The organism is Nonomuraea marmarensis, assembly GCF_043197025.1.
Taxonomy (GTDB): Bacteria; Actinomycetota; Actinomycetes; order Streptosporangiales; family Streptosporangiaceae; genus Nonomuraea; species Nonomuraea marmarensis.
On the sequence record NZ_JBICRM010000011.1, the window covers coordinates 167148 to 276912 of the forward strand.

Genomic DNA, 109765 nt, shown 5'->3' on the forward strand with positions numbered 1-109765 from the left:
CGGCAAGGACGTGCGGCCCACGCGCGGCCCGAAGAAGCTCTGCACCTTCAAGGAGGCCTCGCGCGTGCTCGCGGGCCTGCCCGACGACCTGGCGGGCGACGGCCCGTCGGCCGCCGGCCCCTCGCTGGAGGGCCTGAAGGTCGCCAAGGCCAACGGATGGAAGGCCCCCGAGGCATGAGCGTCACACTGACACCGGTCCTGACCGCGAACTGGGACCAGGCCAACTCCTTCACCCTCGACGGCTACGGCGAGTACAAGTCGGCGAAGAAGGCGCTGGGCATGGACCCCGACGCCGTCATCCAGGCCGTCAAGGACTCGGGCCTGCGCGGTCGCGGCGGCGCCGGCTTCCCGACCGGCATGAAGTGGGGGTTCATCCCGCAGGGCGACGGCAAGCCGCACTATCTCGTCGTCAACGCCGACGAGTCGGAGCCGGGCACCTGCAAGGACATTCCGCTGATGATGGCCAACCCGCACGCGCTGGTCGAGGGCATCATCATCACCTCGTACGCGATCCGGGCCAACCAGGCGTTCATCTACGTGCGCGGCGAGGTGCTGCACGTGGTGCGGCGGCTGCACGCGGCCGTGCGGGAGGCCTACGAGAAGGGTTATCTCGGCAACGACATCTTCGGCTCCGGCTACGACCTGGAACTGGTCGTGCACAGTGGCGCGGGCGCGTACATCTGCGGCGAGGAGACGGCGCTGCTCGACTCGCTGGAAGGCTTCAGAGGTCAACCGCGACTCAAGCCCCCGTTCCCCGCCGTGGCGGGTCTCTACGCCTCGCCCACTGTGGTGAACAACGTGGAGTCGATCGCCAGTGTTCCCTCGATCATCGGGAACGGCGCCGACTGGTTCGCCGGGATGGGCACCGAGAAGTCCAAGGGCTTCGGCATCTTCTCGCTGAGCGGCCATGTCACCAGGCCAGGCCAGTACGAAGCGCCGCTCGGCATCACGCTGAGCGAGCTGCTCGACATGGCGGGCGGCGTCCGCGCGGGCCACCGGATCAAGTTCTGGACCCCGGGCGGCTCGTCCACGCCGATCTTCACCGACGAGCACCTCGACGTGCCGCTCGACTTCGAGGCCGTCGGCGCCAAGGGCTCGATGCTCGGCACCCGCGCGCTGCAGATCTTTGACGAGACCACCTGCGTGGTCCGCACGGTGCTGCGCTGGACGGAGTTCTACGCCCACGAGTCGTGCGGCAAGTGCACGCCGTGCCGCGAGGGCACGTACTGGCTCAAGCAGGTGCTCAAGCGCCTGGAGAAGGGCCAGGGCAACGAAGAGGACCTGTCCACGATCACCGACATCGCGGACAACATCCTGGGCCGCTCGTTCTGCGCCCTGGGCGACGGCGCGACCAGCCCCATCCACTCCTCGGTGAAGTACTTCCGCGAGGAGTACCTCAAGCACTTCGAGATCGGCGGCTGCCCGTTCGACCCGAAGAAGTCCACTCTCTGGGGTGAGCAGTGACAGTCGTAGAAACCGAGACGAACCTGGTGACCCTGACCATCGACGGGTTCCAGGTCAGTGTCCCCAAGGGCACTTTGATCATCAGAGCCGCCGAGCTGCTGGGCATCCAGATCCCCAGGTTCTGCGACCACCCGCTGCTCGACCCGGCGGCCAACTGCCGCCAGTGCCTGGTCGACATCCCCGACGCGGGCAACGGCCGCGGTTTCCCCAAGCCGCAGCCGTCGTGCGCGATCGAGGTCGCGGAGAACATGGTCGTGCAGACCCAGCTCACCTCGCCGGTCGCCGAGAAGGCGCAGCGCTCGGCCATGGAGCTGCTGCTGCTGAACCACCCGCTGGACTGCCCGGTCTGTGACAAGGGCGGCGAGTGCCCGCTGCAGAACCAGGCCATGTCCAACGGCCAGGGCGAGTCCAGGTTCCAGGAGCAGAAGCGGACCTTCCCCAAGCCGCTGCCGCTGTCCACGCAGGTGCTGCTCGACCGCGAGCGCTGCGTGCAGTGCGCGCGCTGCATCCGCTTCTCCGACCAGATCGCCGGCGACCCGCTCATCGAGTTCTTCGAGCGGGGCGCCAAGGAGCAGGTGCGGGTCGCCGATGGCAAGCCGTTCAACTCCTACTTCTCCGGCAACACGGTGCAGATCTGCCCGGTCGGCGCGCTGACCGGCGCCGCCTACCGGTTCCGGGCCCGCCCGTTCGACCTGGTCTCCACGCCGAGCGCGTGCGAGCACTGCGCCTCCGGCTGCGCCCAGCGCACCGACCACCGGCGCGGCCGGGTTACCCGCCGCCTGGCGGGCAACGACCCGCAGGTCAACGAGGAGTGGAACTGCGACAAGGGCCGCTGGGCGTTCTCCTACGCCACGCAGCCCGACCGGCTCAAGACGCCGCTGGTCCGCAACGCGGAGGGCGTGCTCGTCCCCGCCTCGTGGCCGGAGGCGCTGACGGTGGCGGCCGAGGGCCTGGCCAAGGCCCGCGGCAAGGCCGGCGTGCTGGTCGGCGGCCGGGTCACGGTCGAGGACGCCTACGCCTACGCCAAGTTCGCCAGGATCGCCCTGGGCACCAACGACGTCGACTTCCGCGCCAGGCCGCACTCCGGCGAGGAGGCGCAGTTCCTGGCGCACGCGGTGGCCGGCAAGGGCATCGAGATCAGCTACGCCGACCTCGAGAACGCCCCCGCCGTGCTGCTCGTCGGGTTCGAGCCCGAGGAGGAGTCGCCGATCGTCTTCCTGCGCCTGCGCAAGGCGTGGATGAAGCAGGGCCTCAAGGTCAGCGCGATCGCCCCGTTCGCCGCTCCCGGGCTGGCCAAGATGGGCGGCACGCTCATCCGCACCGAGCCGGGCGCCGAGGCGGACGCGATCGGCGACCTGGTCGGCACCTTGGCCGAGGGCACGATCGTGCTCGCGGGCGAGCGGCTGGCCACCGTGCCCGGCGCCCTGTCCGCCCTCCTCCGCCTGGCCGCCGCCTCCGACGCCAGGATCGCCTGGGTGCCGCGCAGGGCCGGCGAGCGCGGCGCGGTCGAGGCGGGCGCGCTGCCCAACCTGCTGCCGATCGGCCGACCGGTCGACGACGAGACCGCCAGGGCCGAGGTCGCCAGGGCGTGGAACGTGGCCTCGCTGCCCGCCACGCTGGGCCGCGACACCGGGGCCATCCTCGAGGCGGCCCGCGCCGGCGAGCTGGACGCGCTGGTCGTGGCCGGTGTCGACCCCTACGACCTGGTGGACCCCGCGGCGGCGCTGGACTCGCTGGAGAACACGCCGTTCATCGTCAGCCTGGAGATCCGCGCCAGCGCCGTCACCGACCGCGCCGACGTGGTCCTGCCCGTCGCCGCCGTCCAGGAGAAGGGCGGCACGTTCGTGAACTGGGAGGGCCGGGGCCGCTCGTTCGAGGCGCCGCTCAAGGTGCCCGGGCTGCAGAGCGACCTGGTCGTGATCGGCAACCTGGCCGACCGGATGGACGTCCACCTGGGCCTGCCGGACGCCAAGGCCGCCCGGCGCGAGTTGTCCAGCCTGGGCGCCTGGCGCGGCAGCCGGGTCACCGCCCCGCACACCGCCACCCGCGCCCAGGTCGTCCCCTCGGCGGGCGAGGCGCTGCTGGCGACCTGGCACCTGCTGCTCGACGAGGGCAGGCTGCAGGACGGCGAGCCGTACCTGGCGGGCACCGCCCGCGCCGCCGAAGCGCTGATCTCCGGGGGCACGGCGGCCGAGCTCGGCGTCGCCGACGGCGACAAGCTCGTCGTGGGCGGTCCAGGCGCCGACACCGTGACCCTGCCCGTGCGCGTCGCCGACCTGCCGGACCGCGTGGTCTGGGTGCCGTCGAACTCGGGCGGCTGCTCGGTCACGCGCGACCTGCGCGCGGTGGCCGGCGACATCGTCACCATCGGGAGTGCCTCATGACCCACGTACTCGCGGCCGATCCGACCCTCGCCGACTTCGGCAAGGATCCGGTGTGGATCACCATCATCAAGGCCGTGATGTTGTTCGTCTTCCTGATGCTGGGCGTCCTGTTCGGCGTCTGGTACGAGCGCAAGCTCATCTCCAGGATGCAGAACCGCTACGGCCCCAACCGGGCCGGCAAGTTCGGCCTTCTGCAGTCCGTGGCCGACGGCCTGAAGATGGGGCTGAAGGAGGACCTCTTCCCGCGGACCGTGGACAAGCTGCTCTACCTGCTCGCGCCCCTCATCATGGTGGTCCCGGCGTTCCTGGCCTTCTCGATCGTGCCGTTCGCGCCGAAGGTCAACCTGTTCGGCGTGCAGACGCCGCTGCAGCTCGTGGACCTGCCGGTGGCCGTGCTGTTCATGCTGGCCATGGGCGCCGTGTCGGTCTACGGCGTGGTGCTGGCCGGGTGGTCGTCGCGCTCGCCGTACGCGCTGCTCGGCGGGTTGCGGTCGGCGGCGCAGGTGGTCTCGTACGAGATCGCCATGGGCCTGTCGTTCGTGGCCGTCTTCCTGTTCGCGGGGACGTTGTCCACCTCGGAGATCGTCGCGGCGCAGGCGCAGACCTGGTACGTGGTGCTGCTGATCCCGTCGTTCCTGATCTACGTGATCTGCATGTTCGGCGAGGCCGCGCGCATCCCGTTCGACCTGCCCGAGGGCGAGGGCGAGCTGGTCGGCGGCTTCCAGACCGAGTACTCCTCGTCGCTGAAGTTCGCCCTGATCATGATGGGCGAATACCTGCACACCTTCACCGCCGCCGGCATCGCGGTCACGCTGTTCCTCGGCGGCTGGCGCGCGCCGTGGCCGATCTCCCTGTGGGACGGCGCCAACACGGGCTGGTGGCCGGTGTTGTGGTTCTTCATCAAGTTCGTGCTGACCTTCAGCTTCGTGATCTGGGTGCGGGCCTCGCTGCCGCGGGTGCGCTACGACCAGCTCATGTCCCTGGGCTGGAAGGTGCTGATCCCGCTCAACCTGGCCTGGATCCTGCTCGTCGCCGCCGTGCGCAACGTGGTGGTCAACGAGGGCAACAGGATGCTCGGCGTCGTGGTCGGCGTGATCATCGTGGTCGGGGCACTGGCCATCTGGATGCGGTTCGACACCGTCAACCAGCGGCGCAAGGAAGCCAGGAAGGCACAGGTGGACGCCGAGTTCGAGGAACTGTCCAACGAGCCGGCGGCCGGCGGCTTCCCTGTGCCGCCGCTCGATCTGCCGCACTACCACGGGGTGCAGCACAAGGAGATTCCCAGTGGGACTAACTGATTGGCTGAACCCCGTCAAGGGCTTCGGGGTCACCTTCCACACGATGTTCAAGAAGCCCGTCACGGTGAACTACCCGGAGGAGAAGAGGCCGACCGCGCCTCGCTTCCACGGGCGCCACCAGCTCAACCGCTGGCCCGACGGGCTGGAGAAGTGTATTGGGTGCGAGTTGTGCGCCTGGGCGTGTCCGGCCGACGCGATCTACGTGGAGGGCGCGGACAACACCGACGAGGAACGCTTCTCGCCGGGCGAGCGCTTCGGGCGCACGTACCAGATCAACTACCTGCGGTGCATCCTGTGCGGCCTGTGCATCGAGGCGTGCCCGACTCGCGCGCTCACCATGACCAACGAGTACGAGCTCGCCGACACCAACCGTGAGAGCCTCATCTACACCAAGGAGATGCTCCTCGCACCCCTGACACAGGGCATGGAACAACCGCCGCACCCCATGCGGCTCGGTGAGACCGAAGAGGACTACTACCGGCTGGGGCGGACCAATGGGTGAGACCATCACATTCTGGGTGCTCGCCGTCGTGTCCGTCGGCGCCGCGCTCGGCATGGTCTTCAACCGGAAGGCCGTGTACTCCGCGCTGATGCTCGGCACCGTGATGCTCTGCCTGGCGGTCCTGTACGCGGTGCAGGACGCGCCCTTCCTGGCCGCGGTGCAGATCATCGTCTACACCGGCGCGATCATGATGTTGTTCCTGTTCGTGCTCATGCTGGTCGGCGTGGACTCCTCGGACTCCTTCGTGGAGACGCTGAAGGGCCAGCGCTTCTGGGCCGCCATCGCGGGCGTCGCCTTCCTGGTGCTGATCGTCCTGGCCGTGGGCAACTCGATGTTCGCCGCGCCCACCGGGCTGGCGGCGGCCACGGGGCAGGGCGGCTACATCCGCTCGATCGCGGAGCTGCTGTTCACCAGGTACGTGTTCGCGTTCGAGATCACCTCGGCGCTGCTGATCACGGCGGCGCTGGGCGCGATGGTGCTGGCGCACCGCGAGAAGCTGACCGAGAAGGCCACGCAGAAGGACCTGGCCCGCGCCAGGTTCCGCGGCGACCGCCCGTCGGCGCTGCCAGGGCCCGGCACCTACGCCAGGAACAACGCCATCGACATGCCGGCGCTGCTGCCCGACGGGTCGGTCGCGGAGTCCTCGGTCAACCGCTACATCGCGCGCTACGACGTCGAGCACGATCACCTGCCCGCGGATCCCAAACTCGCCGATGCCATCAAGCACACGGCCGAGGAGGACTCCGAAGAGAGCACCAACGAGGTGACGAAATGACTACGCATTACCTCGTACTGTCCGGCATCCTGTTCGCCATCGGCGCCATGGGCGTGCTGATCAGGCGTAACGCGATCGTGGTGTTCATGTGCGTGGAGCTCATGCTCAACGCCTGCAACCTCGCCTTCGTCGCCTTCTCCAGGCAGGTCGGCAACCTGGAAGGCCAGATCATCGCGTTCTTCGTGATGGTGGTGGCCGCGGCCGAGGTCGTGGTCGGCCTGGCCATCATCGTGACGATCTTCCGAACCCGCAGGTCCGCGTCGGTCGACGACGCCAACCTGCTGAAGTACTAAGAGGTGACTGGTGGAATCTCATATCGCTGAGATCGCCCCGATCGCCCAGCACACCGGCGGCGTGATCGGGGTCTCCTGGCTGATGATCGCCTTCCCCTTGGTGGGGGCGCTCGTCCTGCTGGTGTTCAACCGGTTCACGAACCGCTGGGGCCATCTGCTGGGCGTGGCCATGTCCCTCGCCTCGTTCGTCGTGGCGGTGCTGGCGTTCATCGAGCTGATCGGGTTCGGGGAGGAGGCGCGCCGGCGGGCCGTCCATCTCTACGAGTTCATTCCCGGCCTGGTCGACATGGGGTTGCTGATCGACCCGCTGTCGATCACCTTCGCGTTGCTGATCACGGGTGTGGGGTCGCTGATCCACATCTACTCGATCGGCTACATGTCGCACGACGAGCACCGGCGCAGGTTCTTCGCCTATCTGAACCTGTTCGTGGCCGCGATGCTCCTGCTGGTGCTGGCCGACAACTATGTGGGCCTGTTCATCGGCTGGGAGGGCGTGGGCCTGGCCTCGTACCTGCTGATCGGGTTCTGGCAGTTCAAGCCGTCGGCGGCGGTGGCGGCGAAGAAGGCGTTCGTGGTCAACCGGGTCGGCGACTTCGGCCTGCTGGTCGGCATGTTCCTCATCCTGCCCGCGTTCGGCACGCTGTCGTTCAAGGGCATCGCCGAGTACAACGGTCCCGCCCCGTCGCAGGGCATCCTGCTGGCCATCGGCCTGCTGCTGCTCCTCGGCGCCTGCGGTAAGTCGGCGCAGCTGCCGCTGCAGTCCTGGCTCCTGGACGCCATGGAGGGCCCGACCCCGGTCTCGGCCCTGATCCACGCCGCGACCATGGTGACCGCGGGTGTCTACCTGGTGGTCCGCTCCGGGGCGTTCTTCTTCCCCGAGGGCTCGGGCGCCGCGCTCGCGGTGGCCATCGTCGGCGCGGCCACGCTGCTCGCCGGTGCCATCATCGGTTGCGCGAAGGACGACATCAAGAAGGGCCTGGCCGGTTCGACGATGTCGCAGATCGGCTACATGATGCTCGGCGCGGGCCTCGGCCCGGCGGGCTACGCCTTCGCGATCGGCCACCTGGTCACGCACGGCTTCTTCAAGGCCGACCTGTTCCTCGGCGCCGGCTCGGTCATGCACGGCATGAACGACGAAGTGGACATGCGGAAGTACGGCGGCCTGCGCAAGTTCATGCCGCTGACCTTCGCCACGTTCTTCGTCGGCTACCTGGCGATCATCGGGTTCCCGCTGCTGTCCGGCTACTTCACCAAGGACGGCATCATCGAGACCGCGGTGCACCACCAGCCGGTGCTGGGCTGGCTGGCCGTGCTCGGCGCGGGCATCACCGGCTTCTACATGTCGCGGATGGTCTTCATGACCTTCTTCGGTGAGAAGCGCTGGGCCGACGACGCGCACCCGCACGAGTCCCCGGCTGTCATGACGTGGCCGCTGATCATCCTGTCGATCGGCTCGGTCTTCCTGGGCGGCTACCTCATCCTGAGCAACACGCTCATGAGGTTCCTCGGCCCGGCCGTCGGGCTGCCCGCTGAACTGCCCCAGTTCGACTTCGCCAGCGTGCCCGGCCTCGCCACGCTCGCGCTCGTCGCGGTCGGCGCGGCCTTCGCCTGGATGCGCTACGGCCGGGTCGAGGTGCCGTCCGTGCAGCCGCGCGGCTCCTTCCTCACCACGTTCGCCCGGCGCGACCTGTACGGCGACGCGCTCAACGAGTCGCTCTTCATGCGCCCCGGCCAGTGGCTGACCCGCATCGCGGTGTTCTTCGACAACCGCGGCGTCGACGGGCTGGTCAACGGCCTGGCCGCGGGCATCGGCGGCAGCTCCGGGCGCCTCAGGCGGATCCAGACGGGCTTCGCCAGAACGTACGCGTTGTCCATCCTGATCGGTGCCGCCCTGCTGACCGGCGCCCTGCTCCTCGTTGGGAACATCTGATGTCACCCTGGCTTCCGATACTCATGGCGGTGCCCGTGGTGGGCGCCATCGTGGTGGCCCTGCTTCCCAAGGGCAGTGACAAGCTGGCCAAGCAGGTCACGCTGGCGGTCTCGCTGCTGGCGCTGGTCCTGACGGGCGTCATGGCCGCCGGGTTCAAGCCCTCGGGCGAGCGCTTCCAGTTCACCGCCGTGTACAACTGGATCCCGAGCTTCGGCGTGAAGTTCGGGGTCGGCGTCGACGGCGTCGCGCTCGTGCTGATCGCGCTGTCGGTGGTGCTGGTGCCGATCGTGGTGCTGGCCTCCTGGCACGACGCCGACGGGGTCAAGACCGCCGACGGCACGCTGATCACGCCCAAGCGGTCGGTGAAGACGTACTTCTCGCTGCTGCTGGTGCTGGAGACGATGATGATCGGCGTCTTCGCGGCGACCGACATCTTCCTGTTCTACGTCTTCTTCGAAGCCATGCTGATCCCGATGTACTTCATGATCGGCTCGTACGGCGGCGCCCAGCGGTCCTACGCGGCCGTCAAGTTCCTGCTGTACTCGCTGTTCGGCGGCCTGCTCATGCTGGTCGCGGTCATCGGGCTCTACGTGGTCGCGGGCAGCAAGACGTTCATGTTCCCCGAGCTCGTCGGGGCCATCCAGGACCCGGCGATGCAGAAGTGGCTGTTCGGCGGCTTCTTCATCGCCTTCGCGATCAAGGCACCGCTCTGGCCGGTGCACACCTGGCTGCCCGACGCGGCCGCGCAGGCTCCGGCCGGAGCCGCCGTGCTGCTGGTGGGCGTGCTGGACAAGGTCGGCACGTTCGGGATGCTCCGCTTCTGCCTGGAGCTCTTCCCCGACGCGGCCAAGGCGTTCACGACGCCGATCGTGGTGCTGGCGGTCATCAGCATCATCTACGGCGCCGTCGTGGCCATCGGGCAGACCGACATGAAGCGGCTCATCGCGTACACGTCGATCTCGCACTTCGGCTTCATCGTGCTCGGCGTGTTCGCCATGTCGTCGCTCGCGCAGTCCGGTGCGGCCCTCTACATGGTCAACCACGGCTTCGCCACCGGCGCGCTGTTCCTGGCCGCCGGGTTCCTGATCGCCAGGCGCGGCTCGCCGTTCATCGGGGACTACGGGGGCGTGCAGAAGGTCACGCCGGTGCTCGCGGGCTTCTTCCTGGTCGCCGGTCTGGCCGGGTTGTCGCTGCCCGGATTGTCGTCGTTCGTCAGCGAGTTCATGGTGATGATCGGCACGTACTCGACCGAGGCGCACGGCTCAGGGGCCCTGACGGTGGCCGCGGTCATCTCCGCGCTGGCCGTGATCCTGGCGGCTGTCTACATCCTGTGGATGGTCCAGCGGGCCATGAACGGGCCGACGGCCGAGCCGGTCAAGGCCTTCAAGGACCTGAACGCCCGCGAGGTCTGGGTGCTGGCTCCGCTGGTCGCCCTGATCATCGGGTTCGGCGTCTTCCCCAAGCCGCTGCTCGACGTGATCAACCCGTCCGTGCACCAGACACTGACCAACGTGCAGGTGCCCACCTCCACCATCGCTGAGAAGGGGACAGGTCAGTGAACACCATCCCAGCGCCGACGATCGAGTACGGCACGCTGGCGCCGTTGCTGGTGGTCTTCGGCGCGGCGATCATCGGCGTGCTCGTCGAGGCGTTCGCCCCGCGCTACCTGCGCAAGTCGATCCACGTGCCGCTCACCCTGCTGAGCCTGGCCGGCGCGTTCGCGCTGGTGCTCCTGCAGGTGCTGCGCGGCCAGGTGGCCACCACGGCCTCCGCCATGGGCGCGGTCGCGGTGGACGGGCCCTCGCTGTTCATCTGGGGCGTCATCCTCGTCCTGTCGTTCGTCTGCGTGCTGCTCATCAACGACGAGGGCCACTTCGTCGCCTCGGCCGCGGCCGTGCCCGGCAGCGCCGACGAGGAGGAGGCCGAGGCTGAGGGCGGCGGCGGGCACACCGAGGTGTACCCGCTGGTGTTGTTCGCGGTCGGCGGCATGTTGCTGTTCCCGGCCTCGCACGACCTGCTGATGATGTTCGTGGCCCTCGAGGTCATGTCGCTGCCGCTCTACCTGCTGTGCGGCCTGGCCCGCCGGCGCCGCCTGCTGTCGCAGGAGGCGTCGATGAAGTACTTCCTGCTCGGCGCCTTCTCCTCGGCGTTCTTCCTGTACGGCACCGCGATGATCTACGGCTACGCGGGCACCGTCTCGCTGCCGGGCATCAACGAGGCCCTGGGCAAGGGCTCGTCGCTCGACCCGCTGCTGATGATCGGGTTCGCGATGCTCGGCGTGGGCCTGATGTTCAAGATCGGCGCGGCACCGTTCCAGGCCTGGAAGCCTGACGTCTACCAGGGGGCTCCTACCCCGATCACCGCTCTGATGGCCTCGGGCACGCTGGTGGCGGCCGTGGGGGCCGTGCTGAGGGTGTTCTGGGTGGGTCTGGGGAACCTCGACTGGAACTGGCGGCCGATCATCTGGGGCGTCGCCGCGCTCACCATGATCGTGGGCTCGATCCTGGCGATCACGCAGACCGAGATCAAGCGCATGCTCGCGTACTCGTCCATCGCGCACGCGGGCTTCCTGCTCGTCGGCGTGATGGCCACGTTCGGCTCCGCCGCGCAGAACGTCGTCTCCCTGAAGGCGATCCTGTTCTACCTGGCGGTCTACGGCATCACGACGGTCGGCGCGTTCGCGGTGGTCACGCTGATTCGTGACCCGGGCGGCGAGGCCGGGCACCTGTCGCGCTGGGCCGGGCTGGGCAGGCGCGCGCCGGTGCTGGCCGGGGTGTTCGCCTTCTTCCTGCTGGCCTTCGCCGGCATCCCGATGACGAGCGGCTTCTTCGGCAAGTACGCCGTGTTCGCGGCCGCGCTGAGCAGCGGCACGCAGCCCGGCGACTCGATGGGCGGCTGGATGGCCGGCCTGGTCGTCGTGGGTGTCGTGGCCTCGGCGATCGCGGCGTTCTTCTACGTACGCGTGATCGTGCTGATGTTCTTCAGCGAGCCCGCGGCCGACGGCCCGGCGATCGCGGTGCCCAGTATGGGGACCGTGGCGGTCATCGCCGTTTCGTTGCTGGTTACGGTAGGAGTGGGGCTCTACCCGGAGTCCGTGCTCGGTGTCGCCAACGACGCTGCGCGCAACCTGTTCATCAGATAAGGGGATCTGTATGTCCGCGCCTCCCGTGGTTGACCTTCCCATCGAGGACGAACGGTTGGCGCAGGACGTGGCCAACGGACTGGCCGCGGTCGAGAAGCTCCTGCGCACGTCGGTGGAGAGCGAGGACGCCTTCGTCACGGAGGCGTCCAAGCACCTCATGGAGGGCGGCAAGCGGTTCCGGACGTTGATGGTGCTACTGGCCGCGCAGTTCGGCGACCCGTCCGCGCCGGGTGTGGTGCCCGGCGCGGTGGTGATCGAGCTGACCCACCTGGGCTCGCTCTACCACGACGACGTCATGGACGAGGCCCCGGTACGCCGGGGCACCCCGTCCGCGAACGCCCGGTGGGACAACACCGTGGCGATCCTGACCGGCGACTACCTGTTCGCCCAGGCCTCCGACCTGCTCGCGGACCTCGGTCCCGAGTTGATCCGGGTCCAGGCGCAGACGTTCTCCCGCCTCGTACAGGGGCAGATCCGGGAGACGGTCGGGCCGCGGGCGGGTGAGGACCCGATCGGCCACTACCTCAGCGTCCTGGCGGACAAGACGGGCTCGCTGATCGCGGCCTCGGGGCGGTTCGGGGCGTTGCTGTCGGGGGCGCCCGCCGACGTGGAGGAGCGGCTCAGCCGCGCGTGCGAGGCCATCGGCGTGGGGTGGCAGCTCGGTGACGACCTGCTGGACGTGGCCTCCTCCGGGGCCCAGTCGGGCAAGACCCCCGGCACGGACCTCCGCGAGGGCGTAAAGACGCTCCCGGTCCTGTACGCCCTGGCCTCCGCTTCGGACTCCCGGCTGACCTCGCTGCTGTCGGGTCCGGTGACGGAGGAGGATGTCGAGGAGGCGTTGACCCTGCTGCGCGCCCATCCCGCCATGGGCCAGGCGCGGGCCGAGCTGGAGGCCTGGGTGGACCGGGCCCGTACCGACATTTCCGGCCTTCCAGACATCCCCGCCAAGAGTGCATTTTTGGCGCTATGTGACTACGTGGTCGAGCGTTCTGGCTGATTTCCGCATCCGGGCGGCGGCGCGGGCCGTCCGGAAACTGTCGTAAGTGAAGATCGCCAGGGCCAGCCACACGATCGAGAAGCCGATCCACCGGCTGGACGGCATGGTCTCCTCGACGATCAGCACGCCGACCGCGAACTGCAGGATCGGCGCGATGTACTGCAGGACCCCGATCGTGCTGAGCGGCACCCGGATGGCGGCCGCGCTGAAGCAGATCAGCGGCACGGCCGTGATGATCCCCGCCCCGACCAGCAGGAGCGCGTGCCCGACCCCTTCGCGCCCGAACGTGGCCTGCCCCGTGCCTCCCAGGAAGAGGAGATACCCGAGAGCGGGGAGCAGCAGGACCAGGGTCTCCACGGCCAGGCTCTCGGTGGCCGCCACATTGGCCCGCTTCTTGACCAGTCCGTACACGCCGAAGCTCACCGCCAGCGTGAGCGCGATCCACGGCAGGCGCCCGTAGTCGAGCGTCAGCACGAGCACCGCCAGTGCCCCGAACCCGACCGCCACCCACTGCAGCGGCCGCAGCCGCTCCCGCAGCAGCACCACCCCGAACAGCACGCTGACGAGCGGATTGATGAAGTACCCCAGAGCGCTCTCGACCACGTGCCCGCTGTTGACCGCGTAGATGTAGGTACCCCAGTTGATGGTGACGACGACGGCCGCGACCGTCAGTAACGCCAGCTTCCCGGGCTGCCTGGCCAACTCCCTGAACCAGGACCAGTGCCTGCGCACGGCCAGCACGGCGAGGACGGCGATCAGCGACCACGCCATCCGGTGGGCCAGGATCTCCACGGCTCCGGAAGGCTTGAGCAGCGGCCAGTAAAGGGGGAACAACCCCCACATCGTGTAGGCGGCGACCCCGAACCACACACCACGCCGAACGTCAGGCATGAAGCCCATCTTCGGGCATTACCACCTTTAAACACAAATGTCGTCCGCTATACGGAATTGTGTAGCCGTTCTAAAGCGTTGCGGTGTATGTAGGCTGAGACTTGACCTACGGAGGTGGAGCGATGGGCTGGCTGTTCGGCGGCAACAAGACATCGATGGTCCGACGCGAGGACGCCCTCCCGGGACGCGCGGAGCCCATGCCCGTGCCGGCGCGCCACGCGGTCCTGGACGCCCCGCTGACCCCGCCGTACCCGTCTTCTCACGTGGAGACCGCGGACTTCGGCCTGGGCTGCTTCTGGGGCGCCGAGCGCAAGTTCTGGCAGACGCCGGGGGTCGTGACGACGGCGGTCGGATATCAGGGCGGATACACACCTAATCCCACGTACGAGGAGGTCTGCAGCGGGCTCACGGGGCACGCCGAGGTCGTCAGGGTCGTGTTCGACCCGGCGAAGGTGTCGTACGAGGAGCTCCTGAGGGTCTTCTGGGAGGCCCACGACCCTACGCAGGGGATGCGGCAGGGGAACGACGCGGGGACGCAGTACCGGTCGGCGATCTATTACCACTCGCCGGAGCAGCAGAAGGCGGCTGAGGCGTCGCGGGATGCGTACCAGAAGGTGTTGAAGGAGGCGGGTTACGGCGAGATCACGACGGAGATCGAGACCGCCGGGCCGTTCTTCTTTGCGGAGGACTATCATCAGCAATATCTTTTTAAAGTGCCGAACGGGTATTGCGGGATCGGCGGGACAGGCGTGGCCTGTCCGGTCGGCCTGACCTCCGGCGAGGCGTAGGCCTGCGGAGATAGCTAGATCCTGGCCCTCGATCGCTCGGCCTGTCCGGTGTCGATCTTGGGCCAGAGCCGTCTTCGGGGCTCTTGATTGTGAGAAGGTGTCTTCAAACCCGCGCCAGTCGGGCGGGATTGGGCGAGGGTGTTCGGCCTACGCTGCCGGCTCGCTCTCCCGGCGAATGCCCGTCGGGCTCATCGCGCTGACGCTCGGCAGTTTCGGGATCGGCCTGACCGAGTTCGTGATCGCGGGCCTGCTTCCGCAGGTGAGCCTGAGCCTGGCCGTGTCCGAGGCCGCGGCGGGGTGGTTAATCTCCGGATACGCGCTGAGCGTCGCGGTCGGCGCGATCGTGGTGACCGCCGCCACTAGCGGACTGTCCCGAAATTCGGTCCTCATCGGGTTAGTGGCGCTGTTCGTCGTCGGCAATCTCCTATCCGCCGTCGCACCCGGCTATCCGGTGATGCTGCTCGGACGCGTCATCGCCGCCCTGTGCCACGGTTCGTTCTTCGGCATCGGCTCGCTCGTCGCACGGCGAATGGTTCCGGCGGAGCGGGCGTCGAGGGCGGTGGCGGTCATGTTCGCCGGGTTGACATTCGCGAACGTCCTGGGCATGCGAAAGACCGGAGAAGGCCGCGCCCTCGGCGGGAGCCGGAGCACGCTAGCCAGCCGTGTGAGCGAGGATCGCCGTGGCGAGCTGCTCGTGCACCGAGGGAGGCAGCATGTGCCCCATTCCCTCGATCATCAGCAGCTCGGCCCCAGGGATTCGCTCGGCGATGAGCGCACCGTGACCCGGCTTGACCGGCTCATGAGTGCCCTCAACAACCAGGGTGGGCGCCTTCACCAGGTGCAGGCTGTCCACCGGTTCGACTCTCGGCTCGGCGCCGTGCGCGAGCCGGTGGTTGACGGCTGACGCCAGGTTCGTGGCGCGCTCGTAGATCCGTTCTTGCAGGCGCCGCTCGGCGTCCTCGTCGAACGGCATCCCCTGGCCGTGCAAGACCCTGGCTTCCGCGATGAGCCGATCCATCTGCTCGTTGCGGTCCTTGGCCGGTTGCGCCGCGATGGCCTGCTGGAAGAATGCGACGAACTCCTTGGTGGGCGGCGGCAGGCTGCCCTCCGGCTGGGGCTGTCCCATGAGGGTCCGCATGAGCACTTCGCCCTCGAACGCGCCGAGCGGCGATGAGCCGATCACCGTCAGCGTCCTGACCCGCTCGGGGTGCTCGACAGCGACCCACTGTGCCAGCAGCCCGCCGGCCGAGTGGCCGACCAGGTGAGCGCTCTCCAGCTCGTAGGCGTCCATGATCCGTAGGACGTCGTCCTTGATGTCCCTCCAGGTGTACGGCGACGCCTCGAAGTCGATGCTGGTCGAGCGCCCGGTGTCGCGGTGGTCGTAGCGGATGACCCGCCTGCCTCCGGCAGCCAGCCTGCCGACGAACTCATCGGGCCACAGGATGCCCTGCGACATAGAACCCATGATCAGCAGGATCGGCTCGTCGGTCGTGTTGCCGAACTCTTCACTCCACAGCTCAATGTTTTGCATGGTCAGAGCTTGTCGCCTCCGGCTACCGGTGCCATCCGTAGAACTACTAGCCGCGCGAGCTCAGTACGTGAGGTGACACCGACCTTGGGATAGATCTTGTAGAGGTGGTACTCGACCGTCCTAGGGCTAAGGAACAGCTTGGCTGCCACCTCCTTGCTCGACGCGCCCTGCGCGACCAGCCTGGCGATACGCAGTTCCTGCGGGGTGAGCATCGCGAGGGCGTCGGGCTCGGCTCTGGTCGCGCTTTCGCCGGCCGCCCGTAGTTCTTCGTGCGCGCGCCTGGCCCACGGCTCGGCTCCCGCGCGTTCGAAGGTCTCCATCGCCGCCCGCAGGTGCGGCCTGGCCTCACCTGGCTTGTGCGTACGGCGCAGCCGTTCGCCGTGCAGCAACGCCGTCCTGGCCCGCTCGAACGCCTCGGTGTGCAGCTCCAGTGCCTCGTCGAAGCCGCCGTCGTCGACCAGCGCCCGGCAACGGGCCAGCAGCGCCTGCGAGTCGGGCGAGTGCGCGTTGGCCGACCACCGCTCCAGCCCGTCCAGCGTCTGCCTGGCGGCCTCCAGGTCACCCGCGCCCACCGCCGCCTCGATGCGGTCGGGGGCCGAGCGCCAGGTCACGGTCGGATGCCCTTCGCCCGGTCCCTTCTGCGCGACCGAAGACAATCTGGCGTGCGCCGCGTCGAAGCGGCCAAGCCCCAGGTCAAGCATGGCCAGCGCGTACTGCGCCCCGCCGACGCGCAGCCCGAGCCGGTGCGGAATCGCGATCGCGAGGGCCTGGTTGGCGTACGTCCTGCAGGCCGCCTCGTCGCCCCGCCAGGCGGCCACGGCCGCCAGGTTGGCCAGGTGGGCGGCGACGGAGTTGGTGTATCCGGCCTCCGTGGCCAGGCCGAGCCCCTCTTCCGCGATGGCCTCGCTGACGGCGAGGTTGCCGGCGAGCCGCTCCGCCGTGGAGACGAACTCCAGCACGATAGGCAGCTGGCCCACCATGCCTGACATCCTGGCCAGCCTGCCCGCCCTGATGGCGTAGGCGGAGGCAGCGTCGGTCTCGCCCAGGTACATCGCGGCGGCCGACGCCCACAGGTAGCCGGCGGCGTCGGTCAGCATGTCCGTGCGCTGCAGCGCCCAGCGCAGCGCCATGGCTCCGCCCCGCCTGTTGCCGTCGAGCGTCGCGCCGATGCCGACCAGCACCTCGCGCAGGAACGACTCGGGAAACTCCTGGGCCCGGCGCCCGACCTCGACGATCGCCTCGGTGTCGCCGACGTTGGCCGCCGCCTCGGCCGCGTCGGCGAGCACCTCCAGGCTGCTGCCGGCCATGAAGATCCGCAGCGCCTCGCTGGCATCGCCGGTGTGCAGCTCGAACCGGCCTCTGAGCTGGTCGAGCTCGGGATCGGACCGCAGTTCTCGCGCCTGAGCCAGGCAGCTTTCCGCCAGCCCGGGACGGCCGCCGAGCCAGGCGGAGGTGGCGGCTTCCTTGAGCCGCTCGGCCCGCCTGTCCGTGTCTGGCGTGAGCTCCGCCGCCCTGACCAAGGCCGTCGCCGCGTCGGCGTAACCACCGCGCTCGCGTGACCTGCGCGCGGTGGTGGCCAGCTCGTGTGCCACGCGCTCGTCCGCGCCCACGGTCGCCGCGGCCAGGTGCCAGGCCCGGCGATCGCCCTCGAGCGTCTCGGCCAGCGCGGCGTGCACACCGCGCAGCCGTACCGAACCCGCGTTGTCGTGGATGGCCGAGCGCACCAGCGGATGCCTGAACGTGATCGTCGAGCCCTCGCCGACCACCAGCCCGGCGGCCTCCGCCTCCACGAGCGCGGCAGGATCGACGTCCAGGATCCGCGCAGCACGCATGATCACATCGAGATCGCCGCTGCCCTCGACGGCGGCGATCAACGCGACGAGCCTGGCGTTGTCGCTGAGCGCGGCCACCTGCTCGCCGAAGAGCAGCGCCCCGCCGGGCAGCGGATCGGGTAGCGGAGATCGACCAGCGAGCTGCTTCGGGGTGAGCAGCCTGGCGATCTCGCCGAGCGCCAGCGGGTTACCGCCCGTCTGCTCGATGAGCGCGGACTGGACCTGCGGCGCCGCACCCTGCAGCAGGCGGCGGGCGCTGTCGGCGTCGAGGCCGTTGACGGGCAGCTCCTGCAGGCCGCGCACGCTCATCTCGCCGCGTACGGCCAGCAGCAGGCCGACCCCGTCGTTGCGCAACCGCCTAGCCGCGAACAGGAGCGCGTCAGCCGACGCCTGGTCGATCCACTGGAAGTCGTCGACCAGCACCAGCAACCCCTCGCCGGCCGCAGCCTCCGCCAGGAGCGACAACACACCGGCCGACACCAGGAAGCGGTCCGCGCTGCCCTGCGCCAGGCCGAGTGCGCCGCGCAGAGCGTCGCGCTGCGGGCCCGGCAGGGTGTCGAGCAGGCCGGTCACCGGAAGCAGGAGCTCGTGCAGCGCGGCGTAGGCGAGCCCGGTCTCTGCCTCGATGCCGCTCGCCCGCAGCACGGGAGACGTGGATTTCGCCGCGGCCAGGTCGAGAAGGGCAGACTTGCCCACCCCTGCCTCGCCGCGCAACACCAGTGCGCGGCCCTCTCCCGCTCCGACGGCTTCGATGAGGTCGTCGATGGCGGCGCTTTCGCTGGCTCTGCCGTACAACACTGCCCGACTGTATGGGCTTGAGCTGGGGAATGCACATTTGGGGAATACGCTGGCCATAGCGCTCTGGAGATCTGCGAGGTGTGGGCCGTCAGTGAGAGAGCCGACGCGGAGGTATACGCGGAGGCAACGGCGAGGGTTCGCGAGGCGGATGTAGGGGGATCAACGAGGGCGGTCTTCAAGGAACGGCCCGAACGGCGCAGCCGTCACCGGACACTCGGCTCAGGTGGTGATAAAAGGCGGGCTATTGTACTTTGGTGATCTCCTACCGCGCCACCGTCCCCGCCGACCTCGACCGCGTGACCGCGTGGATCGTGACCGAGCCCGTCGGCTGGATCCCCGCCGACCGTTACCTCGCGGAACTGGCCGAGGACATGTACCGGCCGGAATGGACGTGGATCGCCGAGGTCGGCGACCGGGTCGTGGGACGGGCGCTGTGGTGGGGACCGAGGGGCAGCGCGCACCCGGTCGCGCTCGACTGCCTCGACGTGGATCCCGCCATGGGTGATCGCACCGCCATCGCCGCCGAGCTGATCACGGCCGCGCTGGCCGGATTCCCGCAGCCGGTGCAGTACGCGATCAAGGCGGCCGGCGGCTGGCGCGACGATCCGGCCACCTCGGTGGCCGTGGGATGGCGGCGGGCGGCAGCACAAGCGGCGGGTCTCACCCGGGAAGTGGAGCGGCTGCAGTTCGAGTGGGCACCGGCCGACGGGGTGCCCCCGGCGACCGGTGTGCTGCGGTTCGCCGAGGCGTCGGATGAGGAGTTCCTGGCGGTGTTCACGAGAATCGCCGAGGGCAGCCTGGACGCCCAGACCCGTGCGAACCTGGCGGCCAAGGGCGTGGACGCGACCGCGCGCGAAGAGATGGACTTCTATCTCAGGGCGCCGGGCAAGCGGGAGTGGTGGCGGATCGCCTATACGCACGAGGGCGAGGTGGCGGGCATGGCGATCCCCTCGGCGACGCCGTACAACGTGAACGTCGGATATCTCGGGGTGGTCCCGGAGTTCCGGGGGCGCGGCTACGTGGACGAGGTGCTCGCCGAGATCACCCGCGCCCACGCGGCTAACGGAGAGCTACGAGTCACCGCCACCACCGATGTGGGTAACGCGCCGATGGTTGCCGCGTTCGGGCGCGCCGGATACCGCAACACGGAGATCCGGATCAACCTCTCCAACGACCTCCAGCCCTAGAGGCTGCTCCTCTTTGTACCGAGCCAGGAAACGTGCGCACCGGACATGGTTGTCGTCGCATTTGTTGAAAGCGGCGACGAGCGGTCCAATGTCGTACAAGATCACGCCGTTGCAGCCTAACCCGAGTGCCCATGACGGGGATAGGTGAGGTAAGCGTCGTGGTGCACGGCGAGATCGGATGGCCCCCGGAGTGCGCCGACGAGAGCCGCCAGATGGCGAGGCAGCTGGAGTTCGTTGTAGAGGAAGGTTTCGTGGACGGCGTCTCCCGTTTTTCCGCACTCCATACCGTCACTGTAAGTGCTTCCCCTACCACAGGCATGTGCTCCCTGCTCCCGGCTGGCAGCGAATTGCTGCGCCGAACGAACCGCTACCACCAGCAGTACAAAGTTCCGAACGGCTACTGCGGCATCGGCGGCACTGGAGTTGTCTGTCCCGTTGGGTTGACGTCCGGCGAGGCCTGATCTCCAATCGAGCGCCGCCACATTCGCGTCTGCTCACCGCGTCAGCTGGGGTCGCCATTGTCCAGGCACACACCCGTCCCACACGCTGGGCCTTGGCGGTCAGCGCCATGTATGGTGCTGTCTTTGTTTGCTTCGCCCGAGGTGAGGGGCGGATCGGCGGGCTCATATCCGGCCAAAGCCTAACGGGGTAACGATTGCCTAGGCTTGGCCGTACTGACTCGCGTTGACTGACGAGGTGTGCGATTATCGCACTATGAGCGACCGCGGGGAGTGGGCAGATGTCGGCGAGCGCGTACGCGAGTGTCGCATCGCGGCCGATATGTCACAGGAGCAGCTCGCAGCGGTCCTGAACCTCGATCGGACGATGATTGCGAAGATCGAGCGAGGCATTCGCCGGATAGATGCCCTGGAACTCTCAAGACTCTCGGCAGCGCTGGATGTTCCGCTGACCTACTTTCTCAGTCCGCCGCCGCTTGTCGTGTCGAGGCGTACCGAAATGGTGGACGATGGGGTTACCGAAGCCGCCCGGCAGTCCTACTCGTTGGAAGTGGCTCTGGCCACGTGGCTGAGCGACATCAGGCAGCTCATTGAGATCGGAACACTCTGCGCGCCTGCCATCGAGCGATACCCGGATCCGATTCAGGACGTGTCGGATGCCCGCCGTGCGGCTTGGTGGGTGAGAGCGCGAGTCGGTTTGAACGATGAGCCGATCGACTCGCTCATGAGGGTGTGCGAACGTCTGGGACAACTGATCGCGGTTGTGGATGTGCCAGGCGAAGGCGCATCGCTGATCGAAGACGACCTTGCCGTCGCCGTCGTCAGCAAGCGGGGCGATCCCGGCCGCCGCCGGGCGACTGCTGCTCATGAGCTGGGACATCTGATCATCGGCGACGCGTACTCCACCGACATGGGAGTCCATGCTTCTCGTGACGAGAGAGAAGCGATCGTCGACGCCTTCGCGGTGGAACTTCTCCTTCCGATACGAGCAATTCAAGCAATCGATGGCGTTGACGCTGCGCTGCGAAGAGAGGACTTGGTCGTTCTCGCTGCCCGGTATCGGACTTCATGGTCCTTGACGATCCGGCAAGCAGTCGAGGCGGGTGTCGTTGACAAGGACACCGCCAGAGAGATGCGGCAGCGCAATCCCACGAGAGCGGAGTTGATGGAAGCGGTCGGCTGGGCACCGCAGCCCGACCTCGAACACGTTCGGGTGCCGCCAAGCTATGCGCATGCGGTGGTGGAGGCCTTCAAGAAAGCGCTCGTAACGACGTCTCGCGCTGTCGAACTCATGCGTGGGCAACTCGTGGCAGCCGATCTGCCCGTACGTGACGAAGCGGAGCTGGAGCCTTGAGCGACTCGGGACCCGGCCGTGTCCTCGTCTTCGATGCGATGTGCCTCAATCACTTTGCTCGAGCAGAACGTTTGGATGTGCTGCGAGACCTCCTCGTGGATGCCACGTGCCTTACCACCCACGTGGTGAGGGAGGAAGTGCGTACCGGAGCTGAGATGCATTCGGCTCTCCACGCGGTCTTGGACGCGGATTGGCTTGGCGTGGCGAGGCTGGACTCGATGGATGAGATCAAGTGTTTCGTGAAGTGGGCGCGGCGCATCGGCTCTTCTGAGCGGAATCTAGGCGAGGCCAGTGTATTCTCCGCAGCCGAACTGACACCTGGAGTCGCCATCACGGATGATCGAGAAGCCGTGGCGGTGGGACGGGCGCATGGCCTGGAAGTTCACGGCACCATCTGGCTGCTCGCCCGAGCCTGTGATCAGGGGAAGCTCAACGCAGTGGCCGCTGGAAACATTGTGGATTCCCTCGTCGCGACTGGAATGCGCCTGCCGTGTTCTGGTTCTACCTTCGATTCCTATATCCGCCGCCATTTCGGTGCATTCCCTTGACCAGTAGCCGGCTGATGGACGATTCCATTGCCTGAGCTGGATCGCGTGCCGGGGACACGTGCAGCCCAGCAATCTCCCAGGCGAGGGGATGAGGCGGTCAACGGTTCGAGCTGATTGCCCCATCGGATGGCAGACGGCGGTCCATCCGGCACCTGGACCGCCACCTTTCCAGCGGACTGGCGCATGGCCCGGTGGGTGCGCTGACGCGGAGAAGCCGATCACGTCACCGGTCGGGTCTTAGGGCTTCAGGCCACCCCTCGGAGACGCTTTGGCAAGTTGGTCTGGAACTGGCTCTCGGCCTTCAGATGCCTGATCAGCTCGTTCAGAGTTTCTCCACAACGCACGTTGGAGAGTCCGCTGTCCTTGGGCACCAGATTGACGCGGATGGCGGCCCAGCCGCCGGCCATTTCGTAGATCTGCCACTCCGGGAATGCGTTGATCACCTGTCGCTGAGTCACGGGCACGGCTGCGCTCCGGCGATGAGTGTCGAGAGCGGGTGCGAGGTACGCAGTTCGGCGTAGCGGAGAGCGACCCGGTGGGCGGCGCGAGCAGGCTCGGCGGAGGGGTGCCAGGCGTAGATGACCCGTTTCCTGTCGGGATTCCAACCTGCGCGCCACCAGTACAGTCCCTGATCGCACCACACGATCAGGCCCACCCAGACCGACACCATGGGCATTCCGTAGTCGTGATGAACATCGGTGACGATTCCCTCAGCCGCGAGAGCGGCGGCCGTTCCGCGTCGTTCAGGGCCGGGTGTTGGAGTGCGCTCATGGAGGAAGCGTTGCCCGGGGCGAATCCGCAGGTGAACGCCCTAGCAGTGCTGGTGCTAAGGGTATTCTCGTCGCGAATATCGGTTCGGGCCTGGTCGGCGACCTAACCTAGCGTTGTGACCCAGATACCGCCGCAGTTCTGGTCTACGCCCGCCGTGGCCGCCGCACTCGCCGCATGCGATCTTCCAACCATTCTCGGAGAGGTACGGCGGGCGAACGGCTGGACGCAGGCTCAGCTCGCTGAGGCGGTCGGCTACTCCCAGAGTTGGGTGTCCAAGGTGCTCCGTGGCCGCCAGCCGCTCACCGTGGATCAGGTTCGGGAGCTATCCATCCGGGTCGGAGTGCCGCTTCACCTACTCCGGTTCGGTGCCCGAGGGGATGACGATCCGACGAAGCGCAGAGATTTCAGTAAGGCCGTGGCGTTGACCGCGCTCGCGGGCGTGGCCCTGCCCAGGCGGCCGGACGTGGACGAGACCACGGCTGCCACCTTGATCAGGATCACCGGTGCCCAGCGCCGCTTGGAGGCCACCACGCCCGCGCGTGAGCTCGCTCGGGGAGCCGTGGCCCATGTGGATCTCGCGAACCGCATCCTCGGCCGCGCGTCCCGATCAGCGTACGCTGATGATGTTCGTGCTGGTCTGAGCGAGGCAGCAGGCTTCGCCGCGTGGGTGCACGCCGACATGCATGACACCGGTTCGGCTCGCTTCTACTATCGCCGGGCAATCGACAGTGCACGTCAAGCGGACAATGCACTGCTCGCGGCCTACATGATCGGCAGCCTGGGCGGGTTCGAGATCGACGCCGACGATCCGTTCATGGGGCTGAGTCTGATCGCCAGGGCGCGGAGAGAGATCGGGGACCGACCGCTGGCTACCGCTCGTGCGTGGCTGTCGAGCATCGAAGCGCTCGGGCACGCGACCGCACGAGACGAGGCCGCAGCCCTCCAGGCGTTGCAGACGGCCGAGTCGGCGGTACGAGCCAACGAGCGAGCCGTCGCGCCGCCCTGGCCATGGGTGTTTCCCTTCGATCACGCGAAGCTGGCGGGCTATCGCGCGCTGGTGATGGTACGGCTTGAGCGCCCGGAGGAGGCTGTTGCCGCGTTCAACGAGTCGCTGTCGTCGGCCCAGCCTGGCGCGAAGCAGCGCGGCGTGCTGATGACCGAGATCGCGACCGCAAAGGCCATGTCCAGGCACTATGACGAGGCGCTGCATCTGGCGTCCAACGCCCTCACGGTGGGGGCGACGTATGGCTCGGAACGTGTGCTGCACCGGGTCAAGACGTTCCGCCGGAGCTATGGCGGGCCGATGACCGACACATTGCGATCATTCGACGAACGTCTCCAGGCCACTCTGCTCTAGGGGGATCATGCTCCGCATCGCCGTCTCCGGCCATCGCGGCTTGCCACGTCAGACCGCCCTCTTGATCGACCAAGCGATACGAGAGGCGCTCGCCGAGTATTCTCCGGAGATTTCCGGGCTGTCCTGTCTGGCGGATGGAGCCGATCAGATCTTCGCCCAAGCCGTGCTCGATCTCGGGGGAGAACTGGAGGCGGTGATCCCTGCCAAGGAGTATCGAGACGGCCTGCCGAGTGAGTTCCATGCGGGCTACGACGAGCTGTTGAGCCGTGCGGTCCGGATACATCGGCTGGACTTCGTCGAGTCCACCTCGGAGTCACACATGGCTGCCAGTAGGCGCATGCTTGACGACGCCGATGTGTTGTTCGCCATCTGGGACGGTCAGCCTGCCCGTGGGTATGGCGGCACTGCTGACGTGGTGGCTGAGGCTCGGCAGCGGGAGGTACCTGTCCGGGTGATCTGGCCCGAAGGAGCCCAGCGAGATTAGGGACCTCTAGGCTCTAGGCACCTGGCCAGGGGCTCAATGAGCCGTCCGCCTGTGGACGGCCGCCTCTCAGAGTGCGTTCATCGGGAGGAAGTCGAGGGCTCCAGCTGGTCGTCGTGGCAGTTGCGCGGCGCGGTCACCGGGTTGCAGCGCGCCACGCGCCCGCCGGGAAGCTCGGCTACGAAGTCGCTGTCGTACCGGGCGGCCATGCCGACGCTCGGGAAGTCCGTCGTCACCATCTGCGCGCCGCTGGCCAGGGCGGTCTTGACCCGGCTGAACTCCTCGTCGACAACCGTCTGCAGCGGCTCGTCCGAGCGCGTGCGTACGATGTAGCCGCGCTTGACCAGGTCCCGGATGGTCGCCTCGTTGGCGCCGCGAGGGTCGTTCACCATCGTGATCGCCGCGTCCGCGTCGCCAGGGTTGCCCCGGGTGAAGACCGCGCGGCCTTCGAGGCTGGGGTGCCCGTCGAGGTACATGTCGCGGATCGCGCCGGGGCCGCCGTTGTCGAAGAAGAACATCACCTTGCCGCGCGCCCAGTCGAGCGTAGGCCAGCCGTTCTTCAGGATCGACTGCTCCAGCGTCAGGCCGGGCCGGCGCAGGTCGTCGGCGGAGATCAGCTGCGACTCGGAGAAGACGGAGCGGACCTCGCGGTCGAGGTCGTCCAGCAGCGCCTTGGTCCACGGCGGGCTGACCGCGCCGCCCCCCTGCTCCAAACGGTCGTCGGTCTGCTTGAGCTCCAGCTGCATGATGATCGGCACGTGCTGGGGGTGGTCCTGTGACCAGGTCTTCACTTGCTGGAGGCAGGTCACCAAGGTCCGGCAGGTGGAGTTGTAGTCCAGGTCGGCGACGTGCACGACCTTCATGCCGGGTGCGGCCATGGCCGGGTCGTCGATCGGGCCCAGGCCGGCCAGTTTGCGGACGAGCGGATACCGGTAGAGGCCCCCGTCGGGGTCGGGCAGCAGGTCCAGTTCGAGGGCGCGTACGTCCTGCCGGCCGAGAAGGTCGGCGATGGACGCGTGCGAGTAGAAGCCCCACGACGGGTAGGTCGGGTCCATCTTGATCGCCTGGGCCAGTTCGGCGCCCTGCATCTCACGGTGGTAGGCGTTGTGGGCGCCCATGAACTGGATCTGGTTCATCCGGATCTTGCCGGCGGGCGCGGTGGCACTCGCCGGTGTTGCGGCCTGGTACGTCGGCTGCGCCGAAACGGCAGCCGGCACGACGGCGGTCGTGACAACCGTGGCGACGGCTGCGGCGACCAAGGCGCAGAGTCGGGCAAGGGGGGTCATGGGTCCTCCAGAGGTGACAACCACCGCAGGCTAGAAGACCACTATGTACCTCCAGTGACATCCGATCACTGAGGGATCACCAGGAATGTGAATCTTGTCCGAATTGGGCACATCGCCCTTCTGCGTCCGGGATTTGGCGCCCCTCGGCCGATCGTCGGCGCGAGAGACGCGAACGGATACTGTGGCATCGGTGGGACCGGCGTGACCTGCCCCCGTCGGCCTCAGGGGGTATCACTTCAGGTGACAAGCTCCGGACATCGAGCTGATCGTCCCCATCGGATGGCAGACGGCGGCCCGTCCGGCACGATGAGGACGATCTGAACAAGCTATGTGGAAAGACGGTCAAGGTCGTGGGGGTCTGAAACGCGGCACCGGGGTCGTGTGCCCGTCGTGCTGACCTCGGGTGAGGTGTAGACCCTGGGTTAAGGGGGGCTTCGGCGGCGCGCTGTGGCGGTAGAAGCCGATGGTCTGCAGCAGGATCAGGGCCGTCGAGTTGACGATCAGGGCGCCCCAGAGCCCTGACAGTCCCCACGCCTGCGCGATCGGTACGGCCACCAGCGCGAGTACGCCGTACGCCAGGGCGACGGACCCGAGGCTCCACGTTGACCGCTTGAGTCCCGCGAGCCCGAAACCCATGATCAGCTGCGTACCGTCGACCACTGCCATGACGATCAGCAACGGAACCAGGCCGAGGACCGCGTCGCCGACGCCCGCATCCTGGGTGTACAGGCTGACGACCCAGTCGCGGGAGACGAATATGGTCAGAGCGCCGATCGCCACTCCCGCGACGGCCACTGTGAGCGCCGCCCGGGAGACCTGCCTCGCGGCTCGCCCGCCGTCCGCTCTGGCCACCTCAGGCACGGAGGCCTGGGCCACGGCGAGTGAGACGAACATCAAGGGGCCCAGCATCGAGAAGAGGATGGCGTGCGCGGCGGCTGCCCGCGTGCCTGTTCTGACGGCCGCGTACGTCACCACTCCGAGCACGGCGAACTTGATCAGAATCGTGCCGGACAACGGAATGCCGACGCGAGCCAGCTTCATGATCTCCTTGATTCGTGGCCGTCCCCGTCCCACGCGTCCGCCGACCAGCTGTCGCACCCGAAGGTTGGAGATCGTGAGGGCGGTCGCTCCGGCGGCCACCATCGCGATCCCCATTCCCGCCAGTCCGAGCCGTGGGACGAGTGCGATGACCAAGGTGATCGAGATGATGGTGCTGGACACGCTGCCCCAGAGCACCTGACGGCTGTGGCCCAGCGCGATCAGGACTGCGTTCGCGCCGCCGCCGAGGGCGTAGAGCAGCACGTACGCCACCAATAGGATGGGGAAGAGGCCGAGCTCGTCGAGGACGTCGCGCGGCGCGCCCCCGAGGGAGGCGATCAAGGGGATGCACATGACGACTCCCGCGGCGAGCGACCCGATGGCGAGGGTCAGCCACCGCGCGTCCCGCAGGATCGGGATGGCCTCGGCCGGATGCTCTCGATGAGGGGCGATGAACGGCGCCATTCCGCGAAGCGCGCCGGACACCGCGGCGAACGCCGGATTCAGCACGGCCACCGACACCGCATAGGCGGCCAGTGCGGTGGTGGCCTGGTGCCCGAGGAGCGCGGTGCCGACGAGGCCCGATAACTGGTAGGCGACCGAGGACAGGAAGATCGGGATCGCGGCGGTGAGGAGAGTTCGATGGTGGGTGAGTGACATAAACCAAGAATCCCGACGCTCAGGGAGTCGCCGGGTGATATATCATATTTTATCATGCCAGCCGTGGTGCGGCATCTGGGGTGAACTGGGATTGTTTACTTCGCTGTCATCCGGCCCGTCCATTATCTGGTGGTAGAGGTGAATCGGGGTCCGGTCGGGCAGGTGGACAGGGAGATTCGGGCAGCAGATATTGGACAGGAGCGGAGGTTTCATGGACGTACGTCTTGATCATCTCGTCTGCTGGGTTTCCGACCAGCTCAGCTCCTTGCATTTCTACGAGCAGGTGATCGGTCTGCCCGGGGTGCGGGCCGAGGAGTTCCGGCACGGGCAGGCGGCCTTTCCGAGCGTGCGGATCTCGTCCGAGACGATCCTCGACCTGATGGCGTACGACGCTTCGCGGGGCGTGGACGAGGGCACCGGAGTGAGTGGCACCGCCGGGCACCCGATTAATCATTTGTGCCTGGCCGTGAGCAGGGAGGATTTCGACGCGCTCCAGGTCAGGCTGAAGCAGCACGGGGTGGAGATCACGGGGACCGGCACGAATTCCTTCGGGGCCCAGGGCATCGCGCCCGAGACGATTTTCTTCCCCGATCCGGATGGCAACGTCCTGGAGGTCCGTTACTACGAGTGAGCCCTCCGGCGCAGCCTCGCCCGCACGGCACGGCGTACCAGCGGGCCCATGTCCTCCAGGGCAGCCACCAGTTCGGCCAGTTCCTCCAGCGCGTCCATGGCCTGGCCAGCCCCGCCGGCGTCCACACCTTCGTACAGCTCCAATCCCACGAACGCCGCCGCGACTGCTCAATCGAGGAAGTGTCGGTCGGGTCTGGTAAACAGGCGGGCATGGGTGTGAGCGTCGATGAGTTCCTCGAGTTGCTGGACGAGCTGCCCGAGGTCCGGATGAGTCATGGTGGGGAGTGGATCGGGCTCAAGGTGCGCGACAAGGGGTTCGGTTATCTGTGGGAGGCGACCGAGACCGTCGGGCTCAAGGCCACGATCGAGGAGCAGATCGCGCTGGTGACCGAGCGGCCCGAGGTGTTCGAGGTGCAGTTCACGGCCGGGCGGTTCGGGTGGGTGGTGGTGCATCTCGACAGGATCGACCCTGATGAGTTGTTCGAGTTGGTGGCCGAGGCGTGGTGTCTGACCGCGCCCAAGCAGTTGGTGGCCGACTTCGAGGCGGCTCATCAAATCGGACAACAGGCGCTATAGGCGCATTTCACTTCGGCCAGGTCATGAGCTGAGACGTGGACGTCACGCACAGCTCGGCAGGTGCCGGTTGCACCTGGCCACCTACCGGCCCGCTGATCTACCCTTTTCGGGTGGACAGCGAGAGTCTGGCCGCGGCCGGCCTGCTGGCGACCCTCAGTCGGGCGTCGGAGATCCTCGCGGAGTTACATCATCCCTTCGTGAGAAGCGAGCGTTTCTCGTATTTCCTGCCGCCCGCCGGAGCCCGCGTCGGCGCCACGTTCACACTGCCCGACGGGCGTGAGGTCCGGTTCGAGGTGTCCATCATCGTCTCCGGCGACGCCTTCCACGTGGAAGGGGCGATCACGGCCGAGGACGAGACGCTGCTCGAACTGCCGCGCAAGAGCGTGCCGAGCATCCATGACGGCCTGGTTGTGCTGGACGACTACGCGGGGGAGGTGGCGGCCCCGGCTGCGCGGCTGATCGACCAGCTACTGGCGGATATTGTCTGATTGTAAGACAATGGCGCTCATGAGAAATGGACCCCTCGCCGTGGTCGGCGCTTCCGTGCTCTGGGGTACGGCCGGCACGGCGGGGTTGCTCGTCTCCGCCGACTCCGTGGCGCTGGCCGCCGCCCGGCTGGTCGTCGGGGGCACGGTGCTCGCGATCTTCGCCGGGGTGGGCGTCAAGAAGGCGATCAGGCCGGGGTTGTTGCTGGCCGCCGTCGCGGTGGCCGCCTACCAGCTGTGCTTCTTCGCCGCCGTCGGCCGCACCGGTGTCGCCATCGGCACCGTGGTGGCCATCGGCAGCGGGCCGGTCTTCACGGGGTTGCTCTCCTGGGTGCTGCACGGCCGCCGGCCGAGCGGGCGGTGGACCGTGGCGACCACGGCGGCGATCTGCGGGTGCGCGGCGCTGATCGTGGGTGGTGGCGCCCAGGCGGGTGGGGAGGTGGTGTCCGGGGTGTTGCTGGCGCTGCTCGGCGGGCTGCTGTACGCCTTCTACGCGGTCACGGCGGCCAGGGCGATCGGTCAGGGGGCCGAGTCCAATGCGGTGATGGGGGTGTTGTTCGGCGGGGCGGCGGTGATTATGGCGCCGGTTCTGGTGGTGAGCGGGGTCGGGTGGATCGGCGAGCCGCGCGGGCTGGTCGCCGTGCTCTATCTCGGGCTCGGCACCACCGCCCTGTCCTATTTCCTGTACGGCCGGGGCCTGCGCACCACCCCGGTGGCCACCGCCGCCACCCTGGCGCTGGCGGAACCGGCGGTCGCGGCGCTGCTCGGCCTGGTGGTGCTCGGCGAACGGCTGGCCCCGGTCTCGATCGCGGGGCTCGTCCTGCTGGCGCTCAGTCTGCTGGCGGTGGCCGTACCGGAAAGGGAGCTAGAGTCGCTGCCGTGACGTTGCCGCTCAGACCCGTCTCCACCGTCGGCGCGCTCGCCGACGCCCTGCGCGGCAGGGTGCTCTCCGGCGAGATCGAGCCCGGCACCTCGCTGCCCGAGCAGGAGATCGCCGCGTCGTACGGCGTCGCCCGGCCGACCGTGCGGGAGGCGCTGGCGATGCTGGTCCACGAGGGATTGCTCAGACGCGAGCGCAACCGCAGCGCCTATGTCCCCGAGGTGACGATCTCGGACCTGAACGATCTCATGTACGTGCGCCGTCCCCTGGAAGACCTCATGGCGCAGGCCGTGGCCGGGCGGAGGGTGCCCGGGGCGGAGGCCGCCCTGCACCGGATGGCCGCGTTGCCCGCCGGGGTGCCGTGGTCCGCGGCCGTGGCCGAGCACATGGCGCTGCACCAGGCACTGATCGAGGCCGTCGGCAGCCCGCGTCTTGAGCGGCTCTACGCCGTGCTGGCCGCCGAGACCAGGCTCGGGCTCGTCCGGCTGCGGGACGTCTACAAGGACCGGGACGTGCTGGTACGCGAGCACCGCGAGCTGCTCGACGCGATCGCCGACGGGCCGGAAGACGCGGCTCGGGCGGCGGTGGTTGCGCATCTCAGCCACTCGTGGGGCACTTCCTGAGTCACCCCCGCGCACCATTGCGCGCGAACCCTTGCGGGACTGCCCTGGAACTCGCAAGAATCGCGCCCATGCACGGCAACGCGATGCCGGACTCCTACGTGTATGTCACGGAAGAGGGCGTCACCCGTCACTACGCGGACGGTAGCGTCGAGGCCCTCGCATGGGAGGACGTGGTGGAGGTCCGTGTCGTGACCGAATCCGGGGAAGACGTTCTCTACATCCTGCTCGACCGTGACGGTGAAGGTTGCGTCGTGCCGCGTTCGGCCACGGATGCCACGTTTCTCGCCCGTCTGCGCTATCTGCCCGACTTCGACCTTGATCGGCTTACCCTGGCCGCCGACTCCACGCATGACGGGGTTGTGGTCGTCTGGCGCAGCCCGGATCCGCCGTCCGCATTGCCGGATCTGGAGTATGACTAGCGGGTTCATAAAGCGGCAACCTGGCGAAATATCGCCGTAAACCTCACATTTTCCCAACGAGACGCGGCACTTATGGACCGTTCCGTCAAGCCCCAGGACCGCCCTACATTCGTCCGATTGTGGACATTTGACGTTATTCCCCGTACCGGAATCGATCTTTAGTCTTTAGTGGGGGCCGCCGCCCTTGATTGTGCGTGGGACTTGTCAACCCATGTGGTTCAAGGAACGTCAAGTTATCGCGGTGCACAGAGTTTCAGGGTGGTGCTATGAGGGTGGGGACTGGGGAGTCCGCTGTCGTACTCCTCGAGGCCGTGCCACGCCGTGCGTCCAGCATCTGGACGCGGGCGTACCTACGGCTCCTGTTATGCGGTGACACGGTGTGCGCGTTGCTGGCACTCGTGTGCGTGCTGGGCATCCGGCTCATCGCCGGCGCGTTCATTCCACTGGTCGAGTTCATGCTCGGATTCGGCCTCGTCATCGCCTGGCCCGTCGCGCTCATGATGGGCGGCGCATACCGCCAGCGCGCCAACGGCGAGGGAACGGAGGAGTTCAGGGCCGTCTTCAACGGCGGCATCGGCCTGATGGCGACCGTCGCCATCATGGCCTACGCCACGCAGACCGCCATCGCACGGAGTTTCGTGATGGCGATGTTGCCGCTGGCGCTGCTGGCCACGCTCTACTACCGCTACCGGATGCGCAAACGGCTCCACCGAAGGAGAGCGGCGGGCGACTACATGCGCCAGGTGATCGCGGTCGGGCACCGGGAGTCGATTCTCGACCTGGTGATGCAGTTCAGACGGCAGCCGTATCACGGAATGCGGGTGGTGGGAGCCTGCCTTCCGGAGAACGTGATGGACGTCGATCTGGACGGCATTCCGGTGCTGGGCTCGTTCGGTGACGTGGCGCGGGCGGTCGAGCGCGAGCGGGCCGACGCCGTCGCGGTGCTGGCCTGCCCCGAGCTCGACGGGGCCGCGCTGCGCCGGCTGGCGTGGAGCCTGGAGACCGCGCGTACCGATCTGTTCGTGGCCCCCGCTCTGCTCGATGTGGCCGGGCCGCGGATCAGCATCAGGCCCGTCGCCGGCATGCCGCTCCTGCACGTGGAGCATCCCGAGTTCGACGGGGCCAGGCAGGTCGTGAAGGCCGTCTTCGACCGGCTGGTGGCGGCGACCGTGCTGTTGCTGCTGGCGCTGCCGTTGCTGGTGATCGCGCTGGTGATCCGCCTCAGCAGCCGGGGTCCGGCGCTCTTCTACCAGAGCAGAATCGGCAAAGGCGGCAAAACCTTCCGTGTCGTGAAATTTCGGACAATGGTGGTTGATGCGGAGCGGCTCAAGGGCAGCCTGCTCGACTCGAACGAGTTCGACGGGGTGCTCTTCAAGATTAGGAACGATCCAAGGATCACTCGGGTAGGCGCTTTCCTGCGGAAATATTCGCTCGACGAGCTGCCCCAGCTGCTCAATGTCCTCCGCGGCGAGATGTCCCTCGTCGGCCCGCGCCCGCCGCTGCCGGAAGAGGTGGACAAGTACGGCGCCGACGTCCGCCGCCGCCTGGTGGTCAAGCCGGGCATGACCGGGCTCTGGCAGGTCAGCGGCCGCTCCGACCTGACGTGGGAGGAGTCCGTACGCCTCGACCTGCGGTACGTGGAGAACTGGTCGCTCATCCTCGACCTGCAGATCCTCTGGAAGACCTGGGCAGTAGTCACCCGTGGAGAAGGGGCTTATTAGCGGTGAAAGCACTCGTGCTCGCCGGGGGGTCGGGCACACGGCTACGACCCATCACGCACACCTCGGCCAAGCAACTGGTCCCGGTCGCGAACAAGCCGGTCCTGTTCTACGGCCTGGAGGCGATCGCCGCGGCGGGGATCAGGGAGCTCGGCCTGGTGGTCGGAGACACGCAGGCGGAGATCGAGTCGGCCGTGGGGGACGGCTCGGCGTTCGGGCTGCAGGTCACCTACCTGCGGCAGGAGGCGCCCCTCGGGCTGGCGCACGGCGTGCTGATCGCCCGGGAGTTCCTGGGCGAGGAGGACTTCGTCATGTATCTCGGCGACAACTTCATCGTGGGCGGCATCAACGGCCTGGTGGACAGGTTCGCCCGCGAGCGGCCGGCCGCCCAGATCATGCTCACCAGGGTCGGCGACCCGCGCCAGTTCGGGGTGGCCGAGCTCAACGGCAAGGGCCGCGTCGTCGGCCTGGAGGAGAAGCCCGCGCTGCCCAAGAGCGACCTGGCGCTGGTCGGCGTCTACCTGTTCAGCCCGGCCATCCACACGGCGGTGGCGGAGCTCAAGCCGTCGTGGCGGGGCGAGCTGGAGATCACCGACGCCATCCAGTGGCTGATCGAGGCGGGGCTGCGCGTCGAGTCCTCGGTGATCTCCGGCTACTGGAAGGACACCGGCAACGTCACCGACATGCTGGAGGTCAACCGGCTGGTCCTGGAGTCGGTGGAGGCCAAGGTGCGCGGAAACGTGGACGAGGCCAGCGAGCTGGTGGGCCGCGTCGTCGTGGAGAAGGGGGCGGTGGTCGAGCGGTCCCGGATCGTCGGCCCGGTGATCATCGGCCACGGCGCGCGGATCAGCGACAGCTACGTCGGCCCCTTCACCTCCATCGGCGCCGCCTGCGCCGTCACCGACAGCGAGATCGAGTATTCGATCGTGTTGCCCAGGGCCTCCATCGCCGGGGTCGGCCGCATCGAGTCGTCGCTGATCGGCCACGACGTCGAGGTCACCCCGGCGCCCAACACGCCCAAAGCCCATCGTCTCGTGCTGGGCGATCACAGCAAGGTACAGATTTCTTCATGACAATGGGTGATGCTATGGTTACGTACGGGTGGTGGGCTGGGTCGAAGGCACCGGGCGACCGGGAAACGGCTCCTGGCCCGCTATGGGCCATCACTCCATCGCGGGCGGCATGTTGCCCGGGGCGCTATCAACCGTCCGAATGCTACGGTCGCCCGGCATCCAGCCGGAAGTTTCGAGAGCAAGCCCCCTCCTTCCAGGTGGGGTGCAGTTGATGACAAGGATTCTGGTGACGGGCGGTGCGGGTTTCATCGGCTCGCACTTCGCCCGGACTTGGCATGACGTGTACATCACGGTGCTGGACAAGCTCACCTACGCCGGCAACCGGGCCAACCTCGACGGGGTGCGGCACGAGTTCGTGCACGGGGACATCTGCGACGCCGAGTTGCTCGCCCGGGTCGTGCCCGGACATGACCTGGTGGTGAACTTCGCGGCCGAGTCGCACGTCGACCGGTCGATCGAGGGCGCCGCCGAGTTCATGCGCTCGAACGTGCTCGGCACCCAGACGCTGCTGCAGGCGTGCCTGGAGGCGGAGGTCCCGAAGGTGGTCCAGGTGTCGACCGACGAGGTGTACGGCTCGATCGACATCGGCTCGTGGGAGGAGGCCGCGCCGGTGCGGCCGCGCTCGCCGTACGCGGCGTCGAAGGCCGGCGGCGACCTGATCGCCCGCGCGTACGCGATCACCTACGGCCTGAACGTCTCGATCACCAGGTGCGGCAACAACTACGGGCCCCGGCAGTATCCCGAGAAGATCATCCCGTTCTTCATCACGAACCTGCTGCGCGGCCGGAAGGTCCCCCTGTACGGCGACGGCGGCAACGTACGGGACTGGATCCACGTCGAGGATCACTGCTCGGGCATCCGCCTGGTCGCGGAGAAGGGCGAGCCCGGCGAGGTCTACCACATAGCGGGCACGGCCGAGCTGACCAACAAGGAGCTCACCGCGCGCCTGCTCGACGCCTGCGGCCGCGACTGGGACCTGGTCGAGCAGGTCGAGGACCGCAAGGGCCACGACCGCCGGTACTCGCTGGACGACTCCAAGCTGCGGGCGCTCGGCTACCGGCCCGAGATCCCGTTCGAGCAGGGCCTGAAGGACACCGTCCGCTGGTACGCCGAGCATCGGGACTGGTGGGCATGAGGTGGCTCATCACGGGTGGCGGCGGCATGCTGGCCGCCGACGCCCTGGACAGGACGGCGCTGACCGGGGATCCGGTGCTCGCGCTCGGCCGGGCCGACCTGGACCTGTGCGACAAGCGCGCGGTACGCGACGTCGTGTCCGCCTACCGGCCGGGAATCGTGATCAACTGTGCCGCCTGGACCGCGGTGGACGACGCCGAGACGCACGAGGCCGAGGCTCTGGACATCAACGGGCACGCCGTGCACTGGCTGGCCGAGGCGTGCGACCTGGCCGGGGCGCGATTGGTGCACGTGTCCACCGACTACGTCTTCGACGGTGACAGCCGCACGCCGTACCGGGAGGATTCGCCCACCGGGCCGGTCAACGCGTACGGACGGACCAAGCTCGCGGGCGAGCGGGCGGCGCTGGAGCACGGACACCACGTGGTCCGAAGCGCCTGGCTCTACGGCGCGCGTGGCACGAACTTCGTCCGCACGATGATCAGGCTGGCCGGGCAGCGGCCCACCGTCGACGTGGTCGACGACCAGCGCGGGCAGCCCACCTGGACGGTCGATCTGGCCGACTTCATGGTCCGGCTGGCGCAGTCGGACCTGCCGCCCGGTGTCTACCACGGCACCAGCGCGGGCGAGACCACGTGGTGCGGGTTCGCCAAGGAGATCTTCACGCTGCTCGGCGCGGACGCCGCACGCGTGCGGCCCGTGCCCAGCACCGCCTTCCCCCGCCCGGCCCGGCGCCCGGCCAACAGCGTGCTGGCGCACACCAGGTGGGAGCCGATCCGGCACTGGCGGGCGGCGCTGCACGCCGCCTGGCCGGTGCTGACGAGGGACACGCCCGCGTCGGCGAAGGCGGGGCCTCAATGCAGCGTGGCGTAGAACTCCCTGCACGTCTGGTAGTCCGGCAGCAGCCCGGCCGCGAGCGCCTCCTCCAGGGAGGGGGCCTTGGCGTCCTTGTCCGACAGCAGGGGCTCCGCGCCGGACGGCCAGTCGATCGAGATCGCCGGGTCGAGCGGGTGAACCCCGTGCTCACGGCCCGGACTGTACGGTTGCGAGCACAGGTACACGACTGTGGCCTGCTCGCTCAGCGCCATGAACGCGTGGCCGAGGCCTTCGGCGATGAAGACGGCGCCCCTCGTCTCGTCGTCCAGCGTCACCGCCTCCCATTGACCGAAGGTGGGGGACCCCGCCCGCACGTCCACGACGACGTCCATGACGCTGCCGGACACGCACATCACGTATTTCGCCTGACCGGGCGGGACCGCGGCGAAATGCACGCCCCGGAGCACGCCCGCCTGGGAAACGGAGCAGTTGACCTGGGCCACGTCCAGCCTCTGCGGCAGATCGGCCGCGCGGAAGGCCTCGAGGAAGCTGCCACGAGGGTCGGCATGAACGCTGGGCTTGAAATGCCACGAGCCTTCGATCGAGAGGCGATCCATGATCGCAGCATGCCAGACCTTTTACCGACAAAAGCCAACTGAGGGGGATTTTTCATGATGACCGCCGTCTTCTCGAACAGCGGCGTGAACGACGAGACGCGCCGCAGGCTGCTCTATCAGGGCGAGGTGTTCGTGTACTCGGCCTCGCCCGCCACGACCGAGCTGATCAGCTTCGCCAGAGAGCTGATCTCCGACGCCTTCGGCGGATTCGACCCGGAGACCGCCCAGCACGAGATGCCGGTCGAGGACTTCGCCAAGTTACTCGCCGACCTCAAACCGCGCTTCATCCACCACCCGCAGTGCAAGAAGCTGCTGCCGGCCGTGATCGAGGAGCGCGGCTGCGACCTCGGCCAGACCTATTTCGACGTGCCCAGGCTTCGCACCTCCACCTCCAACGACTACCTGGTCTCCGGCATCTCCTACGCCTTCCACCCGCATCGCGACTGCTGGTACTCGGCGCCGTTCAACCAGGTCAACTGGTGGCTGCCGATCTACGCGGTGGTCCCGGAGAACGTCATGGCCTTCCACCCGCGCTACTTCGACCAGCCGGTGCGCAACGGCAGCGCGGGCTACGACTACGCCGAGTGGAATCGTACGAGCCGCCACAACGCGGCCGCCCACGTACGCAACGACACCCGCGTGCAGCCGCGGCCCGAGGAGGCGATCGAGCTGGAGCCGCAGGTCAGGGTGGTGCCGGAGGCCGGGGGGACGATGATGTTCTCCGGCGCCCAGCTCCACTCCACCGTGCCGAACACCTCGGGCAGGACCAGGTTCAGCATCGACTTCCGCACCGTGCACCTCGGCGACGTGCGCGCGCACCTCGGGGCGCCGAACGTGGACGCCGACTGCACGGGCACGACGCTGCGGGATTTCGTGCGCTGTAACGATCTCGCCCCGATGCCCGAAGATCTCGCGCTGGAGTACGAGGCCAAAGCCCTGGCTGGAGTGAGCTGAATGACCACCTGCCGACTGTGCGGCGCGAGCGGGCTCGCCGGGGTCGTGGACCTCGGCGCGACCCCGCCGTGCGAGTTGTTCCTGACCGCGGAGCGACTCGACGCGCCCGAGCCCACGTACCCGCTGCACCTGCGGGTCTGCACGAGCTGCTGGCTGGCCCAGCTCCCGCCGCTGATCACGCCGGAGGAGACGTTCACCGAGTACGCCTACTTCTCCTCCTACTCGACCTCCTGGGTCGAGCACGCCCGGCGGTTCGTGGACGGGGCTGGGTTGCGGCCGGACTCGTTCGTGGTGGAGGTGGCCAGCAACGACGGCTACCTGCTCCAGCACGTGGTCGAGCGGGGCGTGCGCTGCCTGGGCATCGAGCCGTCCGCCAACGTCGGCAGGGCCGCCATCGACAAGGGGGTGCCGACGCTCACGGAGTTCCTCTCTCCGGAGGTAGGCCAGCGGGTACGGGCCGAGCACGGGCCCGCCGACCTGGTGGTGGCGAACAACGTGTACGCGCACATCCCGGACGTCGTCGGCTTCACGAAGGGCCTGCGGGCGCTGGTGGCCGACGACGGCCGGGTCTCCATCGAGGTGCAGCACCTGCTGACGCTGATGGAGCTGAACCAGTACGACACGATCTACCACGAGCACTTCCAGTACTACACGGTGGCCTCGGCGCTGCGGGCGCTGGCCAGTGGCGGGCTGCATCTCGTCGATGTCGAGCTGCTGCCGACGCACGGCGGGTCGATCCGGTTGTGGGCGCAGCCGGGCGAGGCGCCCCTGTCGCAGCGGGCCCTCGACGTGCTGGCTCGGGAGAAGGCGGCCGGGCTGCACGAGCTGTCCGGGTATGAGGACTTCGCGGCGCGGGTGGCCAAGGTGCGCCGGGACCTGCTCAGGTTCCTGATCGACGCCGCCGACGCCGGGAAGACGGTGGTCGGGTATGGGGCCCCGGGCAAGGGGAACACGTTGCTCAACCACTGCGGGATCCGGCCTGACCTGCTGACGTACACGGTGGATCGCAATCCGTACAAGCATGGCAGGTTCACGCCGGGGTCGCGGATCCCGATCCTCGCGCCGGAGCGGATCGCCGAGGACCGGCCCGACTACGTGCTCGTGCTCCCGTGGAACCTGCGGGACGAGCTGGTCGAGCAGCTCGCGTACGTCCGTGAGTGGGGCGGCGCGCTGGTCTTCCCGATACCGAGTCTGGAGGTCGTCGGATGAAAGTCGTCCTCTTCTGCGGTGGGCGCGGCACCCGGATGCGCAGCGACGCGCCGGGCGGGGACATGCCCAAGCCCATGCAGCTCGTCGGCCCGCGCCCGCTGGTTTGGCACGTCATGCGCTACTACGCGCATTTCGGGCACAACGAGTTCATCCTCTGCCTGGGGTATGGCGCTCAGTACATCAAGGACTTTTTCCTGACATATAAGGAAACGGGGTCGAACGACTTCATCCTGCGTAACGGGAAGATCGAGCTGTTATCCACGGATATTTCGGACTGGAAGGTGTCGTTGATCGACACCGGGCTGGACTCCCCGATCGGGGAGCGCTTACGCAGAGTGCGCCCGTACCTCGACGGCGACGAGATGTTCCTGGCCAACTACGCGGACGTGCTCACCGACGCCCCGCTGCCCGACATCATCGATCGTTTCGCCGCCTCCGACGCGGGCGCGTCGATGATGGTGGTCCCGCCGACGAACACGTTCCACGTCATCGACATCAGCGAGGGCGGGCTGGTCGGCGGCATCACGCCGGTCAGCCAGATGCCGCTCTGGGTGAACGGCGGCTTCTTCGTGCTGCGCCAGGACGTCTTCGAGCACATCCCGGAGCACGGCGACCTGGTGGCGGACGGTTGCGCGGAGCTGGCCAAGCGGGGGCGGCTGCTGGCGTACCCGCACCGCGGCTACTGGCGGCCGAGCGACACCGTCAACCAGCGGCTGGAGCTGGATCGTTCCTGGGCGAGAGGCGAGCGGCCCTGGGCGCTGTGGGAAGCATGATCGGGCTGAGGCCCGCGGGGCGTGACGGGATCGTCGCGCTCGGCGCGCATTGCGACGACATCGCGATCGGGGCGGGCGCGAGCCTGTACACGATCTGCGCGGCCCGTCCCGGGCTGCGGGTGGACGCGCTGGTGTTGTCGGGTGGCGGGACCGAGCGCGAGGACGAGGAACGTGCGGCGCTCGCGGCGTTCTGCCCGGGCGCGGAGCTGCGACTCACCGTGCTCAAGCTGCCCGACGGGCGGCTGCCCGCGCACTGGGACGAGGCCAAGAACGCCCTGGAGGACCTGCGGGCCGCCCAGACACGGCCCGACCTGATCTTCGCCCCCTGGGCGGGCGACGCGCACCAGGACCACCGCGGCCTGGCCAAGCTGGTGCCGACGGTCTGGCGCGACCACCTGACGCTGGGCTACGAGATCGTCAAGTGGGACGGCGACCTCGGGCGGCCCGCCGTCTACCAGCCGCTCGACGACGAGGTGGCCGAGACCAAGGTGCGGCTGCTGCAGGAGCACTACCCCTCGCAGCGGCACCGCCCCTGGTACGACAGAGAGGCCTTCCTCGGGCTCGCCCGCATCCGCGGCATCGAGTGCAACGCGAGGTACGCCGAGGCGTTCCACGTGAACAAGTTGACCATTGATCTGGCTGGAGGCTGACCTTGCGGATTCTGTTGACCGGGCACCAGGGCTATCTGGGCACCGTGATGGCCACCGTGCTGTCCGCCGGGGGGCACGAGGTGGTCGGCCTCGACTCCGGCCTGTTCGCCGACTGCGTGCTCGGCCCCTCCGTTGACGACGCGCCCGGCTACGCGGTCGATCTGCGGGATGTGTCCGCCGAGATGCTCGAAGGCATCGACGCCGTGGCGCATCTGGCCGCGCTGTCGAACGATCCCCTCGGCTCGCTGGCGCCCGAGCTGACCTATGACATCAACCACCACGCCTCGGTCCGGTTGGCCAGGCTCGCCAAGGACGCCGGGGTGCGCAGGTTCGTCTACGCCTCCACCTGCTCGGTCTATGGCGCCTCCGGGGGCGACGAGCTGGTGAACGAGGACGCCCCGTTACGCCCTGTGACGCCGTACGCGGAGTCGAAGGTCAGGGTCGAGGACGACCTGGTGAAGCTGGCCGACGGCGACTTCTCGCCGGTGTTCATGCGCAACGCGACGGCCTTCGGGTTCTCGCCGCGGCTGCGGGCCGACATCGTGCTGAACAACCTGGTGGGCCACGCCGTGCTGTCCGGCGAGGTACGCGTGTTGTCCGACGGCACCCCCTGGCGTCCCCTGGTGCACGCCGAGGACATCGCCGAGGCGTTCCTGCGGGCGATCGAGGCGCCGCGCGGAGCCGTGCACGCCAAGGCGTTCAACGTGGGCACCGAGCGCAACAACGTGACCGTGGCGGAGATCGCGGGTGAGGTCGCCGCGGCCGTGCCGGGGGCCGAGCTGCTGATCACGGGGGAGACCGGCAGCGATCCGCGCTCCTACCGGGTGGACTTCTCCCGGGTACGCGCGGCGCTGCCCGGATACGACGCCAGGTGGACGGTCAAGGCGGGCGCCGACGAGCTGGTGGAGGCGTACCGGACCTATGGGCTGACCAAGCACGACTTCGAGCGGCGGTTCACCCGGCTGGCGCGGCTGTCCGACCGCCGGGAGGCGGGGACCATCGACGCGGAGTTGCGCCCATGACTCCTGGAGAGATGCACGCGCTGGTCGAGCGGCTGTATCCGATCTGCAGGAGCATCACGGGCGACGGCGTGCGGCGGACACTGGAGATCGTCGGCGAGCACCTGCCGCTGACGGTCACCGAGGTGCCGACGGGGACCGAGGTGCTCGACTGGAACGTGCCGAAGGAGTGGAACATCCGCGACGCCTACGTCAAGGATCCCTCCGGGCGGCGGGTGATCGACTTCCGGGAATCGAACCTGCACGTGGTGGGGTACAGCGTGCCGGTGTCGGGGACGTACTCGCTGGAGGAGTTGCGGCCGCGGCTGCACACGCTGCCCGACCAGCCCGAGCTGGTGCCCTACCGGACCAGCTACTACGCCGAGACGTGGGGGTTCTGCCTCAGCCAGCACACCCTCGACGGGCTGGACGAAGGCCCTTACGAGGTGCTGATCGACTCCACGCTGGCGGACGGGTCGCTGACCATCGCCGAGCACGTCGTGCCCGGCGAGCTGCCCGAGGAGATCGTCGTCTCCTGCCACGTGTGCCACCCGTCGCTGGCCAACGACAACCTGGCGGGGGTCGCGGTGGCGGTGGCGCTGGCTCTCAGGCTGAAGGAGCCCAGGTACACCTACCGGTTCCTGTTCATGCCCGGCACGATCGGCGCGATCACCTGGCTGGCGCTCAACCGGGAACGCCTCCACCTGATCGCCGGCGGCCTGACGCTGGCCTGCGCCGGCGATCCCGGGCCGCTCACCTACAAGCGCAGCAGGCGCGGCGACGCCGAGATCGACAAGGTCGTCACCCACGTGCTGCGGGACCGGCCGCACGAGGTGCTTCCCTTCTCGCCCTACGGCTACGACGAGCGGCAGTTCTGCTCGCCCGGGTTCAACCTGCCGTTCGGCAGCCTGACCAGGACGCCGTACGCCGGATACCCGGAATATCACACGTCAGGCGACAACCCAGGATTTGTCACGCCAGCGGCCATGGCCGACACCCTGGACGTCCTCTGGCAGGTTGTCGAGGCGCTTGAGGGCAACCGTACTTATCTCAACCTCAGCCCGTACGGCGAGCCGCAGCTCGGCCGGCGCGGGCTCTACGGATCTCTCGGCGGGCGGAGTGACACGAAACAGGCCCAGATGGCGATGTTATGGGTGTTGAACCTGTCCGACGGGGAGCACAGCCTGCTCGACATCGCCCGGCGATCCGAGCTGCCCTTCGCCGCCGTGAAAGGGGCCGCCCAGGCTCTGCAGGAAGCCGGACTGGTGAAGGAGAAGACGTGATGGACCTCAGGGTCGGAGACGTCGTGGAAGTGCTCGGAGAAGCCGAGATCCTGGCCACCCTGGACGAGCGCGGCGAGCTCGACGGGCTGCCGTTCATGCCGGAGATGTTGCGGTTCTGCGGGCAGCGGATGACCGTGCACAAAGTGGCGCACAAGGCCTGCGACACGATCAGCCACGGCCGGATGCGGCGCATGGACCACGCCGTGCACCTGACCGGGGCCCGCTGCGACGGCTCGGCGCACGGCGGTTGCCAGACGGCCTGCTCGCTCTACTGGAAGGACGCCTGGCTCAGGAAGGTCACCGACGAGCCCGCGGCTCCCGAAAAGGACCGCAGGCTGCTGCCGCTGCTGCAGGTCAACGCGCGGAAGCCGCCGGGGCCGGAGGGCGAGGAGCGGTTCGCCTGCCAGGCCACCGAGCTGCACCGGGCGGCCCCGGCGTGCCTGCCGCTGAAGGACGTCAGGCAGTACGTCACCGACGTCAAGACCGGCAACGCGAGCATGCTGGAGACGCTGCGCGGGCTGTTCTTCGCCGTCTTCAACCGCTACCAGTCGATCACCCGCAGGGTGTTGCCCAGGTGGTTGCTGATCAGGGGCGGACTGGGCTGGGGCTGGGTGCCGAAGGGGAAGCCGGGCGCGACCCCGACGGGCACGCTCGACCTGCAGCCCGGCGAGCTGGTGCGGATCAAGTCCAGGCAGGAGATCGTCGGCACGCTCAACCACGAGCGGCTCAACCGGGGGCTCGGCTTCGAGGAGGAGATGGCCAGGCACTGCGGCAGGACCGCCAGGGTCGTGGCCCGCGTGGAGCGCTGCCTGGACGAGCGCACCGGCGAGTTGCTGCAGATGAAGAACCCCTGCATAGCCCTGGAGTCGGTCTATTGCGAGGGAATGTACAGCGTCAACTGCCCCCGAGAGTTCGTCCCGTTCTGGCGGGAGATCTGGCTGGAGCGCGTCGAGGAGCCTGTCTCCTAGGAAAGGTACGGGATGGACCGAGTTCAGGACGCCGAGCAGCAGATCGGCTCCCTCGGCAAGTTAGCCGAGCGTGGGCTGCGCTGGGGCCTGCTGGGCAACCTCGCCACGAAGGCGGGCTCCTTCGTGATGGGGCTGATCCTGGCCCGGCTGCTCGCGATCGGCGACTTCGGCGTCTACGCCGTGGCGCTGGCCGCGACGGCGTTCGTCATGTCGGTCAAGGACCTGGGCATCATGGTCGCGACCATCCAGTGGCGCGGCAAGCTGGCGGAGATGGCGCCGACGGCCACGGTGTTGTCATTCTGCTCCGCCATGGCGCTGTACGCGGTGTTCTGGGTCGGCGCGCCGGCCATCGCCGAGCTGGCGGGCACCCCCCAGGCCACGCCCGTGGTCAGGCTGCTGACCTCGGTCATCATCGTCGAGGGCTTCACCGCCGTGCGGGCCGCGACGCTGATCCGCAGGTTCGAGCAGGACAAGCTGACGCTCGCCATCGGGATCGGGTTCGCGGTCAACGCGGTCGTCGCGATCCTGCTGGCCGTGAACGGCGCCGGCGCGTTCAGCTTCGCCTTCGGCCAGCTCGCGCAGTCCGTGGTGACCGGGGTGATCGTCTTCTTCGCCGCCAGGCTGCCGGTGCGGCTCGGCCTGGACCGGGCCATCGCCGTGAAGCTGCTGAAGTTCGGGCTGCCGTCGGCCGCCGGGATCGGGCTGGAGAGCGTGCTGCTCAACGCCGGCTACATCGTGGTGGGCGACATATTGGGACATGTCTGGCTGGGCTTCTACCTGCTGGCGTTCAACGTGTCGAGCTGGGTGCCGGGGCTGATCGGCCAGGCCGTGCGCAACGTCACCATCCCCGGCTTCTCGCGGCTGGCCGAGCACACCTCCGAGGCGCTGTCCGAGGGCGTGCGAAGATCGGCGCCGCTGCTGCTGACCGCCATCCTGCCCTTCGCGGTCGTGATGTCCGTGCTCGCGCACCCCCTCGTGTCGTTCCTCTACGGCGCGAAGTGGGACCAGGCGGCGGGCGTGCTGCGCTGGCTGGCGCTCGTTATGGTGATCAGGATGTTGCTCTCGCTCGCGCTCGACATCCTGTCCGCCCAGGGGGACACCAGGGCCACCGTGTGGATGAACCTCGGCTACGGGGCCGCCCTCGTGCCGGCCCTGATCGTCGGCACCCACCTGCAGGGCATCCGCGGGGCCGCGCTCGGCCAGGTGGCGGCCAGCCTGTTCGTGGCGCTGCCGGTGGCGGCGTACTTCCTGCACCGGGCGGGGGTGCGGCTGGCCCCGGTGCTGCCCACGCTCGTGCGCCCGCTGCTGGCCGGGCTCGCGGCGGCGGGGGTGACCGCGTTGGTCGACCGGGTGGTGGACGGCAACGCGCTGCTCCAGCTGGCGCTCGCGGGCGGCGCCGGCCTGATCGTCTACGTCCTGCTGGCCGTGCCGCTCGCGCAACTCAGGCTCGCGCAGCTCCGGAGAAAGGAAGTCGGTTGAACCCCGATGCGCTCGTCTCGATCGGCCTGCCCACCTTCAACGGCGGCCGGCAGCTGGAGAAGGCCGTTCTGTCGGTGCTGGCCCAGGATCATCAGAACCTCGAGCTGATCATCTCCGACAACGCCTCCACGGACGACACCGAGGAGGTCTGCCGCGACCTGGCGGCCGCCGACAACCGGATCGTCTACCACCGGCAGCCGGAGAACGTCGGTCCCGTCGCCAACTTCTCCACGGCGCTCCGCCTGGCCAAGGGGGAGTTCTTCCGCTGGGTGGGCGACGACGACACGCTCGCGCCGCACTGCGTCTCGCGCTCCCTGGAGGAGTTCGCCAAGGACGACAGGCTCGTGCTGGTCACCGCGCAGACCTCGTACACCGCCGACGGCGTCACCCGGACCGGCCGGTACGAGGGCACCGCGCTGAACTCCGACGACCCCGCCGACCGCTTCGCCGAGATGTTGCGCCTGCTCACCGAGAGCTTCGTCCTCATGGACCCCCTGTACGGGATGCACCGCACCGCGGTGGCCGGCGCCATTCCCCGCCCGGTCCTGGTGCGCGAGGACGAGATCGCCGCCGCCCGGCACGCACTGGCCGGACCGTGGGCCCACGTGCCCGAGGTGCTCTCGCACCGCAACTGGGCCAACGCCAACCCGGTGCGGATGAGCGGCAAGCTGGCCCTGCCCGCGTGGCGTGGCTATTTCGCCACGCTCATCCAAGTTCGCGTCCTGCTCGGCATACTCGACGAGACCGACCTCACCCCCGACCAGCGCCGCAGGGCACGCGCGGCGGTCTTCAAGCTGTACGTGTCCCGCCAGCGCCGCCTGGCCGCCAGAGGCGGGCGAAAGCTGGCCCGCCTCGCCCGCCTGGGTCGCTGACCCTATCTGGAGCGTTCCCGGCGCCCGGCCAGCTCGGCCAGCGCCGGAGGCGTCCAGCGCTTGAGCACCTGGCGCAGATTGCTCTTGTACCGCTCGCCGGGTCGCTGCTTGAACAGCGTCGTGTGGTCGTCGTTGGTCTCCTCGTCGGGGCGGCCGTTGGAGTAGTAGTAGAGCGCCATCGACCGGCGGGCCCGCTCCGGCGGGCAGGTCAGCGGGTCGGGGTGGCCGTGGTTGGCGTCGTCGGTGGTGGCGAACAGCACGAAGCGGTTGAACACCGGCAGCACCGCGTGCTCGCAGGTGCTCATGTCCTGGTTCCACAGCTGCAGGTGGCCGCCGTAGCTCTCGTCCCAGTCCCTGTTGAGGTAGAGCAGCCCGTTGAGCCTGCGGTCGAGGTCGAGCCTGCGGTGCCGGTTGAAGTCGGCGTGCACCTTCAGGAAGCCGCCCGACCTGATCTGGTGCAGCCCGCCGCCCTCCAGGTAAGGGTCGGGCACGAGCCGCTCGATGCCGGTCAGCCGCTCCAGGAACTCCATGAACACCTGCCCGTTGAACTCCGCCAGCAGGTGCCGCGTCGCCGGGCCCATCTGCTCGGTGTCCTGCAGGGCCAGCTTCACTTCCTTGGCGCTGTCGAACTGCTGCCAGTCGGCGTCTTTCGGCTCGGGAAACTCCCCGAGCACCGGATCGAGGACGTTCTCCGGCAGGAAGTCGTCGATTACCACGTGCCGGAACGGAGACGCCGTCAGAAACTTCGGGCGCAGGCTGTCGGCGAGCGGGAACAGTTCGTCACGGTGGAACGTGAACTGCTGCACTTCCTGCATTTTCGACTCCATCTGTTGTGTGGCCCATATCGGTAATCGGAAAACCGGGGCCGATTTGTTACACGAAATAAGCGTGTAACGAAGTGCGCGGAGCCGCCGAGACAGGGAGTAGAAAGCGCAAGACAGGTGAGGTGTACATGACCACCATCTTTTCCAACAGCGGGGTGGATGATGAAACCCGGCGCGGTCTGATCTACCGGGGGGACGTGTTCGTCCACTCCCCGACCGGCGCGTCACTCGAGCTCGTCGCGTTCGCGAAAGAGCTGATCGCGGACGCGTTCGGACGCAGGGACCCGGAAACCGCCCAGTTCGACATGGCCGTGGAGGACTTCGCCGCCCTCCTGGCCGAGCTCAAGCCCCGCTTCATCCATCACCCCCGCAGCAAGGCCCTGCTCGTCCAGGTCATGGAGGAGCTCGGCTTCCCGCCGGAGCAGACGTACTTCGACGTGCCGAGGCTGCGTACCTCGACCTCGAACCACTATCTGAACTCCGGGATCTCCTACGCCTACCACGCCCATCGCGACTGCTGGTACGCCGCCCCGTTCAACCAGATCAACTGGTGGCTGCCGATTTTCGAGGTCGTTCCCGAAAACGTCTTCGCCCTGCATCCGCGCTATTTCGATCAACCGCTGCGCAACGGCAGCGGCGCATACGAGTACGGGGAATGGCAGCGCGTTTCCCGCCCTGCCGCCGCGCAGCACATCTACTCCGACACCAGGCAGCAGCCCAGGCCGGAAGAGGACTTCGACCCCGATCCCGAGCTCAGAATCGTGACCGAGCCCGGCGGAATGATGATCTTCTCCGGCGCGCACCTGCATTCCACCGTCAACAACACCTCCGGCAGGACCCGGTTCAGCATCGACTTCCGCTGCGTCAACATCGAGGACGTGCGGGCCCGCAGGGGCGCGCCCAACGTCGACGCCGCCTGCCTCGGCACCACGCTGCGCGACTTCATGCGCTGCACGGACCAGGAGCCGATGCCCGAGGAACTGGCCAGGGAATACGAGGCCGAGGCCGAGGCGCTGGCCAAGGCCGGTTGACGCCGTTGTTCCTGCGTTATTCCGTGCGGGCCCGCTCGGCTCTCGAGAAGCGGGCCCGCACGGCCGCCCGCAGCGCGGCCGGCGTCCTGTTGCGCGTGAACGGCAGCTCGAACACCGCCGCGAACAACCGCGCCGCCACCACCGTCACCGGCACGGCCACCGCCAGCCCCACGAGGAACGCCGGGATCCCCGGCTCCATCCGGGGCGCGATGAGCAGCGCGTAGATGTTCACCACGATCGGCGCGTGGATCAGATACAGGCTGTACGAGAACGACCCCAGGCTCTTGACCGGCCGCGTGTCCAGCAGCCACACGACGGGCGCCGGCCGCCCGGTCGCCACCGCCGCGAGCAACAGGACGATCGCCGGCCCGATCGCCAGGTCGATCCAGTAGAGGTTGCCGATCGTCCACACCGAGCCGTTGACCACGATCAGCACGATCACCGGTGACACCGCGGCCAGCGCCAGCCACTGCAGGGGGACCCGCCGCCGCAGCCGTACCACTCCCGCACCCGCCATGCCCAGCGCGAACAGCGCGGCGAACTGGGGAGTGAGCCGCATCAGCTCGCCCACGGCGGGCACGACCGGCGCGAGCAGCCCGACGCCCACCACGACGGCGGCCACCGCGCCCACCATGACGATCGCGCCCATCCTGCGCAGCACCAGCAGCAGGAGCGGGAAGACGAAGTAGAGCTGGGCCTCCACGGCGATCGACCACAGGGCGCCGTTGGGGCTAGGGCTGCCGAACACGTCCTGGAGGAGCAGCCCGTAGATGAGCACCGACTTGCCGGTGGGCACGCCCTGCTCGGGCTGGGGCACCAGGGTCCAGGCGATCACCAGGCTGACGGCCACCGCCGCCCAGTACGGAGGCAGGATCCGCCAGGCGCGGCGGTGCGCGAACCTGCCCAGCGAGTCGAGCCGCCACCCGGCGCGGGCCGGCGAGAGGGCGAGCGAGAACCCGGACAACACGATGAACACGACCACCGCGAAGTGCCCGTAGGCCATCCAGCTCGCCCAGCCGGGGCCGGTGTCCCGGGGAAAGCCGGGAAACGACAACAGCCAGACGTGGTGGAAGACCACGAAAAGCGCAGCTAGACCGCGTATTCCGTCGAGCCCGGCCAGCCTGCGGCGTTCGGCGGTGGCCGTCTGGAGCATTTCTGCCGACTTCATGCCCTGCGACCCCCCCGGTGTACGGCCCATAGATCTATCGTCAGATTCCGTTCGGGCGTAACAGGTAAGTCATTTTTTCAGATGAACAGTTGTGCCATAGGCGACATGAGCCCCTGTACACCATGCCGGGGGAATGTTAATTTTCGCACATTCGAACAGGTCGAAAATATGCGCAGGGGGCGGGGAAGTCTTGGAGTTCTGGAAAGCCGTCTTCGGCCTGGCGAGACACAAGTTCATCGGCCCGCCGATCCTCGCGCTCGCCGTGGTGGCGGGAGTCGCGGGATTCCTCGTCATGCCTGCTCATTACACCGCCAACGTGGTGCTGCTGCTGACCGGGCCGGGCAACACGCAGCCGGCGCCGGGCGAGCCGTTGTCCGCGGGCGGGCGTACGAACCCGTTGTTGCAGGACAGCGCCGGGTTGCGGACGACCGCGGCGGCGCTGATCCTCTCGACGGGCACGCCCGAGGTGCTGGCGGAGCTGGGGGCGCCCAAGGAGGGGCCGAACAAGCTCACCATCGACGACGGGAGCACCAACCAGGCGTTGTTCGGCAGTGGTGGACCGTTCCTTTCGATCACGGCGGACAGCCCCGGCGAGCAGACCGCGCACGACCTGGTGGTGCGGGCGCAGCAGCGGGTCGAGGCCGAGCTGGCCGCCAAGCAGCGGGAGCTGGGGGCGCCGTCGATCCTGTACATCTCGCTGGTCAACGTCACGCCGCCGTCCACGCCTGAGGAGCAGCTCGGCGACAAGGTGCAGACCGCCGGGATCGCGGTCGTGCTCACGGTGTTCCTCGGGTTCAGCCTGGCGTACGCGTGGACGCGCAGGCAGGCCAGGCTGCGGGCGGCGGCCGGCCCCGAGGAGGATGCCTGGTCCGAGGCCGTGGACACGGTGGACGCGGCCGAGCCCGCTCCGATCTCCGAGGCCGAAGTCGAGCCTGTCCTCGACGCCGAGCCCGCCGCGCCCCCGCCCGCATCCGCCTTCGATCGCGGGCCGACGGCAGAGGTCCAGGCCGAGCCGGAAGACGACGAAGCGGCCGCCGCGGCGGGAACGCAGGCGTTCCACCAGGTCGAGAAGCGGGAGGACCCGGACGAGGACGCCGCGGACACCCAGACGTTCCCCAAGGTCGAGATCCCGTAGCCCCTCAGCGTCCGGCGACCTCGGCGCACCGGGCCACCGCCGCCTGCCGCACGGCCAGCGGCGTGCCGGACTTGGCGGAGATCATCATGCCGATGGCCTCCGGGTTGAGCCGGTCGGCGAACGCCAGGGCCGCGTCCTGGTCGAGCGGCGTCCTGTCCCAGTAGTTGTGGCAGAGCGCCGTGTTGGCCGCGGGCGGGTCGCCGACGGCGTGGACCTCGTCGACGTACACGCCGTACAGGATGAACTCCGAGATGTGCAGGCGCGAGGTGAACGCGTCGAGCCAGTGCCGTCCCGTGGCCTGGCCGATCCTGGTCCGCATGGACCGCACCACGTCCGGGTCCCAGAACGTCAGCGAGCTGACGTAGTCGTGCAGCGGCGGCGGCTGCGCGGCGGGCAGGCCGAGCAGGTCGCGGGCCACCTGATGCCAGCGCACGTGCCTGGTCATGCCCGGGTGCACCGCGTGCTCGGCCCGGTGCAGGCACAACTGCCCGCCGGTACGGAAGGCGGCCGCGTCCACCGGCCTGACCAGGACGATGTCGGAGTCGGCGATCAGCACCGCGTCCGCGTCGATCCTGGCCGTGGCCGACAGCTTGAGCGCTTGCTGGATCACCCAGCCGCGGATCGGCGGCCACGGGCGCAGCCTGTTGACCCACAGGTTGGACCGGGGAACGCGGGCGTACCTGCGGGGCAGCAACTCGGGCTCGGTCCAGACCCGGCAACGCGGCCCCGCGTACCGGGCGAACAGCTTCTTGTCGCGCGGCGGCACGATCACGTGGTGCACGGTGTCGTCCGAGGTGTACTCGAGCACGGACGCGTGCAGATCGGCGAAGAGCTCCGCATCGGGGCCGAAGCTTGGCGTCACCACTGCCAACTTGGTCATGGAAGGCATATCGCCATTCGGCGGGCGAGTCGTTACGTAACATCTGCCGCCCATTGGAACGATACCTGTGTGTCACGCCGGTGCCCGTGGTTCGCGGCCCGAGGGGGAGGGCGCATGGACTTCTGGCTCACGGTCCAGGTTCTGTTCAGACGCTGGTACATCTCGGTCCCGGCGTTACTGCTGGCCCTGGGCGTGGCCGCGGGGGTCTACTCGACGGTGCCCACCCTGTGGACATCCAACGCGGCCATGGTGCTCACCACGCCCCGGACGGGCGCGAGCCTGCCGGTGCACCCGGGCACGTCCAACGCGCCGGTGAACCCGCTGCTCAACTTCGACCGCGGGCTGACGATGGCGGCCTCGATCCTGACGGCCAAGCTCACCACCGGGGACACGGCGGCCGAGCTGGGCATCGTGCCGAACGGGCCCGTCACGTACAAGGTGCACAACGGCAGCGCGAACGCCGAGGCGCTGGCCTCGGGGCCGTTCGTGTTCATCGAGAGCGAGGCGAGCTCGCCCGAGGCCGCGCGGGAGATCGTCCGCAAGATCGCCGCCAGGGCCAAGGTGGAGCTGCTCAGGAGCCAGCAGACCGTCAACGCGCCGCCGGCCACGTTCATCACGCTGACCCAGATCGTCGCGCCGACCCCGCCCGAGCCCGAGCCGGGGCGCAAGTTGCGGGCGGCCGTCGTGGCGGTGGCGCTGGGCGGCATGGCGAGCCTGCTCGCCACGTACGCGTTCGACAGCTTCGTGGACACGCGCAGGCGCCGCAGGCAGGACGCGGCCGTCGCGCCGAAGCCGGTCGAGGTGGACCGGCGCGTGCTCGTCGCCGCGGACACCCACATGAACGGCAAGCACACGTGACCACCCCACTCGCGACGCCGGTGCTGCCCCACCTGCCGCGCCGCGCCGACGCCGCCACGATCGTCTGCCTGTTCGTGGTGACGCTCATGCTGATCCCGGCCCGCATGATCATCCGCGGGCTGCCGCTGGCACTGTCGGTCGCCAACGTGCTCGCGCTCATCGCCGCGCTGATGTGGTTGTGCGCGCAGCTCACCAGGACGCTCGGCGCGGCCAAGGGCCGCAACCCCGTCAGAACCGCACTCTTCCTGTACGTGGCCTCCGCCGCCGCCTCCTACGGCTACGGCACCTACGGCTACCTGCCGGCCGACGAGGTCAACCTGGCCGACCACGCGATCGTGCTGGTGCTGGCCAACGCCGGGCTCGCGCTGGCCGTGTGCGACGGCATCCGGGTGCGCGAGCGGCTGGACTTCGCGCTCAAGGCCATCGTGGTGGCCGGCGCGCTCATGTCGGTGGTGGGCGCGGGCCAGTTCCTGCTCAACTTCGACCTGACCCAGTACCTGCAGGTGCCGGGGCTGCGGTTCGTGATCGAGGACAAGTTCATCTTCGACCGGAACGCCATGCGCCGGGTCGCCGCCACGGCCGCGCACCCGATCGAGTTCGGCGTGATCTGCGCCATGATCCTGCCGCTGGCCGCGCACTACAGCTTCCGCGCCCGCGAGCTGGCCAGACCGGCCCTGCGCTGGTGGTTGTGCACGGCGGCGATCGGCATGGGGCTGATGTTCTCGGTGTCGAGGTCGGCCATCCTGGGCCTGCTCGGGGTCGGGATCGTGCTGCTGCTCGGCTGGCCGGCCCGGCGCCGGATCCAGGCGGTCGTGGTCCTGGCGGGCTTCCTCGGCGTGATGAAGGTGATCTCACCGGGGCTGCTCGGCACGATCTTCGGCTTGTTCGACAACTTCTTCAACGACAGCAGCATCGACTACCGCACGCACGACTACGGGTTCGCCGGCCAGGAGATCTCCAAGCATCTGTGGCTGGGCCGCGGCATGGGCACCTGGTACGCCCCCAAGTACCAGGTCTTCGACAACCAGTACATACAGGGAACGATCGACACGGGCGTCATCGGCGTGTCGATCTTCCTCGGCATGTTCGTCTGCGCGTTCGTGTGCGCGTTGCGGGCCCGCTACCTCAGCGCGGACCCGGGCGTCAGAGAGCTGGGGCTCACGCTCGCCGCCTGCCTGGTGGCCCCGGTGCTCGGCGCGGCCACGTTCGACCTGCTGTCGTTCGCGATCGTCAGCGGCCTGTCGTTCCTGCTGATCGGGGCCACCGGCGCGCTGCTGCGGATGGCGCGCGACGAGCGGCGCCCCGATCATTTGCCGTTGCAGGTGAGCGGCCGCACGATGGAGGTGACCCGGTAGCTCTCGTCGATGGTGACGATGTGGTTGTTCTCGAACTGGATGCTGTCGAGGCAGTCGCCCGACATCGGGGCGAACTCCCACGTCCGGTCGACCACCAGGTTGTTCTTGACGATCAGATAGCCGTGGATGTTGTGCAGCTGGACCGTGTAGTTGCCGCCCATCACCAGGTTGTTGGTGATGGTGACGTCCATCGTGCCGTCCGGCCGGTCGTTGAAGAAGATCGGCGAGTTGTAGTTGACGACGCCGCGCATGTCGAGCGTGGTGTGGTCGAGCACGAGGCTCTTGCCGGCGTTGAAGGTCTGGATGCCGTCGGCGTAGTTGTTGGTGCCGTCGGAGCAGAGCCTGGCGTACGAGTCCTTGATCTTGATGTTGTCACCGGAGTCGCGGAACCCGTCGGCGTGGCCCCGGATGAGCACCCGCTCGACCGTGTAGTTGGCCTCGCCGATGGCGGGCGCGGTCAGGCATTTGCCGGTGGGCCCTACCGTGCTGTCGGCGATGCTGTAGGCGTAGTCGCGGCCGTCGAACTCGGCCTGGATGCCACCGTCGATCCGGCTGTTGACGATCTTCACGTTGTCGGCGGCGATGAACAGGTCGCCGGTGACGTGCACGCCGTCGAGCACGGTGCCCGGCTTGACCACCCGGGTCGCCGGGCCGTCGTTGGTGTCCATCGTGCGTAACGTGATGCCGGGTGGCAGACCCGTGCAGGCGGGCGTGGGGTGGTCGGGGCAGCGGCGGCCGTCGGGCGCGACGACGGGCCTGGGCGTCAACTGCGGCGGCGGGGCGGGGGGCGACGCGGACGTGGTGGCCGCCGGCGGGCTCGAGGTGGCCGTCGGTGCGCCCGAGGCGGTCACGGTGACCGTGACAGTGGGCTGGGGGGTGCCCCCCGGGCTGCAGGCCGCCAGCGCCAGCAGAGCGATCGCACCCACGATGAGCCTTCGCATGGACCGCCCTCCCCTAGGCGAGACGCTCGACGAGCCGCGCCCACGAGCCGGCCTCGAGGTCGCGCGGGCTGATGGCTGCCACGGGCAGCGGCCAGTCGATCTTGAGGTCCGGATCGTCGTAGCGCACCGACAGATCCTCCGCCGGATCGTGCTCCCTGTCGATCCGGTAACAGGTGTCGGCCTCGTCCGTCAGCGCCTGGAAGCCGTGCAGGAACCCGGCGGGCACGTAGAGGGTGACGAAGGCCTGGTCGTCCAGGCGTACCGAGAACTGCCGCCCGAATGTGGGCGAGCCCGGGCGGATGTCCACGAGCACGTCGTGCACGGCGCCTCTCGCGCACCGCACCAGCTTGGCCTCGCCGCGCCCCGACCGGCCGTGCAGGCCGCGCACGGTGCCTCCGCGCGAGCGCGACTGGCTGTCCTGCAGGAACGCGGCCGGGTCGAGCCCGTGCCCGGCCGCGACGCTCGCGTCGAACGTCCTGGTGAACAGGCCGCGCTCGTCGCGATGCGGCGACGGCACGAACAGCAGCACCCCGTCGAGCGGGGTCCGCTCTACTCTCATCGATGCATCCTTTCCGAAAGGGCCGGCCGATGGATCCCATCGCGAGCGTCGTCATCCCCGCGCACAACGAGGAAGCGGTCATCGGGGCCGGGCTGGCGGCTCTGCTCGGGGCGTCGGAGCCGGGCGAGTTCGACGTCGTGGTGGTGGCCAACGCCTGCGTGGACGGGACCGCGGGCGTGGCCGGGGCGGCGGGCGTGCGGGTGATCGAGACGCCGGTCGGGGGCAAGGCCCACGCGCTCAGGCTGGGGGACGCGGCCTGCCGGACGTTCCCGCGCTTCTACCTGGACGCCGACGTTGAGCTGAGCACGAAGTCCGCGCGGGCGCTCGTGGCCGCCTCGAAGCGGCCCGGCGTGCTGGGCTGCGCGCCGGTGCCCGTGCTGGATCTGGAGCGGGCCGGATGGGTGGCCAGGCGGGTGCACCGGGTGCACGACCTGATGGTCAGGCCGACCCGGGTGCTGGCCGGGGCCGGCGTCTACGTGCTCGACGAGGAGGGGCACGCTAGGGCCTTCCCGGTGCCCGACGTGCTGTCTGACGACGGCTGGGTGCACGGGAGCTTCCTGGACGGCGAGCGGGTCTCGGTGCCGGAGGCCACGTCGATCGTACGTCCGGCCCCGACCGTCGCCGCCTACCTGCGCCGCAGGATCCGCGTGCGGCTCGGCAACAGGCAACTGGCCAGCCTCGGCCGCCCGGTGTCCCTGAGCGGCCTCCGGCTCGCCGCCGTGGGCGCGCTGGTGCGCAGCCGCCAGGTGAGCTCGCTGGACGCGGCCTGCTACCTGACGGTGCTGGTGCTCGACCGCGCGCTGACCGCGTTCCGCCGCCCCGGCCGCGCCCGGTGGGGGACGACCCGTAAATGATCACTTCGGCAGCAGGTCGTAGGTCCTGATCGTCCCGAACGGCGGGCCGAGCGGGTCCGGCTTCAGGTCGATCGTCCGCAGGTGACGGAACCGTCCCGTGCTCATCAGGTACGGCTCCTCCAGCGGGTTTCCGTAGATCATCCGCACCGGTCGCGGCGCCCGGTCCACCGAGGCGACCAGTCGATCGACCACCTCGCTGAAGATCTTGCCCCGGAACGGGTTGTTGAAGAACGCCACCGTCACGTCGTCGGGAATGTCGTAGTCGAGCACGTCGGAGGCGATCAGCTCGATCTCGCCGCAGCGCCTGCGCACCCGCATGTTCCGCACGTTGTCCCTGGCGATGTCGGTGAGCTCGGCGGACAGCTCGACGCCGATCACCTTCCTGAACGGGTACTGGGAGGCCTGCACGATCACCCGGCCCATGCCGGAGCCGAAGTCCACGAACACGTCCCGCTCGCTCACCTCGCTCTTCGGCAGCACCCTGCGCAGGGCTCGCCAGTTGAGCGCGGCGTAGTAGACGCGGTCCTCGCCGTCCAGCCCGATGTCGGCCAGGTCGACGCGCTCGGCCGTCCGTACGCCGTACCTGCGCTCGTACAGGAGCTGGCCGACGTTGCGCCGCAGCCACTTGTATGCACTCATGCGTTCTCTTTCGGATAGGCGGCTTCGTACGCGGCGATGAGGGCTTTGCGTGAGTGCTCCCAGGACAGCGGCCCGCTGACCCGCGCCTGGCCGATCTCGCCCATCCTGCGCCGCTCATCCGGGTTGTCCAGCAGGTACGCGATCAGCTTCGCGAACTCGGCCTCGTCGTTGGCCGGCGCGTACACGGCCGCCTCGCCCGCCGACACCCGCGCCTCGCGCAGCTCGAAGGAGACGATCGGCTTGGCCATGGCCATGTACTCCATGACCTTGTTCATGGTGGAGACGTCGTTGAGCGGGTTGAGCGGGTCGGGTGACAGGCACACGTCGGCCGTGGACAGGTAGCGCATCAGGTCCTCGTCCGGGATGCGCCCGGTGAACTCGACCCGGTCGGCCAGCCCCAGCTCCCCGGAGAGCGCCACCATCGCGTCGAAGGTGTCACCGCCCCCGACGAACACCGCGTGCCAGTCGTCCCGTTCCAACCGGGCCAGCGAGCGCAGCGCGTAGTCCACCCCGTCCTGCGGTCCCATGACGCCCAGATAGCACAGCAGGTACGGCTTGCCGCGCTTGACCGACTCGTCTGGCGGCACCTGGTGGAACCGCTCGACCGCGGGCGCGCTGCGCACCACGAACACCTCGTCGGGCCGCTTCCCGCCCCTGCTCAGCGCGACCTCGCGGTAGCTCTCGTTGGTCGCGATCACGACATGCGCGGCCCGGTAGGTGAGCCGCTCGAGACGGCACACCGCGCGGTAGAGCAGGTCCTCCCCCCGATCGAAGCGCGACAGGTACAACTCCGGCACCAGATCGTGCTGGTCGAACACGAACCGCGTCCCCCTCTCGGCCAGCCGCCGCGCCACCAGGAAGAACAGGTCGGGCGGGTTGCACCCGTGCACCACGTGGACCGGTCCCACCTTCCTGGCCAGCCGGAACGTGTGCCAGAGCGCGGAGCCGTACTCCTTGAGGTAGCCGAGCGGCCCTCCGGTCGCGGCCGTGAGCGGGTAGCGGTGGATCGCGATGCCGTCGATCAGCGCCTCGGGCTCGGTGTCCTGCTTGGCGCCCCGCGGGCAGATGACGTGCACCTCCCAGCCCGCGTCGCGCAGCGTGACGCTCTCCTGCCACACCCGCCGGTCCATCGGCACGGAGAGGTTCTCGACCAGGATGAGTGCTCTTCTACCAGGCAAGGCCCACATATCCAGGAGTCGCCCGGCGCTCTGCTGCGTCGGGGAGGCGGACGAGGTCGATGATCGTACGGGTGCCCGCGCGTTCGACGGCGTCGAGCACGGCCGGCTCCCGTGAGCCGATCACGCACACGTCGGCGTGCGCGAGCACGTCGTCGACCGAGGTGGTCAGCAGATCGCCCAGGTGGGGGAGCCGCTGCTCGATGTACTGCCGGTTGGCGCCCATCAGCCGCGACAACGTCACGTTCTCGTCGTAGATGCGCAGGTCGTAGCCCTTGCCCAGGAGCCGTTCCGCCAGCTCGACCAGCGGGCTCTCGCGCAGGTCATCGGTGCCCGGCTTGAACGACAGCCCGAACAACCCCACCTTGCGGCTGTCCGCGGCCACGACCAGCTCGAACGCCCGCTGCAGGTGCGCCTCGTTGGAGGGCAGGACATGCGACAGCAGCGGTACGGAGACGTCCGCCCTCCTCGCGGCGTAGACCAGGCCGCGCAGGTCCTTCGGCAGGCACGAGCCGCCGAACGCGAACCCGGGCCGCAGGTACGCCGGGCTGATGTTGAGCTTACGATCGGCCAGGAACACGTCCATGACCTGGTGCGAGTCCAACCCCAGCGCCTGGCAGACCGCGCCCAGCTCGTTCGCGAAGCTGATCTTGAGCCCATGAAAGGCGTTGTCCGCATATTTCGTCATTTCGGCTACGGCGATCGGCACCCGGAACACCTCGCCCGGCAAGCCGTCGTACAGCGCGGCCACCGATTCGCCCGTGGCCGGGTCGCTCTCGCCGATCACGGTCTTGGGCGGCTCGAAGAAGTCCCGCACACTGGTGCCCTCGCGCAGGAACTCCGGGTTCACCGCCACCCCGAAGTCCCGCCCCGCCCGCAGCCCCGACGCCGCCTCCAGGATCGGGACCAGCAGACTTTCGCACGTGCCCGGCAGCATGGTGCTCCGGAACACCACGGTGTGCCCGCCCTTCATGGCGCCGCCGATCTCCTCGGCCACCCGCTCCAGGTAGAGCGTCGACAAGCTCCCGTTCGGCGCCGAGGGCGTGCCGACGCAGACCAGCGACATGTCCGTCGCGTGCAGAGCCTCCGAGGCGTCGGTGGTGGCCCGCAACGTCCCGGCCCGCACCACCTGCTCGGTGAGCTCGCCGATGCGATCCTCGACGACGGGCGCGCGGCCCGAGGTTATGAGATCCACCTTGGTCTGGCTGACGTCCACGCCCACGACCTCGTGCCCCATCGAGGCCAGGCAGGCGGCCGACACGCAACCGACGTAACCGAGTCCGAAGACACTGATTCTCACGGTCCGGGCCCCTCCCCCGTCGCGTAAAGAGCAGGGCCCAAGGCATTTGTCATGCCTCTCCCGGCTCACCCTAATTTGTTCGGATCAGCTTGTTGGAGCGTTACAGGTTTCTGATCTTGTGCGCGAGCCGCCGCAGGAGCTCCGACCGCCTGGCCGTGGCGACCAGCGAGTCGCGGGCCCTGCGCACGGCCAGCCGCGCCGGACTGCGCGTGACCAGGCCCTGGCAGACGACGCTCTCGCCGGTCTTGGCCCGGCGCTTGTACTCGTCGTCGCCCCGGCCCAGGTCGATGCGGGTGAGGCCGAGCGCGGGCGCGGCGGCCACGAGTTCGCGCAGCAGGATCCAGCCGGGGGCGAGCCCGGAGTGCTCCGGGTCGTAGACGGGGAACCACCAGTGCAGCACGCCGCCCGAGCGCATCCCGAAGTGCGCGGCCAGCAGGTGCGGGCCCGCGTGCAGCGTCGACAACACGCCGCCGAACGAGGGGTCCCGGGTGTGCAGCAGCCTGGTGAGCAGCTCGATCCTGCCGGGTTCGGCGAAGTAGTCCCTGGCCCCGGTGGCGGCGTACTGGGCGCGTTTGAGCCGGACGACCTGCTCCAGCGCCTCGGGGTCGACCGTGTCCGCCTCGAAGCGGACAGGGCCCAGGGTGCGCCCGGCCTTGGCCGTACGGCGTCTGGCCTGTCCCATGTTGTCCTTGCCCGTCCGCGAGGCGCGCTCCAGGTAGCCGTCGAGCCCGCCGGTCACGTCCACGTACGGCGAGGCCCGGCGTGAAACGATCCAAGGCTCGAAACCCTCCTGCTCCAGCAGGTGGTCGAACTCCAGCCCGCGGACCCCGCGTCCGAGCAGCTCCAGCGGCCGGAACGCGGTGCCCGGCGCGAGCACGGGCCCTTGGAAGTCGGCCCCCGGCCAGCCCACGGGACGCAGCACCGAGCCGTCACGGTGGCAGGGCATGAGCGAGGTGATCTCCCCGCGCTCGTCCCTGGAGACGGCCACGTGCACGGCCTCGAACTCGTGCACCGCCGCCGCGAAACCCGGATGGAAGTACGGGCTGTCCAGCGCGGGGTTGGCCGCCCGCAGCTTGTGCCAGGCGTCCAGCTCCTCCGTCGTGAGCTCGTCGAACCTCTTCATGAGGCCGTCATCACGCGCGAGGGCCGCAGCAGCGCGGCGAACGACACCTTGGAGATCTTCCGCCCGGCCAGCGCCCGCGCGCCTTCCCCGAGCAGCACGGCCAGGTAGTAGACGGCTCCCGCCAGCCTGCCCCTGCGCCTGCGGAACAACTTCACCTTGTTGACGATCAGCAGCGCGGCCAGCGCCGGGTTCGTGCCCGAGTCGCCGCCGATGTGCTCGATCACGGACGCGGGCTCGTACCAGGTGAGCCAGCCCAGGTCGGCGGCCCGCAGGCAGTATTCGGTCTCTTCGCTGTAGAGGAAGAACGACTCGTCCCACGGTCCGATCTCGCGCATGGCGGGCACGGACAGCAACATCGCCGCGCCCGTGGCCCACGCGAACGCGCCGGGGCGCTCGTACTCGCGGGGGTTGGTCACCAGCTCGCCCAGCTTTCCCAGCCGCCCGGCCAGGTCCCCGCCGATGATCGCCTCCACCACGGCTCTGCCGACCGTGGGCGTCCTGCGCAACGACGGCTGCAGGGATCCGTCGGGATTGACCATGTACGGCGCCGCGATGCCTCGGTGCGGGGTTCGCAGCGACTCGGCCAGCGGTGCGATCGACCCCGGGACCAGCCTGCAGTCCGGGTTGATCACATAGACGGCGTCCAGCTCGTCCAGGTCCAGCGTGTCCACCGCGGCGTTGATCGCGGCCGCGTACCCGGCGTTCCTGCCGAGCTGCACCGTGATCATCGGCAGTTCCGTGGCCTGCTTGGCGATGGCCAGGCAGTCGTCCGCCGAGGCGTTGTCGGCCACGACGACCGCGGCCAGCTCCACCCCCCGCGCGCCCTCCGCGAGGCTGCGCAGGCAGCCATCCAGGACGTCGGCGCTGTTGTAGGTGACGATCACCACTGCGACGCGCATCCGGGTCAGCCCCGAGCCCGCTTGTAGAGCCGCGCCGCGGCCTTCCTGGCCCGCTGCGCCGGCGGCGGCCGGCCGTCGAGCACCTGGCGGATCCACCGCTCGTCCAGGTCATGGCGCAGGCTGTTGCGGGCCTGCAGCCACGAGCCGGGGGCCGCCCGCCCGCCGTCACTCGTGTACGCGCAGGTCACGCCCGCCTTACGCAGCCTGCCGAGCACGTGCCTGTCGTACGACCCGAACGGAATGGCGACCCGCGTCACCGGATGCCCGCATAACTCCCCGATCACCCGCTGCGCGCCGGATAACTCCTCGCCGACCTGGCCCGGGTGGAGCCGCCGCCAGTCGCGGTGCCCCCAGCCGTGGGACCCGACCCGCATGCCTGACCTGACCAGCTCGCCGACCCCGCCGGCCGTCACCCTGCCGGGCTCGCCGATCAGCCCGGCCAGCACGAAGAACTCACCGCGCAACCCGCGCTCCAGCAGCCTGGGCAGCGCGATCTCCACGTCGGAGGCGTTGCCGTCGTCGAACGTGATGCGTACGTCCTTTCGGTCCACGACCGCGTCCAGCACCCGCTCGAACTGCTCGACGCTGACCCAGGTGGTGTCCTCACCCGGATCGAGGGGCCGATCGGTGTCACCTATGCCATGAACGGTGAGGTTGATGATCGACCCCGTCAGCGTCATTACCGTCTCCCCAGTCCGGCTCAGCTCTTGTGTATCCGGCGTTTCCCCCGGACCGTTACAAGTCCCGCCAGACCTGGTCTAACAGCCGCTGAAGGTGCACTCCTCTGTGCACGTCGATCGCATGCGACCGGCCCGACCTCACCGCCGCCGCGAACTCCTCCCGCAACGCCGCCCTGGTCTGCTCGGAGTCGTTCGAGATCCGGGAGAAGTCGAGCACCAGCTCGCCGCGCGGGCCGTACAGCTCGTAGACCGTGCGCTTGCCCACCCCCGGCACCTTGCCGCACAACAAGAGCTGGCTGATCGCGCCGCCCTCGTGCAGGCAGGTGAGCGCGAGGAACCCGTGCCGATCGCCCGCGGGCCTGATCTCCTTGATCGGCCCGACGGCCGCGTCGAGCAGGTCCAGCCCGTGCGGCCCGGTGTTGTAGAGCACGCCGCGCCGGACCCGCCAGGCGTGGTCGAGAAAGGGCCCTGCCAGGAACTCCCCGGTGAGCTGGCTCGCCCGCGCGCCCATGACGGGGAAGTCGCGTGCCTGTGCGAGGAACTCGCGCACGGCGGGCCGGTACCTGTTCGTCATCACGAGCTGGGTCACCACGCCGTGCGCGTCGGCGGTCCTGGCCAGCTCCTCGGCGGCGGTCAGGTCGAGGGCGAGCGGCTTGTCCAGCAGCAGCGCCCGCCCGGCCCGCGCCGCCTCGGCCGCCAGCTCGGCCTGGACGTCCGGCGGCACCGCGAACGCCACGGCCTCGCACCTGTCGAGCAGGTCGCGGTAGCCGGCGCAGTACGGCACGCCGAACTCCTCGGCCAGCGCCAGGCCCGCCTCCGGCCGCCGCGTCCACACCCCGGCCAGCCGCGTTTCGGGGCCCCGCGCGAGCAGCGGCGCATGGAAGGCCCGCGCCCAGATCCCCGCCCCGACCAGGCCCACCCGCACGGGCCTCATCGCCGGTACCACTCCACTGTCCGGCGCAGCCCTTCCTCCAGTCCGATGGCCGGCTCCCAGCCGATCAGCTCCAGCGCGGGGCCCAGCTCGGCCGTCTGCGGCACGTCGAGCGGCCGGTCGGCGACGGCCCCGAACGGCGGCGCCGACTCCGCACCGGCGATCCGGTACAGCAGCTCGACCGCCTCCCGCACCGGCACCCGCGTCCCCGTGCCCACGTCGAACGCCTGCCCGACCGCTCGCTCACTCAGCCCGGCGAGCACGAAGGCCTCGACCACGTCATCGACGTACACCCAGTCCACCAGCTTGGCCCCGCTGGTCAGCCGCGGCTTCTCACCCCTGAGCAGCGCCAGCGTCACGTACGGCACCAGCTTGGAGGTGTCCCGCTGGCCGGGCCCGTACACCATGGTCGGCCGCACGATCGTGTAAGGCAGGCCCCACAGCCGGTGGTACAGCTCGGCGTACCCGGTGGCCGCCGTCTTGGCCATCGCGTACGGCGAAGGCGGCGCCGAATGCCCGTTACCCGGCCGGGGCTCCTCGCTCGACCCCGCCAGGACCACCCGGCACCCGGAAGCGGCCGAAAGCACGTTGACCGTGGCCGCGAGGTTCCCCTCCAGCGTGGCCCGCACGACGGACACGTCCCTGGCCCCGTTCACCTCACCGGCCAGATGGAAGACCACCTCGGGACGCACGGCCGCGAACAACTCCTCCGTGGCCTCGGCGTCCCGCAGATCGACCCGATGCCCCGCGCCCCTGCTCACCCCATGGACGTCCGCCTCCAGCTCGGCCAGCCGCCTGACCAGGTGCGCCCCGATGAACCCCGAGGCCCCGGTCACCAGGACCCGCCTGCCTTGCCACGCCACGAGCAGCGCCCCTCTCCAGCCGGCGGACACGCGAAAAGGGCCCGCTCGAACGAGCAGGCCCCATCAAATCGCGAATGTCAGGCGATGCGCCAGGTGTCGCCACCCAGCAGCAGGTCACTCAGATCGCCTGGCCCCTTCTGCGTCACGGCCTCTTCGAGTTGCTCGGCCATGAGCACGTCGTAGGCCGGGCGGTCCACGCTGCGGAAGATGCCGATCGGCACGTGCTCGAACGCGGGCTCGTCCAGCCTGCTGAGCGCGAAGGCCACGGACGGGTCGGGGTTGTGCGCGTCGTGCACGAGGATCTGGTCCGCGCTCACGCTGTCGCGGGCCACCACCTCGATGCCGCCGTTCGCGGCCCGTACGACGGCCTTGGAGGCGCTCACGATGGGCTGGTCGTGCTCCAGCCGCAGCGTGATGTCGTCGCGGAGGCCGGGGTCCTTGAGCTGCTCGAAGGCGTTGTCGTTGAAGATGTTGCAGTTCTGGTAGATCTCCACCAGCGAGGTGCCGCGGTGCGCGGTGGCCTCGCGCAACACCGACTGCAGGTGCTTGCGGTCGGAGTCGAGGGTACGGGCCACGAACGACGCCTCGGCGCCGATGGCCAGCGAGATCGGGTTGAACGGCTTGTCCAGCGACCCCATCGGCGTCGACTTCGTGATCTTGCCGACCTCGGACGTGGGGGAGTACTGACCCTTGGTCAGCCCGTAGATCCTGTTGTTGAACAGCAGGATGTTCAGGTTGACGTTGCGCCGCAGCGCGTGGATCAGGTGGTTGCCGCCGATGGACAGCGCGTCGCCGTCACCCGTGATCACCCACACCGACAGGTCGGGCCTGGACGCGGCCAGCCCGGTCGCGATCGCCGGCGCCCGGCCGTGGATGGAGTGGAACCCATACGTGTTGAGGTAGTACGGGAACCGCGACGAGCACCCGATGCCGGAGACGAACACGATGTTCTCGCGCTTGCGCCCCAGCTCGGGCAGGAAGCTCTGCACCGCGGCCAGGATCGCGTAGTCACCGCACCCCGGGCACCAGCGCACCTCCTGGTCGGACTTGAAGTCCTTGAGGCTCTGCTTCACGTCGGTCTTCGGGACGAGGGTCAGCCCCTTGCCGTTGACGAGCTCAGTCACTGTCGATCACGTCCTGGATGACTCCGGCCAGCTCCTCGGCCTTGAACGGGAGCCCGCGCACACGGTTGTAGCTGATCACGTCGACGAGGTAGCGGGCCCGCAGCAGCAGGGCCAGCTGGCCGAGGTTGATCTCGGGCAGCAGCACCTTGTCGTAGCGCTTGAGGACCTCGCCGGTGTTGGCGGGCAGCGGGTTGAGGTGGCGCAGATGGGTCTGGGCGACCTTGCCGCCGCTTCTCCTGATCCGCCGCACGGCCGCCGCGATCGGCCCGTACGTCGAGCCCCACCCGATCACCAGCACGCTCGCGTCGCCGTCGGGGTCGTCGACCTCCAGATCGGGAACGTCGATGCCGGCGATCTTGGCGGCTCGCGTGCGGACCATCAGGTCGTGGTTGTTCGGGTCGTAGGAGATGTTGCCGGTGCCGTCGGCCTTCTCGATGCCGCCGATGCGGTGCTCCAGACCCGGCGTGCCGGGGATGGCCCACGGGCGGGCCAGGGTCTCGGTGTCACGCTTGAACGGCAGGAACTCGCCGTCGGCGCCGTTCGGGGCAGTGGTGAATTCTTGCGAAATGTCGGGCAATTCGGAAACTTCGGGCAGGCGCCAGGGCTCCGAGCCGTTGGCCAGGTAGCCGTCCGAGAGCAGCATGACCGGCGTGCGGTATTTGACGGCGATCCTGGCCGCCTCGATGGCCGCGTCGAAGCAGTCGCTCGGCGACATCGGGGCCACGATCGGCACCGGCGACTCGCCGTTGCGGCCGAACATGGCCATCAGCAGGTCGGTCTGCTCGGTCTTGGTCGGCATGCCGGTGCTCGGCCCGGCCCGCTGCACGTCCACGACGATCAACGGCAACTCGGTGGTGACCGCCAGCCCGACGGTCTCGGCCTTCAACGCCACGCCGGGACCCGACGTGGTGGTCACGCCGAGCGCCCCGCCGAACGCGGCCCCCAGCGCCGCGCCGACGCCCGCGATCTCGTCCTCCGCCTGGAAGGTACGGATCCCGAACCGCTTGTGCTTGGACAACTCGTGCAGGATGTCGCTGGCCGGGGTGATCGGATAGGACCCCAGGAACAGCGGCAACCCGGACTGCACGCTGGCCGCGATCAGCCCGTAGGAGAGGGCCTGGTTACCGGAGATGTTGCGATAGACACCGGGAGCCAGCCGCGCGGGCTTGACCTCGTACGAGACGGAGAAGGACTCGGTGGTCTCCCCGAAGTTCCAGCCCGCCTGGAAGGCCGCGATGTTGGCCTTGGCGATGTCGGGCTTCTTCGCGAACTTCTGCTCGAGGAACTTGATCGTGTGCTCGGTCGGCCGGTGGTAGAGCCAGGACAACAAGCCGAGGGCGAACATGTTCTTCGACCGTTCGGCGTCCTTTTTGGACAGGTCGAAACCCTCAAGAGCCTTCACGGTGAGCGACGTCAGCGGCACCGCGTGCACCCGCCACTCGCTCAGCGAGTCGTCCTCCAGCGGGTTCGCGGCATAGCCGACCTTCTGCAGGTTGCGCTTGGTGAACTCGTCGGTGTTGGCGATGATGTCGGCGCCCCGTGGCAGGTCGCCGAGGTTGGCCTTGAGCGCGGCCGGGTTCATGGCCACGAGCACGTTCGGCGCGTCGCCGGGCGTGAGAATGTCGTGGTCGGCGAAGTGGAGCTGGAAGCTCGACACGCCGGGCAGGGTGCCTGCGGGTGCGCGGATCTCGGCGGGGAAGTTGGGGAGCGTCGACAGGTCGTTGCCGAACTCCGCCGTGCCCGCGGTGAAGCGGTCGCCGGTGAGCTGCATGCCGTCGCCGGAGTCTCCAGCGAACCTGATGATCACCCGATCGAGTTGCTGGACCTGCTTTACCACAGCTCAGTCCTCCTCGACGCGCCAATGCGCGGTTGCTTTGGGCGCGTTCTCTGTATCCATGCTAGATCCTCAGAAGGTCACGCGTTTGCGTGCCGCCAAAAGCGGGTAACGCGGTCGCGGTCGGAGTCAGGGTGAGGTGGGAGAACGACGACACAGTCCGGACGCGAGCCTGCAGAGGTCTACATGCAGGCGGGCGAACAGGACGGTTCGGATCACGATCGCCAACTATACGTCCCCCCAGCACGTGCGCTACGTCAGGGGCCGCTTACCCGGCAGCTCGTTCCCCGACCTGTACAAGCGTCCGGCCTGCATCCCCGCAGAGCCGTACAACTCAGGAACGGTGACGAAGCTGTAACCCTTCCCACGCAACCTTTTGAGGATGTCCGGAACCGCGTCAACGGACTCCCGACGGATGTCGTGCATAAGAATGATCGCACCTGGATGCGCCGCGCGCACAGCCCGGTCCGCTATGTCGGCCGCCTTGCCCCCGAACTGGTCCCTGGCGTCGACGTCCCAGGTGACCAGTGACAGTCCCATCTTGGCGGCGACGTTCCGCAGGTCCGTGCTCACGGCCCCGTACGGAGGCCGTACCAGCGTGGGCGTCTGCCCGATGGCGGACGACACCACGTCATCGGTACGCCCGATCGAGTCGGCGATCTTGCTGGTCGGCAGCTTCGACAGGTCCGTGTGCGACCAGCTGTGGTTCCCGACCAGGTGCCCTTCCTCACTCATCCGGCACAACAACCCGGGCTGCGCGGCGGCGTTGCTGCCCACGGGGAAGAACGTGGCCCGCGCCTGGTTCTGCAGGAGGATGTCGAGCAATCTCCCGGTATGGGGGCCCGGCCCGTCCTCGAACGTCAGCGCCACGCACTTGGTCTTGGCGCAGTCCACGGTGCCCGCGCGGGTGCTGACGGCATGGGGGCTCGTCGTGGCCGTCATCTCGGGCGAGTCCATCTCGGGCGCGTCGGACAGCGTGCTCCCGGCCGCCTCCCGCACGCTCTCCTGAGCCTGGCGCCCCAGCTCGGACAACAACGGCGCCACCTGCCCGCCGGGCACCGCCACGGCCAGCCGGCCGAGCGAGCACGGCCCGATCTGGCAGTCGTCGAACTCGACCACCAGGTCCCCGCTCCGGTTGAAGGCCATGGAGTCGAACTCGTCGCCCCCGGCCGTCACGCCTTCCCGCTCGATCTGCGCCCCGCGCCCCTTGAGCTGCTCCCTGACCAGCACCGCGAGTTGCTCCAACGCGCTCTTCCCGGCGAGCAGCCCGGTGGAATCGACGGCCTTGCCGTTACGCGGGTCGAACCAATAGGTACGCGTGGAATTTCCCCAGGTGGCGCCCAGGAACTCGCCGGTACGCAGCCGTACCCCGACCGCTTGGGAGGAGGCGGCGGCGAATTGCCAGTCCACGTTCAGCTCGGGGCGCGGGTTGTAGACGGCGGCGCCGGTGCGGTCGCGGAAGTCGCGGAGTTGCCGCTGGGCCTGGGCTCGGAGCGTCCGGTTGAGCGCGGGGGCGTCGACCAGCTCGGGGTAGTTGATATGCACGTATCGGCTGCCGGTGGCGTCGCCTTCGGTCATGGTCCTGGTGGTCAGGCCGACGACGGTGGCCGGATCGACGAAGTCGATCATCGTCGGCTCTGCCGGGACCACGACGCCCCGCTCGGGGGTGGCGGTCGCCAGGCCGCATCCGCCTGCCGAGAGGGTCAGCAGAGCGATTCCTGTGAAGAATCGCGACTTGTGCATGGATGTCACGTTATGGGGTTGATCTTGCCTTATATACCGATTTTGTGCGATCACGTCGAGGCTTTGACCTACCCTTGGCCTGAGCTGGGAACGGGGCTCGGGCCGGACCGGAGAACGGGACTGCACGGGACGGGCGGGGCTGGGCGGGTTACTATCCCGTCATGGACGGCTATTTCGGGTCCTACGTGCTCGTCGCCGCGCTGCTCGCCATCGGTGTCGCCATCGTGGCCGGAGCCCTGTTGGCCAACCGTCTCCTGCGCCCGAGCAGGCCCACCCCCGAAAAGCTGACCACGTACGAGTGCGGGGTCGACCCGGTCGGGGAGGGCTGGGCCCAGTCGCAGGTCCGTTACTACGTCTTCACGTACCTGTACGTGGTGTTCGCGGTGGACGCCGTCTTCCTGTTCCCCTGGGCCACGGTCTTCGACGCGCCCGGCTACGGCCTGACGACGCTGATGGAGATGTTCGTCTTCCTCGGCTTCATCGCCCTGGGCATCGTGTACGCCTGGCGCAAACGCGTACTGACCTGGACCTGACCGGCTGGAGAGAGACACCTTTGCCTGACCTGCGATCCGCGCAAGAATGGGCGGCATGGCAGCAACGGACCTCCCGATGCCCACAGTCGGCCCGATCTCCAGGTTGGCGCCCAAGCCGATGCGCTTCGTGCTCAACTGGGGCCGGCGCTATTCGCTGTGGGTGTTCAACTTCGGGCTGGCCTGCTGCGCGATCGAGTTCATCGCGACATCGACGAGCAGGCACGACTTCATCCGATTCGGCGTGATCCCGTTCGCGAACGGCCCGAGGCAGGCCGACCTCATGATCGTCTCAGGGACGGTTACCGACAAGATGGCCCCCGCCGTGAAGCGCCTCTACGAGCAGATGCCCGACCCGAAATACGTGATCTCGTTCGGCGCCTGCTCCAACAGCGGCGGCCCCTACTGGGACTCCTACTGCGTGACGAACGGCGTGGACCAGATCGTTCCCGTGGACGTCTACGTCCCCGGCTGCCCGCCCAGGCCGGAGGCGCTGCTGTACGGCATCATGAAGCTGCAGGAGAAGATCGCGGGGGAGAAGCTCAGCGACCGCTACGTCTGGTCCCGCTCCCACTCGGAGGACGCGTGAGCGCGATCTCGGAGCGGTTCGGCGACCGGGCCCAGATCTCCGAGTCGTACGGCGACACCACCATCGACGTCGCCCCCGCCGACTGGATCGAGCTGCTGACGTTCGTCCGAGACGACCTCGACCACGCCTTCTTCGACTGGCTGACCGGCGTGGACGACCCGCCGGACGCCTTCCTCGTCGTGGCCCACGTCTACAACCCGACCGCCGGCGAACGCCTCCTGCTCCGCACCCGCGTACCCCGGGAAAACCCCCACCTGCCCAGCGCCGTAGGCGTCTACCGGGGCGCGAACTGGCACGAGCGCGAGACGTACGAGATGTTCGGCGTGATCTTCGACGACCACCCCTACCTCGTCCCCCTGCTCCTCCCCGACGGCTTCGAAGGCCACCCGCTGCGCAAGGATTTCATCCTGGCCGCCCGCGTGGCCAAGCCGTGGCCCGGCGCCAAGGAGCCCGGCGAGTCAGGACACGGCGCCCCGAGCCGCCGCAAAACGCTTCCGCCTGGAGTGCCAGCCGACTGGGGGCAGCCCGATGCTTGAAGTGGTGCTGAGCTTCGCCGTCATCCTCGTCGTGTTCCTGGGGCTGCCGCTGATCGTGGGGCAGACCGAGCACAAGGTCATGGCGCACATGCAGTCGCGGCTGGGCCCCATGTACGCGGGCGGCTTCCACGGCTGGGCGCAGCTCATCGCCGACGGGGTGAAGTTCGCGCAGAAGGAGGACGTCATCCCGGCCGCGGCCGACCGCCGCATCTTCATGATCGCCCCGGGCGTGGCGCTCGTCCCGTATCTGGTCGTGCTGATCGCCATCCCCCTCGACCGCGACCTCGTGGCGGTGAACCTCGACCTCGGCCTCTTCTTCGTCCTCGCCGTCATGGGCATCGGCGTGCTGGGCTCGATCATGGCCGGTTGGGCGTCGGCCAACAAATACTCGGTGCTCGGCGGCATGCGCTCGGCCGCCCAGCTCATGTCGTACGAACTGCCTCTGGTCCTGGCGGCCTCCTCCGTCGCGATGGCCGCGGGCACGCTGTCGATTCCGGGGATCGTCGAGGCGTGGCAATGGTGGTGGCTGCCGTGGCAGGCGATCGGCGGCGTCGTCTTCTTCCTGGCCGGCCTGGCCGAGCTGCGCCGCCCCCCGTTCGACATGCCGATCGCCGAGTCCGAGATCATCATGGGCCCGATGACCGAATACACCGGCATGCGCTTCGCCCTGTTCATGCTCGCCGAGTACGCCGGCATCGTGGTCCTGTCCTTCCTGACCACTGTGCTTTTCCTGGGCGGCTGGCACGGCCCGTTCCTGCCCGGCTGGGCGTGGACCTTGGTCAAGGTCTTTCTGCTGGCATTCGTGGTGATCTGGCTGCGGGTGACCTATCCCCGGCTGCGCGAGGACCAACTCCAGAAGCTCGCCTGGGCCGTCCTGGTGCCGCTGGCCCTCGTACAACTGGCCCTCACCGGCGTGATCAAGGTCCTCACCTGAGAATCCGCCAGGTCCTCCCGGGCGGTCCATACTTGGCCGGCAAATCCTTGAACAAGCTCCAGATAACCCACGGCAACGAGGTCATGGCCGACCTCCGCCTGGGCGAAGCGCGCCAGGACAAGCCCACTCCGCTCAGTGAATGATCGCCAGCATCGCATCAGAAGCCGAAGGCCGATCCTCAGGACGCTTGTTGAGGCACGCCCCCACAATCCCCCGTAACGCAGGCGGTAACGGCGATAAATCCGGATGAACGGTCAGCACCCGGTTGAAGACAGCAGGCACCGTATCCTCCCCGAACGCCGGCCGCCCAGTAGCCGCGAACATGATCGTCACTGCCCAGCTGAACACATCAGAAGCCGGCCCCACCGCCTCCCCCGTCAACTGCTCAGGCGACATGTAGGGCGGCGTCCCCATCATTTTCCCGGACGTCACAGTCACCTGATCGAGCGCCCGGGCGATGCCAAAGTCGATCACACGCGGCCCATCGTGCCCGATCAGCACGTTGCTCGGCTTGAAATCGCGATGAACGACCCCCGCCTTGTGAATGGCCGCCAGCGCCCCCGCTGTGGACAACGCCAACCGCGTCAGGCTGTCCTCGTCACGCGGCCCGTGCTTCCGTACGAGCTGCTCGAGCGACGGCCCCGCCACGTATTCGCTGACGATGTACGCGTGCTGCCCGCTGATGTTGACGTCGAGCACCCGGGCTGTGGAAAACGTCGCCACCCGCCGGGCCGCGTCCACCTCCCGCGCGAACCTGGCCCGCGCCGTCTCATCCACCAGATCGCGCAGCACCTTGACGGCCACCCGCACCCCGTTGGGCGCCGTCGCCAGATAAACCGACCCCTGCCCGCCGCGCCCGAGCGACTGGAGCACCCGATAGTGCCCGATCCACTCCGGCTCCCCGGGCCGGCGGTGATGGGCGGAGTGAACGGTGGGCGCTGTGGTCCGCTGCCGCAGATCCACCCGCTTGTACGCGGGCGCCCTGAGCCGCGCGCGCACCATGAACGGCACCAGAATCCCCGAGTGAATGACCCCGCCGATCCAACTGACCAGCAGCCCCAGCGACACCAGCCCAGCCAGCGGCTGAGGAATGTCGTCGAAGTCGTTGTACGCGAGGGCCGCGATCACGAACGAGCCGATCGCGACCAGATAGCCGGACGCGGCGAGTACGTGCCAGAGGCTCCGCAGCCAGAAAGCCGCGAACCCGATGCTGAACGGGGTCGCCAGCCCGCACGTGAACAGGGGCAGGCAGGCCCACACAACGGCGGCTGCCCACGCCCCGCCGCTGGGACGGACTTGATGGCTCTGCTGCATGGCCGAGAGACTAGCGCCCTGCTGTGGTTCATACCGGGCAAGCACACAGCTTGTGGATAACCTCCCGCCAGCCTGTGGACGGCTGTGGAAAAACTGGGGACAACGCTCCTGCACATTCACGTGCGCGGCCAAGTGCGTCATGATGTTGAACCATGGCGCGGATACCGGGAGTCGGACTGGCAAAAGGGTTGTCCATCACCCTTCGTCACATGCTGCGCAAATCGGTGACGCAGCAGTATCCCGAGGTCAAGCCCGCCCTCCCGCCTCGCAGCCGAGGCGTTATCGCCCTAGTTGAGGAAAACTGCACCTCTTGCATGCTCTGTGCCCGAGAGTGCCCCGACTGGTGCATCTACATCGACTCGCACAAAGAGACGATCCCGGCCCCCGAGGGCGGCCGCCCCCGCCAGCGCAACGTCCTCGACCGCTTCGCCATCGACTTCGCCCTGTGCATGTACTGCGGCATCTGCATTGAGGTGTGCCCCTTCGACGCCCTCTTCTGGTCCCCGGAGTTCGAGTACGCGGAAGGCGACATCCGCAACCTCCTCCACGAAAAGGACACGCTGGCCGCCTGGACTCCAACAGTCCCCCCACCTCCGGCCCACGACCCCGGCGCCGAACCCCCGAAGGAACTCACGGCCGCCCCCCGCCGCCCAGCCGCCGACCGTACGTCCCGAGCCGCCCGTACGCGCACTCCCGAACCCCCACAGACCCGACCGGCGCCCCCCACCCCGGAAGCCCCCACCGACGAGGCGGCCACCGGCTCACCGGCGTCGGCACCGGCCACCCCAGACCCCGCGGTCGCCGCACGAGAGCCAAAACCCGAGGTCAGTACACCCGAGCCGAAGCCCGAGGCCACCACACAGGAGTCGCGACCCGGAGACAGCGCTACGGCCGCGGAGCCGACCGCGAACGCGCCGGGAGAAGGCCCTACGGCGCCGTCGCGAACCCCGGACGCGCGCGAACGCCCACGCCGCCCGATGTCGAACGTGCGGGGCATCCGCCCCCCAGGGGCCCTCCCATCCCGCCCTCAGGACGAAGCCCCCGCCACCACTCCTGAGCAAGACGGCACCCGCACCACAGAGACGCCAGCGGACGAGCGGCCGTCCACCAGCCCCTCCACAGAGACCGGCGCGGACACCGACCTTTCCGCAGCGGACACGAGCCCATCTGCGGAGGGCGAGGGGAGTACGACAGCGAGTGGGACGGACACCGGCGCTGCCACAAAGCAGCCCCCGGGGCCGGCTTCATCCACAGGCGAGCCGCCCCCAGAAAAGTTGTCCACAGCCTCGGGCGAACCGGGATCGGAACCCGAGCCGGAGGAGCAGACTTCTGCCGCGAGCCCCCGCAGGCACAGGATGGCCGACCCACGGTCCATCCGGCCACCAGGGCGGCTCGACCCTGGCGAGACAAGGGAGTCCGAGGAGGAGTCGTGACCGAAGCGGTGCCCTCCTACCTGTCACCCACCGGGCAAGAGATCGTCTTCTTGCTACTGGGTGCGGTAGCGATTGGATCGGCGCTGCTCGTCGTCACGACCAGACAACTCGTCCACGCCGCCCTCTGGCTCGTGGTCTGCTTCGGCGCGCTGGCGGGCGGCTATCTCGTGCTGACCGCCGAGTTCGTGGCCTGGGTCCAGGTGCTGATCTACGTGGGCGCGGTGGTCGTCCTGATGCTGTTCGGCATCATGCTGACCCGCGCGCCCATCGGCCGCTCCGCAGACCTCGACAGCGGCAACCGGCTCGTCGCGGCCCTGGTGGCGGTGGTGACGGCGGCCATCCTGGTGACGGTGGTGATCGACGGATTCCGAACTGCCTACACACTGCTCCAGCCGGGTCATGGAGCCGCGAAGGAGCTGGGCGCCAGCGTCTTCGCCACGTGGGTCCTGCCCTTCGAGGCACTGTCCGTGCTGCTGCTCGCCGCGTTGATCGGCGCCATCGTGTTGTCTCGCACAGACATCCCCGGAGGCCCGTCGCCCGACCAGCGAGCCGGCGGCCCGCAACCAAATCAGAGTGGAGTCAGCTCACCACCCGACCAGACCGGGGGTAGGTAGTGCACATCGTCTACCCTGCCGTCGTCTCCGCGCTCCTCTTCTCCATCGGCGTCTACGGTGTGCTCGCCCGACGCAACACGATCCTCGTGCTGATGTCGGTCGAGCTGATGCTCAACGCCGTCAACCTCAACCTGGTCGCGTTCGACGTGTGGCTGGGCGACCGCCTGCACAGCGGCCAGGTGCTCACCCTCTTCGTCATCGTCATCGCGGCGGCCGAAGTGGGCTTGGGCCTGGCGATCGTACTGGCGCTCTACCGCAACCGCCGCACCGTCGACATCGACCACCTCCGCGACCTGGCCGAACCCACCGACGATCCCGCGGAGCAGCGACACGACCAGGCGGCGCAGGCAGAGCGAGCAGCGCCCGCGGAGCAAGCCGAGGAAGCCGAGCAGATTCAGCACGCAGAACGGGCGGAGCAGACGAAGCCCGCTGAAGCCGAAACCGGACGTGGGGGCGAGCAGCCCGTCAAGCGAGGTGGCCCGCTATGACGACATTCCCGCTGCTAGCCGTGCTCCTACCCTTCGCCGCCGCCTTCGCCGGCCTCCTGCTCTCACGCTGGCCGCACCGACGACCAGCGGACACCAGAGCAGCCTGGCTGGCCATCCTCCCCACAACCGTCTCGGCACTCCTGGCCACCTGGCTCGCCTGGGGCCCCGGCTTCGCCTTCCTCACCGGCACCACCACAACATCACCACCAACAGGCCAGACCTACGGCACGATAGTCACCGGCGGCATCCCGATCTCGCTCACCCTCCAGGCCGACGACCTGTCGAGCATCCTCGGCGTACTGGTAACCGTGGTAGCCCTCGCCGTACAGGTCTATTCGGTCGGCTACCTCAAAGACGATCCGCGCTACCCCTCCTACAGCGCGTTCATCAGCCTGTTCACCAGCGCGATGCTCCTGGTCGTCTACGCGGGCGACCTCCTGGTCCTCTACGTGGGCTGGGAGATCATGGGCCTCTGCTCATACCTTCTCATCGGCCACTGGTGGGAAGACCGCGGCAACTCGCGCGCGGCGGTCAAGGCGTTCCTCGTCACCCGCCTGGGCGACGTGGGCTTCCTCTTCGGCATCTTCGTGCTCGGCATGGCGGCGGGCAGCTTCCGCATCACCGACGTGCTGACGAAGGTGCCGGAAATGTCCACGGCCACCCTGGTAACCGCGACGATGCTCCTGCTGGCCGGGGTGGCGGGCAAGAGCGCCCAGGTGCCGCTGCACACCTGGCTCCCCGACGCCATGGCGGGCCCGACGCCGATCAGCGCGCTGATCCACGCCGCCACGATGGTCGCCGCCGGGATCTTCATCGTGGCCAGGCTCTTCCCCGCGTTCCTCGAGGCGCAGCCGACGCTGGACGTGCTGGCCGTCATGGCCGCGTTGGGCATGCTGGGCGCCGCACTGGCCGCGCTGGCCCAGGACGACCTGAAACGCGTGCTGGCCTACTCGACGGTCAGCCAGCTCGCGTACATGGCAGGTGGCCTCGCCGCGGGCTCCGACACCTCGGCCATCTTCCACCTGCTGACCCACGGCGCGTTCAAGGCACTGCTGTTCCTCGGCGCGGGCGCGGTGATCCACCACGCCGGCTCCAACCTGATGACCCAGATGGGCGGGCTGCGCCGGGAGCTGCCGATCACGTTCGTGGCGATGACGATCGGTTTCGCCGCACTCATGGGCATCCCACCGGCCAGCGGTTTCTTCAGCAAGGACGGCATCCTGCTGGCCATGGACGACGCGCTGTCGACCGGCGTCCTGACGGACGCGGCCGGCCTCCTCCTGTACGGCTGCGCGCTCGCCACCGTGGCCGTCACCGGCGCGTACGCGACCAGAGCCTGGCTACGCACCTTCTTCGGCGAGGCGAGGGCCGTGGCGCTCCCGGAGCCGGAGCCCGGCACGGCCCACGTCGTGGACGTCACGGAAGCCCCCAGAACCATGCTCGTGCCCGTCATCCTGCTCGCGATCCCGGCCCTGCTGCTGGGCTTCGCCGGCGAGCCGCATCTGGACCTCGGCCTGGCGGCCACCAGCGTCGTGCTCGCGGTGCTCGGCGCCGGGGTGGTGTACGCGTTCTGGCGCATCGACCCCATCGCCGACCCGGCCCGCCTGCTGGGCCCGCTGAGGGGTCCGTGCGAGCGGGCGTTCTACGTGGACGGCCTGTACGCCGCCCTGTTCGTACGCCCGGTGCTGGCGTTGGCCAGGCTGGTCGTCAGGACGGACGACGTGGTCGTGGACGGGGCGGTGCGCGGCTCGGGCAGGTCGGCCCGCGGCTTGTCCGGAGTGCTGCGACTGGCCCAGAACGGCAACGTCCAGCTCTACGTGAGCGGCGTCCTCGCCGGTGTCCTGTTGATCGCGGTGGGGGCGGTGGTGTTCACATGACGCGCTGGCATCGCCACAGAGCTGCGGCGGCGGTGGTGTTCGCATGATGGGCTGGCTTCCTGCCGCGCTGCTGGCCGTGCCGCTGCTCGGCGCACTCATGCTCCTCCTCTCGCCCCACACGCTCCGCCCGCTGCTGCGCGCGTACGGGCTGATCCTTTCGGGCGTGACGCTGGCGCTGGCCGTGCTGCTGGTGGCGACGTTCGACTACGGTCAGGCGGCGCGGCCGCAGTTCGAGGTCGACCTGCCGTGGATCCCCGGGCTGGGGCTTCGCCTCCACCTCGGCGTCGACGGGATCTCGCTGCCGCTGATCGCGCTGACGGCCCTGCTGACGTTCCTCTGCTTCGTCTACCTGTGCTGGGGCAGGACCGCTGCCGGGCAGTTCATGAGGGCCAGGCCGAGAGCACTCGTGTTCACGCTGCTCGTGCTCGAAGTAGGCATGATCGGTACATTCCTCGCCCTCGACCTGCTGCTCTTCTTCGTGTTCTTCGAGATCGTCCTCATTCCGATGTACTTCCTGATCGGCATCTGGGGCGGCGAGGGGCGCAGGGCGGCGTCGATCAAGTTCATCCTCTACACCCTGCTCGGCTCGGTGGTGATGCTCCTCGGCCTGCTGCTCGTATGGGCCCAGGCCGACACGCTCGACATCGAGGCGCTGAGCGCGTCCCACGGCAGCGGTATGTCCAGATCCGTGCAGATCCTGGCGTTCGTAGCGATCGGCATCGGCCTGGCCGTCAAAACACCGATGTGGCCGCTGCACACCTGGCTGCCCGACGCCCACACGGAGGCTCCCACCGTAGGCTCGGTGCTGCTCGCCGGGGTGCTGCTGAAAATGGGCACGTACGGCTTCGCCAGGATCGCCATCCCCGTCCTCCCCGAGGGGGCGACGGCGGTGGCGCCGTGGCTCGGTGCGTTCGCCGTGGTCGGCATCGTCTACGGCGCCCTCGCCTGTCTCGCCCAGCGCGACCTCAAACGCATGATCGCCTACTCCTCGGTCGGTCACATGGGCTTCGTCCTGCTGGGTTTCGCCACACTGACCCCGGTGGGCATCAACGGCGCCCTCTTCGCGAACGTCGCCCACGGCCTGATCACCGGTCTGCTGTTCTTCCTGGCCGGAGCGGTCAAAGAGCGCTACCACACCGCCGACATGCCTTCGCTGGGCGGCGGCCTGCTGGCTACGTTGCCGCGGCTGGGCTCGGTGCTCACCTTCGCCGTGATCGCCTCACTTGGGCTGCCGGGGCTGGCCGGGTTCTGGGGTGAGATGCTGGCGCTGTTCGGGGCGTTCCAACCGGCGAACGGCCTGCCGCGTGCGCTGTTCCTCACGTACATGGCGATCGGCGGCCTGGGCGCGGTCCTGACGGCCGCCTACTTCCTGGTCATGCTCTCCCGAGTCACCCACGGCCGCCCTCGGGCGGCCACCCGTTCGAGAGCGCAGGCACTCCACGCGGTCGGGGTCCACACACCGGGCGACGGCGCAGCGGCACGTGACGGCGCCACAGCCGAAGACGACGGGGCAGCGGTACGTGACGGCGCCACCACCGGGGAAGCCGCGACGCGCGGTCCCGAGCCTCTGGGCAGCCCCCGGTCGGCGTTGGACGACATCAGAGGTTACGAACTGCTGGCCTGGACACCGCTGCTGGCCCTGATCCTGCTCTTCGGGCTCTGGCCAGGACTCCTCCTGTCGCTCACCACCCCGGCCGTGCAGACCCTGCTGGGAGCCGTCTCATGATCCAGCAGATCGACTATTTCGTGATCGCGCCCCCTTTGGTGCTCGCCTTGGTGGCCGGGCTGGTGCTGCTGCTCGACGCGTTCCTCCCCGCCCGCCCACGCACGAAGATCACGCTCGGACTCGTCACGCTGGCAGGCGTCCTGATCTCCCTGGGCTTCGTCGTCACGCAAGCGACCAGGGGCGGCCCGCCGCAGTCCACCTTCTGCGTGCCACCCAGCCTGGCCGACCCGTCGGCTCGGGGGGCGGCGCTGTGCTCGTTCGTGGCGGACCAGTTCACGCTGGTGTTCGCCGGCATGGTGCTCGTGGCGGCCGTCGTGGTCGTACTGATGTCGATGACCCAGCTGGCGGGCGGCGGCATCCCGGTGGGCGAGTGGTACTTCCTGCTGCTCTGCACCCTCGTCGGCGCCGTGACCCTGCCCGCCTCCCGAGACCTCATCATGCTCGTGGTGGCACTCGAACTGGTCTCACTCCCGGTCTTCGCCCTTACCGCGATGAAGCGCTACGACGGCCGCTCCTCCGAGGCGGCCGTGAAGCTGTTCGTGGTGTCGGTCGTGTCGACGGCGATCATGCTGTTCGGCGTCTCACTCCTGTACGGCATCGCGGGCACGGTCTATCTGTCCCGCCTGGCAGCCGTGTTCAGCGGGCAGGTCCCGGCACCGGGCGCGGCGCTGGCGACCGCCCAGAGTTTGCCCGCCGTCGTCACGGTCGGCGTCGTCCTCGTGGTGGCGGGGTTCGCGTTCAAGATCGCCGCCGTGCCGTTCCACTCCTGGGCGGCCGACGTCTACCAGGGTGCCCCCGTTCCCGTGGCCGCCCTGCTCTCGGTCATCTCCAAGGCGGCAGGCTTCGCCGGGCTGATCCTCGTACTGATCGTCGCCCTGTCGGGTCAGGCCGCCACCTGGGCACCGATCATCGGGATCATCGCCGCGCTGACCATGACCGCCGGCAACCTGCTCGCCATGCGCCAACGCTCCGCCGTACGCCTGCTGGCCTGGTCTTCCGTCGCCCAGTCCGGCTACATCCTGGCGCCACTCGCGGTCGCCGCCACCGGCACGTCCATGGCCTACCTGGTGATCTACGCGGCCATGAACCTCGGCGCGTTCGCGGTGGTCATGCTCGTATCCAGGACCACCTCCCGCAACGAGCTCGACGACTACCGGGGGCTGGCGTTCCGGAGCCCGGCGGCGGGCCTCGCGCTGGCGTTCTGCCTGGTCTGCCTGGCCGGCCTCCCGCCCGGCCTGGCGGGACTCTTCGCCAAGGTCTTCGTGTTCCGCGAGATCGTCGAAGGCGGCTCCGGCTGGCTGGCGCTGATCATGGCCGTCAACACCGTGATCGGCCTCTACTATTACGCCGCCTGGACGGCCCGCCTGTTCACCCCGGCCGTGGGAACGCCCATCACCCGGCACCGCCCGCCCCCGGCCACGTGGCTGGCCATCGGCCTGGCTCTCGTGGTGGCGGTCCTGTTCTCGATCGCCCCCCAACTGGTCCTGGACATGACCTCGTTGTCCGCCTTCGGCTGACGAACACGACACGGAAAGCGCGAGGCCACGAAAGTACGCCGCACACGGCGAGTCGCGCTCCGCCCTCAGCTGAGCACGCCGGGGAACGAAGGACCGGGTCATCGTCGTTGGACGAGGTGAACCCAGACCACGAAGGGGGGAACCTTGCACCACAACGGTCTGCGCACCGCCGTTCTGCTCGGCGGGCTGTCCGCACTGATCATCGCGGTGGGCGCGTGGTTGGGCGGCGGCACCGGTGTGCGGATCGCGCTCGTGCTGGCCCTGGTGAGCAACGGCGTCGCCTACTTCTTCTCCGACCGCATCGCGTTGTCGGCGATGCGAGCCAGGCCGGTCAGCGAGGTCGAGCAGCCCACGCTCTACCGGATCGTGCGAGAGCTCTCCACCGCGGCGCGCCAGCCGATGCCACGCCTGTACATCTCGCCGACGGTGCAGCCGAACGCGTTCGCGACCGGCAGAAGCCCGCGCAAGGCCGCGGTCTGCGTGACGTACGGGCTGACCAAGTTGCTCGACGAGGCAGAGTTGCGCGGAGTGATCGGGCACGAGCTGTCACACGTGTATAACCGGGACATCCTCGTCTCCTCGGTGGCAGGTGCGCTGGCCACGATGATCACCTGGCTCAGCTACGTGGCCGTCTTTTTCGGGGGTTCCGACGATGACGAGGGGCCGGGCTTCGTGGGCGCGCTGCTGATGATGGTGCTCGGGCCGGTGGCGGCCGGGATGGTGCAGATGGCGATCTCCCGTACGAGGGAGTACCAGGCCGACGAATCGGGAGCCAGGCTCACGGGCGACCCCCTCGCGCTGGCCTCGGCGCTGCGCAAGATCGAGATGGGCGCCCGCCGGCTTCCGCTTCCTGAGAACAGCCGCCTCACCTCGGCCTCCCACATGATGATCGCCAACCCGTTCAGCGGCTCCGGCCTCGGCCGCCTGTTCTCCACCCACCCGCCGACGTCCGAGCGGGTCGCCCGCCTCGAGCGCATGGCCGGCTACCGCCGCTGACCCATGACCCGATCCCCCCGAGCCCCCCGATTAACCGAAGCGGAGCAGCGGCTCTGGAACGCCTTCCCCACCGGCGAAACCCTGGAACTCGGCCCGGTCAAGACCGGCGGCCGCCGTACGGCCGCCGAGAACGCGCCAACGGACGGCCACACCTGGGGCCCTGAACGTTCGATCAGGGCCAAGGTGATCGCCTGGCTCCTGCTCGGCGCGCGCGACGCGGGCACGGGCTCAGTGCCGGCGGTACGCCTGCGCGGCGCCAGGATCACCGGCCAGCTCGCGATCACCGGCGGCACCATTCCGCACGAACTCATCCTGAGCGGCTGCCACCTGGACGAACCCATCCGGCTCACCGGCTCCACCACCCGCACCGTACGTCTGACCGACTGCTGCTTCCCCGGGCTGAGCGGCGGCGGCATGCGGGTCGCCGGCCACCTCAGCCTGTCCGGCTCGAACATCACCGGCACCGTGCGCCTGAGCCGAGCCCAGTTCGAGAGCGGCCTGTGGCTGGGCGGCACCAAGGTCGTGGCCGACGACGACGATGAGTGGGCACTGTACGCGAACGCCGCAGTCGTGGACTCGGGCACGTACATGCGCAATGCCGACTTCACCGGAGGAGTCGGCCTGGTCGGTGCCCGCTTGAACGGCGGATTCATCCTGGAAGGCGCGACCCTCCGCAATCCCGGCAAGGAAGCTCTCACCGCCGACAACATGGTGGTAGAGGACGCCATGCGCTGCACCGCCGGATTCCTGGCATCGGGCTGCATCCAGCTACGCGGCGCCCGCATCAACGGCACATTCTCGCTCGGCGGAATCGTACGAAGTCCGGACACCCGCTACGCCCTTCACATGAGCCACATGGAAATCCGCGAGCTCCACCTGACACCCGCGGAGCCGATCGAAGGCGTCGTGACCCTGGCACACAGCACAGTCGGCACGTTGCTGGACAACCCGGACACCTGGCCGGACAAGCTGCGCCTCAACGGCCTGGTCTACGACCGGCTGCGCGGCTCCGGCGTACCGAAGAGGATCGACTGGGTCACGCGGGATCCGGAGGGGTTCAGGCCGCAGCCGTACGAGCAACTGGCCGCCTGGTACCTCAGCGACGGCAACGACGCGCTGGCCCGGCGTACCCAGCTCGCCAAGCTCCGGGCCAGGCGGCAGACGCAGGGGCTCGGGGGTCGGCTGTGGGGGCGGCTGCTCGACGTCGCGGTCGGGTACGGCTACCGTCCCTGGCTGGCGGGCATGTGGTTCACGCTCCTGCTTGCGCTCGGAACGGTCGTCTTCGCCTTGAACCCGCCCAGAGCCCTCAAACCCGCTGAGAGCCCCGATTTCAACTCCTTCGCCTATACCTTCGACCTCCTGCTCCCGCTGCCCGCATTCGGGCAACGAGAGCTGTTCGACCCGGGCGGGTGGACGCAGTGGCTCGCGTACGGACTGATCGTCTCGGGCTGGATCCTGGCGACGGCGCTGATCGCGGGCGCTACGCGAATCCTCCGCCCTTCGTGATCTTCCGCAGGATGGCCGCGAGGTCCTCGGGAAAGAAGACCTCGTCCGTGCCCTCCAGCTCCGCCACACTCCACCACCGGTAGGCGGTCGTCGTGTCCTTCTCGATCTGATCCATGTGCTCGAACGACACGGCCGCATCCGGGCCCATCCGGATCGCGAAGAAGGTCTGATCCTGCGTGATGGCGTACTGGGACCAGTGGAACTCGATCGTGCTGGTGCCGTACGGCCCGCTGAAATCCCCGGCCTCGGCCCGCATCCCGACCTCCTCATACAGTTCGCGCGCCGCAGCCTCCGGCAACGTCTCGCCGTCCTCCAAGGCCCCGCCGATGGTGAACCAGAACGGCTCATCCGGCCGCTCTGGATCAAAGCCGTAAAGCAGGAGCACCCGGTCTTGGTCGTCAATGGGCAGGGCACGTGCCGTAAACCGGCGCAGCGGGATCTTCGTCACGTTTACCGAGCTTACGGTCGAGTCGCGAGAGATGTGTGGGCCTACCAATCACCGATACCAAGCCGCGGAACGGCCCGAGGCACAGGAGAAGACGCGTCACCTGGGAGACAGCGCCAACCATGTGCCCCGGATATGCCGCACCAGGTCAGTTCGGGACCTACTAGCGGTAGTTCACGTACTGCAGCGCGATGTCCAGATCCTTCCCCTTGAGGAGTGAAATGACATCCTGCAGGTCGTCCTTCTTCTTCGAGCTGACTCGAAGCTCTTCGCCCTGAATCTGCGCCTTGATCCCCTTGGGCCCCTCGTCCCGGATCAGCTTGGAGATCTTCTTAGCGTTCTCCTGGTCGATGCCCTCCTTCAGGCTGACCAGCATGCGGTATTCCTTGCCCGACAACTTGGGCTCGCCCGCGTCGAGGATCTTCAGCGAGAGCCCCCGCTTGACCACCTTCTCCTTGAACACGTCGAGTGCGGCGTTCGCCCGCTCCTCGCTGTTGGCCTTGATCTCGATGTTGTTCTGACCGGACCAGCTGATGCCCGCCCCGGTGCCCTTGAAGTCGAAGCGGTGTCCGATCTCCTTGACCGTCTGGTTCAGAGCGTTGTCGACCTCCTGGCGGTCGATCTTGCTGACGATGTCGAAAGATGAATCGGCCAAAACACCCATCCTCTCAGCTGCGAAAGCACTATTCGGATCCTGCTTCCCCGGCGTACGCGAAACGCGCGGACCCAGCGAACGAGCCTAGCCAGCATCGGCGCGCCGTGCAGGCTCCCAACCCCCTTGCCCAACCTTGTACGCGGAAGGATCCCGGTTGGCGACGTTTCGCAGCTTCCAGCCACCACATGACGCGTACCGGCCACCCACCACCCGCACGCCAAGACCATCCCCATCTCCGCCCCCAGCCGAGCCCAACCACGCTGGAGACCTCCACGCAACAGGCACGGGGCACAGGATGACCACTGTTTCGGCGCAGCAAGTAACCGGGATCCGGCACGGACAAACCGGTGTCACGTACACCTCGGAAGTCCGCTATCCTTCTGTCTGTCGCCGCGAGAGCGGATGGCACGGCAGGTTGCCCGAGTGGCCAAAGGGAGCGGTCTGTAAAACCGTCGGCTCAGCCTACGCAAGTTCGAACCTTGCACCTGCCACCAGCAGTAAGTGCAGCTCAGAGGCCCTTCGGGGCCTCTTCTGCGTTTCTGGGGTACGCAGCCGTGAGCAGCCCTGAGCGGCCGTTTGTCGCTGGTCACGGGATATACGCGGGATGGATCAAGGCGCGTTTCCCCAGGTCGATGCCCATGATCCGGACTATGTACGGGATGATCTCGCCCTCCAACGCCGAAAGGCCCCGGGGGAAGCCGGGGCCCTTCGAGGAGCGGTGCTTGTGATCTCATGCGGCCAGCGCGTCCGCTATCCGCCGGTTGACGATCTCTTCCTGGCCGTCGATGCACTTGGCGTACACGCGCAGTAGGACATCCACTCCGTGACCAGCGCGGGAAGCCACTTCCGGAGCCGGTACGCCGCCGTTGAGCCACAGCGAGACGGCCGCGTGCCGGAGATCGTACGGGCGCCGGGCGAGCGGAGAGGCGACCTGGGCCGGAGTGAGAGCCAGGGCACGGGCCTCCTGCCAGACCTCGGTGTAGGCCGTCGAGGCGACCACGCCGCCGCGTTCACTACGGAACAGCCGGCCGTCAGGGGCGATGCCGAAGTCTTCGAGGTGTTGCCGAAGGATCTTGACGAGTTCCGGAGGGATCGGGATCCGGCGGACGTCATCCTCGCCGCGATGCTTGAGGCCACGTAGTTCGTGAGCGTCACCTGTATCCGTCCATCGGCGGTTCACTTCAGGGCGCGATACGTCCAGCGTGAGCCGTCCCCAGCCTTCTGCCGGGAGGTAGCAGTCCTGCTCACGGAGGCTGACCGCCTCACCGGGCCGGAGCGCGGCGAAGTACATGCAGGCGAACATTGCCATCAACCGCTGTCCCCGCCCCTTCCCGCCACGCTGGCGCTTGCCGACGTAGGTCAGCGCTGCAAGCAGTTCGCGGGCCTGGCGAGGGTTGACCACGACTCGTGGGTCCACTGTTTCGGTGGTCTTCGGAAGCTTCCACTTGATGCGGTGCAGCGGGTTGGACGGCAACTCTTCCAGCTCCACCGCGTACTCGAAGACGTGATGAAGGATGGCACGCTTCCGTTTGATCGTGTTGGCGCCGGCCTTCTTGCCATCGAGGCATAGCGCGAGGGCATCCAGGGCCGGGCGGACGGCCTTGGTCTCGTTGAGGTCTTCCATGTTGAGAGATGCCCCCTCCAGCCAGCGGACGGCCCGCGCAATGTCGGCGGGCATCGTGGGTCGCTTGTCTTCGGGCAGGAGAACGTACTTACGCAGGGCAGTCCGGAGGGTGGCAGCATCCGGCCGCCCTGCCTTGTCCGTCGTCAAGGCCGGGAGAGCCGTGGCCAGGGCATCGGACATGCTGTCACGGCTCTTGGCAGCCGCGTGTGGCCAGCGCGCCTCAACATACGCCTTCACGAAGTCGAGGACTGTCCGCGCGTCCTTGGCCTTGATCATCGACTCGGGGAGACCGGTCTCCAGGTCGAACGCCTCTCCCCGTCTCGCGGCCTGCCGAAGGTCAGTCAGGAAGCTCTCACCGAGGGCCTTGGTCTTGTAGGTCTTGGACTTCTCCCGGCCGCCGACCTTCCAGCGAACCTCGTAGGAGGGTGACTTGCTGGACTTGTTCCGCCGGATCTCCCAGAACTTCACGTCGTATGAGGTCGTCATGCTGCACTCCGGAGGGATTCGAGCCAGGCGTTGAGGTCGCTGCGGTAGATGCGTAGTTCGCCGTTGGGCAGGCGGATACCCTCGGGTGCCTTGCCGATCTCGCGCCAGCGGTAGAAGGTCCGGCGGGATACGCCGCCGAGTTCGTCGAGGACCTGGCGGACGGTCAGCAGCTCGTCTCGCTGGCTCATGCGGCCCTCCCTATGTCCTCGGTTGCCGAAAGATCTTGTCCCGCTGCTCTGGCTTCCAGGTCGCGGAGGTGGGCTCGCCAGCGTTGGCGTTCGTGGACGGATCGGAGGAGCCGGACGGCGAGTGGTGGCACGTTGGCATCTCCGGCCGGGACAGGTCTCCAGACGTAGCGGTGTGGGTCGGTCGGCTCGTCGGCCTGGCCGAGGGCTTCCAGGACCCAGGTGCGGCGGTCCTGCTTGTGCTCGGCGAGGGTCTTGTTGGACCACTTGCGGGAGACGAGGATGCGGCGTCCGGCGTAGCCGAGGTGTTCTGGCTTGTGGGCCTTGCCCCGGCAGCGGCCAGGGTGCATGCCGGGCTTAGCGTCCTTGGGCTGGATGCCGTAGCGCAGCCAGTTCGGGCAGGTGGGTGAGCAGGGTTCGTAGCGGAGGGCATCAAGCATGCGGGCCGCGTGCTGTTGCTGGGCCTGGCCGCCGTCGAGGGCGTCGCCGATGGACTTGGTGAGGTATTTGGACAGGTAGCGGATGCACTGGTCGGCGTCCGGGGTTCCGGCGAGTACGCCTTGGACATCGACCTGTTCGCCGAAGCGGATGACGTGGAGCGGTTCGGCGTCCTCGTCGAGGGCGTCGAGGGCTTGGTCCCAGGTGGGCAGGACTTCGCCGGTGGCTGGGTTCAGGTAGCCGGTGCCGTCCTGCCAGACGGGCATGTGCTCGCCCTCGAAGAGCACTTCATCAGCCTGTGGCCACCAGACCTGGTGGTAGGTGGCGGCGGCTATCTGCTTGATCTCGGCGCGTGGGAGCGTTCCACGGATGGCCATGTGCAGGTGCGGTGCGAGCCGCTTCTGAGGCTCCACGGCGGCGAAGTACTGCACGTCATAGCCCGCGACACGGCGCAGGTTCTGCACGAAGCGATCGACCAGCTTGGAGAAGTGCAGCGCGTCCCGAGCGGCGCGCCGGTAGTCGTAGCTGTCGGGGTCGATGGGTGCGCCGTCGCGAACCTTGCCGTACGAGGGCAAGGTGAGCGTGACGAACAGAGATGGCCGGTAGGTCTTGCCGTCGGTGCCTTGGAAGGTGCGCCCAAGGGTGGTGTTGGTCATCTTGCGCTTGGGCAGGTCGGGCGCGTCTTGCCGTCGCTTGGTCGAACGGGAGCGCTTGGAGGCGGTACGGCCGAGAACGTTGCCGCGCATGCCTGCGGCGTTGATCTCCTCATCCAGGCCGGTGATGATCGCGTCGAGTTCGGTGGTGTCCTCGCCGGCCTTTTCGGCGGTCTCACGCTGGGCTTGGATGTCGGCGCGGAACTCCACCAGCCAGCGCTGTTCCTCGTTGGCCTCGTCGGGCGTGATGGTGGGTTCGGCATCGAGGTGCCAGCCCTCGCGGCACTGGGCCTTGCGCAGTTGCTTGTTGCGCTTGGCGCACGGCGGGCACTTGCTGTCGAGCGTGGCCCCACACGGAACGTCGATGATCTCGGACTTGCCGGTGACGACGTCGAGGCGCTTGAGCGGGATGGGCCGGATACAGACGCCGTGCAGCTTGGCGACCTCTACGAGCACATCGCGGGCCATCGGCATGGCCTGTCGTACGGCCCGAGGTAGTGCGCGGTCTTGCGCATGGGTCACGCGGTCCTCCCCTCGTCGAGGTCGGTGAGGATGAGCGCGGTCTGGCCGCACTCGGAGCACTCGACCAGGGCGCGGACCGGGTCGAGCCAGAGAACGTTCAAGGTGAGGCAGGTGGCACAGCGAAGGCCGTCCAGGAAGTGAGCCAGCGTCATGCGGCCTCCCCGCAGTAGGCGACCATGGCGCGGATATCAGCGTCGGAGACGTAGGCGGCGCGGACCCGGATCGGCTCGGGCGAGGTCTCCAGCCGCATGTACGCGACACCAGCGCCCAGTTCCGGGACGGGTGAGATGTAGTCGGCGAGTGCGCCCCGGTCGCGTGCGCCGTCGCCCAAGACCATGTCCACCTGCTCGGACTCGTCGAGCCGGAGCGCGATCTTGTCGGGGAACAGGTTGCGGATGTTCATGACCTCCTTGCGCGGGTCCTGGAGGGCAGCCATGACGCCGACGCCGACCGAGCGGCCTTGGGTGGCAAGGGTGGCCAGGGCGGCAGAGATGCGCTGCCGGAGCTGCCGGTCGGGCTGGTAGGCGGTCAGGAACGCCACCTCGTCCACAAGCACCAGGACGAACGGATCCTCAACGGTCGGGACATGGGAGCGCTGGAGCCCGGCGAAGCGAGTTGCACGCTTCTGCATGACGCTGACGGCCTCGTCCAGTAGGTCGGCGCAGTCGGACGGATCGGCGGCGTACCGGCTCTCGAACAGCTCCCGCCCGAAGGACAGCTCCATCAGCTTGGGATCCAGCGCCCAAATCTGGGCCAGGCCCGCCCTCATGGCGGGGAGCAAGCCGCGGATTGTGTCCCACAGGAAGGAGCCCTTGCCTGCCCCGGTCGCTCCCGCGATCAGGACGTGCGTGCCGTGCACCTTCAGCCGGAGCGGTCGACCGTCCTCCTGTTTGCCGATCTCGACCGGTCCGACCGATGGCTCGTCCGGGATGGGCAGAGCAGGCATTGGCGCGGCCAATGGATCGCTTCGCGGGAAGGTCAGCAACAGCCGGCCACCCTTGACGAGCGCGACCCGGCACGAGGTGGCGCCGAAGCCCTGGGCGAGGTTGTCGATGCGGTCGGACCAGTCCTTGACCGCCTGACCGGCAAGTATCCGGACCGTGATGCGGTCGGCCCAGCCATCGCACGTGACGCGCATCAGACGCGGCATGTAGACGCGACCGTTGACGCGCTTGGCCAGGCCGGAGACATCCATGACCGACTGCCAGTGACGCCGGTAGACCGACATCAGCCGCCACCAGGCCAGCAGCCGGAAGCCGACGAGACGGGCGAAGAGGTCGCCGTCGGTGCAGGCCCAGGCGAGCAGGGACAGGACGACGAAGCCGAGCGTGGATGCCGCAGCTGGCCAGCCGTACCAGTACCCGATGCCGCCGAGGACGACAGGGACGGCGACGGCGACCGGATGCCGCCACGTCGTGCGGACGAGGGCGGCCAGGAGACGCCAGCCGTAGACGAGGAAGGTGACGATGGCGGGAGTCTTGAGCACGGCCGGTCGGAAGACGACGGCCGTATCGGGCGTGGTGGAGACGAGGTTGCGCGCCTCATCGCCAGGCAGCCGCTTGAACATAAGCTGGGAACCTCTCGTGATGTCGCAGTCAGGGGAGAACCGAGGGGCCGCCGGAAGTTGCCGCTTCCAGCGGCCCCGCTTCGTGTCAGGCCGCCGTGTCGGTGGCGTCCTTGGCCGACTCTTCGGTGTGCAGGAGCTCGCAGTCGGCCAGGTAGCGAGCGGCGGCGTTGAAGATCTCGCGAGCGATGTCCAGGTCGGCGTCGGTGACCGGCCCGGCCCCGGTGGTGGAGATGTGCACGTTGGCCTCGTGCGAGGCAAACTCCAGGTACGGTCGCGGATTGCTGACCAGCAGTCCAGCGCGGATCTGGAGGCGCGGCGTGTGGAAGGAGACACCGACGTGCGGCTCGGAGTCGGGTCGCATGGACAAGGTGACGTAGGTGTAGGGCCGGTGCTCGCTCACGCCGCCACCCCGTGACCGTCGGGCAGGCCGTAGAAGCTGCGCTCCATGGATCGGGCGAAGCGGTGGGCCTCACGGGCGAGTTGGCGGGCGAACTTCAAGTCCTCCACCGTCACCGGCCCGCTCGTGGTGACCAGGACGGAGGTGGCACCGAAGTCGAGCGCCAGGACGGGCTCACGGCGGGTGAACGGGTGGTTGAGCGTGCGGGCAGCGTTTCCGGTGGTCAGCCGGATCACGCTGTTGCGCGGGGTACGGCGACGGGTCATCAGGCGGCTTCCTTTCCGGCCTTGGTCGTCGAGGTGGTCTGAGCGGTCTGGCGGGGAGCGTGCATCTCCTGAACCTTGATCGAGAAGGCGAGACGGCCAGCCGCGTTGACGTACGGCGTGACCGTGATGCCGTCGAACTCGACGGGCGTGAACGGCAGCCCCGGCATCGGAGTGGGTGGCACCGGCTGAACCGGCGCGAGGATCTTGACCGCTACCGTCTTCTGGGCGGGCTTGAGGGTCGGGTCACCGTCCATGACCGCGACCTGCCAGACCAGCTCTGCGGTCTGCTTGTCGCGGGCCTGCACGAAGCGACCGTTGGACGAGGCGTCGAAGTCCTTGACGGGCTCGACCTCGCCGACGATGTAGCAGCCGTGCGGGAACACCATGGCGAAGGTGACGGGGATGGGACCTTGCAGAGCCATAACGGCATCCTCTCTTGACTGACAGGCACTTAACCTATCAAGTGATGCTCTGAGATTAGGCCGCTCAAACTTGCTAGGTCAAGTGCCTAAGAGAAATTTCGGCGCGGAATCGTGAATCCCTCGTGCTTTATTCATCACAGAAGGGGGCGAAATAGTCGCAATTGTGAAGATGGCAGATTGGGAGCCAGGCGACGTCGGCGGAATGATCCTTAGCGTCTTGACGGTCATCTGGCTCGTCGGAGTCCCGGTGTGCCTCTGGCAGGCAATCGCTGCGGGTCTGGGATATCCCGAAGGTGACCGTGAGGCTGCGAAGGCATGGGAGACCGCAGCCATAGTGATCTTGGCCGCTGCGCCTATCCTCGCCACTGGCATCTGTGTCTTTACGGGCAGAGTCGTGCGTGCATGGATCTTCGGTCTCGTCGCAGCGGCGTGCGTGGTTTTCGTCCTTGCGGGCCTGTACAGGGACGCACGCCAGGCCGAGCTACGCCGTCCTCCGCCGCCTCTACCGTCCGACTACTGCGCCGAGTACAGCGGCGGAGCCAGCGACTGTCCCGGCGGATGAGCGTCGCCTCAGGCGATCGGGTAGGCGTCTTCCAGCTCGTGCCGGTCGGCCGGCAGCAGCACCTCTACGACGGCCAAAGGCCGGCCGGAGGCATCCCGTACTGCACCGAAGACGGCCAGAAGTGGCTGATTCTTCGGCATGGCGAACTGCTTGGCCTCGTCGGCCGAGGGCATGCGAGCGGTGATCTGTTCCACGATGTGATCGAAACGCACGCCCTTGCGCGCCTGGAGATGCTCGCGGAAGCCCTGCCGCAACGGTTCGCCGCTGGTCAGGTCCGTTCCCTCGGAGAGTTCCAAGGGCAGCCAGAGCGACACCAGCTCAGTCGGCTCGCCCTCTCGCGTGATCAATCGTCGCCGAACGAACGCCTTACTCTTGGGCTGCACGTCGAGCAGCACGCCGACCCTATTCGGTACGGCGACCGCGCCCACTTCGACGACCTCGCCCGTGGATTCGGTCTCCGGCTTGGTCAGGTACGCCTGTCCGGGACGCTTCTGCTCAACGGAGGCCATCGCCGGACGGCCGCGTACAAAACGGCCCTTGCCTTGCTGAGACTCGATCCAGCCTTGCTCGCGCAGCACGCGGAGGGCGGCGACCACGGTGGGACGGGAGACGCTGAACTCTTGGATGAGCTGGTTCTCGCTGGGGAGGAGCGTGCCCGGTGGGTAGTCTCCTGCCTCGATGCGCCTCTGAAGAGTGTGCACAAGCTGTGCATACTTCGGCGGCACGGACTCTAGCGACATCATGACCGTCCAACAGCCGACAGGTTGTTTTACCAAGTTTGAGAGTATCCGGCTCACCGCCGGCTGTCCACGTCGTTGCCGAATGCGTGAGCCGTACAAGAGAGACCCCGGCAGGCAGTGCAGCGGCCGGGCTGGGAAGGTCGCCGCGGGGGATGCCACTGCATCTGCCTGCCGGGGGAGGCGCGACGAGACACGGCAGTGGCCCTCGCCCCCTCCGGAAGGGACCACACCTGCCCCGCCACGCCCGTCATCACCTGGCGATGTATTCAGCCAGGACGTTTGCCGCGCCCTCTGGGTCGCTGGTCGGGTGGCGCCTCTCGGCGTTCTGCCACGAGTAGTAGGCCCCGCCGTACCCGACGAACACCCACACAGGCAGACCCGGCTCAAGTTTGCGCACCAGGAGCGCACTGTTGTTGTCCCGCAGGTCGGCGTTGACGCCGAGGTTCGTGAGCTGGTCACGAAGCCGGACGAGCATATCGCCCTCTTCCTGGGTCTGCGGGAAGCCGTTTACCGCTGCTTGAATGATCGAATTCATCTTCCGCTCCCTTCGGCCCGGCCGTCTCCGAGGCAGTCGAGACACTCCCGCTCCCCACTCGCGATCTGATCTCCGTCGTCGTCGCCGATGAGGAGTGCACGGCGCGAGTCGCGCAGCTTGATCCCGAGCCCCCGGCAAGCGGGGCAGGGCGACGTCTTGCTTGTCTCGTCTGGCCGGATCACCGTCGCCATCTCCTCGTTCATCCGGCGTTCCCTGTGGCGGGAGGCCGCGTGACGTACCGTGGTTGATTGATGACAAGTCCACCGGCAACCGCGTCTGAACAGGACCCCTGAACGGCCCCCTTGTTTCCCCTTTCGAGCCCCCAGCCGGGAGGAAGACCCGCAGATGCCCGACTACATCCCAAACGTTCGCCTTCGCGCCTGGCGCAACGAAAAGGACCTGTCCCGCGCACAGATGGCCGAACAGATCAACGCCACACCGATAGGCGTCGCCGAGCGATTGACGTGCGACGAGGAACGGATCCGACGCTGGGAGGCCGGGGAAGTCCGATGGCCCCGTACGCCCTACCGGCTGGCATTGACACAATTGACCGGCTTGGAGCCGGAGGCGCTTGGGTTCTCGCCGAACAGGCAACCAGGCGGCCGTCTCATCGAGGCGCGCGTAGTCCCGGCCGACGCGCTGCGGGCCGAAGCCGAGCTGTACGGAACGATGGAACTTGCCCAGCAACTCCAGGCGTCCGACGTCGGCATTGGCACGCTGGAAGCCCTAAACGAGGCCGTCGAGCTATTGTGCCGGGCATATCCGGTCGTGCCCGCTGCCACATTGCGTGATCGCGTACACAAGCGCCTTGCACAGATCAACCGCCTACTCGCCGGGCGGCTCACACTCAATCAGCACCGCGAAGTGCTCGTGATTACCGGATGGCTTACTGCCTTGCTGGGATGCGTCCACTACGACCTGGGGGAGCGGGAAGAGGCCGAGACCGCCCGACAAGCCGCCTTTGATATGGGCCGCCAGGTCGGACACGGCGAACTCATGGGATGGGCACACGAGATGTCAGCATGGTTCGCTCTCGTCGAAGGCCGCTACGAAGACGTCGTCACCTCCGCCCGTATGGGGCAAGCCGTCGCCGGAACCAGCAGCGCCATGGTCCAACTCACCCTCCAAGAGGCCCGCGGCCTGGCACGCATCGGCGACCGCCGCGAAGCCGACCGCGCCCTAACCCGCGGGGCCGAAGTCCTCAGCAGCCTCCCGATGCCCGACCACCCCGACCACCATTTCGTGTTTGATCACGCCAAGTGGGTCTTCTACGCCGCCACCTGCTACACCTGGCTAGCCGACGACGATCGCGCCGAAGAACATGCACGCGAAACCGTTCAGATGCACACCCGCCCAGACGGCACGTCCAACGCTCCTATGAGGGTCGCCGACGCACACATAGACCTCGGCATCATCCACGCTCGGCGCGGCGACCTCGACGCGGCTGTGGATGAAGGCATTGCTGCATTCGACATCGACCGACGCTCCCTCACCGACCTCGTCAACCGCGCCGGAGATCTCGACCGCGTCCTACAGCAACGCTACCGACGAGAGGCCCTTGCCGAAGAGTTTCACGAGCGATTCGTGACCGCCCGCAAAGCCCTCATCAGTCGGCGTCCTGAACTACTCGATTGAACGAAGGCATGCAACAGTCTGAGCTAGACATTGAAGCATCGTGATGCTGCATAAGAGCTTGGCCCGCACGCCTCCCGCTTCTCGCTGGCTACTTCGGCTCAATTGCGGCAGATATCGGTATAAGTGTCTGATCTTCTGGGAGCATCAGCGCATCAGAAAATACCATGATTTCATTGGCCTTTATAACTCGATGTGCGGAGTAGCCCAAGGTAAACCGCTCGCGCCGACGTTGCGGGTATAGTTCCGCAACCTGCGGAACGTTGTCATAGGTAAGCAGCCACCTGGTCTCATCTAGCGAGTTAAGGCAAGCGGCAAGTTCTTCGTGGTTGCTGGATTTGAAGGAGTTCATATATAGAGAGCCAGCTTTTTCGAAGTACGGAGGATCGGCGTAGATAATCACATCTTCACTTCTGGCGTACCGCTTGATGACTTCCAGGCCATCACAGTTGGAAACAACGATACGCTTGCTGTAGACGCCAATGAGTCGCACGCGCTCAATAAGGCCAGCACGATTGAATCTCGCGTCGATTTTGTAGTTTCCGGTTTGGTCGAGTCCACCTATTGGCCCGCCGTTTAGAACGCCAGACCGATTTGTTCGATTCAAATAGAACGTGGCGAAGCCAAGCTTTAGATAATCATCCCTTGGGGAGGTCACATACACGTCTTTCTGCCGTCGCCACTCATCAACAGTGAGATCGACTTCGGTGATCAGGCGCGAGAACTTATCTGAATACTTTGTTACTGCGACCCAAAAGGCGTATAGCGTCGGATCGAGGTCATTGATCACGATACGGCGGACTTCGCCTGTTGCCAACAGGCCGAGAGCAGCTCCGGCGCCTCCCGCGTAGGGCTCCACGTAGGTGCCGTTACTCATATTGTTAGCACGAAGTATGGGGCGTAGGCGAGAATAAAGGGACGCCTTTCCCCCCGGATACCGCAGCGGAGATATCGTAGGGCGCTTCATGCCCTTGCTAATCAAAGTGCCCCCGTCATGGCTTCAGAATTACCTTAAGCAATCCATGAATAGTGTTCCAGCAATCCCGCACTTCGTCGGCGGTCGCGAAAATGTGATGATTATGATTGACTGCATTTAGGTGGTCCATGGAAGGTACATAGCCACCGAGGCGCCCACTCTTCACCTTGTTAATTACTTGAATGAACGCAGTCCGCTTTGTCGTCTTTACGTGCTCCTCAAGCCAATCTAGACACTGAGAGAGGTAGACGAAGCCCTTGCCGTCATTGCTCGTCTTTTTGATCTCTTCGTTTATGGACTCGGCGTAAGCCTTTATGCATTTCTCAAGGAAGGTACGAATTAAGTCGAGAGTGGCGTTTGGGAAGCGTTGAATGTTTACCTCTGAGAGTTCCTTAAAAGTCATATGAATGGCATAAGGGAAGCCGGACGGTACTTCGAGGCCACTCATGCTTAGATATGCTTTTCGAGGCGTTGAAGGCTTCTTAGCTTCGCCTGTCTTCTCAGCTTCACCTTCAGGGTCTTTCGCGGAGGACGTTGTCGTACCCTCACCCGACGCTTGTGCTGGCTTTGCAGTAGTAGTCGAGCCAGTCTGTGAGGAAGGCCGACCGGTTTTAGTGCGCGGAGATGTGCCACTTGTTGAGCCCGTTGGATCTGAGACGCTCTCGTCGTCCGCGGTCTCACTTCTCTCGCTGGTATCTACGAGATCCCTAAGCTCATTCAAGTAAGAGCGATAGAAATCGCTCTTGGTCGAATTAAGCTTTTGAGTGTCGATGTACTTGGTGGCGATATCCCCGATGATCTTCTCGGCGAGCAAGGCAAATCGGCGCTTTGGGCCCTTCAGAGTTACGCGAGCTTTAGAAGCTTCGATGTTAATTTGCACAATGGCGAGAAAGTCGGGATTCTCGTAAAGTCGAGCGAGGGTCGAAATTGGGAAGTTTCGTCTACTCACGTAATCTTTTAATGTTAGATTCTTGTAAGTTACATTGCGAAAAAGGTTGAGAATTCCACTTCGCACAATGAACTTACGGACGTCGATCGTGGGATACTCGGCGATCAGTTGCTCAGCTGTCTTTCCGGCGTCAATCAAAGCTTGGAAGAACGCTGACTGCCTGTTCGGCGTCCAAGCGACGCGCTGATGCCCAGTGTGTAGCGCAGCGACTAGCTGGTTGGCATCGTCTTCGTTGGGTGCGCACTTCACCCTGATCGTCCGAAGCCTGGCGCGTTGCTCTGGGTCTAGTTCCTGGGCAAGCTTTGCCAGGCGCGCCTGGTATCCGGGAGCTAGATAAGGGTTCTGGATGGCTTTGAGTGCAGCAACTCGGCGATTGCCTTCTACGACGACCAGCAGTCTGTCGCGTCGTACGACCACAGGCATCTCGTGCGTGAAGAAGCCGGCTCTCACAATGTTCTGCGCCAGATCGAATGCTTTCTCGTTTGTGAAGAGATCTGCCATGATGTCCGGCTCTGCTGCCGTTACGGGGAGCTCCAGACGTACATTGCGGGGATCCAGGTGCAGATCGTCGACCACATCGACCACGAGTTCGACCCATGGCGCCATGTCGATCATACGCTACTCTTTCCCTCGCGGCCGCCCACGATCTCAAGTTACCCCATGTTCTCGAATACACCAGAAAGCTTGCTGGATCAAGGAATTCGGCTGGGATATACGCGAGACGTTGCCGAACTGTGCTTATAGGGATCAAGCGGCGGCGCGGCGCGCCGCCGTAACCCCGGCCCTCCGCCCGCCCGCCGTCCGGGCGTGCGGCCTGGGGGCCGGTCCCGGACGGCGGCGGGACACCGGGCCGGGCACCGCACGCCGGCCCCGCCGTACCGATCGAACGCCCCGGCCGGGGTTGCCACGCCGCCGCACAGATGCAGTCCTACGATCGCCACTGCATGGTTGGTCGTCGTAGATTGCTGGGGGCGATCGACGATCCGTGCTTCGTTCCTCAGCACGGCTCACCGAGTGACGTGGTTGCGGTCCGCTACCGGCACGGCAGTCTTGCTTCGGATGGTGGGGACAGGCCGCCGTGCATCATGATGGACGGGTGCTGACTGAGCCGGAAGCGCGTCGCCTTGCGGAAGCCGAGATAGCCCGCCTCTACGAAGAAGTACGCGCGTACTTTGATCCGGACGACAGCTTCGTCGTGTCCGCCATGGAGGAGTACTCAATCGGCTGGGTTTACTACTACCAATCTGCCCGGTACCTACGAACCGGAGAGTTCACTGCCGCATTGGGTGGTAACGCGCCAATTCTCATCGACCGCCGCAACGGTGTGATCTTGCCCACAGGCACCGCCTACCCGATCGAGCACTACATCCGCGATCATGAGCTATCGGGCGAGTAGTGGCGGGCGGCGGCTTTTTGCGGTCGCGACGGGCTACCCCGTGCAATATGCGTGTAATGATCTTGGCGGTGTGAGCGGTACGGGGAGACTGCGACCTGGGGCGCAGTCTGTATCGCCTTAAGAACGGTCACGAGCTGTAAAACCATCAAAGGAGGTTGCGGTGGTCGATCCCCTCGTTCCCTTCCGTTGGTTGGAAGCTTCGCCAGGAGTAGGAGACCGTGAGGATCTGCTTGGCGAGATTTTCTGCGTGTCCTTTTTTCGCGGGCTCGAACCTGCGGAGGTGCTGCGACGCTTCGGGGCCGGACGCCCAGGGCGGGAGATGACCTTCCATGAACTCCGTGTCAAGGTCTGGGAGGCGGCAGGGATGACCGGCAACGACTATGTCGGCGTCGTCCAGGTGGGTGAGTGGGGCGTGGCCGTCGAACCGGGGGGTTTCCAGGCGGTGCTGGCCGAGCGGTTGAGCGGGCTGTCTCGGGGATGTGAGGTGGTGGCCGTGGGACGGCACGATTATGCGTCGGACAGCTTCGTGTACGCGGTGGATGGCGAGGTCGTCACCGGCTTCACGCCGCACTTGCCAGGGAGTCGGTGGGGCAGTGACCCGGAACGGATCAACGAGTTCATGCGTGAAACCGGCTTGCCTCCGGAGGAGTTGGATGAAGAGGCATGGGAGGCGACGTGGGATGACATGTTCATTAACAGGATCTCGCGTGCGTTCTTGCTGGCAGCCAAGATCACTGGCGTGGTGTTCACTCCCAGCATCCTCGACGGGCCCCTACTCGTCGGCGCCATCAGTCAGTGATCACGAAGGGGCGGCCACTGGTGCTACGGGTGGCTACCAGATCTACCGGTTTACTGCCGATCCTCTGCAGGTGGAAGGCTCTCTCTTCCGAGAGATCCGCGGTTCCTGGGGGCCGATCGTGGCTGGCTCTGCCTCGCGGGATATATGCGGGATGATCTTCCCTGGTAGGGGAAGGACGAGAGCCGCACCCCGAGGTCAGAGGCCGGGTGCAGTCAGTAACGTCAGCCCGCTGTAAAACCGTCGGCTCAGCCTACGCAAGTTCGAACCTTGCACCTGCCACACCAGCGGGAAGAGGCCCGTCACCAGCGGAGACGCGGCGACGGGCCTCTCGCTTTGTGTCCGGCCATCTACGGCGATCACCGGCGTCCTACGGCCACTCACGGCCAAAACGCGGCCAAGTTTTATGGCATGCCGAGATGTAATTAGGCGTTCGCTCGGCGAAGGCGTTCGGCTGCCTGTGCGCGGACGGCGTCACAGGACACCGGGGTGTCGCCGTGCACAGCCTCCCAGCGGGCGTTGTGTGCCGCCGGCCACAGGCTGGCCGCCCACGCGATCTCCTGCTCCTCCGCGGTGAACCGGCGCCCCCGGAGATCCTGATAAGCCGCCAGGAACGCGGCGGAGCTCTCGATCGGGGCCAGGGTCGGCGGCGACGCACTGGCGAACGCTCCGCACGCCGCACCCGCCAGTGCCGCCTCCGACTGCCACGCCAGGCTGTCCCAGTCGTGCACGGCCCACACATCGCCGTCGTGCCAGCGGAGGTTCTGCGCTTCGAAGTCGGCGTGGCCCAGCACGCGCGGCAGGTCGGCGGCCAGCATCCGCTTGCGGGCCCGGTCGGCCGTGTCGACGACGTACGCGGGCACGGCGCCCTGGTCCCGGTCGTCCAGCTCCCCGATCGCCGGCCACACCCCAGAATCGGTGTGGTCCCAACGCACCCAGCGCGGATTCGGCAGCGGCGGCGCGACGGTCACGTCGGCCAGTTCGGCCATCAGCCAGGCGAACACCGCCGCGTAGCGCACGGCGACGTCCGGCGAGTTGCCGCGCAGCAGTTCACCGCCGGGCCGGGACTCCTCAGCGTGCACGGCCAGCGCACCGACGCCGACCGCAGACGTGAGCGGCCGGGCGCACGGAAACCCCCGCTCCGCCAAGTGGGCCTGCGCGGCAACACACGACGCGGCCCGGCCGTCGTCCTCCCGCGCCTTCACCACGACGTCCCGCCCACCGGCCAACCGCAGCCCGAACACCGCCGATATCTGCCGCAGCTCGAACAGCACGCTGACCGGCTCGTCCCCCAACTGGTCCACACACCAGTCCGGCAGCCAGTCCGGCAGATCATCCAACGGCACGGTGAGGACTATGCCATGTGCGCCGAACACAGCAGAAGCGACCTGGACGTGCCAGCCCGGCACTCGACGACCGAGGGGGACGGAAGTGACCACAATGACACTGCGGCGTGCCAGGCCGGATGAGGCGAGCATGCTGAGCGACCTGGCACTCGCCGCCAAGGGATTCTGGGGGTACGACCAGGCATTCATCGAGTCGTGCCGGGACGAGCTCGCCTTCGGTCCCGACGACATCGCGCGACGACACTTCATGGTCGCCGACCTGGGTGGCCTGGTGGCCGGCTGCTACAGCGTCGACGGCGATCCGCCGGCGAAGGTCGTTCTTCCAGTAGGGAGCTCCACCTTCACCTCCGGCCTTTGGCCCGCTCCCCTGACGGGTGGGATGACGGCGACGGGAAGATCCGGTGGGAGAGGTGCGTGCGTCCGTACGGTTTTCCGGTCGTACCCGTCCGCGGGTAGGCAGGGGGAGGCGCGAAGCTTCCGGACTAGCTACGAGGTTGTCGCCAGAGGGAGACGGTTGGCAATGACCGTTCTGCTTCAAGAGCCGTTTCGCGGCGTCCTGTGTGGCTTGAGACCATCGCCGCCCGACAGCGATCTCCCTGAGCAGCCCGGCAAAGAGCCCGACTTCATCAGCGATCATCCACGGCAGCGCTCGTGAGATCCAATACTCCGACTCCCCGGCAAGCCCGCAATGGATGACCGCCTGCAGGACTTCAGCGATGTCTGGATCATCAGGACCAAGCGCCTGCCCGGATTGCCTCTCCACCTCGTCCCGAGGCCTCTCCAACAGCGGTAAGAGCCCCACCCTCGACATGGCGAAGGGAGTATCCGCCCCAGTGTTTCGCGACTCGACATTCCATGTGGTCCCATTGACGAGCACCAGCCACGGACCATCCGGCTTCACGGCCAGAACCCTGCGCACGGAACCGGTCTCCATGTCCACCACCTTGGCACGTCGCCACAGCAAGATCCGGAACATACTCGGAATGATCAACGAAACCGTGCCCACGGCCATGTGAGTTCCCGCAGCTCAGTTGCCGAGCGATGCATGATGACAGCGATCCACCTTAAGGCTGTGACGGGTTGGAGCTCCGGGCGCTCTGCCATCCTCAACGTCGACTCATGCTTCTGAGCTGTGGTTTCGCCGCACGACGCTAGAATCCCGCATCCAGCCGCCGGCCACCGGAAGCTGCCATATACCACCCTTCCCAGAATATATGCGGAGTGGATCTTGGCGTGTTTCCCCAGTGTTAGTTCTGCAGCTCCCACAGATGCCGCCAGCGCAACTCGTCATAGGCCCCAAGGAGGACCGTATCGATTAGCAACTCCAGCATCAGGCGATCCGGCCCCTCGTACTTCCGCCTGTACCGACGCTTGCCTGACTCAACCGCCGCCTTGACGATCTGCCATCCTCGGTCACACGGTTGGAAGTCTGCTTGGAACATCTGGTCGCCGGTCCAGCTTCGATGCAGGTATAAGCGATCATGATCGACGAAAGCGAACCACTTGTCGTCCATATCTGCCGGAAAGTGGCCGCGCCGGATGATCTGCCATTCCGACTCAGTCCACGCTCGATCCGGTGGTGGCAGAGCGTGGGGTTTGTTTAGCGGGTGCAACCTCCCCCACGAAGTTCTGGTCACCACGCCCTCATGCGGGGCCGGACCAGGCGAGCCGACCATGACATGACGCCAAATGGCGAACTGCTCAACGGGCGGTGGCTCGTTCACGTCTCAAGGGTGGCACAATCTGAGTAGGTCATGGATCTTCCCGCTTGAACCTCCAAGATTCGGACTATTCACGAAGCTAAGTGGTCGACTTCGGAAGTCCTTCGGGGATTGACGTGAGAGCCGATCGTGTGGGCGGGGTGGCGTCAGCGGTCGGCGTTGGTCAGGCAGAAGCAGTGTGCGTCCGTACGGGGATGTGGCGGGATATCTCGGCACAGCACACATTGAATCCGCTGTGGCGGGGGCACTCGACCTCCTCGGAGGCAGGGCAGAAGTAGATGTCCGAGCAGCCGCAATCGTAGAAGTCCGGCATCGGGTCCGGCAGGTTGGTGGTGGTCATGCGCTCCAGAATGCATGATCGGTGCTTGGCTCTGTCTCGACGCGACGCCTGGCTGCTCTGGGCGCCTCTCGGCGCCATGCAATATGCGTGCGATGCTCATGGCGGTGACAGCCTCGTGAGTACGCTGCATATCGTGGATACGTAGTCGACCTCGCGGCACCCCTTCTGCTCGCTGCGGCGGCCGTGATACGGCACCTTGCGGTAGATCAGGCGGGTGCGCCGGTCGGGGTTAAGGCAGATCAGCCTGGCGAGGGAGACGCGTCCGGAGCCCTTGTCGGAGACGATGACGACCGGGGTGTGGCCCTGGCGGGACCAGGTGCGGGCCTTGGGCGGGCCGCCCGCCTCGACGTACAGGAATGTCTCGACGGGCTGGAGGCGCTCGGTCTGCTCGAATCTTCGCCCGGCGACTCATACACGTTCCGCTTCGCGCACGACCTGGTCCGCGAATCGGTCGCCGGGACTACGACGCACGGGCGGGCCGCCGAGAGATTCTTGGCCGAGCTTCTGCGTGGCTAGGACTCGTAGAGGTCCGTCTCGCTGAGGACCGGGCTGCCGCCTTCGGAACGTCCCAGCCGGGCCGCGGAGCCGAACATGGGACCACGAGCGCGCTGGATCCCGGCGAACCGTCCGAAGCCGAGCGGCTTGGGCACGTCATCGTAGACCGCCTCCATACCACCCTTGATCGAGTACGTCTCGTGCCAGAAACCGGTGCCGCCGGAGTCTCGCAGGAAGTCGAGCCACCATTCTCGATGCGGCTCCGACCGGGCGAATGCGAGCAGCGAGGGCAGGTCGCGCCAGTACTGGCGCATCCCCATGTTCATCGGGAAGAACGAGTAGTAGACGGGCTCGTGCAGCAGCAGTCCGTCCGGCTTGCCGGCGACCGACTCACTGATCTTCCGTCCGAAGCTGAAGAAGGTCCGGATACCGTACAGCCGGTTCACCCGCATGCCGAGGTACAGGACAAGGAGGTCTGGATAGGCGGAGAGGTCGACGGTCTGCCGGTTGACTCGGGTTGGCATTTAGGGCTCCTCCGGGTTCGGATTACGCGTGGGCTGATGTGGGAGGAAGGTCGTGCGACGGCTCGGCCGGGTCGAGCGTATGAACTCCCGCCGCGCACGGAACGCCTCAAGCATGATGTCGACCTGCTCGGCAAGGACCCGGCGTAACATCCGGTCATCACTCGGGCGGTCAGGTAGACGTGCTGGCCGGTCAGCAGACTGAGCTCGCCGAGGAAGCCGAGGAAATCGCCGGGGCCGCCTTGGTAGATCAGAAGGTCCGGCTCGACAGCCGTCGCGTTCCGGTCGATGTCCACAGTCGCCGTCAGGAGCAGGAAGAGGTCGTAGGAGTCGTCGCCGGACGCGAATAGATCCCGGCCGGCCTCGGCGTGCTCCACCTCGCTGTACTCGACGAGCCAGTGGAACTGCTCGTCGTCCAGGACCGGCTCGTGCTGCGCCGCACCGTCGTTCACGTGGTTCCTCCGTCATTCCGGGCGGGGACGGTTGGTCGAGACGAACCTGGATGGGAAACGGGACCGGGTGCGGGCTTTACCCGGGCGACGGTCACGAGGTACAGGAGCAGCCCGGCGGAGGTGAGGACGAAGCCGGCCCAAACGGTGGACAGGGTCCCCCAGCCGGCTTCGAGGGTGACTGCGCCGCCGATCGCTCCGAGCGAATTGGCCAGATTGAGGGCGGCCAGGTTGAGCGCGCCCATCAGGGTCGGGGCGTCTGGCGCGAAGCCGGTAAGCCGGACCTGGATGGTGGGGATCGCGAGCATCATGGTCGCGCCGACGCCGAACAGGCAGGGCAGCAGTATCAGCAGGTTGCCGCCGGCCACGCCGATCAGCAGCAGGACCGCCAGGACGCCGCCGTACCCCCAGGTCAGACCGCGGTGCTCGTATCGGTCGGCTACGCGTCCCCCGAGATGGTTGCCGACCGCCATGCCGAGGCCGAAGACGGCGAGTGCGATCGGGATGAGCGCTGCGTCCCGCAGCGCCGCGTCGGTGACGAAGGGGCCGATGAACGTGTAGACGGCGAAGATGCTGGAGATGCCGAGCGCCGCGACGGCGACCATCAGCCAGACGTTGAGCCGGCGGAGGCCGTTCAGCTCGTTCCTGATGGAACCGCCGTGCAGATCGTCGGTGCGAGGCAACCAGGTCACCAGGGCGGCGCCGGCGAGCAGGCCGACGGCGACCACGGTCCAGTACATGGAGCGCCAGCCGGTGTGCTGGCCGATGAAGGTGCCGAGCGGCGCCCCGGCGATGGTGGCGACGGTGAGCCCTCCCATGACCGTGGCGAACGCCTTGCCGCCCTTGCCCGGGCCGTACACGTACGCGGCGGCGACGGCCCCGGCGCCGAAGAACGCACCCTGCACGCTGCCGGCGACGAACCGGAAGACGACGAGCAGCGCGATGTTCGGTGCCAGTGCGGAAAGCCCGTTACCGACCAGGAAGAGCACGACCAGGCCGAGCAGCAGCGTGCGCCGGTTGACCCGGGCGGCGAGCAAAGTGATCGCCGGAGAGCCGATCACCACCCCGAAGGCGTAGGCGGTGATCGCGTACGTGGCGACCGGGATCGACACGTCCAGATCGGACGCGAAAAGCTGGATGATGCCGTTGCTGCCGAACTCGCCGGTGCCGATCGCGAAGGTGCCTAGCGCCAGCGCGAACAGAGTCAGCTTCGGATTCCTGATGGGCGACTTGGCGGAGGTGTGCCGCTTCTCCTCAGCAGTGCACTGGCCTTCATACGCGCGAGTATGCATCGACGTCTGCTTCAAGGTGTCAGCGCGCGGCGCGTTTGATGAGATCGGCCGTCACGGTGGGCTGCGAGATCATCGCCACATGGGAGGCACCGACCTCGCGTGCCTGTGCCCCGGCCCGCCGCGCCATGAAGCGCTGCGCCTCGGCCGGAAGCACCTTGTCGTTTCTGGCCACGAGGTAGTAGGAGGGAATGGTCCTCCAGGCCGGGGTGCCGGACGGCTCCCCCAGCGTGCGCGTGTCAGCGGGCCGCTGACTTGCCTGCATCAAGTCGGTGGCCGGCTTCGGCACGTCGCCGGCGAAAACGTCGTGGAAGAATTCTTTCTTGATATATCCGTCGACGAGGCCCGCACCATAGGGGCGGAAGTTCAGCGCCGTTTCTGTGAGTTCGCTTCCCGGAAACTTGGTTTGTAGCCCCAGCAGCGACTCACCCTCGTCGGGGGCGAACGCGGCCACGTATACCAGCGCTTTCACATTCGGGTTGCCGACCGCGGCGTTCGTGACGACGATCCCGCCGTAGGAATGCGCGGCCAAGACGATCGGACCGTTGAGTGTGGCGAGGATGCTCGCCAGGTAAGCGGAGTCGGAGGCCACGCCGCGCAGTGGGTTCGCCGGGGCGATGACCGGATAGTCGTCGCGGATGAGCCGGACGGCGACGTCGTTCCAGCCGGAGGCGTCGGCGAACGCGCCGTGCACGAGTACTACGGTGGGTTTGGGCTTGGCTTCCGGCCGGGGATGCGCCTGCGCCTCGGAGGTTCCCAGCAGGGCACTGGTCGCGACCGCGGCGGATCCGGCCAGCACCGCTCTACGAGTGGTCGTCATGATGTGGACCTTTCAACGTGTGGTGTTCGCACCTCTATTGCAGATCAAATGTAGAACCTGAAGACTTGACGATCGCTGAATTAAGCGACTCAGTCTTCGTCAAGTACGCCGATGTAGCCTGCCGGGCATGAGATCGGTAAAAAGAGAAGGCGCCCGAAAATGGGGCCTGCGGATTCACCTACTCTTTTACGCCCTGGCTAATCTGGCTCAGCTCGTGGTGTGGCAGGTCTACGATTCGGAACACTTCTTCTGGCCTCTGTGGCCGATAGTCTTCTGGGGCGTCGGACTGGCCTTCCATTTCTGGGGTGTCTACTCGACGCCCACATCGAAAACCAGTCGGTGAGAGCCGTGTCGTTCCTCCTCGAGTTCGTGCGCGCCCCTATGACGGTCGGCGCGGTCGCGCCGAGCAGCCCGGCGCTGGCCCGAGCGGCGACGGCGGCGGTGCCCCGGACCGGCTCCCCGGCCGTGGTGGAACTCGGCCCCGGCACCGGCGCCTTTACCGGCGCCATCCAGCGGCGCCTGGCGGGACGCGGCCGGCACATCGCCGTCGAGATCAATCCACGGTTCGTGCAGCAGCTGGCGGCACTCCATCCGGCAGTTGACATCGTGAACACGGACGCGGCCGACCTCGCCGCAGTGCTGGCGCAGCGCGGGCTCAGCCAGACCGATGTCGTGGTCAGCGGCCTTCCGTGGGCGGCGTTCACCGAGAACCATCAGCGCGACGTGCTGTCCGCAGTGGTCGCCGCCCTGCCGCCGCACGGCGTGTTCACCACGTTCGCGTACGTGCACACCCGATGGGCCCCACCCGCCCGCGACCCGTTCAGCGCGGTGAGCAGCGCCAGGGCGGACAGTTCCAGCTCTGCCAGACCCGCTGTGCGCGCCACCTGCGCGGCCGACCGTCAGATGCCGGGAGGCGGCTTCGTATGCGGACTTGCTGCCCGCGCAGCGGCCCGCGTGTACCAGCGCGTCCGCCCTGCGACTCGATCGGCTGGCGGACCGGTGGCCCACAGATGATGGGCGAGACGCTCGGCCACCGGATCGTCGTCCGAGGCCGTGCGCTCCAGCGCGTCCGCCACCCGCAGGGCCAACCGGGTCAGCCGCCGCCGTGGCGTGGTCCCGGCGACCGACTCTCCGCACCAGGTCGTGCGGGGAGCGGAAGCGGATCGGCCGAGGCCGGCGCCTTCGTCCGGCGCCGGACCGCCGCACCCGTTGACCGGAGTCGTTCCGCCTCCCGCCGCGGGCGGTCCGGTCTCGCCCACACCGACCCACGCACCATCCTTGACCTGGCGGTGATCATGACCCTCCACCGGATTCACCAGCACCACGACGCGCGACCTCCCCGGCAGTGGACGGCCCATGCCGCCTGCCAGGACGCGGACCCCGGCCTGTTCTTCCCGTTCACCTGGGAGGACCTGCCGAGGCAAGATCACGCACGGCGCATCTGCCAGGCCTGCCCCGTACAGGCGGCCTGCCTCGACTGGGCCCTGCGCACGGGCGAACCGGAAGGCATGTGGGGTGGCACCACCCCCGCAGAACGCCGCCTGCTCCGCGCCCCCATACCTGCAGGCCAGGACGTGACCGTCAGCCTGCGAGGAGGCGTTGGAGTCGAAGCGCCGGCCCGCGGGCCCCGCGCAGCGCCGGCGTCGCTTGAAGGGCAGCATGAACCTGTGTGAAGCCTGCACGTCGAGTTCGTTGGCGCCCGCGAGCAGCGCGAGATCCCGGCCGATCAGCGCGGCGATCTGCAGAAGGTCGCCTGCATCGGCCCACCGGAGGTCGTCGACGACGAGCACCACCGGCCGCCGTGGCGAGACGTGGCAGACGGGAGCGACAGCCTGCTCGAACAGGTGGAACTGGTCACCGCTGTCCGGCAACACGGTGTGCCGGAACCTCGCGGTGCGGTTCAACTCGGCGGCCCACCTCACCGGCCTGCCACTCCGTCCGCGCCGCGACCGGCAAGCTGTCGAGGACCCCATGCTCGGCCAGCTGCCCGTTGAGCGAACCCGCTAGGACGGAGCCTGCAAGTAGCGTGACACGCTGAAGCAACGTCGTACACACTCGCAGTCTCAGCCTCGATCGGCCGACCCTTTTACGACCAATCCTGGACCAGTAGAATCGGTGCACCCTGCGCTCCGGCACGGGTCGCAAGCGGACAAATCTGTAATGTCCAGCCGGGAGTCGACAGACGTGACTGGGCCAGCCCATCCCGTTCGGCCGGGCGGCGAAGGTCCGCCGGCCGGCGCCAGTTCGCTGCGTCTGCAGGTCCTGGGTCCGTTGCGGCTGTGGCGCGATGGCGTCGAGCTGGACGCCGGCCCCCGACAGCAGGCGCAGTTGTTGGGCCTGCTCCTGGCGCGCGTGGGCCGTCCGGTCAGCACGAGAGAATTGATCGACCTGATCTGGGCCGATGATGCTCCCGCCAGCGCGCTCAACGTCATCCAAAAGTACATCGGGGCATTGCGGCGGGTGCTCGAACCCGCGGTCCCCGCCCGGGCAGCCGGTACGTACCTGAACCTCCGCGGCAACGCGTACGTGTTCAGCGCCGGCCCCGGCACGCTGGACCTCGTCACGTTCCGGGAACTTCTCGAAGCCGCCCAGGCCGCCCTCGCCCAGCAAGCTCGCGAAGTGGCACTCGACCATTACATCAAAGCGCTCGGCCTCTGGCGGGGCCCCGCGGGGGACGGATTTTCCTTTGGGTCGACCGCGATGTCGATCTTTGCTGTCCTCGACGATGAGTTCCACGCCGCCTGCGCGGCAGCGGCCGAACTGGCCGTGTCGTTGCGCCGGCCGGAGCGGGTGATCCTGCCGTTGCGGCTGGCCACGTCGATGGCACCGTTCCACGAACCCGTACACGCCAGCCTCATCACCGCCCTCGGCGCCGCTGGACGGCAGGCGGAGGCGCTGTCAGCGTTCCACGCGGTCCGTGACCGCCTCGCCGAGGAGCTCGGCATCGACCCCGGCCCCGCGCTGCAGGCCGCGCACCTGCGAGTGCTGACGCAGGCCCCGACGTCACCGGTGGTGACGAGCACGGAGAGTGAGGGTGACCGCGCACCGGCGAGGCAGGCAGCCGGCCTGGTCGGCCGGGGCGAGGAACTCGGCGTGCTGCGGCAGGCCATCGAGGCGGCGCTCACCGGCCGCACCGGGCTCGGCATCGTCGAAGGCGAACCGGGCGCGGGCAAGACGCGCCTGCTGGAAGAGGCCGCCGCCGCCGCGGACCAGCGTGGCGCGCTCGTCGTCTGGGCTTCCTGTCTGGAAGGCGACGGAACACCATCGATGTGGCCATGGGAGCAGGCGCTCACCATTGTCCTCGACAGCCTGCCCGCGCTGGCGCGCGAGAAGTGGCTGGCCAGCGAGCTCGGTCGCCTCCTCGAATCTCGAGACGATGAGGCCGCGCCGCCGGTTTCCGGCGGCCGCGCCCAGTTCCGCCTGTTCGAGCAGGTCGTCACCTTTATCGGCCAGGCCTCGGCAGAACGGCCGATGCTGCTCGTCATGGACGATCTCCAATGGATTGATGCCACCTCGCTCCAGCTGTTCAGCCACCTGACGGGCCGGCTACCCACCGGCACCGCGATCATCTGCGCCCTTCGCGACCGCGCACCCACACCCGGCCCCGACCTTTCGCGGGTTCTGGCCGCCGCCAGCCGGCTGCCCAGCCACCGCAGGATCCAACTCGGCCCGCTCAGCCTGACCGACGTGGCCGAACTCATCCGCCGCGAGACCGGCCACGAACCCGGCACGGACATCGCCCGCAACATCCACGTTCGCACCGCCGGCAATCCTTTCTTCGTCCGCGAACTGTCGCGGCTCCTCAGCGACCGCGGCGCGCTCAGCGACGGCGACGCATCGGCCCGGGCCGGGGTGCCGTCCACCGTGCGAGACGTCGTCCGCGATCGGCTGGCGGGCCTCGAGGACAGCGCTCGCGACCTGCTGCGGGTCGCAGCGCTGATCGGCCGCGACGTCGACCTCGGCCTGCTCGCCCGTGTCGCCGGTGTCGACGTCGCGGACTGCCTCGAATGTCTCGAACCGCTGCGCGCGCTCGGCCTGCTCGAAACAGGGCTGGAGGACCCGTTCTCGTGGCGCTTCGCGCACGACCTGGTTCGCGAATCGGTCACGGAGACAACGGAGCAGCTGCGGGCCATCCGGCTGCACCTGCGTATCGCGGACGCGCTGGAAGAAAGCCAAGCGGACGACGAGTCCATCACCGAACGCCTCGCCTTCCACCTGTGTGCCGCCGGCCCCCTCGCCGACCCGGTTCGTACCGTGGAGGCGCTGAAGCGCGCCGGTCGTCGCGCGGCGACCAAGCTCGCGTTCGCCGCCGCCGATCGGCACCTGCAATCGGCCGCCCAGATCGCGCGGACCGCCGGGCTACCGGAACTCGAGCTCTCCGCCCTCTCACTACTCGCCATCGCCCCGCGTCGGCAAGCCGGGTTCGGCGGCACAACGTTCGATCTGCTGGAGCGTGCGGAACACCTGGCCCGCCAACTCGGCCGGGAGGTTGAGGCCGCCGGCCTCCTCTTCGCTCGCCTGTTCGGGGCCTACACCTTCCTGGAGTGGGACCGCGTTCGTCTGGTCCGCCGGCTGTATGAGCAAGGGGAGGCGTCCTCCGAGCCGGTCGTCCGTGTGTACGGCCGGCAAGCCTGGGGCCTGCACCAATGGGACATCGGCAACATCGGCGAGGCATACCGGTGCTTCAGTGAGAACAACCCCGCTCTTCTCGACGGGGTTGTCTCCTCGCATAGCGAGACCCCGATCCGGCGTGACGTCTCGGGTGAGTGGCCCGGATGGCAGGCCGTCGTGACGGCACTGCACGGTGACGTCGAGACGGCGAGGACAATGATCGACAAGTGGAACGGCCCCGACGACTCGTACGCGGTCGCGACCTGGGCCTACTACACCACGATCATCGCTTCGATGGCCGGTGACGCGGGCTGGGTGATGCGCACGATCGAGCGGTGGATGGCCGTGGGCACTGGCCGCGCCGCCATCCAGCAGGAGCACTACATACGGCTGAACTGGTACTGGGCCCGTGCCCTCGTCGGCGATGACCCGGCTGGTATCGCGGCGGAGGCCGAACAGCTCCTGGCCGGGACGCTGGTCGACCCGCCGCGGTGGGGCGTCGCGTACCACCACGGGCTGATCGCCGAGATGTGGTTGGCCGCCGGGATGCCGGACGAGGCGGGCACCGCCCTCGACCGAGCGGACCAAGCCCTCGAGGCCTACGGTCAACGCTATGCCGAAGGACTTGTCCTGCTGCTGCGGGCGCGCCTGCTCCACACCCGCAGCGAACCCGCCGAAGTCGTAAGAGCCGCTGCCGAAAAGGCCCGCGACCTGTCGAACGAACGCGGGTCTCACCTCTTCGCCCGCCGCGCCGAGAAGTTTCTTGCCGAGCTTTGATCGCACTGCTCAGCACCAAAAACGCCGAACGCAGTTGGTCCAGCGACAGCGACAGCGACTTGACCCCCCTGATCGACGCGAAGTCGAGAGGAACTGCCGCGCGAAGCGACTGGATGACCCGCGACCTAAGCCTGGATCCACGGCGTGAATTCTGTTGATCATTTTGGGGTCCAATTCCTCGATGAGGGCCGTTCCCGCAGTTGGCAGCCTGGTTTTGGGCGTGGGAGGGCCGCCGTGCGCGGGTCGCGGCCT

At 67.8% G+C, this 109765-nt stretch carries 107 protein-coding genes, 1 tRNA gene and 2 pseudogenes (1 of these 110 running past the window's edge); 64 read left to right on the forward strand and 46 right to left on the reverse strand.

Features of this window, described 5'->3' with window-relative positions:
• The 11 genes from nuoE to ACFLIM_RS20445 form a co-directional block, all read left to right on the forward strand.
• Positions 1-178, forward strand: the final stretch of a protein-coding gene (nuoE, locus tag ACFLIM_RS20395) for an NADH-quinone oxidoreductase subunit NuoE (protein WP_393167635.1). Its footprint begins 479 nt before the window's first position; only the last 178 of its 657 coding nucleotides appear in the window; the start codon falls outside the window, past its left edge; its stop codon occupies positions 176-178.
• Positions 175-1464 (forward strand): NADH-quinone oxidoreductase subunit NuoF, encoded by a 1290-nt coding sequence (nuoF, locus tag ACFLIM_RS20400; RefSeq protein ID WP_393167637.1) that lies wholly within the window; start codon positions 175-177, stop codon positions 1462-1464. Before nuoE ends, nuoF begins: the two co-directional genes overlap by 4 nt.
• Positions 1461-3848, forward strand: a complete 2388-nt coding sequence (locus ACFLIM_RS20405; RefSeq protein WP_393167639.1) for an NADH-quinone oxidoreductase subunit G — start codon at positions 1461-1463, stop codon at positions 3846-3848. The genes nuoF and ACFLIM_RS20405 overlap by 4 nt, the downstream gene beginning before the upstream one ends.
• The gene (nuoH, locus tag ACFLIM_RS20410; protein ID WP_393167641.1) at positions 3845-5146 is read left to right on the forward strand and encodes an NADH-quinone oxidoreductase subunit NuoH; all 1302 of its coding nucleotides are present in this window, start codon (positions 3845-3847) and stop codon (positions 5144-5146) included. The genes ACFLIM_RS20405 and nuoH (ACFLIM_RS20410) overlap by 4 nt, the downstream gene beginning before the upstream one ends.
• A complete protein-coding gene (gene nuoI, locus ACFLIM_RS20415) occupies positions 5133-5648 on the forward strand; it encodes an NADH-quinone oxidoreductase subunit NuoI (protein ID WP_393167642.1) in 516 nt (171 codons plus the stop codon). The genes nuoH (ACFLIM_RS20410) and nuoI overlap by 14 nt, the downstream gene beginning before the upstream one ends.
• The gene (locus ACFLIM_RS20420) at positions 5641-6423 is read left to right on the forward strand and encodes an NADH-quinone oxidoreductase subunit J (protein ID WP_393167644.1); all 783 of its coding nucleotides are present in this window, start codon (positions 5641-5643) and stop codon (positions 6421-6423) included. Before nuoI ends, ACFLIM_RS20420 begins: the two co-directional genes overlap by 8 nt.
• Positions 6420-6716 (forward strand): NADH-quinone oxidoreductase subunit NuoK, encoded by a 297-nt coding sequence (gene nuoK, locus ACFLIM_RS20425; RefSeq protein ID WP_393167646.1) that lies wholly within the window; start codon positions 6420-6422, stop codon positions 6714-6716. Before ACFLIM_RS20420 ends, nuoK (ACFLIM_RS20425) begins: the two co-directional genes overlap by 4 nt.
• 82 nt (positions 6717-6798) lie before the next feature.
• Positions 6799-8646, forward strand: a complete 1848-nt coding sequence (gene nuoL, locus ACFLIM_RS20430; protein WP_393167835.1) for an NADH-quinone oxidoreductase subunit L — start codon at positions 6799-6801, stop codon at positions 8644-8646.
• On the forward strand, positions 8646-10205 hold the full coding sequence (locus tag ACFLIM_RS20435; protein WP_393167648.1) for an NADH-quinone oxidoreductase subunit M: 1560 nt from the start codon (positions 8646-8648) through the stop codon (positions 10203-10205). Before nuoL ends, ACFLIM_RS20435 begins: the two co-directional genes overlap by 1 nt.
• A complete protein-coding gene (gene nuoN / locus ACFLIM_RS20440; protein ID WP_393167650.1) occupies positions 10202-11788 on the forward strand; it encodes an NADH-quinone oxidoreductase subunit NuoN in 1587 nt (528 codons plus the stop codon). Before ACFLIM_RS20435 ends, nuoN begins: the two co-directional genes overlap by 4 nt.
• Positions 11789-11798: 10 nt before the next feature.
• Positions 11799-12785 carry a polyprenyl synthetase family protein gene (locus tag ACFLIM_RS20445; protein ID WP_393167652.1) on the forward strand — a complete coding sequence of 329 codons (987 nt, stop codon included), beginning with the start codon at positions 11799-11801 and terminating at the stop codon, positions 12783-12785.
• Here ACFLIM_RS20445 and rarD read toward each other — a convergent pair.
• The gene (gene rarD, locus ACFLIM_RS20450) at positions 12753-13676 is read right to left on the reverse strand and encodes an EamA family transporter RarD (protein WP_393167654.1); all 924 of its coding nucleotides are present in this window, start codon (positions 13674-13676) and stop codon (positions 12753-12755) included. The genes ACFLIM_RS20445 and rarD overlap by 33 nt on opposite strands.
• 122 nt (positions 13677-13798) lie before the next feature.
• Here rarD and msrA point away from each other — a divergent pair, with 122 nt between their 5' ends.
• Together msrA and ACFLIM_RS20460 are read left to right on the forward strand one after the other, a co-directional pair.
• On the forward strand, positions 13799-14464 hold the full coding sequence (gene msrA, locus ACFLIM_RS20455) for a peptide-methionine (S)-S-oxide reductase MsrA (protein ID WP_393167656.1): 666 nt from the start codon (positions 13799-13801) through the stop codon (positions 14462-14464).
• 175 nt (positions 14465-14639) lie between these two features.
• Positions 14640-15011, forward strand: a pseudogene (locus ACFLIM_RS20460) (MFS transporter); the annotation flags it as partial.
• Between the two features lie 105 nt (positions 15012-15116).
• Here the strand turns inward: ACFLIM_RS20460 and ACFLIM_RS20465 are convergent.
• Positions 15117-15995: an alpha/beta fold hydrolase gene (locus ACFLIM_RS20465; RefSeq protein ID WP_393167658.1), complete on the reverse strand. Its 879-nt coding sequence runs from the start codon at positions 15993-15995 to the stop codon at positions 15117-15119.
• 2 nt (positions 15996-15997) lie between these two features.
• Positions 15998-18625, reverse strand: coding sequence for a helix-turn-helix transcriptional regulator (locus ACFLIM_RS20470; RefSeq protein ID WP_393167660.1), 2628 nt, complete (start codon positions 18623-18625; stop codon positions 15998-16000).
• Positions 18626-18879: 254 nt separating this feature from the next.
• On the opposite strand from ACFLIM_RS20470, the gene ACFLIM_RS20475 reads away from it, so the two are divergent.
• The 3 genes from ACFLIM_RS20475 (at position 18880) to ACFLIM_RS20485 (ending at position 22172) form a co-directional block, all read left to right on the forward strand.
• On the forward strand, positions 18880-19812 hold the full coding sequence (locus ACFLIM_RS20475; protein WP_393167662.1) for a GNAT family N-acetyltransferase: 933 nt from the start codon (positions 18880-18882) through the stop codon (positions 19810-19812).
• Positions 19813-20496: 684 nt separating this feature from the next.
• Positions 20497-21624 carry a helix-turn-helix domain-containing protein gene (locus tag ACFLIM_RS20480; RefSeq protein WP_393167664.1) on the forward strand — a complete coding sequence of 376 codons (1128 nt, stop codon included), beginning with the start codon at positions 20497-20499 and terminating at the stop codon, positions 21622-21624.
• Positions 21625-21842: 218 nt separating this feature from the next.
• A complete protein-coding gene (locus ACFLIM_RS20485; protein WP_393167666.1) occupies positions 21843-22172 on the forward strand; it encodes a hypothetical protein in 330 nt (109 codons plus the stop codon).
• A 245-nt stretch (positions 22173-22417) separates the two neighbouring features.
• Here ACFLIM_RS20485 and ACFLIM_RS20490 read toward each other — a convergent pair whose 3' ends face one another.
• Both ACFLIM_RS20490 and ACFLIM_RS20495 read right to left on the reverse strand, forming a co-directional pair.
• A complete protein-coding gene (locus ACFLIM_RS20490; RefSeq protein ID WP_393167667.1) occupies positions 22418-22615 on the reverse strand; it encodes a hypothetical protein in 198 nt (65 codons plus the stop codon).
• Between the two features lie 11 nt (positions 22616-22626).
• Positions 22627-22842 (reverse strand): hypothetical protein, encoded by a 216-nt coding sequence (locus ACFLIM_RS20495; protein ID WP_393167669.1) that lies wholly within the window; start codon positions 22840-22842, stop codon positions 22627-22629.
• A 216-nt stretch (positions 22843-23058) separates the two neighbouring features.
• Here ACFLIM_RS20495 and ACFLIM_RS20500 point away from each other — a divergent pair, with 216 nt between their 5' ends.
• Together ACFLIM_RS20500 and ACFLIM_RS20505 are read left to right on the forward strand one after the other, a co-directional pair.
• Positions 23059-24300: a helix-turn-helix domain-containing protein gene (locus ACFLIM_RS20500; RefSeq protein ID WP_393167671.1), complete on the forward strand. Its 1242-nt coding sequence runs from the start codon at positions 23059-23061 to the stop codon at positions 24298-24300.
• A 7-nt stretch (positions 24301-24307) separates the two neighbouring features.
• Positions 24308-24784: a hypothetical protein gene (locus tag ACFLIM_RS20505; RefSeq protein WP_393167673.1), complete on the forward strand. Its 477-nt coding sequence runs from the start codon at positions 24308-24310 to the stop codon at positions 24782-24784.
• Between the two features lie 77 nt (positions 24785-24861).
• On the opposite strand, the gene ACFLIM_RS20510 is transcribed toward ACFLIM_RS20505, so the two are convergent.
• Together ACFLIM_RS20510 and ACFLIM_RS20515 are read right to left on the reverse strand one after the other, a co-directional pair.
• The gene (locus tag ACFLIM_RS20510; protein WP_393167675.1) at positions 24862-26067 is read right to left on the reverse strand and encodes a phosphatidylinositol-specific phospholipase C1-like protein; all 1206 of its coding nucleotides are present in this window, start codon (positions 26065-26067) and stop codon (positions 24862-24864) included.
• Between the two features lie 342 nt (positions 26068-26409).
• Positions 26410-27765 carry an MATE family efflux transporter gene (locus ACFLIM_RS20515; protein ID WP_393167676.1) on the reverse strand — a complete coding sequence of 452 codons (1356 nt, stop codon included), beginning with the start codon at positions 27763-27765 and terminating at the stop codon, positions 26410-26412.
• Positions 27766-27976: 211 nt separating this feature from the next.
• On the opposite strand from ACFLIM_RS20515, the gene ACFLIM_RS20520 reads away from it, so the two are divergent.
• From ACFLIM_RS20520 to rfbD, 10 genes are all read left to right on the forward strand, one after another.
• Positions 27977-28396: a VOC family protein gene (locus tag ACFLIM_RS20520; protein ID WP_393167678.1), complete on the forward strand. Its 420-nt coding sequence runs from the start codon at positions 27977-27979 to the stop codon at positions 28394-28396.
• A 209-nt stretch (positions 28397-28605) separates the two neighbouring features.
• The gene (locus tag ACFLIM_RS20525; protein ID WP_393167837.1) at positions 28606-28971 is read left to right on the forward strand and encodes an MmcQ/YjbR family DNA-binding protein; all 366 of its coding nucleotides are present in this window, start codon (positions 28606-28608) and stop codon (positions 28969-28971) included.
• 197 nt (positions 28972-29168) lie between these two features.
• A complete protein-coding gene (locus ACFLIM_RS20530; RefSeq protein WP_393167680.1) occupies positions 29169-29459 on the forward strand; it encodes a hypothetical protein in 291 nt (96 codons plus the stop codon).
• 19 nt (positions 29460-29478) lie between these two features.
• Positions 29479-30339: a DMT family transporter gene (locus tag ACFLIM_RS20535; protein WP_393167682.1), complete on the forward strand. Its 861-nt coding sequence runs from the start codon at positions 29479-29481 to the stop codon at positions 30337-30339.
• Positions 30336-30959 (forward strand): GntR family transcriptional regulator, encoded by a 624-nt coding sequence (locus ACFLIM_RS20540; protein WP_393167684.1) that lies wholly within the window; start codon positions 30336-30338, stop codon positions 30957-30959. Before ACFLIM_RS20535 ends, ACFLIM_RS20540 begins: the two co-directional genes overlap by 4 nt.
• A 68-nt stretch (positions 30960-31027) precedes the next feature.
• A complete protein-coding gene (locus tag ACFLIM_RS20545; protein WP_393167686.1) occupies positions 31028-31378 on the forward strand; it encodes a hypothetical protein in 351 nt (116 codons plus the stop codon).
• Between the two features lie 266 nt (positions 31379-31644).
• Positions 31645-33099, forward strand: coding sequence for a sugar transferase (locus ACFLIM_RS20550; protein ID WP_393167687.1), 1455 nt, complete (start codon positions 31645-31647; stop codon positions 33097-33099).
• 2 nt (positions 33100-33101) lie between these two features.
• A complete protein-coding gene (locus ACFLIM_RS20555) occupies positions 33102-34169 on the forward strand; it encodes a glucose-1-phosphate thymidylyltransferase (RefSeq protein WP_393167689.1) in 1068 nt (355 codons plus the stop codon).
• A gap of 211 nt (positions 34170-34380) precedes the next feature.
• A complete protein-coding gene (gene rfbB, locus ACFLIM_RS20560) occupies positions 34381-35304 on the forward strand; it encodes a dTDP-glucose 4,6-dehydratase (RefSeq protein WP_393167691.1) in 924 nt (307 codons plus the stop codon).
• Entirely contained in the window at positions 35301-36176 is an 876-nt protein-coding gene (rfbD, locus tag ACFLIM_RS20565; protein ID WP_393167693.1) for a dTDP-4-dehydrorhamnose reductase, read from the forward strand. Before rfbB ends, rfbD begins: the two co-directional genes overlap by 4 nt.
• On the opposite strand, the gene ACFLIM_RS20570 is transcribed toward rfbD, so the two are convergent.
• Entirely contained in the window at positions 36158-36736 is a 579-nt protein-coding gene (locus ACFLIM_RS20570) for a dTDP-4-dehydrorhamnose 3,5-epimerase family protein (RefSeq protein ID WP_393167695.1), read from the reverse strand. The two genes, rfbD and ACFLIM_RS20570, sit on opposite strands and share 19 nt — an antisense overlap.
• A gap of 54 nt (positions 36737-36790) precedes the next feature.
• Between ACFLIM_RS20570 and ACFLIM_RS20575 the strand changes: the two genes are divergently transcribed.
• From ACFLIM_RS20575 to ACFLIM_RS20615, 9 genes are read left to right on the forward strand one after another with little or no spacing between them, the layout of a single operon-like run.
• Positions 36791-37690 (forward strand): hypothetical protein, encoded by a 900-nt coding sequence (locus ACFLIM_RS20575; RefSeq protein ID WP_393167697.1) that lies wholly within the window; start codon positions 36791-36793, stop codon positions 37688-37690.
• Positions 37691-38899: a methyltransferase domain-containing protein gene (locus tag ACFLIM_RS20580; protein WP_393167699.1), complete on the forward strand. Its 1209-nt coding sequence runs from the start codon at positions 37691-37693 to the stop codon at positions 38897-38899.
• The gene (locus tag ACFLIM_RS20585) at positions 38896-39672 is read left to right on the forward strand and encodes a glucose-1-phosphate cytidylyltransferase (RefSeq protein WP_393167700.1); all 777 of its coding nucleotides are present in this window, start codon (positions 38896-38898) and stop codon (positions 39670-39672) included. The genes ACFLIM_RS20580 and ACFLIM_RS20585 overlap by 4 nt, the downstream gene beginning before the upstream one ends.
• Entirely contained in the window at positions 39669-40322 is a 654-nt protein-coding gene (locus ACFLIM_RS20590; protein WP_393167702.1) for a PIG-L deacetylase family protein, read from the forward strand. Before ACFLIM_RS20585 ends, ACFLIM_RS20590 begins: the two co-directional genes overlap by 4 nt.
• Positions 40323-40324: 2 nt before the next feature.
• On the forward strand, positions 40325-41344 hold the full coding sequence (locus ACFLIM_RS20595) for an NAD-dependent epimerase/dehydratase family protein (protein ID WP_393167704.1): 1020 nt from the start codon (positions 40325-40327) through the stop codon (positions 41342-41344).
• The gene (locus tag ACFLIM_RS20600) at positions 41341-42603 is read left to right on the forward strand and encodes a DUF4910 domain-containing protein (protein ID WP_393167706.1); all 1263 of its coding nucleotides are present in this window, start codon (positions 41341-41343) and stop codon (positions 42601-42603) included. The genes ACFLIM_RS20595 and ACFLIM_RS20600 overlap by 4 nt, the downstream gene beginning before the upstream one ends.
• The gene (locus tag ACFLIM_RS20605; protein ID WP_393167839.1) at positions 42603-43571 is read left to right on the forward strand and encodes a hypothetical protein; all 969 of its coding nucleotides are present in this window, start codon (positions 42603-42605) and stop codon (positions 43569-43571) included. Before ACFLIM_RS20600 ends, ACFLIM_RS20605 begins: the two co-directional genes overlap by 1 nt.
• 12 nt (positions 43572-43583) lie before the next feature.
• Complete coding sequence (locus ACFLIM_RS20610; RefSeq protein WP_393167707.1) at positions 43584-45050, forward strand: oligosaccharide flippase family protein; 1467 nt, start codon at positions 43584-43586, stop codon at positions 45048-45050.
• Positions 45047-45922 carry a glycosyltransferase family A protein gene (locus tag ACFLIM_RS20615; protein ID WP_393167709.1) on the forward strand — a complete coding sequence of 292 codons (876 nt, stop codon included), beginning with the start codon at positions 45047-45049 and terminating at the stop codon, positions 45920-45922. The genes ACFLIM_RS20610 and ACFLIM_RS20615 overlap by 4 nt, the downstream gene beginning before the upstream one ends.
• A gap of 2 nt (positions 45923-45924) precedes the next feature.
• On the opposite strand, the gene ACFLIM_RS20620 is transcribed toward ACFLIM_RS20615, so the two are convergent.
• A complete protein-coding gene (locus ACFLIM_RS20620) occupies positions 45925-46737 on the reverse strand; it encodes a 2OG-Fe(II) oxygenase (protein ID WP_393167711.1) in 813 nt (270 codons plus the stop codon).
• 137 nt (positions 46738-46874) lie between these two features.
• Between ACFLIM_RS20620 and ACFLIM_RS20625 the strand changes: the two genes are divergently transcribed.
• Positions 46875-47777 carry a hypothetical protein gene (locus tag ACFLIM_RS20625; RefSeq protein WP_393167713.1) on the forward strand — a complete coding sequence of 301 codons (903 nt, stop codon included), beginning with the start codon at positions 46875-46877 and terminating at the stop codon, positions 47775-47777.
• A 16-nt stretch (positions 47778-47793) separates the two neighbouring features.
• Here the strand turns inward: ACFLIM_RS20625 and ACFLIM_RS20630 are convergent, their stop codons facing one another.
• On the reverse strand, positions 47794-48945 hold the full coding sequence (locus tag ACFLIM_RS20630) for an acyltransferase family protein (protein WP_393167715.1): 1152 nt from the start codon (positions 48943-48945) through the stop codon (positions 47794-47796).
• A 190-nt stretch (positions 48946-49135) separates the two neighbouring features.
• Between ACFLIM_RS20630 and ACFLIM_RS20635 the strand changes: the two genes are divergently transcribed.
• The gene (locus ACFLIM_RS20635) at positions 49136-50080 is read left to right on the forward strand and encodes a hypothetical protein (protein ID WP_393167717.1); all 945 of its coding nucleotides are present in this window, start codon (positions 49136-49138) and stop codon (positions 50078-50080) included.
• 4 nt (positions 50081-50084) lie between these two features.
• Here ACFLIM_RS20635 and ACFLIM_RS20640 read toward each other — a convergent pair whose 3' ends face one another.
• On the reverse strand, positions 50085-50960 hold the full coding sequence (locus ACFLIM_RS20640) for a DUF6492 family protein (protein WP_393167719.1): 876 nt from the start codon (positions 50958-50960) through the stop codon (positions 50085-50087).
• A 114-nt stretch (positions 50961-51074) separates the two neighbouring features.
• Between ACFLIM_RS20640 and ACFLIM_RS20645 the strand changes: the two genes are divergently transcribed.
• Both ACFLIM_RS20645 and ACFLIM_RS20650 read left to right on the forward strand, forming a co-directional pair.
• Positions 51075-51818 (forward strand): hypothetical protein, encoded by a 744-nt coding sequence (locus tag ACFLIM_RS20645; RefSeq protein WP_393167721.1) that lies wholly within the window; start codon positions 51075-51077, stop codon positions 51816-51818.
• Complete coding sequence (locus tag ACFLIM_RS20650; protein ID WP_393167723.1) at positions 51815-53173, forward strand: O-antigen ligase family protein; 1359 nt, start codon at positions 51815-51817, stop codon at positions 53171-53173. Before ACFLIM_RS20645 ends, ACFLIM_RS20650 begins: the two co-directional genes overlap by 4 nt.
• On the opposite strand, the gene ACFLIM_RS20655 is transcribed toward ACFLIM_RS20650, so the two are convergent.
• Entirely contained in the window at positions 53125-54114 is a 990-nt protein-coding gene (locus ACFLIM_RS20655; RefSeq protein WP_393167724.1) for a hypothetical protein, read from the reverse strand. The genes ACFLIM_RS20650 and ACFLIM_RS20655 overlap by 49 nt on opposite strands.
• Before the next feature lie 13 nt (positions 54115-54127).
• A complete protein-coding gene (locus ACFLIM_RS20660; RefSeq protein WP_393167726.1) occupies positions 54128-54673 on the reverse strand; it encodes a dTDP-4-dehydrorhamnose 3,5-epimerase family protein in 546 nt (181 codons plus the stop codon).
• 29 nt (positions 54674-54702) lie between these two features.
• On the opposite strand from ACFLIM_RS20660, the gene ACFLIM_RS20665 reads away from it, so the two are divergent.
• A complete protein-coding gene (locus ACFLIM_RS20665) occupies positions 54703-55527 on the forward strand; it encodes a glycosyltransferase (protein WP_393167727.1) in 825 nt (274 codons plus the stop codon).
• On the opposite strand, the gene ACFLIM_RS20670 is transcribed toward ACFLIM_RS20665, so the two are convergent.
• The 12 genes from ACFLIM_RS20670 to ACFLIM_RS20725 form a co-directional block, all read right to left on the reverse strand.
• Entirely contained in the window at positions 55528-56166 is a 639-nt protein-coding gene (locus ACFLIM_RS20670; protein WP_393167729.1) for a methyltransferase domain-containing protein, read from the reverse strand.
• Positions 56163-57344 (reverse strand): glycosyltransferase family 4 protein, encoded by a 1182-nt coding sequence (locus ACFLIM_RS20675; protein WP_393167731.1) that lies wholly within the window; start codon positions 57342-57344, stop codon positions 56163-56165. Before ACFLIM_RS20675 ends, ACFLIM_RS20670 begins: the two co-directional genes overlap by 4 nt.
• Positions 57334-58641, reverse strand: coding sequence for a nucleotide sugar dehydrogenase (locus tag ACFLIM_RS20680; RefSeq protein ID WP_393167733.1), 1308 nt, complete (start codon positions 58639-58641; stop codon positions 57334-57336). Before ACFLIM_RS20680 ends, ACFLIM_RS20675 begins: the two co-directional genes overlap by 11 nt.
• Positions 58642-58741: 100 nt before the next feature.
• Positions 58742-59764, reverse strand: a complete 1023-nt coding sequence (locus ACFLIM_RS20685; RefSeq protein ID WP_393167735.1) for a GNAT family N-acetyltransferase — start codon at positions 59762-59764, stop codon at positions 58742-58744.
• A complete protein-coding gene (locus tag ACFLIM_RS20690) occupies positions 59761-60663 on the reverse strand; it encodes a glycosyltransferase family 2 protein (RefSeq protein ID WP_393167737.1) in 903 nt (300 codons plus the stop codon). The genes ACFLIM_RS20685 and ACFLIM_RS20690 overlap by 4 nt, the downstream gene beginning before the upstream one ends.
• Before the next feature lie 5 nt (positions 60664-60668).
• Positions 60669-61343, reverse strand: coding sequence for a polysaccharide deacetylase family protein (locus tag ACFLIM_RS20695; RefSeq protein ID WP_393167739.1), 675 nt, complete (start codon positions 61341-61343; stop codon positions 60669-60671).
• 55 nt (positions 61344-61398) lie between these two features.
• Positions 61399-62277 carry a Gfo/Idh/MocA family protein gene (locus tag ACFLIM_RS20700; protein ID WP_393167741.1) on the reverse strand — a complete coding sequence of 293 codons (879 nt, stop codon included), beginning with the start codon at positions 62275-62277 and terminating at the stop codon, positions 61399-61401.
• Positions 62274-63167 carry an NAD-dependent epimerase/dehydratase family protein gene (locus ACFLIM_RS20705; protein ID WP_393167743.1) on the reverse strand — a complete coding sequence of 298 codons (894 nt, stop codon included), beginning with the start codon at positions 63165-63167 and terminating at the stop codon, positions 62274-62276. The genes ACFLIM_RS20700 and ACFLIM_RS20705 overlap by 4 nt, the downstream gene beginning before the upstream one ends.
• 47 nt (positions 63168-63214) lie before the next feature.
• On the reverse strand, positions 63215-64261 hold the full coding sequence (locus ACFLIM_RS20710) for a 2-oxoacid:ferredoxin oxidoreductase subunit beta (protein ID WP_393167745.1): 1047 nt from the start codon (positions 64259-64261) through the stop codon (positions 63215-63217).
• Positions 64254-66098: a 2-oxoacid:acceptor oxidoreductase subunit alpha gene (locus tag ACFLIM_RS20715; RefSeq protein ID WP_393167747.1), complete on the reverse strand. Its 1845-nt coding sequence runs from the start codon at positions 66096-66098 to the stop codon at positions 64254-64256. The genes ACFLIM_RS20710 and ACFLIM_RS20715 overlap by 8 nt, the downstream gene beginning before the upstream one ends.
• Positions 66099-66224: 126 nt before the next feature.
• On the reverse strand, positions 66225-66314 hold the full coding sequence (locus tag ACFLIM_RS20720) for a putative leader peptide (RefSeq protein WP_360678002.1): 90 nt from the start codon (positions 66312-66314) through the stop codon (positions 66225-66227).
• A gap of 33 nt (positions 66315-66347) precedes the next feature.
• On the reverse strand, positions 66348-67838 hold the full coding sequence (locus tag ACFLIM_RS20725) for a polysaccharide deacetylase family protein (protein ID WP_393167750.1): 1491 nt from the start codon (positions 67836-67838) through the stop codon (positions 66348-66350).
• 161 nt (positions 67839-67999) lie between these two features.
• Between ACFLIM_RS20725 and ACFLIM_RS20730 the strand changes: the two genes are divergently transcribed.
• The 4 genes from ACFLIM_RS20730 to nuoH (ACFLIM_RS20745) are packed head-to-tail and all read left to right on the forward strand — an operon-like array spanning position 68000 to position 70427.
• Entirely contained in the window at positions 68000-68371 is a 372-nt protein-coding gene (locus tag ACFLIM_RS20730) for an NADH-quinone oxidoreductase subunit A (RefSeq protein ID WP_393167752.1), read from the forward strand.
• Between the two features lie 55 nt (positions 68372-68426).
• Positions 68427-68957, forward strand: a complete 531-nt coding sequence (locus ACFLIM_RS20735) for an NADH-quinone oxidoreductase subunit B (RefSeq protein WP_449291477.1) — start codon at positions 68427-68429, stop codon at positions 68955-68957.
• The gene (locus ACFLIM_RS20740) at positions 68954-69493 is read left to right on the forward strand and encodes an NADH-quinone oxidoreductase subunit C (protein WP_393167754.1); all 540 of its coding nucleotides are present in this window, start codon (positions 68954-68956) and stop codon (positions 69491-69493) included. Before ACFLIM_RS20735 ends, ACFLIM_RS20740 begins: the two co-directional genes overlap by 4 nt.
• Entirely contained in the window at positions 69486-70427 is a 942-nt protein-coding gene (gene nuoH / locus ACFLIM_RS20745; RefSeq protein WP_393167756.1) for an NADH-quinone oxidoreductase subunit NuoH, read from the forward strand. The genes ACFLIM_RS20740 and nuoH (ACFLIM_RS20745) overlap by 8 nt, the downstream gene beginning before the upstream one ends.
• A gap of 132 nt (positions 70428-70559) precedes the next feature.
• Here the strand turns inward: nuoH (ACFLIM_RS20745) and ACFLIM_RS20750 are convergent, their stop codons facing one another.
• A complete protein-coding gene (locus ACFLIM_RS20750) occupies positions 70560-71741 on the reverse strand; it encodes a serine/threonine-protein kinase (RefSeq protein ID WP_393167758.1) in 1182 nt (393 codons plus the stop codon).
• A 314-nt stretch (positions 71742-72055) separates the two neighbouring features.
• Here ACFLIM_RS20750 and ACFLIM_RS20755 point away from each other — a divergent pair, with 314 nt between their 5' ends.
• From ACFLIM_RS20755 to ACFLIM_RS20790, 8 genes and pseudogenes are all read left to right on the forward strand, one after another.
• The gene (locus ACFLIM_RS20755) at positions 72056-73174 is read left to right on the forward strand and encodes a 4Fe-4S binding protein (protein WP_393167760.1); all 1119 of its coding nucleotides are present in this window, start codon (positions 72056-72058) and stop codon (positions 73172-73174) included.
• Entirely contained in the window at positions 73171-73788 is a 618-nt protein-coding gene (locus ACFLIM_RS20760) for an NADH-quinone oxidoreductase subunit J family protein (RefSeq protein ID WP_393167762.1), read from the forward strand. The genes ACFLIM_RS20755 and ACFLIM_RS20760 overlap by 4 nt, the downstream gene beginning before the upstream one ends.
• Positions 73788-74069: pseudogene (gene nuoK / locus ACFLIM_RS20765) on the forward strand (NADH-quinone oxidoreductase subunit NuoK); the annotation flags it as partial. The gene ACFLIM_RS20760 and the pseudogene nuoK (ACFLIM_RS20765), both read left to right, overlap by 1 nt.
• A gap of 203 nt (positions 74070-74272) precedes the next feature.
• Entirely contained in the window at positions 74273-76153 is a 1881-nt protein-coding gene (locus tag ACFLIM_RS20770) for an NADH-quinone oxidoreductase subunit 5 family protein (RefSeq protein WP_393167764.1), read from the forward strand.
• A gap of 46 nt (positions 76154-76199) precedes the next feature.
• Positions 76200-77879, forward strand: coding sequence for a complex I subunit 4 family protein (locus ACFLIM_RS20775; RefSeq protein WP_393167843.1), 1680 nt, complete (start codon positions 76200-76202; stop codon positions 77877-77879).
• Positions 77876-79396, forward strand: a complete 1521-nt coding sequence (locus tag ACFLIM_RS20780) for an NADH-quinone oxidoreductase subunit N (RefSeq protein ID WP_393167766.1) — start codon at positions 77876-77878, stop codon at positions 79394-79396. The genes ACFLIM_RS20775 and ACFLIM_RS20780 overlap by 4 nt, the downstream gene beginning before the upstream one ends.
• A gap of 144 nt (positions 79397-79540) precedes the next feature.
• Positions 79541-80392: a zinc metalloprotease HtpX gene (gene htpX / locus ACFLIM_RS20785; protein WP_393167767.1), complete on the forward strand. Its 852-nt coding sequence runs from the start codon at positions 79541-79543 to the stop codon at positions 80390-80392.
• A 3-nt stretch (positions 80393-80395) separates the two neighbouring features.
• On the forward strand, positions 80396-81898 hold the full coding sequence (locus ACFLIM_RS20790; protein WP_393167769.1) for a hypothetical protein: 1503 nt from the start codon (positions 80396-80398) through the stop codon (positions 81896-81898).
• Here the strand turns inward: ACFLIM_RS20790 and ACFLIM_RS20795 are convergent.
• Entirely contained in the window at positions 81873-82346 is a 474-nt protein-coding gene (locus ACFLIM_RS20795; protein ID WP_393167771.1) for an NUDIX hydrolase, read from the reverse strand. The genes ACFLIM_RS20790 and ACFLIM_RS20795 overlap by 26 nt on opposite strands.
• 160 nt (positions 82347-82506) lie before the next feature.
• Positions 82507-82998: a YajQ family cyclic di-GMP-binding protein gene (locus tag ACFLIM_RS20800; RefSeq protein WP_393167773.1), complete on the reverse strand. Its 492-nt coding sequence runs from the start codon at positions 82996-82998 to the stop codon at positions 82507-82509.
• Positions 82999-83407: 409 nt separating this feature from the next.
• Between ACFLIM_RS20800 and ACFLIM_RS20805 the strand changes: the two genes are divergently transcribed.
• Positions 83408-83492: transfer RNA gene (locus ACFLIM_RS20805), tRNA-Tyr, on the forward strand.
• Positions 83493-83728: 236 nt separating this feature from the next.
• Here the strand turns inward: ACFLIM_RS20805 and ACFLIM_RS20810 are convergent.
• From ACFLIM_RS20810 to ACFLIM_RS20855, 10 genes are all read right to left on the reverse strand, one after another.
• Positions 83729-85090, reverse strand: a complete 1362-nt coding sequence (locus ACFLIM_RS20810) for a tyrosine-type recombinase/integrase (protein WP_393167775.1) — start codon at positions 85088-85090, stop codon at positions 83729-83731.
• A gap of 14 nt (positions 85091-85104) precedes the next feature.
• Positions 85105-85296 (reverse strand): helix-turn-helix transcriptional regulator, encoded by a 192-nt coding sequence (locus tag ACFLIM_RS20815; protein WP_393167777.1) that lies wholly within the window; start codon positions 85294-85296, stop codon positions 85105-85107.
• Positions 85293-86906: a replication initiator gene (locus ACFLIM_RS20820; RefSeq protein WP_393167779.1), complete on the reverse strand. Its 1614-nt coding sequence runs from the start codon at positions 86904-86906 to the stop codon at positions 85293-85295. Before ACFLIM_RS20820 ends, ACFLIM_RS20815 begins: the two co-directional genes overlap by 4 nt.
• Positions 86903-87058: a hypothetical protein gene (locus ACFLIM_RS20825; protein ID WP_393167780.1), complete on the reverse strand. Its 156-nt coding sequence runs from the start codon at positions 87056-87058 to the stop codon at positions 86903-86905. Before ACFLIM_RS20825 ends, ACFLIM_RS20820 begins: the two co-directional genes overlap by 4 nt.
• Positions 87055-88473: an FtsK/SpoIIIE domain-containing protein gene (locus ACFLIM_RS20830; RefSeq protein ID WP_393167782.1), complete on the reverse strand. Its 1419-nt coding sequence runs from the start codon at positions 88471-88473 to the stop codon at positions 87055-87057. Before ACFLIM_RS20830 ends, ACFLIM_RS20825 begins: the two co-directional genes overlap by 4 nt.
• An 85-nt stretch (positions 88474-88558) precedes the next feature.
• A complete protein-coding gene (locus ACFLIM_RS20835) occupies positions 88559-88873 on the reverse strand; it encodes a hypothetical protein (protein WP_393167784.1) in 315 nt (104 codons plus the stop codon).
• Positions 88870-89136 carry a hypothetical protein gene (locus ACFLIM_RS20840; RefSeq protein ID WP_393167786.1) on the reverse strand — a complete coding sequence of 89 codons (267 nt, stop codon included), beginning with the start codon at positions 89134-89136 and terminating at the stop codon, positions 88870-88872. Before ACFLIM_RS20840 ends, ACFLIM_RS20835 begins: the two co-directional genes overlap by 4 nt.
• Positions 89136-89558: a plasmid replication, integration and excision activator gene (locus ACFLIM_RS20845; RefSeq protein ID WP_393167788.1), complete on the reverse strand. Its 423-nt coding sequence runs from the start codon at positions 89556-89558 to the stop codon at positions 89136-89138. The genes ACFLIM_RS20840 and ACFLIM_RS20845 overlap by 1 nt, the downstream gene beginning before the upstream one ends.
• Before the next feature lie 570 nt (positions 89559-90128).
• Positions 90129-90863: a GntR family transcriptional regulator gene (locus tag ACFLIM_RS20850; protein WP_393167790.1), complete on the reverse strand. Its 735-nt coding sequence runs from the start codon at positions 90861-90863 to the stop codon at positions 90129-90131.
• 247 nt (positions 90864-91110) lie between these two features.
• A complete protein-coding gene (locus ACFLIM_RS20855) occupies positions 91111-91395 on the reverse strand; it encodes a hypothetical protein (RefSeq protein WP_393167792.1) in 285 nt (94 codons plus the stop codon).
• A gap of 345 nt (positions 91396-91740) precedes the next feature.
• Between ACFLIM_RS20855 and ACFLIM_RS20860 the strand changes: the two genes are divergently transcribed.
• Complete coding sequence (locus tag ACFLIM_RS20860) at positions 91741-93030, forward strand: hypothetical protein (RefSeq protein ID WP_393167794.1); 1290 nt, start codon at positions 91741-91743, stop codon at positions 93028-93030.
• Positions 93031-93118: 88 nt separating this feature from the next.
• Here ACFLIM_RS20860 and ACFLIM_RS20865 read toward each other — a convergent pair whose 3' ends face one another.
• Together ACFLIM_RS20865 and ACFLIM_RS20870 are read right to left on the reverse strand one after the other, a co-directional pair.
• On the reverse strand, positions 93119-93994 hold the full coding sequence (locus tag ACFLIM_RS20865; protein ID WP_393167796.1) for a DNA adenine methylase: 876 nt from the start codon (positions 93992-93994) through the stop codon (positions 93119-93121).
• A gap of 25 nt (positions 93995-94019) precedes the next feature.
• Positions 94020-95567: a hypothetical protein gene (locus ACFLIM_RS20870; protein ID WP_393167798.1), complete on the reverse strand. Its 1548-nt coding sequence runs from the start codon at positions 95565-95567 to the stop codon at positions 94020-94022.
• Positions 95568-96048: 481 nt separating this feature from the next.
• Between ACFLIM_RS20870 and ACFLIM_RS20875 the strand changes: the two genes are divergently transcribed.
• Both ACFLIM_RS20875 and ACFLIM_RS20880 read left to right on the forward strand, forming a co-directional pair.
• Positions 96049-96348 (forward strand): YrhB domain-containing protein, encoded by a 300-nt coding sequence (locus ACFLIM_RS20875; RefSeq protein ID WP_393167799.1) that lies wholly within the window; start codon positions 96049-96051, stop codon positions 96346-96348.
• 160 nt (positions 96349-96508) lie between these two features.
• Complete coding sequence (locus ACFLIM_RS20880; RefSeq protein ID WP_393167801.1) at positions 96509-97147, forward strand: DUF6461 domain-containing protein; 639 nt, start codon at positions 96509-96511, stop codon at positions 97145-97147.
• Between the two features lie 422 nt (positions 97148-97569).
• On the opposite strand, the gene ACFLIM_RS20885 is transcribed toward ACFLIM_RS20880, so the two are convergent.
• Positions 97570-98490, reverse strand: coding sequence for a phosphotransferase (locus ACFLIM_RS20885; protein WP_393167802.1), 921 nt, complete (start codon positions 98488-98490; stop codon positions 97570-97572).
• 130 nt (positions 98491-98620) lie between these two features.
• On the opposite strand from ACFLIM_RS20885, the gene ACFLIM_RS20890 reads away from it, so the two are divergent.
• Positions 98621-99145, forward strand: coding sequence for a hypothetical protein (locus ACFLIM_RS20890; protein WP_393167804.1), 525 nt, complete (start codon positions 98621-98623; stop codon positions 99143-99145).
• Positions 99146-99737: 592 nt separating this feature from the next.
• On the opposite strand, the gene ACFLIM_RS20895 is transcribed toward ACFLIM_RS20890, so the two are convergent.
• The 3 genes from ACFLIM_RS20895 to ACFLIM_RS20905 all read right to left on the reverse strand — a co-directional run bounded on the left by ACFLIM_RS20895 (position 99738) and on the right by ACFLIM_RS20905 (position 101570).
• Complete coding sequence (locus ACFLIM_RS20895; protein WP_393167806.1) at positions 99738-100214, reverse strand: hypothetical protein; 477 nt, start codon at positions 100212-100214, stop codon at positions 99738-99740.
• A gap of 160 nt (positions 100215-100374) precedes the next feature.
• A complete protein-coding gene (locus ACFLIM_RS20900; RefSeq protein WP_393167808.1) occupies positions 100375-100551 on the reverse strand; it encodes a hypothetical protein in 177 nt (58 codons plus the stop codon).
• A gap of 512 nt (positions 100552-101063) precedes the next feature.
• The gene (locus ACFLIM_RS20905) at positions 101064-101570 is read right to left on the reverse strand and encodes a monooxygenase family protein (RefSeq protein WP_393167809.1); all 507 of its coding nucleotides are present in this window, start codon (positions 101568-101570) and stop codon (positions 101064-101066) included.
• Between the two features lie 179 nt (positions 101571-101749).
• Here ACFLIM_RS20905 and ACFLIM_RS20910 point away from each other — a divergent pair, with 179 nt between their 5' ends.
• Entirely contained in the window at positions 101750-101917 is a 168-nt protein-coding gene (locus ACFLIM_RS20910) for a hypothetical protein (RefSeq protein ID WP_393167811.1), read from the forward strand.
• Between the two features lie 98 nt (positions 101918-102015).
• Here ACFLIM_RS20910 and ACFLIM_RS20915 read toward each other — a convergent pair whose 3' ends face one another.
• Together ACFLIM_RS20915 and ACFLIM_RS20920 are read right to left on the reverse strand one after the other, a co-directional pair.
• Positions 102016-103308 carry an MFS transporter gene (locus tag ACFLIM_RS20915; protein ID WP_393167813.1) on the reverse strand — a complete coding sequence of 431 codons (1293 nt, stop codon included), beginning with the start codon at positions 103306-103308 and terminating at the stop codon, positions 102016-102018.
• A 19-nt stretch (positions 103309-103327) separates the two neighbouring features.
• Positions 103328-104125, reverse strand: a complete 798-nt coding sequence (locus tag ACFLIM_RS20920; RefSeq protein ID WP_393167814.1) for an alpha/beta fold hydrolase — start codon at positions 104123-104125, stop codon at positions 103328-103330.
• A 127-nt stretch (positions 104126-104252) separates the two neighbouring features.
• Here ACFLIM_RS20920 and ACFLIM_RS20925 point away from each other — a divergent pair, with 127 nt between their 5' ends.
• The 4 genes from ACFLIM_RS20925 (at position 104253) to ACFLIM_RS20940 (ending at position 109513) form a co-directional block, all read left to right on the forward strand.
• Positions 104253-104468 carry a 2TM domain-containing protein gene (locus ACFLIM_RS20925; RefSeq protein WP_393167815.1) on the forward strand — a complete coding sequence of 72 codons (216 nt, stop codon included), beginning with the start codon at positions 104253-104255 and terminating at the stop codon, positions 104466-104468.
• Positions 104469-104473: 5 nt separating this feature from the next.
• A complete protein-coding gene (locus ACFLIM_RS20930) occupies positions 104474-105139 on the forward strand; it encodes a class I SAM-dependent methyltransferase (RefSeq protein WP_393167817.1) in 666 nt (221 codons plus the stop codon).
• A gap of 281 nt (positions 105140-105420) precedes the next feature.
• Entirely contained in the window at positions 105421-105798 is a 378-nt protein-coding gene (locus ACFLIM_RS20935; protein ID WP_393167845.1) for a WhiB family transcriptional regulator, read from the forward strand.
• A 598-nt stretch (positions 105799-106396) separates the two neighbouring features.
• Complete coding sequence (locus tag ACFLIM_RS20940) at positions 106397-109513, forward strand: BTAD domain-containing putative transcriptional regulator (RefSeq protein WP_393167819.1); 3117 nt, start codon at positions 106397-106399, stop codon at positions 109511-109513.
• The last annotated feature ends 252 nt before the right edge of the window (positions 109514-109765 follow it).

Excerpts from the sequence above, each read along its gene's own strand:
- ACFLIM_RS20570 (WP_393167695.1), bottom strand. The coding sequence starts at position 36,736 with ATGGATCGCCTCTCGATCGAAGGCTCGTGGCATTTCAAGCCCAGCGTT.
- ACFLIM_RS20690 (WP_393167737.1), bottom strand. The coding sequence starts at position 60,663 with ATGCGCGTCGCAGTGGTGATCGTCACCTACAACAGCGCCGACGTCCTG.
- ACFLIM_RS20915 (WP_393167813.1), bottom strand. The coding sequence starts at position 103,308 with ATGCATACTCGCGCGTATGAAGGCCAGTGCACTGCTGAGGAGAAGCGG.
- ACFLIM_RS20600 (WP_393167706.1), top strand. The coding sequence starts at position 41,341 with ATGACTCCTGGAGAGATGCACGCGCTGGTCGAGCGGCTGTATCCGATC.
- ACFLIM_RS20620 (WP_393167711.1), bottom strand. The coding sequence starts at position 46,737 with ATGCAGGAAGTGCAGCAGTTCACGTTCCACCGTGACGAACTGTTCCCG.
- ACFLIM_RS20545 (WP_393167686.1), top strand. The coding sequence starts at position 31,028 with ATGCACGGCAACGCGATGCCGGACTCCTACGTGTATGTCACGGAAGAG.
- ACFLIM_RS20640 (WP_393167719.1), bottom strand. The coding sequence starts at position 50,960 with ATGACCAAGTTGGCAGTGGTGACGCCAAGCTTCGGCCCCGATGCGGAG.
- ACFLIM_RS20515 (WP_393167676.1), bottom strand. The coding sequence starts at position 27,765 with ATGTCACTCACCCACCATCGAACTCTCCTCACCGCCGCGATCCCGATC.
- rfbB (WP_393167691.1), top strand. The coding sequence starts at position 34,381 with ATGACAAGGATTCTGGTGACGGGCGGTGCGGGTTTCATCGGCTCGCAC.
- ACFLIM_RS20830 (WP_393167782.1), bottom strand. The coding sequence starts at position 88,473 with ATGTTCAAGCGGCTGCCTGGCGATGAGGCGCGCAACCTCGTCTCCACC.
- ACFLIM_RS20905 (WP_393167809.1), bottom strand. The coding sequence starts at position 101,570 with ATGCCAACCCGAGTCAACCGGCAGACCGTCGACCTCTCCGCCTATCCA.
- ACFLIM_RS20780 (WP_393167766.1), top strand. The coding sequence starts at position 77,876 with ATGATCCAGCAGATCGACTATTTCGTGATCGCGCCCCCTTTGGTGCTC.
- ACFLIM_RS20550 (WP_393167687.1), top strand. The coding sequence starts at position 31,645 with ATGAGGGTGGGGACTGGGGAGTCCGCTGTCGTACTCCTCGAGGCCGTG.
- ACFLIM_RS20630 (WP_393167715.1), bottom strand. The coding sequence starts at position 48,945 with ATGAAGTCGGCAGAAATGCTCCAGACGGCCACCGCCGAACGCCGCAGG.
- ACFLIM_RS20925 (WP_393167815.1), top strand. The coding sequence starts at position 104,253 with ATGAGATCGGTAAAAAGAGAAGGCGCCCGAAAATGGGGCCTGCGGATT.
- ACFLIM_RS20900 (WP_393167808.1), bottom strand. The coding sequence starts at position 100,551 with ATGACCACCACCAACCTGCCGGACCCGATGCCGGACTTCTACGATTGC.
- ACFLIM_RS20725 (WP_393167750.1), bottom strand. The coding sequence starts at position 67,838 with ATGCACAAGTCGCGATTCTTCACAGGAATCGCTCTGCTGACCCTCTCG.
- ACFLIM_RS20520 (WP_393167678.1), top strand. The coding sequence starts at position 27,977 with ATGGACGTACGTCTTGATCATCTCGTCTGCTGGGTTTCCGACCAGCTC.
- ACFLIM_RS20855 (WP_393167792.1), bottom strand. The coding sequence starts at position 91,395 with ATGAATTCGATCATTCAAGCAGCGGTAAACGGCTTCCCGCAGACCCAG.
- nuoL (WP_393167835.1), top strand. The coding sequence starts at position 6,799 with ATGATCGCCTTCCCCTTGGTGGGGGCGCTCGTCCTGCTGGTGTTCAAC.
- nuoF (WP_393167637.1), top strand. The coding sequence starts at position 175 with ATGAGCGTCACACTGACACCGGTCCTGACCGCGAACTGGGACCAGGCC.
- ACFLIM_RS20580 (WP_393167699.1), top strand. The coding sequence starts at position 37,691 with ATGACCACCTGCCGACTGTGCGGCGCGAGCGGGCTCGCCGGGGTCGTG.
- ACFLIM_RS20510 (WP_393167675.1), bottom strand. The coding sequence starts at position 26,067 with ATGACCCCCCTTGCCCGACTCTGCGCCTTGGTCGCCGCAGCCGTCGCC.
- ACFLIM_RS20645 (WP_393167721.1), top strand. The coding sequence starts at position 51,075 with ATGGACTTCTGGCTCACGGTCCAGGTTCTGTTCAGACGCTGGTACATC.
- ACFLIM_RS20485 (WP_393167666.1), top strand. The coding sequence starts at position 21,843 with ATGGATGAGATCAAGTGTTTCGTGAAGTGGGCGCGGCGCATCGGCTCT.
- ACFLIM_RS20860 (WP_393167794.1), top strand. The coding sequence starts at position 91,741 with ATGCCCGACTACATCCCAAACGTTCGCCTTCGCGCCTGGCGCAACGAA.
- ACFLIM_RS20535 (WP_393167682.1), top strand. The coding sequence starts at position 29,479 with ATGAGAAATGGACCCCTCGCCGTGGTCGGCGCTTCCGTGCTCTGGGGT.
- ACFLIM_RS20605 (WP_393167839.1), top strand. The coding sequence starts at position 42,603 with ATGGACCTCAGGGTCGGAGACGTCGTGGAAGTGCTCGGAGAAGCCGAG.
- nuoK (WP_393167646.1), top strand. The coding sequence starts at position 6,420 with ATGACTACGCATTACCTCGTACTGTCCGGCATCCTGTTCGCCATCGGC.
- msrA (WP_393167656.1), top strand. The coding sequence starts at position 13,799 with ATGGGCTGGCTGTTCGGCGGCAACAAGACATCGATGGTCCGACGCGAG.
- rarD (WP_393167654.1), bottom strand. The coding sequence starts at position 13,676 with ATGCCTGACGTTCGGCGTGGTGTGTGGTTCGGGGTCGCCGCCTACACG.
- ACFLIM_RS20610 (WP_393167707.1), top strand. The coding sequence starts at position 43,584 with ATGGACCGAGTTCAGGACGCCGAGCAGCAGATCGGCTCCCTCGGCAAG.
- ACFLIM_RS20825 (WP_393167780.1), bottom strand. The coding sequence starts at position 87,058 with ATGACGCTGGCTCACTTCCTGGACGGCCTTCGCTGTGCCACCTGCCTC.
- ACFLIM_RS20750 (WP_393167758.1), bottom strand. The coding sequence starts at position 71,741 with ATGCAGCAGAGCCATCAAGTCCGTCCCAGCGGCGGGGCGTGGGCAGCC.
- ACFLIM_RS20850 (WP_393167790.1), bottom strand. The coding sequence starts at position 90,863 with ATGATGTCGCTAGAGTCCGTGCCGCCGAAGTATGCACAGCTTGTGCAC.
- ACFLIM_RS20755 (WP_393167760.1), top strand. The coding sequence starts at position 72,056 with ATGCTCTGTGCCCGAGAGTGCCCCGACTGGTGCATCTACATCGACTCG.
- ACFLIM_RS20590 (WP_393167702.1), top strand. The coding sequence starts at position 39,669 with ATGATCGGGCTGAGGCCCGCGGGGCGTGACGGGATCGTCGCGCTCGGC.
- ACFLIM_RS20575 (WP_393167697.1), top strand. The coding sequence starts at position 36,791 with ATGATGACCGCCGTCTTCTCGAACAGCGGCGTGAACGACGAGACGCGC.
- ACFLIM_RS20435 (WP_393167648.1), top strand. The coding sequence starts at position 8,646 with ATGTCACCCTGGCTTCCGATACTCATGGCGGTGCCCGTGGTGGGCGCC.
- nuoH (WP_393167756.1), top strand. The coding sequence starts at position 69,486 with ATGCTTGAAGTGGTGCTGAGCTTCGCCGTCATCCTCGTCGTGTTCCTG.
- ACFLIM_RS20670 (WP_393167729.1), bottom strand. The coding sequence starts at position 56,166 with ATGAGTGCATACAAGTGGCTGCGGCGCAACGTCGGCCAGCTCCTGTAC.
- ACFLIM_RS20665 (WP_393167727.1), top strand. The coding sequence starts at position 54,703 with ATGGATCCCATCGCGAGCGTCGTCATCCCCGCGCACAACGAGGAAGCG.
- ACFLIM_RS20865 (WP_393167796.1), bottom strand. The coding sequence starts at position 93,994 with ATGAAGCGCCCTACGATATCTCCGCTGCGGTATCCGGGGGGAAAGGCG.
- nuoH (WP_393167641.1), top strand. The coding sequence starts at position 3,845 with ATGACCCACGTACTCGCGGCCGATCCGACCCTCGCCGACTTCGGCAAG.
- ACFLIM_RS20495 (WP_393167669.1), bottom strand. The coding sequence starts at position 22,842 with ATGGTGTCGGTCTGGGTGGGCCTGATCGTGTGGTGCGATCAGGGACTG.
- ACFLIM_RS20840 (WP_393167786.1), bottom strand. The coding sequence starts at position 89,136 with ATGACCCGTCGCCGTACCCCGCGCAACAGCGTGATCCGGCTGACCACC.
- ACFLIM_RS20420 (WP_393167644.1), top strand. The coding sequence starts at position 5,641 with ATGGGTGAGACCATCACATTCTGGGTGCTCGCCGTCGTGTCCGTCGGC.
- ACFLIM_RS20890 (WP_393167804.1), top strand. The coding sequence starts at position 98,621 with ATGCTGAGCGACCTGGCACTCGCCGCCAAGGGATTCTGGGGGTACGAC.
- ACFLIM_RS20845 (WP_393167788.1), bottom strand. The coding sequence starts at position 89,558 with ATGGCTCTGCAAGGTCCCATCCCCGTCACCTTCGCCATGGTGTTCCCG.
- ACFLIM_RS20730 (WP_393167752.1), top strand. The coding sequence starts at position 68,000 with ATGGACGGCTATTTCGGGTCCTACGTGCTCGTCGCCGCGCTGCTCGCC.
- ACFLIM_RS20870 (WP_393167798.1), bottom strand. The coding sequence starts at position 95,567 with ATGATCGACATGGCGCCATGGGTCGAACTCGTGGTCGATGTGGTCGAC.
- ACFLIM_RS20685 (WP_393167735.1), bottom strand. The coding sequence starts at position 59,764 with ATGAAGAGGTTCGACGAGCTCACGACGGAGGAGCTGGACGCCTGGCAC.
- ACFLIM_RS20465 (WP_393167658.1), bottom strand. The coding sequence starts at position 15,995 with ATGCAAAACATTGAGCTGTGGAGTGAAGAGTTCGGCAACACGACCGAC.
- ACFLIM_RS20445 (WP_393167652.1), top strand. The coding sequence starts at position 11,799 with ATGTCCGCGCCTCCCGTGGTTGACCTTCCCATCGAGGACGAACGGTTG.
- ACFLIM_RS20815 (WP_393167777.1), bottom strand. The coding sequence starts at position 85,296 with ATGAGCCAGCGAGACGAGCTGCTGACCGTCCGCCAGGTCCTCGACGAA.
- ACFLIM_RS20660 (WP_393167726.1), bottom strand. The coding sequence starts at position 54,673 with ATGAGAGTAGAGCGGACCCCGCTCGACGGGGTGCTGCTGTTCGTGCCG.
- ACFLIM_RS20935 (WP_393167845.1), top strand. The coding sequence starts at position 105,421 with ATGACCCTCCACCGGATTCACCAGCACCACGACGCGCGACCTCCCCGG.
- ACFLIM_RS20775 (WP_393167843.1), top strand. The coding sequence starts at position 76,200 with ATGGGCTGGCTTCCTGCCGCGCTGCTGGCCGTGCCGCTGCTCGGCGCA.
- ACFLIM_RS20770 (WP_393167764.1), top strand. The coding sequence starts at position 74,273 with ATGACGACATTCCCGCTGCTAGCCGTGCTCCTACCCTTCGCCGCCGCC.
- ACFLIM_RS20700 (WP_393167741.1), bottom strand. The coding sequence starts at position 62,277 with ATGAGGCCCGTGCGGGTGGGCCTGGTCGGGGCGGGGATCTGGGCGCGG.
- ACFLIM_RS20655 (WP_393167724.1), bottom strand. The coding sequence starts at position 54,114 with ATGCGAAGGCTCATCGTGGGTGCGATCGCTCTGCTGGCGCTGGCGGCC.
- ACFLIM_RS20585 (WP_393167700.1), top strand. The coding sequence starts at position 38,896 with ATGAAAGTCGTCCTCTTCTGCGGTGGGCGCGGCACCCGGATGCGCAGC.
- ACFLIM_RS20505 (WP_393167673.1), top strand. The coding sequence starts at position 24,308 with ATGCTCCGCATCGCCGTCTCCGGCCATCGCGGCTTGCCACGTCAGACC.
- ACFLIM_RS20920 (WP_393167814.1), bottom strand. The coding sequence starts at position 104,125 with ATGACGACCACTCGTAGAGCGGTGCTGGCCGGATCCGCCGCGGTCGCG.
- ACFLIM_RS20525 (WP_393167837.1), top strand. The coding sequence starts at position 28,606 with ATGGGTGTGAGCGTCGATGAGTTCCTCGAGTTGCTGGACGAGCTGCCC.
- ACFLIM_RS20625 (WP_393167713.1), top strand. The coding sequence starts at position 46,875 with ATGACCACCATCTTTTCCAACAGCGGGGTGGATGATGAAACCCGGCGC.
- rfbD (WP_393167693.1), top strand. The coding sequence starts at position 35,301 with ATGAGGTGGCTCATCACGGGTGGCGGCGGCATGCTGGCCGCCGACGCC.
- ACFLIM_RS20735 (WP_449291477.1), top strand. The coding sequence starts at position 68,427 with ATGGCAGCAACGGACCTCCCGATGCCCACAGTCGGCCCGATCTCCAGG.
- ACFLIM_RS20695 (WP_393167739.1), bottom strand. The coding sequence starts at position 61,343 with ATGACGCTGACGGGGTCGATCATCAACCTCACCGTTCATGGCATAGGT.
- ACFLIM_RS20790 (WP_393167769.1), top strand. The coding sequence starts at position 80,396 with ATGACCCGATCCCCCCGAGCCCCCCGATTAACCGAAGCGGAGCAGCGG.